The 112271-nt window shown below is 67.3% G+C and carries 110 protein-coding genes, 2 tRNA genes and 1 pseudogene (2 of these 113 cut by a window edge); 46 read left to right on the top strand and 67 right to left on the bottom strand.

Annotation, left to right across the window (positions count from 1 at the left end; translation table 11 throughout):
- On the bottom strand, window positions 1-743 hold the 5' end (the start) of the coding sequence (typA, locus tag M3M28_RS04965; RefSeq protein WP_249387711.1) for a translational GTPase TypA. Its footprint begins 1174 nt before the window's first position; the window shows 743 of its 1917 coding nt (coding positions 1-743); the start codon lies at window positions 741-743; its stop codon lies beyond the left edge, outside the window.
- Between the two features lie 74 nt (window positions 744-817).
- Complete coding sequence (locus M3M28_RS04960; protein WP_249387710.1) at window positions 818-1609, bottom strand: CPBP family intramembrane glutamic endopeptidase; 792 nt, start codon at window positions 1607-1609, stop codon at window positions 818-820.
- Window positions 1610-1981: 372 nt separating this feature from the next.
- On the opposite strand from M3M28_RS04960, the gene M3M28_RS04955 reads away from it, so the two are divergent.
- A complete protein-coding gene (locus M3M28_RS04955; protein ID WP_249387709.1) occupies window positions 1982-2323 on the top strand; it encodes a hypothetical protein in 342 nt (113 codons plus the stop codon).
- A 72-nt stretch (window positions 2324-2395) separates the two neighbouring features.
- Here M3M28_RS04955 and M3M28_RS04950 read toward each other — a convergent pair whose 3' ends face one another.
- From M3M28_RS04950 to M3M28_RS04920, 7 genes are all read right to left on the bottom strand, one after another.
- A complete protein-coding gene (locus M3M28_RS04950) occupies window positions 2396-4123 on the bottom strand; it encodes an ABC transporter family substrate-binding protein (protein WP_249387708.1) in 1728 nt (575 codons plus the stop codon).
- A 9-nt stretch (window positions 4124-4132) separates the two neighbouring features.
- Entirely contained in the window at window positions 4133-6232 is a 2100-nt protein-coding gene (locus M3M28_RS04945) for an ABC transporter ATP-binding protein (protein WP_249387707.1), read from the bottom strand.
- A 2-nt stretch (window positions 6233-6234) separates the two neighbouring features.
- Window positions 6235-7230 (bottom strand): ABC transporter permease, encoded by a 996-nt coding sequence (locus M3M28_RS04940; protein WP_249387706.1) that lies wholly within the window; start codon window positions 7228-7230, stop codon window positions 6235-6237.
- A gap of 5 nt (window positions 7231-7235) precedes the next feature.
- Window positions 7236-8138: an ABC transporter permease gene (locus tag M3M28_RS04935; protein ID WP_249387705.1), complete on the bottom strand. Its 903-nt coding sequence runs from the start codon at window positions 8136-8138 to the stop codon at window positions 7236-7238.
- A gap of 247 nt (window positions 8139-8385) precedes the next feature.
- Window positions 8386-10578 carry a 4-alpha-glucanotransferase gene (gene malQ, locus M3M28_RS04930; RefSeq protein ID WP_249387704.1) on the bottom strand — a complete coding sequence of 731 codons (2193 nt, stop codon included), beginning with the start codon at window positions 10576-10578 and terminating at the stop codon, window positions 8386-8388.
- A gap of 34 nt (window positions 10579-10612) precedes the next feature.
- Window positions 10613-11041 (bottom strand): Rieske (2Fe-2S) protein, encoded by a 429-nt coding sequence (locus M3M28_RS04925; protein WP_249387703.1) that lies wholly within the window; start codon window positions 11039-11041, stop codon window positions 10613-10615.
- Window positions 11042-11054: 13 nt separating this feature from the next.
- Entirely contained in the window at window positions 11055-12443 is a 1389-nt protein-coding gene (locus tag M3M28_RS04920; protein ID WP_249387702.1) for an MFS transporter, read from the bottom strand.
- A gap of 144 nt (window positions 12444-12587) precedes the next feature.
- On the opposite strand from M3M28_RS04920, the gene M3M28_RS04915 reads away from it, so the two are divergent.
- Window positions 12588-14078: an MFS transporter gene (locus M3M28_RS04915; protein WP_249387701.1), complete on the top strand. Its 1491-nt coding sequence runs from the start codon at window positions 12588-12590 to the stop codon at window positions 14076-14078.
- A 36-nt stretch (window positions 14079-14114) separates the two neighbouring features.
- On the opposite strand, the gene M3M28_RS04910 is transcribed toward M3M28_RS04915, so the two are convergent.
- On the bottom strand, window positions 14115-14615 hold the full coding sequence (locus M3M28_RS04910) for a hypothetical protein (RefSeq protein ID WP_125106194.1): 501 nt from the start codon (window positions 14613-14615) through the stop codon (window positions 14115-14117).
- A 79-nt stretch (window positions 14616-14694) separates the two neighbouring features.
- Entirely contained in the window at window positions 14695-15204 is a 510-nt protein-coding gene (locus M3M28_RS04905) for a hypothetical protein (RefSeq protein ID WP_249387700.1), read from the bottom strand.
- Window positions 15205-15247: 43 nt separating this feature from the next.
- On the opposite strand from M3M28_RS04905, the gene M3M28_RS04900 reads away from it, so the two are divergent.
- Complete coding sequence (locus M3M28_RS04900; protein WP_249387699.1) at window positions 15248-16156, top strand: patatin-like phospholipase family protein; 909 nt, start codon at window positions 15248-15250, stop codon at window positions 16154-16156.
- 28 nt (window positions 16157-16184) lie between these two features.
- Here the strand turns inward: M3M28_RS04900 and tpx are convergent, their stop codons facing one another.
- The gene (gene tpx, locus M3M28_RS04895) at window positions 16185-16682 is read right to left on the bottom strand and encodes a thiol peroxidase (RefSeq protein ID WP_249387698.1); all 498 of its coding nucleotides are present in this window, start codon (window positions 16680-16682) and stop codon (window positions 16185-16187) included.
- Between the two features lie 66 nt (window positions 16683-16748).
- Between tpx and M3M28_RS04890 the strand changes: the two genes are divergently transcribed.
- Both M3M28_RS04890 and M3M28_RS04885 read left to right on the top strand, forming a co-directional pair.
- Window positions 16749-17912, top strand: a complete 1164-nt coding sequence (locus tag M3M28_RS04890; RefSeq protein ID WP_249387697.1) for a pyridoxal phosphate-dependent aminotransferase — start codon at window positions 16749-16751, stop codon at window positions 17910-17912.
- Between the two features lie 39 nt (window positions 17913-17951).
- A complete protein-coding gene (locus M3M28_RS04885; protein ID WP_249387696.1) occupies window positions 17952-18902 on the top strand; it encodes a DUF808 domain-containing protein in 951 nt (316 codons plus the stop codon).
- On the opposite strand, the gene M3M28_RS04880 is transcribed toward M3M28_RS04885, so the two are convergent.
- Complete coding sequence (locus M3M28_RS04880; protein ID WP_249387695.1) at window positions 18899-19726, bottom strand: alpha/beta fold hydrolase; 828 nt, start codon at window positions 19724-19726, stop codon at window positions 18899-18901. The genes M3M28_RS04885 and M3M28_RS04880 overlap by 4 nt on opposite strands.
- 120 nt (window positions 19727-19846) lie before the next feature.
- On the opposite strand from M3M28_RS04880, the gene M3M28_RS04875 reads away from it, so the two are divergent.
- Window positions 19847-21715: a potassium transporter Kup gene (locus tag M3M28_RS04875; RefSeq protein WP_249387694.1), complete on the top strand. Its 1869-nt coding sequence runs from the start codon at window positions 19847-19849 to the stop codon at window positions 21713-21715.
- A 92-nt stretch (window positions 21716-21807) separates the two neighbouring features.
- Window positions 21808-22293, top strand: coding sequence for a GyrI-like domain-containing protein (locus tag M3M28_RS04870; protein WP_249387693.1), 486 nt, complete (start codon window positions 21808-21810; stop codon window positions 22291-22293).
- On the opposite strand, the gene M3M28_RS04865 is transcribed toward M3M28_RS04870, so the two are convergent.
- Both M3M28_RS04865 and M3M28_RS04860 read right to left on the bottom strand, forming a co-directional pair.
- A complete protein-coding gene (locus M3M28_RS04865) occupies window positions 22290-22937 on the bottom strand; it encodes a TetR/AcrR family transcriptional regulator (RefSeq protein WP_249387692.1) in 648 nt (215 codons plus the stop codon). The genes M3M28_RS04870 and M3M28_RS04865 overlap by 4 nt on opposite strands.
- A gap of 43 nt (window positions 22938-22980) precedes the next feature.
- Window positions 22981-23310 carry a M20/M25/M40 family metallo-hydrolase gene (locus M3M28_RS04860; RefSeq protein ID WP_349305345.1) on the bottom strand — a complete coding sequence of 110 codons (330 nt, stop codon included), beginning with the start codon at window positions 23308-23310 and terminating at the stop codon, window positions 22981-22983.
- A 115-nt stretch (window positions 23311-23425) separates the two neighbouring features.
- Between M3M28_RS04860 and M3M28_RS04855 the strand changes: the two genes are divergently transcribed.
- Complete coding sequence (locus tag M3M28_RS04855; protein ID WP_249387691.1) at window positions 23426-24970, top strand: MFS transporter; 1545 nt, start codon at window positions 23426-23428, stop codon at window positions 24968-24970.
- Window positions 24967-25524, top strand: a complete 558-nt coding sequence (locus M3M28_RS04850; protein ID WP_249387690.1) for a TetR/AcrR family transcriptional regulator — start codon at window positions 24967-24969, stop codon at window positions 25522-25524. Before M3M28_RS04855 ends, M3M28_RS04850 begins: the two co-directional genes overlap by 4 nt.
- A gap of 14 nt (window positions 25525-25538) precedes the next feature.
- On the opposite strand, the gene M3M28_RS04845 is transcribed toward M3M28_RS04850, so the two are convergent.
- On the bottom strand, window positions 25539-25973 hold the full coding sequence (locus tag M3M28_RS04845) for a VOC family protein (protein WP_249387689.1): 435 nt from the start codon (window positions 25971-25973) through the stop codon (window positions 25539-25541).
- 70 nt (window positions 25974-26043) lie between these two features.
- Between M3M28_RS04845 and M3M28_RS04840 the strand changes: the two genes are divergently transcribed.
- Together M3M28_RS04840 and M3M28_RS04835 are read left to right on the top strand one after the other, a co-directional pair.
- The gene (locus M3M28_RS04840) at window positions 26044-26796 is read left to right on the top strand and encodes a helix-turn-helix transcriptional regulator (protein WP_249387688.1); all 753 of its coding nucleotides are present in this window, start codon (window positions 26044-26046) and stop codon (window positions 26794-26796) included.
- 111 nt (window positions 26797-26907) lie between these two features.
- Window positions 26908-27705 (top strand): VOC family protein, encoded by a 798-nt coding sequence (locus M3M28_RS04835; RefSeq protein ID WP_249387687.1) that lies wholly within the window; start codon window positions 26908-26910, stop codon window positions 27703-27705.
- A 331-nt stretch (window positions 27706-28036) separates the two neighbouring features.
- Here the strand turns inward: M3M28_RS04835 and M3M28_RS04830 are convergent, their stop codons facing one another.
- A complete protein-coding gene (locus M3M28_RS04830) occupies window positions 28037-29338 on the bottom strand; it encodes a condensation domain-containing protein (RefSeq protein ID WP_249387686.1) in 1302 nt (433 codons plus the stop codon).
- A 45-nt stretch (window positions 29339-29383) separates the two neighbouring features.
- On the opposite strand from M3M28_RS04830, the gene M3M28_RS04825 reads away from it, so the two are divergent.
- Complete coding sequence (locus M3M28_RS04825) at window positions 29384-30193, top strand: alpha/beta fold hydrolase (protein WP_249387685.1); 810 nt, start codon at window positions 29384-29386, stop codon at window positions 30191-30193.
- Here the strand turns inward: M3M28_RS04825 and M3M28_RS12755 are convergent.
- Window positions 30190-30342: a hypothetical protein gene (locus tag M3M28_RS12755; protein WP_349305344.1), complete on the bottom strand. Its 153-nt coding sequence runs from the start codon at window positions 30340-30342 to the stop codon at window positions 30190-30192. The genes M3M28_RS04825 and M3M28_RS12755 overlap by 4 nt on opposite strands.
- 278 nt (window positions 30343-30620) lie before the next feature.
- Between M3M28_RS12755 and M3M28_RS04820 the strand changes: the two genes are divergently transcribed.
- Window positions 30621-30962, top strand: a complete 342-nt coding sequence (locus M3M28_RS04820; protein WP_249387684.1) for a YciI family protein — start codon at window positions 30621-30623, stop codon at window positions 30960-30962.
- 443 nt (window positions 30963-31405) lie between these two features.
- Window positions 31406-32398, top strand: coding sequence for an arsenic resistance protein (locus M3M28_RS04815; protein ID WP_249387683.1), 993 nt, complete (start codon window positions 31406-31408; stop codon window positions 32396-32398).
- On the opposite strand, the gene M3M28_RS04810 is transcribed toward M3M28_RS04815, so the two are convergent.
- The gene (locus M3M28_RS04810; protein ID WP_249387682.1) at window positions 32389-32829 is read right to left on the bottom strand and encodes an ArsR/SmtB family transcription factor; all 441 of its coding nucleotides are present in this window, start codon (window positions 32827-32829) and stop codon (window positions 32389-32391) included. The genes M3M28_RS04815 and M3M28_RS04810 overlap by 10 nt on opposite strands.
- 419 nt (window positions 32830-33248) lie before the next feature.
- Here M3M28_RS04810 and M3M28_RS04805 point away from each other — a divergent pair, with 419 nt between their 5' ends.
- From M3M28_RS04805 to M3M28_RS04790, 4 genes are all read left to right on the top strand, one after another.
- Window positions 33249-33530 carry a type II toxin-antitoxin system Phd/YefM family antitoxin gene (locus tag M3M28_RS04805; RefSeq protein WP_249387681.1) on the top strand — a complete coding sequence of 94 codons (282 nt, stop codon included), beginning with the start codon at window positions 33249-33251 and terminating at the stop codon, window positions 33528-33530.
- Window positions 33527-33931 carry a type II toxin-antitoxin system VapC family toxin gene (locus M3M28_RS04800; RefSeq protein WP_249387680.1) on the top strand — a complete coding sequence of 135 codons (405 nt, stop codon included), beginning with the start codon at window positions 33527-33529 and terminating at the stop codon, window positions 33929-33931. The genes M3M28_RS04805 and M3M28_RS04800 overlap by 4 nt, the downstream gene beginning before the upstream one ends.
- A 121-nt stretch (window positions 33932-34052) precedes the next feature.
- Window positions 34053-34559 (top strand): GNAT family N-acetyltransferase, encoded by a 507-nt coding sequence (locus M3M28_RS04795; protein WP_249387679.1) that lies wholly within the window; start codon window positions 34053-34055, stop codon window positions 34557-34559.
- 243 nt (window positions 34560-34802) lie between these two features.
- Window positions 34803-35237, top strand: coding sequence for a hypothetical protein (locus tag M3M28_RS04790; RefSeq protein ID WP_249387678.1), 435 nt, complete (start codon window positions 34803-34805; stop codon window positions 35235-35237).
- A 57-nt stretch (window positions 35238-35294) separates the two neighbouring features.
- Here the strand turns inward: M3M28_RS04790 and ychF are convergent, their stop codons facing one another.
- Window positions 35295-36368: a redox-regulated ATPase YchF gene (ychF, locus tag M3M28_RS04785; RefSeq protein ID WP_249387677.1), complete on the bottom strand. Its 1074-nt coding sequence runs from the start codon at window positions 36366-36368 to the stop codon at window positions 35295-35297.
- 79 nt (window positions 36369-36447) lie between these two features.
- Between ychF and M3M28_RS04780 the strand changes: the two genes are divergently transcribed.
- From M3M28_RS04780 to M3M28_RS04770, 3 genes are read left to right on the top strand one after another with little or no spacing between them, the layout of a single operon-like run.
- Window positions 36448-37062, top strand: a complete 615-nt coding sequence (locus tag M3M28_RS04780; protein WP_249387676.1) for a 3'-5' exonuclease — start codon at window positions 36448-36450, stop codon at window positions 37060-37062.
- Between the two features lie 19 nt (window positions 37063-37081).
- Window positions 37082-38455, top strand: coding sequence for a hypothetical protein (locus M3M28_RS04775; protein WP_249387675.1), 1374 nt, complete (start codon window positions 37082-37084; stop codon window positions 38453-38455).
- Between the two features lie 42 nt (window positions 38456-38497).
- Window positions 38498-39643: a DNA recombination protein RmuC gene (locus M3M28_RS04770; RefSeq protein ID WP_249387674.1), complete on the top strand. Its 1146-nt coding sequence runs from the start codon at window positions 38498-38500 to the stop codon at window positions 39641-39643.
- 35 nt (window positions 39644-39678) lie between these two features.
- Here M3M28_RS04770 and glpX read toward each other — a convergent pair whose 3' ends face one another.
- Window positions 39679-40623 carry a class II fructose-bisphosphatase gene (glpX, locus tag M3M28_RS04765; protein WP_249387989.1) on the bottom strand — a complete coding sequence of 315 codons (945 nt, stop codon included), beginning with the start codon at window positions 40621-40623 and terminating at the stop codon, window positions 39679-39681.
- Between the two features lie 204 nt (window positions 40624-40827).
- On the opposite strand from glpX, the gene fbaA reads away from it, so the two are divergent.
- Both fbaA and M3M28_RS04755 read left to right on the top strand, forming a co-directional pair.
- Entirely contained in the window at window positions 40828-41856 is a 1029-nt protein-coding gene (gene fbaA, locus M3M28_RS04760) for a class II fructose-bisphosphate aldolase (protein ID WP_249387673.1), read from the top strand.
- Window positions 41766-42347 carry a DUF6264 family protein gene (locus M3M28_RS04755; protein WP_249387672.1) on the top strand — a complete coding sequence of 194 codons (582 nt, stop codon included), beginning with the start codon at window positions 41766-41768 and terminating at the stop codon, window positions 42345-42347. The genes fbaA and M3M28_RS04755 overlap by 91 nt, the downstream gene beginning before the upstream one ends.
- A 97-nt stretch (window positions 42348-42444) precedes the next feature.
- Here the strand turns inward: M3M28_RS04755 and M3M28_RS04750 are convergent, their stop codons facing one another.
- On the bottom strand, window positions 42445-43488 hold the full coding sequence (locus M3M28_RS04750; protein WP_249387671.1) for a 4-hydroxy-3-methylbut-2-enyl diphosphate reductase: 1044 nt from the start codon (window positions 43486-43488) through the stop codon (window positions 42445-42447).
- A gap of 82 nt (window positions 43489-43570) precedes the next feature.
- Here M3M28_RS04750 and xseA point away from each other — a divergent pair, with 82 nt between their 5' ends.
- Genes xseA through M3M28_RS04735 form a run of 3 tightly spaced genes read left to right on the top strand, consistent with a single transcriptional unit; the run spans window position 43571 to window position 45684 of the window.
- A complete protein-coding gene (gene xseA / locus M3M28_RS04745; protein WP_249387988.1) occupies window positions 43571-44776 on the top strand; it encodes an exodeoxyribonuclease VII large subunit in 1206 nt (401 codons plus the stop codon).
- Between the two features lie 5 nt (window positions 44777-44781).
- Entirely contained in the window at window positions 44782-45024 is a 243-nt protein-coding gene (locus M3M28_RS04740) for an exodeoxyribonuclease VII small subunit (protein ID WP_249387670.1), read from the top strand.
- Window positions 45025-45027: 3 nt separating this feature from the next.
- A complete protein-coding gene (locus M3M28_RS04735; protein ID WP_249387669.1) occupies window positions 45028-45684 on the top strand; it encodes a DUF4245 family protein in 657 nt (218 codons plus the stop codon).
- A 74-nt stretch (window positions 45685-45758) separates the two neighbouring features.
- Here M3M28_RS04735 and M3M28_RS04730 read toward each other — a convergent pair whose 3' ends face one another.
- From M3M28_RS04730 to M3M28_RS04715, 4 genes and pseudogenes are all read right to left on the bottom strand, one after another.
- Window positions 45759-47120, bottom strand: coding sequence for a class II fumarate hydratase (locus tag M3M28_RS04730; protein WP_249387987.1), 1362 nt, complete (start codon window positions 47118-47120; stop codon window positions 45759-45761).
- Window positions 47121-47201: 81 nt separating this feature from the next.
- Window positions 47202-47726 carry a prepilin peptidase gene (locus M3M28_RS04725; protein ID WP_249387668.1) on the bottom strand — a complete coding sequence of 175 codons (525 nt, stop codon included), beginning with the start codon at window positions 47724-47726 and terminating at the stop codon, window positions 47202-47204.
- A 30-nt stretch (window positions 47727-47756) separates the two neighbouring features.
- Window positions 47757-49077, bottom strand: a pseudogene (locus tag M3M28_RS04720) (PhoH family protein).
- Window positions 49078-49492: 415 nt separating this feature from the next.
- Complete coding sequence (locus M3M28_RS04715) at window positions 49493-50281, bottom strand: isoprenyl transferase (protein WP_249387667.1); 789 nt, start codon at window positions 50279-50281, stop codon at window positions 49493-49495.
- Window positions 50282-50320: 39 nt separating this feature from the next.
- Here M3M28_RS04715 and trhA point away from each other — a divergent pair, with 39 nt between their 5' ends.
- Window positions 50321-51034: a PAQR family membrane homeostasis protein TrhA gene (gene trhA, locus M3M28_RS04710; protein ID WP_249387986.1), complete on the top strand. Its 714-nt coding sequence runs from the start codon at window positions 50321-50323 to the stop codon at window positions 51032-51034.
- Window positions 51035-51053: 19 nt separating this feature from the next.
- Here trhA and M3M28_RS04705 read toward each other — a convergent pair whose 3' ends face one another.
- The 3 genes from M3M28_RS04705 to mca are packed head-to-tail and all read right to left on the bottom strand — an operon-like array spanning window position 51054 to window position 54084.
- Window positions 51054-52883, bottom strand: a complete 1830-nt coding sequence (locus M3M28_RS04705) for an AMP-dependent synthetase/ligase (protein WP_249387666.1) — start codon at window positions 52881-52883, stop codon at window positions 51054-51056.
- On the bottom strand, window positions 52880-53218 hold the full coding sequence (locus tag M3M28_RS04700) for a hypothetical protein (RefSeq protein ID WP_249387665.1): 339 nt from the start codon (window positions 53216-53218) through the stop codon (window positions 52880-52882). Before M3M28_RS04700 ends, M3M28_RS04705 begins: the two co-directional genes overlap by 4 nt.
- Complete coding sequence (mca, locus tag M3M28_RS04695; RefSeq protein ID WP_249387664.1) at window positions 53215-54084, bottom strand: mycothiol conjugate amidase Mca; 870 nt, start codon at window positions 54082-54084, stop codon at window positions 53215-53217. Before mca ends, M3M28_RS04700 begins: the two co-directional genes overlap by 4 nt.
- Before the next feature lie 82 nt (window positions 54085-54166).
- Here mca and M3M28_RS04690 point away from each other — a divergent pair, with 82 nt between their 5' ends.
- Window positions 54167-54583, top strand: a complete 417-nt coding sequence (locus tag M3M28_RS04690; protein WP_249387663.1) for a DUF4307 domain-containing protein — start codon at window positions 54167-54169, stop codon at window positions 54581-54583.
- Window positions 54584-54698: 115 nt separating this feature from the next.
- Complete coding sequence (greA, locus tag M3M28_RS04685) at window positions 54699-55184, top strand: transcription elongation factor GreA (RefSeq protein ID WP_249387662.1); 486 nt, start codon at window positions 54699-54701, stop codon at window positions 55182-55184.
- Window positions 55185-55212: 28 nt separating this feature from the next.
- Here greA and ilvA read toward each other — a convergent pair whose 3' ends face one another.
- The 13 genes from ilvA to eno form a co-directional block, all read right to left on the bottom strand.
- On the bottom strand, window positions 55213-56469 hold the full coding sequence (gene ilvA / locus M3M28_RS04680) for a threonine ammonia-lyase (protein ID WP_249387661.1): 1257 nt from the start codon (window positions 56467-56469) through the stop codon (window positions 55213-55215).
- Window positions 56462-57673, bottom strand: coding sequence for an AI-2E family transporter (locus M3M28_RS04675; RefSeq protein ID WP_249387660.1), 1212 nt, complete (start codon window positions 57671-57673; stop codon window positions 56462-56464). The genes ilvA and M3M28_RS04675 overlap by 8 nt, the downstream gene beginning before the upstream one ends.
- A 6-nt stretch (window positions 57674-57679) precedes the next feature.
- Entirely contained in the window at window positions 57680-58252 is a 573-nt protein-coding gene (locus M3M28_RS04670) for a LemA family protein (protein WP_249387659.1), read from the bottom strand.
- 34 nt (window positions 58253-58286) lie between these two features.
- A complete protein-coding gene (locus tag M3M28_RS04665) occupies window positions 58287-59345 on the bottom strand; it encodes a hypothetical protein (protein WP_249387658.1) in 1059 nt (352 codons plus the stop codon).
- Window positions 59346-59491: 146 nt separating this feature from the next.
- A complete protein-coding gene (locus M3M28_RS04660; protein WP_249387657.1) occupies window positions 59492-60475 on the bottom strand; it encodes an ABC transporter substrate-binding protein in 984 nt (327 codons plus the stop codon).
- A gap of 48 nt (window positions 60476-60523) precedes the next feature.
- Entirely contained in the window at window positions 60524-61315 is a 792-nt protein-coding gene (locus M3M28_RS04655; RefSeq protein ID WP_249387656.1) for an amino acid ABC transporter ATP-binding protein, read from the bottom strand.
- 9 nt (window positions 61316-61324) lie between these two features.
- A complete protein-coding gene (locus M3M28_RS04650) occupies window positions 61325-62416 on the bottom strand; it encodes an amino acid ABC transporter permease (RefSeq protein WP_249387655.1) in 1092 nt (363 codons plus the stop codon).
- 193 nt (window positions 62417-62609) lie between these two features.
- Window positions 62610-63176, bottom strand: coding sequence for a GNAT family N-acetyltransferase (locus tag M3M28_RS04645; protein WP_249387654.1), 567 nt, complete (start codon window positions 63174-63176; stop codon window positions 62610-62612).
- Between the two features lie 110 nt (window positions 63177-63286).
- Window positions 63287-63363: transfer RNA gene (locus M3M28_RS04640), tRNA-Leu, on the bottom strand.
- 67 nt (window positions 63364-63430) lie between these two features.
- On the bottom strand, window positions 63431-64795 hold the full coding sequence (locus M3M28_RS04635) for an NAD(P)/FAD-dependent oxidoreductase (RefSeq protein ID WP_249387653.1): 1365 nt from the start codon (window positions 64793-64795) through the stop codon (window positions 63431-63433).
- A 97-nt stretch (window positions 64796-64892) separates the two neighbouring features.
- The gene (locus M3M28_RS04630) at window positions 64893-65450 is read right to left on the bottom strand and encodes a DUF501 domain-containing protein (protein WP_249387652.1); all 558 of its coding nucleotides are present in this window, start codon (window positions 65448-65450) and stop codon (window positions 64893-64895) included.
- Window positions 65447-65875, bottom strand: coding sequence for an FtsB family cell division protein (locus M3M28_RS04625; protein ID WP_249387651.1), 429 nt, complete (start codon window positions 65873-65875; stop codon window positions 65447-65449). Before M3M28_RS04625 ends, M3M28_RS04630 begins: the two co-directional genes overlap by 4 nt.
- A 77-nt stretch (window positions 65876-65952) precedes the next feature.
- Window positions 65953-67245 (bottom strand): phosphopyruvate hydratase, encoded by a 1293-nt coding sequence (eno, locus tag M3M28_RS04620; RefSeq protein WP_249387650.1) that lies wholly within the window; start codon window positions 67243-67245, stop codon window positions 65953-65955.
- Between the two features lie 300 nt (window positions 67246-67545).
- On the opposite strand from eno, the gene M3M28_RS04615 reads away from it, so the two are divergent.
- From M3M28_RS04615 to M3M28_RS04570, 10 genes are all read left to right on the top strand, one after another.
- The gene (locus M3M28_RS04615; protein ID WP_249387649.1) at window positions 67546-68613 is read left to right on the top strand and encodes an LLM class flavin-dependent oxidoreductase; all 1068 of its coding nucleotides are present in this window, start codon (window positions 67546-67548) and stop codon (window positions 68611-68613) included.
- Window positions 68614-68642: 29 nt separating this feature from the next.
- A complete protein-coding gene (locus tag M3M28_RS04610; RefSeq protein WP_249387648.1) occupies window positions 68643-69758 on the top strand; it encodes an LLM class flavin-dependent oxidoreductase in 1116 nt (371 codons plus the stop codon).
- 30 nt (window positions 69759-69788) lie between these two features.
- On the top strand, window positions 69789-71162 hold the full coding sequence (locus M3M28_RS04605; protein WP_249387647.1) for an NtaA/DmoA family FMN-dependent monooxygenase: 1374 nt from the start codon (window positions 69789-69791) through the stop codon (window positions 71160-71162).
- Between the two features lie 95 nt (window positions 71163-71257).
- The gene (locus tag M3M28_RS04600; RefSeq protein ID WP_249387646.1) at window positions 71258-71575 is read left to right on the top strand and encodes a hypothetical protein; all 318 of its coding nucleotides are present in this window, start codon (window positions 71258-71260) and stop codon (window positions 71573-71575) included.
- Window positions 71572-72906 carry an ABC transporter substrate-binding protein gene (locus M3M28_RS04595; RefSeq protein WP_249387645.1) on the top strand — a complete coding sequence of 445 codons (1335 nt, stop codon included), beginning with the start codon at window positions 71572-71574 and terminating at the stop codon, window positions 72904-72906. The genes M3M28_RS04600 and M3M28_RS04595 overlap by 4 nt, the downstream gene beginning before the upstream one ends.
- Before the next feature lie 52 nt (window positions 72907-72958).
- On the top strand, window positions 72959-73984 hold the full coding sequence (locus tag M3M28_RS04590; protein WP_249387644.1) for an ABC transporter permease: 1026 nt from the start codon (window positions 72959-72961) through the stop codon (window positions 73982-73984).
- Window positions 73981-74919 carry an ABC transporter permease gene (locus tag M3M28_RS04585; protein WP_249387643.1) on the top strand — a complete coding sequence of 313 codons (939 nt, stop codon included), beginning with the start codon at window positions 73981-73983 and terminating at the stop codon, window positions 74917-74919. Before M3M28_RS04590 ends, M3M28_RS04585 begins: the two co-directional genes overlap by 4 nt.
- Window positions 74916-76598, top strand: a complete 1683-nt coding sequence (locus M3M28_RS04580) for a dipeptide ABC transporter ATP-binding protein (RefSeq protein WP_249387642.1) — start codon at window positions 74916-74918, stop codon at window positions 76596-76598. Before M3M28_RS04585 ends, M3M28_RS04580 begins: the two co-directional genes overlap by 4 nt.
- Window positions 76595-77611, top strand: coding sequence for an MsnO8 family LLM class oxidoreductase (locus tag M3M28_RS04575; protein WP_249387641.1), 1017 nt, complete (start codon window positions 76595-76597; stop codon window positions 77609-77611). Before M3M28_RS04580 ends, M3M28_RS04575 begins: the two co-directional genes overlap by 4 nt.
- 153 nt (window positions 77612-77764) lie before the next feature.
- Window positions 77765-79027 (top strand): IS30 family transposase, encoded by a 1263-nt coding sequence (locus M3M28_RS04570; RefSeq protein ID WP_431193840.1) that lies wholly within the window; start codon window positions 77765-77767, stop codon window positions 79025-79027.
- Window positions 79028-79109: 82 nt separating this feature from the next.
- Here the strand turns inward: M3M28_RS04570 and hisS are convergent, their stop codons facing one another.
- Window positions 79110-80399: a histidine--tRNA ligase gene (hisS, locus tag M3M28_RS04565; RefSeq protein WP_249387640.1), complete on the bottom strand. Its 1290-nt coding sequence runs from the start codon at window positions 80397-80399 to the stop codon at window positions 79110-79112.
- 140 nt (window positions 80400-80539) lie between these two features.
- Between hisS and M3M28_RS04560 the strand changes: the two genes are divergently transcribed.
- Window positions 80540-80911 carry a PH domain-containing protein gene (locus M3M28_RS04560; RefSeq protein WP_249387639.1) on the top strand — a complete coding sequence of 124 codons (372 nt, stop codon included), beginning with the start codon at window positions 80540-80542 and terminating at the stop codon, window positions 80909-80911.
- Between the two features lie 58 nt (window positions 80912-80969).
- Here M3M28_RS04560 and M3M28_RS04555 read toward each other — a convergent pair whose 3' ends face one another.
- Window positions 80970-81608: a nucleoside triphosphate pyrophosphohydrolase gene (locus tag M3M28_RS04555; RefSeq protein WP_249387638.1), complete on the bottom strand. Its 639-nt coding sequence runs from the start codon at window positions 81606-81608 to the stop codon at window positions 80970-80972.
- 28 nt (window positions 81609-81636) lie between these two features.
- Here M3M28_RS04555 and M3M28_RS04550 point away from each other — a divergent pair, with 28 nt between their 5' ends.
- Complete coding sequence (locus M3M28_RS04550) at window positions 81637-82143, top strand: hypothetical protein (protein WP_249387637.1); 507 nt, start codon at window positions 81637-81639, stop codon at window positions 82141-82143.
- A gap of 247 nt (window positions 82144-82390) precedes the next feature.
- On the opposite strand, the gene mfd is transcribed toward M3M28_RS04550, so the two are convergent.
- The 11 genes from mfd to M3M28_RS04495 form a co-directional block, all read right to left on the bottom strand.
- On the bottom strand, window positions 82391-85984 hold the full coding sequence (gene mfd, locus M3M28_RS04545; RefSeq protein ID WP_249387636.1) for a transcription-repair coupling factor: 3594 nt from the start codon (window positions 85982-85984) through the stop codon (window positions 82391-82393).
- A gap of 49 nt (window positions 85985-86033) precedes the next feature.
- On the bottom strand, window positions 86034-86240 hold the full coding sequence (locus M3M28_RS04540; RefSeq protein ID WP_249387635.1) for a hypothetical protein: 207 nt from the start codon (window positions 86238-86240) through the stop codon (window positions 86034-86036).
- The gene (locus M3M28_RS04535) at window positions 86240-87109 is read right to left on the bottom strand and encodes a carbohydrate ABC transporter permease (RefSeq protein WP_431193858.1); all 870 of its coding nucleotides are present in this window, start codon (window positions 87107-87109) and stop codon (window positions 86240-86242) included. Before M3M28_RS04535 ends, M3M28_RS04540 begins: the two co-directional genes overlap by 1 nt.
- Before the next feature lies 1 nt (window position 87110).
- Window positions 87111-88184, bottom strand: coding sequence for a carbohydrate ABC transporter permease (locus M3M28_RS04530; protein WP_249387634.1), 1074 nt, complete (start codon window positions 88182-88184; stop codon window positions 87111-87113).
- 84 nt (window positions 88185-88268) lie between these two features.
- Window positions 88269-89399 carry an ABC transporter substrate-binding protein gene (locus M3M28_RS04525; RefSeq protein ID WP_249387633.1) on the bottom strand — a complete coding sequence of 377 codons (1131 nt, stop codon included), beginning with the start codon at window positions 89397-89399 and terminating at the stop codon, window positions 88269-88271.
- A 258-nt stretch (window positions 89400-89657) separates the two neighbouring features.
- On the bottom strand, window positions 89658-90737 hold the full coding sequence (locus M3M28_RS04520; protein ID WP_249387632.1) for an ABC transporter ATP-binding protein: 1080 nt from the start codon (window positions 90735-90737) through the stop codon (window positions 89658-89660).
- A gap of 97 nt (window positions 90738-90834) precedes the next feature.
- The gene (locus tag M3M28_RS04515; RefSeq protein ID WP_249387631.1) at window positions 90835-91572 is read right to left on the bottom strand and encodes a lytic transglycosylase domain-containing protein; all 738 of its coding nucleotides are present in this window, start codon (window positions 91570-91572) and stop codon (window positions 90835-90837) included.
- Between the two features lie 50 nt (window positions 91573-91622).
- On the bottom strand, window positions 91623-92060 hold the full coding sequence (gene dtd / locus M3M28_RS04510; RefSeq protein WP_249387630.1) for a D-aminoacyl-tRNA deacylase: 438 nt from the start codon (window positions 92058-92060) through the stop codon (window positions 91623-91625).
- Window positions 92061-92063: 3 nt separating this feature from the next.
- A complete protein-coding gene (gene pth / locus M3M28_RS04505; RefSeq protein ID WP_249387629.1) occupies window positions 92064-92651 on the bottom strand; it encodes an aminoacyl-tRNA hydrolase in 588 nt (195 codons plus the stop codon).
- Complete coding sequence (locus tag M3M28_RS04500; RefSeq protein ID WP_249387628.1) at window positions 92651-93265, bottom strand: 50S ribosomal protein L25/general stress protein Ctc; 615 nt, start codon at window positions 93263-93265, stop codon at window positions 92651-92653. Before M3M28_RS04500 ends, pth begins: the two co-directional genes overlap by 1 nt.
- 161 nt (window positions 93266-93426) lie before the next feature.
- Window positions 93427-94308 carry a hypothetical protein gene (locus tag M3M28_RS04495; RefSeq protein WP_249387627.1) on the bottom strand — a complete coding sequence of 294 codons (882 nt, stop codon included), beginning with the start codon at window positions 94306-94308 and terminating at the stop codon, window positions 93427-93429.
- A 129-nt stretch (window positions 94309-94437) separates the two neighbouring features.
- Here M3M28_RS04495 and gndA point away from each other — a divergent pair, with 129 nt between their 5' ends.
- Window positions 94438-95889, top strand: a complete 1452-nt coding sequence (gndA, locus tag M3M28_RS04490) for an NADP-dependent phosphogluconate dehydrogenase (protein WP_249387626.1) — start codon at window positions 94438-94440, stop codon at window positions 95887-95889.
- On the top strand, window positions 95886-96302 hold the full coding sequence (locus M3M28_RS04485; RefSeq protein ID WP_249387625.1) for an ankyrin repeat domain-containing protein: 417 nt from the start codon (window positions 95886-95888) through the stop codon (window positions 96300-96302). The genes gndA and M3M28_RS04485 overlap by 4 nt, the downstream gene beginning before the upstream one ends.
- A gap of 66 nt (window positions 96303-96368) precedes the next feature.
- On the opposite strand, the gene metE is transcribed toward M3M28_RS04485, so the two are convergent.
- The 5 genes from metE to M3M28_RS04460 form a co-directional block, all read right to left on the bottom strand.
- A complete protein-coding gene (gene metE / locus M3M28_RS04480) occupies window positions 96369-98681 on the bottom strand; it encodes a 5-methyltetrahydropteroyltriglutamate--homocysteine S-methyltransferase (RefSeq protein ID WP_249387624.1) in 2313 nt (770 codons plus the stop codon).
- A gap of 19 nt (window positions 98682-98700) precedes the next feature.
- Entirely contained in the window at window positions 98701-99648 is a 948-nt protein-coding gene (locus tag M3M28_RS04475; RefSeq protein ID WP_249387623.1) for a methylenetetrahydrofolate reductase, read from the bottom strand.
- Window positions 99649-99774: 126 nt separating this feature from the next.
- Window positions 99775-100755, bottom strand: a complete 981-nt coding sequence (locus M3M28_RS04470) for a ribose-phosphate diphosphokinase (RefSeq protein WP_249387622.1) — start codon at window positions 100753-100755, stop codon at window positions 99775-99777.
- Between the two features lie 45 nt (window positions 100756-100800).
- A complete protein-coding gene (gene glmU / locus M3M28_RS04465) occupies window positions 100801-102264 on the bottom strand; it encodes a bifunctional UDP-N-acetylglucosamine diphosphorylase/glucosamine-1-phosphate N-acetyltransferase GlmU (RefSeq protein WP_249387621.1) in 1464 nt (487 codons plus the stop codon).
- Window positions 102265-102308: 44 nt separating this feature from the next.
- Window positions 102309-102380, bottom strand: a tRNA-Gln gene (locus M3M28_RS04460).
- 100 nt (window positions 102381-102480) lie between these two features.
- Between M3M28_RS04460 and M3M28_RS04455 the strand changes: the two genes are divergently transcribed.
- Window positions 102481-102993: a MarR family winged helix-turn-helix transcriptional regulator gene (locus tag M3M28_RS04455; protein ID WP_249387620.1), complete on the top strand. Its 513-nt coding sequence runs from the start codon at window positions 102481-102483 to the stop codon at window positions 102991-102993.
- Window positions 102994-104796, top strand: coding sequence for an ABC-F family ATP-binding cassette domain-containing protein (locus tag M3M28_RS04450; protein WP_249387619.1), 1803 nt, complete (start codon window positions 102994-102996; stop codon window positions 104794-104796).
- A 90-nt stretch (window positions 104797-104886) separates the two neighbouring features.
- On the opposite strand, the gene M3M28_RS04445 is transcribed toward M3M28_RS04450, so the two are convergent.
- The 7 genes from M3M28_RS04445 to M3M28_RS04415 all read right to left on the bottom strand — a co-directional run bounded on the left by M3M28_RS04445 (window position 104887) and on the right by M3M28_RS04415 (window position 111790).
- Window positions 104887-105198 carry a metal-sensitive transcriptional regulator gene (locus M3M28_RS04445; protein ID WP_249387618.1) on the bottom strand — a complete coding sequence of 104 codons (312 nt, stop codon included), beginning with the start codon at window positions 105196-105198 and terminating at the stop codon, window positions 104887-104889.
- A gap of 60 nt (window positions 105199-105258) precedes the next feature.
- The gene (locus M3M28_RS04440; RefSeq protein WP_249387617.1) at window positions 105259-107529 is read right to left on the bottom strand and encodes a heavy metal translocating P-type ATPase; all 2271 of its coding nucleotides are present in this window, start codon (window positions 107527-107529) and stop codon (window positions 105259-105261) included.
- A gap of 45 nt (window positions 107530-107574) precedes the next feature.
- Window positions 107575-108510: a hypothetical protein gene (locus M3M28_RS04435; protein WP_249387616.1), complete on the bottom strand. Its 936-nt coding sequence runs from the start codon at window positions 108508-108510 to the stop codon at window positions 107575-107577.
- Window positions 108510-108719, bottom strand: a complete 210-nt coding sequence (locus tag M3M28_RS04430) for a heavy-metal-associated domain-containing protein (protein WP_249387615.1) — start codon at window positions 108717-108719, stop codon at window positions 108510-108512. Before M3M28_RS04430 ends, M3M28_RS04435 begins: the two co-directional genes overlap by 1 nt.
- Window positions 108720-108831: 112 nt before the next feature.
- Window positions 108832-109764, bottom strand: a complete 933-nt coding sequence (locus M3M28_RS04425) for a TAXI family TRAP transporter solute-binding subunit (protein WP_249387614.1) — start codon at window positions 109762-109764, stop codon at window positions 108832-108834.
- Window positions 109761-111134 carry a sensor histidine kinase gene (locus tag M3M28_RS04420; RefSeq protein ID WP_249387613.1) on the bottom strand — a complete coding sequence of 458 codons (1374 nt, stop codon included), beginning with the start codon at window positions 111132-111134 and terminating at the stop codon, window positions 109761-109763. Before M3M28_RS04420 ends, M3M28_RS04425 begins: the two co-directional genes overlap by 4 nt.
- Entirely contained in the window at window positions 111131-111790 is a 660-nt protein-coding gene (locus tag M3M28_RS04415; protein ID WP_249387612.1) for a response regulator transcription factor, read from the bottom strand. The genes M3M28_RS04420 and M3M28_RS04415 overlap by 4 nt, the downstream gene beginning before the upstream one ends.
- 167 nt (window positions 111791-111957) lie before the next feature.
- Between M3M28_RS04415 and M3M28_RS04410 the strand changes: the two genes are divergently transcribed.
- On the top strand, window positions 111958-112271 hold the 5' end (the start) of the coding sequence (locus tag M3M28_RS04410) for an MFS transporter (RefSeq protein WP_249387611.1). 1048 nt of this gene lie beyond the right edge of the window; the window shows 314 of its 1362 coding nt (coding positions 1-314); it begins with the start codon at window positions 111958-111960; its stop codon lies beyond the right edge, outside the window.

Genomic DNA, 112271 nt, shown 5'->3' with positions numbered 1-112271 from the left:
AGGAACGGCGACGAGTCGAGGTTCGTCACGTGCGCCTGCAGCGGCGCCTCGGGGTCGTACGTCGGGGCCGGGATGTTCTTGAGGATTGCCTCGAACAGCGGCTCGAGGTCGTCGTTGTCCGGCAGCTCACCGTTGGCGGGCTGGTTGTACGACGCGGCGCCGGCGCGGCCCGAGGCGTAGAGCACCGGCAGTTCGAGGAGCGAATCGATGTCGAGGTCGGGCACGTCGTCGGCGAGGTCGCTCGCGAGGCCGAGCAGGAGGTCCTGCGACTCCCCCACCACCGCGTCGATGCGCGCATCCGGGCGGTCGGTCTTGTTCACGAGGAGGATGACGGGCAGCAGCGCCTCGAGCGCCTTGCGGAGCACGAAGCGGGTCTGCGGCAGCGGGCCTTCGGATGCGTCGACGAGGAGCACGACGCCATCCACCATCGATAGCGCACGCTCGACCTCGCCACCGAAGTCGGCGTGGCCGGGGGTGTCAACAACGTTGATGGTCACGGGACCGTCGACGGCGTTCTTGCCGTCGTAGCGGATCGCCGTGTTCTTCGCGAGGATCGTGATGCCCTTCTCGCGCTCGAGGTCGTTCGAGTCCATCACCCGTTCTTCGCCCTCGTGGGCGGAGTGAGCACCGAAGGTTCCGGTCTGCTTCAGCATGGCGTCAACCAGCGTTGTCTTGCCGTGGTCAACGTGTGCCACGATGGCGACGTTTCGGAGATCCTGTCGGCGGGCGGGAGATGCGGTCATACGCGGAGAACTTTCGTTGTGCCTGAATCGGACACTTCAGTCTACGCGGTCGTAGTGAATTCGCCGGGTCGGGCTCAGAAAATCTGTGGAAATAGCGCGAGCGCGAACGGATAGCCAAGAAATGAAACGGCGTCGAGGATGAAGTGCGCCACGACGAGGGGCAGCACTCGGCTGCGCTTCGGCTCGCCCGCGTCGCGCTTGCGATTGAGCAGCCAGAGGAAGACGGTGGCGAACAGCAGCCCCATCGCAACGTTGCCGAGTGCCATTGGGATGCCCTGGTAGAGGTGATAGCTGCCGCGCAGCAGTGCGCTTGCCAGGACGATCGCGGTGGGGCGCCAGCCGAGGGCGCGCAGCCGCAGCGTGAGATATGCGACCACGACGACCTCCTCGATGAGCGCCGCGCGCACCGCGGAGAGCACGAGGGCGATGGTGGAGTCCCATTGGAAAGTCGGGTCACCCGCGATGACCTGAAGCGTGTAGCCCGCAAGCCGGGACCCCGCGTAGAGCGCGAGACCCGGGATGCCGACGCTCGCGGCGAGGAGCGCGCCGCGACCGATGTCGCCCCAACCCCGCCAGTTCAGTCCGAGTCGGTGGAACCCCGTTTCGTGGCGCTGCCAGAGAAGCCAGACGACGAGCGCAACGGGCGCGACGCCGGCGAAGAAGCGCACCACCCGGTTGAGTGTATCGAGGATCGCTGTGTCGGACACCTGCGGGTTCAACGTGGTTTGCGCATCCGCCACCGGTGTGGTCGATAACGCGAGTTCGACGAGGTCGAGCACGGCATAGAGCGCCGACGGCAACAACGACAGCGACAGCACGATCGCGATTTCCCACCACACCCGCTGCCTGGCCGCACGCAATCTCACCCGCCCACCCTATCCCTCCAGTTGAGTGGCCATTTCATGGGATGCGCGCGCTGGCCGCACCAGACGGTTTGCTCGCGAAGTGCCACAGCTATGCGCCGCGCATCGGCAACGATGAGGCGTTCAGCGGCGTGACCGCGCTTGCAATCTGGGGGCTACCGAGGCCCGCCCGCTGGCTTGCATCGAAGCACACGCCCGAGCTGCTGGTGCCGAAATCCCACGTGCGCGACCGCACCGGCGGGCTCAAGCCCCGGCGCATCCTCGACGCGCGCTTCGAGCGCGAAGAACACCTCGGCCTGCCGGTGGTGCCACCGATGCTCGCATTCCTCCCCGCCTGCCGCGAGCTCACCGTCATCGAGGCGACGCAGGTGGCGGATGCGCGAGCGCGTAGAGTCGCCGATGGAGACGGTGCTGCGCTGCAAACTCCTCGACGCGGGCTTGCCGGAGTTCCAGGTGCAACCCGAGGTGAAGCTCGAAGGCGGCAAGGTGTTCCGCCCGGACCTCGGCCGTCGCGCATCCAACACCTACCTCGACTACGAGGGCGGCCACCACTGGAGCAACGAAGAGATCATCCGCAGCGACCTCACCCGCTCCCGCAACCTCTCCTCACGCGGCGCCCGCCACATCCGCGTCTCGAAAGACGACCTTGAGGGTCGCGCCTTCAACAGCCTCGTCGCCGAGCTTCGCCGCCGCACCGCATCCCCCGAAAGCATTTGAGTGGCCACTTTTTGGCTGGGTTTCCGGCAGGAAACTCAGCCAAAAAGTGGCCACTCAGCTGAGATAGAAGGGTTAGCCGAGGTTGTCAGCGCCGTCGACGAAGCCGACCATGGTCCAGTCAGTGATCGATTCGAAGCCTGGCGCACCGTAGTTCGCGAGGTCGGGGTCGGTCACGATGAAGTCGTAGGCCTGGAACAGCGGCAGGTTGCCGGCAACTTCCCATGCCATTTCGTCAGCCTGGTTCAGCAGTTCGACCTGCTTGTCGGCGTCGGTGGTGGCGTTGATCTCGTTGAGCACCTCATCGAGCTCGGGTGTGCCGACCTGCGAGAAGTTCTGCTCGCCGTCCGAACGCCAGATCGAAACACCGGAGGTGACGAACGGGTTACCCGCCCAGCCGAACAGCGTCACGTCGTAGTCACCCGGGATGACGTACTTCGAGAAGAGGTCGGTCGGCGGCACCTGCTCGATCTTGAGCTCAATACCCGCAGCCTTGAGGTTCTCGGTCGCGATCGGCGCAACAGTGCCGTTCGTCTGCGAGCCCGCGTTGTAGACGTAGCGAACGGTGAGGCGCTCGCCGTCCTTCTCATAGTAGCCGTCATCAGCCATCGTCCAGCCCGACTCTTCGATGAGTTCCTTGGCCTTCTCGACGTCGGCGGTGCCGTAGTCGCCAGCGTGGTCCTCGTAGCCGTTCTGGTTCTGCACGAGCATGTGGTTGCCGAGCAGTTCGTCAGCCATACCGTCCGGGTAAGGCATGGTGCCGTTGAGCGCCTGGAAGATGCTCTTGCGGTCGATGGCGTACATGAACGCCTGGCGTAGGTTCTGGTCGGCAAGAATCTGGCCCTCACCACCGTTCAGGGTGAAGTGGGTCCAGTCCGGGCCGGCAGCCGAACGCAGCTCGGCGTCGCCCGATTCGACCTGCGGCGCGACAACGGTGTAGACCGCCTGCACGCCCGCGTCGATCACGTCGAGCTGGCCGTCCTGGAACGCGGTCGCGCTCGCCTGCGGGTCCTCGTACGTGGTCCACGAGATGCGGTCGAGGCGTGCGGTGCGGTCGCCCGCCCAGTTCTCGTCGGGCACCATCGTCACGACCTTGTTCGCGAGGTCGGCCTTCTCGATCTTGTAGGGGCCGGCGGTCACGAGGGGCTCTTCAACCCAGCCTTCGTTGAACATCTCGGCGGACTCAACCAGTGCATCCGGCATGACCTGCGCGAGGCCCTGCCAGTCGGCGTAGACCTCACCGTCTTTCAGCGTAATGATCGCGGTCTGCTCGTTGTCTCCCTGCTCAACCGACTCGACGAGTTCGAAGCCTTCGCGCGAGGCAACGTTGAAGTCGGGCTCGTTCATGGCTTCGACGCCATTCTTCACCGAGGTCCAGTCGATCGGAGTGCCGTCCGACCAGGTCAGGCCCTCCTTGAGCTCGACCTCGAACGTCATCGGGTCTTCGCTCGTGAGCTCGAGACGCTCGGTGTAGAGGTCGTTCTCGATGATCTGGCCGTCAGCCGTGTAGGTGTAAAGCGAGGGGTAGATCGCCTCCATGATGTTGTTAGTGTTCACCTCATTGCCGTCAGCGGTGAACGAGTTGAAGTTCGCCGGATAGGCATTGATGCCAAGGCGCAGGGTGCCGCCTTCGCCAACCGCGTCATATTCCTGTGCGTTGATGTCGTTCGCACCGATTTCAATGGCTTCGCCGCCACCGGAACCGGATGTGTTGCCTGGGTCTTCGTCAGCTCGCGAGCAGCCGGTCAGCACAAGGCTGAACGCCGCTATTGCCGCAATGCCTCCGATAATCCGCTTCTTCATGTTGCCTCCTTATGAGAGCGCGGTCGGAATTTCTGTAGAGGTAGGTTCGTACTCTGCGGTCAACTCGGGGTAGTAGCACGCAACCGCATGGTCGCGCTCCCCTCGAGCCTCGAGCGGAGGCATACTGCTATCGCACTTCTCACGCTGCGCATCGCTAAGCAGGTGTTGGTACACATAGCAACGGCTGACGAACCGACAGCCGGTTGGAGTGTCAGCGGGCGACGGCAGGTCGCCGCTGAGCACGATTCGTTCCCGTTCCCGCTCGACCTTGGGGTCGGGGATGGGGATGGCTGAGAGCAGGGCGCGCGTGTACGGATGCGACAGGCGGCCGGAGAAGACATCGTCGGTGTTGCCGAGCTCGACGATCGTGCCGAGGTACATCACCGCGATGCGGTCGGAGATGTGTTGCACGACAGAGAGGTCGTGCGAAACGAAGAAGTAGCTCAGCCCGAGGCGGTTCTTGAGGTCGTCGAGCAGGTTGATGACACCGGCTTGGATGGACACATCGAGCGCCGAGACGGGTTCGTCGAGCACGATGAGTCGCGGGTCGCAGGCGAGCGCGCGGGCGATGCCGACACGCTGGCGCTGGCCTCCCGAGAACTCAGTCGGGTATCGCGCGGCTTGCTCGGGCAGCAACCCTACGGTCTTCAGCAGCCAGTCGACGCGCTCATCCATCTGCTCGCGCGTGAACTTGTGCACCTCCATGGGTTCGCGAAGGATGTCGCCGATCGGCATGCGGGGGTCGAGCGAGGCCATCGGGTCTTGGAACACCATCGCCATCTGCGCGCGCAGGTCGAGCTTCTCGCGTCGATTCAGTTCGCTGACATCGCGCCCGTCGATGCGGATGGTGCCCGACTGCGGCGATTGCAGCTTCATGATTTCCATGATGGTCGTGGTCTTGCCCGAGCCGGACTCCCCCACCAGTGCAAGGGTCTCGCCCTCACGGAGGTCGAGGGTGACACCGTCGACCGCGCGCACCTCACCGACCTTGCGTTTCACGAGCGCACCCTTGGTGAGTGGGTAGATTTTCTCGACCTGGTCGAGTTCAAGCACAATGTCGCGCTGCTCGCGCGGGGTGCGGATGTTCGACTCGGCCACCTCGGGGCGCGGGAAGATTTCGACGCCAGCTTCCAGGTCATTGCTGTGGTGGCAGGCGGCGAGGTTGCCCTCGACGTTCGTCGGTTCGAGCTCGGGTTCGACGGTGCGGCAGAGCTCGGTCGCTAGGGGGCAGCGCGCGGCAAACGGGCAACCTTGCGGCAGCCGAACGAGCGATGGCGGCGTGCCCTCGATCGGTGTGAGCGGCCCCTGATCGATCGCATCAATGCGTGGAACCGAGGCGAGCAAACCCTTCGTGTACGGCATGCGCGGGTCAGCATAGATCGAGTCAATGTCCCCGAATTCTACGGCCTTGCCCGCATACATCACCATGATGCGGTCGGCGAATCCGCTTACGACGCCAAGGTCGTGCGTGATGAGCACCGTCGCGGCGCCAGTGACTTCCTGCGCGGTTTCGAGCAGATCCATGACCTGTGCCTGAATCGTCACGTCGAGGGCGGTGGTCGGCTCGTCGGCGATGATCAGCTCGGGGTCGTTCGCGATCGCCATCGCGATCATCGCGCGCTGCCGCATCCCTCCCGAGAACTCGTGCGGGTACGACTTTGCCCGCAGTGCGGCGTTGGGGATGCCCACGGCGTCGAGGAGCTCGACGGCGCGCTTGTTCGCCTCGGTCTGAGAACTGCCGCGGTGAATCATGATCGTTTCGGCGATCTGATCGCCGATTCGGTACACGGGGGTCAGCGCCGAGAGCGGATCCTGGAAGACCATCGAAACTGTCTTGCCGCGCAGCTTCGACAGCTGCGCATCCGACTTCGTCAGGAGTTCCTCGCCCTTGAGCTTGATCGAGCCCGAGACTTTCGCCGACGACGGCAGCAAGCCCATCACCGCGAGCGACGACACGGACTTCCCGGATCCAGACTCACCGACAATCGCGAGTGATTCTCCCGGTTGCACGGCGTAGCTGAGGTTGCGCACGGCCTGCACCGTGCCCGCCTCGCTCGGGAACGAGACCGAAAGGTCAGCGACTTCAAGAATGGGGTCAGTTGTAGCCATAGTTAGTGTCCCCGTCCGCTCGTCGGGTCGAGTGCGTCGCGCAGGGCCTCGCCGACCATGTTGATCGAGACCACGAGCATGGCCAAGATGATCGCCGCGGGCACCCAGGTGTGCGGGAACGCAATGTTGTAGCCCTGCAGCACGGAGCCGAGGGAGAAGTTCGGGTAGAGGATGCCGAAACCGAGGAACGAGAGGCCGGTTTCAGCGAGGATGGCGCCACCGACACCAAGTGTGGTGTCGATAATCATCCACGACGAGATGTTGGGGATGATGTGCCGCATGATGATCTTTCGGTGCGGCACGCCCATGAACTTGGCCGCCTGCACGTACTCCATGTTCACGAGCCCCTGCGTGAGGGCGCGCAACACACGCGCCGTGAGCATCCACGAGAAGATCGCGAGCAGCGGCACCATGAAGATCCAGTGGGCGCCCTGCAAGATCGGGCTCAGCAGCAGCATCATCAGCAGCGACGGCACGACGAGCAGGAAATTGATGAGGTTGACGACGCCCCAGTCGAGCGCTCCGCCAAAGTAGCCCGCGAGGGTGCCGAAGAACGCCGCGAGCACGGTCACGACGATGGCGGTGCCGAAACCGACGACGAGCGAGATGCGCAGGCCCACCATGATCTGCGCAAACAGGTCTTGCCCCTGCGCATTCGTGCCGAACCAGTGGTATTGGCTCGGGCCCTTGAGCTGGTTCGCGTAGTCGTACTCGATCGGCGTGTACTGGTAGACCATCGGCATGATGATCGCCGCGAGCACCAGCAGTAGCAGCACCGAGCTGCCGATCCAGAAGGTGGGCATGCGGCGCATCCGGCGCCAGACGAGCGTTGCCCGGCCGACGGCGGTGCGACGGGTGAGGGGTTCGGAGATCGCACCGACAACGGTGTCGGACTCACCGAGATTGATGACGTCGGTCTCGGAGTCGGTTGCAGTGACGTTCGGCACTGATATGCCGGTCTGCGAGGGGCCGGCCGAGTTGCGCTTGTTATGGGCCATGGGTATCACCGAATCCTCGGGTCGAGCACGGCTTGGATGAAGTCGGCGAGCGTCGCGGCGATCAGCGTCAGAATGGCGCTGTAGAGCACGACTGCGGCGGTGCCGTTGATGTCGGCGATCTGCATCTGCACGAGGGCCCAGTTGCCAATGCCCTGCCAGTTGAACAGACGCTCGACGAAGAACGAGCCGGTGAACGCCCCGGCGAAGGCGTAGGCGAAGTACTGGCCCATCGGAATGAGCGCCATGCGGAAACCGTGCTTGCGCATGGCGTGCCCCTTCGTCAGTCCCTTTGCCCGCGCGGTACGCAGGTAGTCGGCACCGAGCACATCGAGGGTCGTGACCTTCATGTAGCGCGAGTAGCTCGCGATGCCCATAACGGCGAGGGCGATCGTAGGCAGCACGAGCGCCATGAGCTGGAAGGAAATATCGTCCCAGCTGCCCGGCACGGCGTTGGGGTCAACGGCGTTTACTGAGGGGAAGCCGAAGCCGGTCGCGCCGCGCATTGCCATGTTGGCGCCCTGCAGGATCAGGATGACGACGGGCGTGGGCAGCGCTAACACGATAAAGCTAATGAGCGACACGGTGCGGTCAGTGAGGGTTCCGCGCTTGACGGCCGACCACGCACCCAGCGCAACACCGGCGATGACACCGACGAGAGTGCCGAGCACGATGAGGCGCAGCGAAATACCGACGCGGCTGATGACCTCGGGCATGACAAGCAGCGCCTTCTTGTCGGTGCCCGTCGTGTACCCGAACTTCTCGTCCCATGGCTTCGTGATGATGTCGCCGAGCCACGTGAGGTAGCGCTGCCAGACCGACACATCAGGATTGATGTTTCGAATGTCGAAGTAGGCCTGCTGCACCTCAGGTGGGACCGGGCGACCGCCCGGCGTGTTCGGCGGGTACATCACTTCTTGTGGATGCAGGAGGGACGATGCCAGGAGGTATGCGATGGAGGTGGCGAGGAACGCCAAAATCGCATAGTTCAGGAATCTCCTGAGCATAAATTTCGTGAGCGCCATTGCGAAACAAACCGGTTGGGACTGATTTGGGGAGTCGCCGTCGTGCGGTGACCCCCGAACAGCTATCGAGAAAATTCACACCGAGTAGGCAGTGAATTCTCAACAAACGTTCGGCGCAGGATACGTTAGCCCATCACCGGGCGCGTTTCGCGGATTCAACAACACTCGTTGCGATATTGCTACGAAGAATCTGGTCCAGGAGCAACACATTTCCGTCGGCATCCGCCAAAGGCAGGGTCCAGTTCGGGTATTCGCGGAACGTGCCGGGCTGGTTAATCGGTCGGCGATCCCCCGCCATATCGGCGAGCGACACCCCAAACAGCCGGGCCTCGGATGCGGCCATCCGCTCGTGCAGGGCGAGCACGACCTCCTCAGTGGTCGCGTCGTTGCTGATGCGGCCCTCCTCCACGAGCTGCTGGCGGTAGGCGTCGACGAGTTCCTGTTCGGCGGCGCGCTCCTCCTCAATCGGCCGCGTGAGCAGGCCGAGCTGGTCGCGAATGTCGACGTGGCGCAGCTCGAGGAAGCCCGCTGTCGGCGGCAGGTCGTGGGTGGTCACGGTCGCGAGGCATTCGGTGCGGTAGTGCTCGGGGCGTTTCGGCGAGCCGTCCTCCTCGAACTCGAACCACATGATCTGCGTGCCGTAGACGTGACGCTCCGCCATCACCTGGCGCGTGAGCTCGCTCACGACGCCGAGGTCCTCGCCGATGACGAGTGCGCCCGCGCGCTCCGCCTCGAGCAGCAGCGCGCCGATCATCGCCTCGTGGTTGTAGGTGACGTAGGTGCCCTCGCTCGCGTCGCGCCCCTCGGGCACCCACCAGAGGCGGAACAGGCCAAGGATGTGGTCGATGCGCAGCGCGCCGGCGCCGGCAAACGCCGCGCGGAGCACGTCACGCAACGGCTCGTAGCCGAGCCGTTCGAGGGCATCCGGACGAAGCGGCGGCTGCGACCAGTTCTGGCCGAGCTGATTGTACTGGTCGGGCGGCGCGCCGACCGACACACCACGCGCGAGCGAGTCGACGAGCGACCAGGCATCCGCGCCAGACGGATGCACGCCAACCGCCAGGTCGTGCATGACGCCGATGCGCATGCCGGCATCACGCAGTCGCTGCTGCGCCGCCGCGCCCTGGTCGCGCAGCACGAACTGCACCCAGCAATAGAACTCGACGCGCTCGGCGTGCTCCTGCCGGAAGACATCGACCGCCTCGTTGTTCGGCGAGCGGTACTCCTCGGGCCAGTCGCGCCAGTTGCCGCCGAGCTGTTCGCAGAGCGCCGCCCAGGTCGCGAAGTCGATGAGCCCCTGGCCCTCGAGCTCGCAGAACGCGCCAAACGCGTGCCAGCGGCCGTCGTCACCGTGACGCGCGGCGTCGAAGCAGAGGGCGAGTGCCTCTCGCTTCGCCAGCCAGGTGCCATCGCGGTCGATGACGTCGCGCGTGTGGTTCTGGCGGCAGAATGTCGCGAGCTCGGCGAGGCGCTGGCCGACCTCCTGACTCACCGGCTCGGACGCAACGAGGTCATCGATGCTGATGAGGCTCGGGTCGAGAAACCGCCGCGTCGTCGGCAGGTACGGCGACGGCTCGAGCGGTGTGACCGGTGAGGGCGCGTGGAACGGATTGACGAGCACGAAGTCGGCCTCGTGCTCGGCGCCCCATTCGCCAAGGGTGCGCAGGTCGCCGAGGTCGCCGAGGCCCCACGAGCGCGAGCTGCGCGCCTGGTAGAGCTGGGCCATGAGGCCCCATACCGGCTCGGGCACATCGAAGCTGCTCGCGTCGGGTGCGCTGATGAGCGTGCCGCGCGCCTCGACGATCGGCTCGCTCGCGCCGCGCTGGCGGCGTTCGGTGACGTCGAGCGCGACGCGCGCCTCGGGCGAAATCTCGGCCCCGTCGAGCGTCGCGACGATCGCGTGCCAACCGGCGGGGATGCTCGCGGGCACGGCAAACTTGGCCTCGCCAACCGCGAGGCCATTGACGTCGTGCGCATCGACGAAGTGCTCGAGCTGCTCGAGCTCGACGCGCCCGCCCTCTTCAAGTTCGACGGAGAGCTGCACGCTCGCCCCAGCGGGCACGTGCACGAGCACCTCGGTCGACGAGCCGACGCGCGTGACGACGGTCGGCGGCACGACCTGCCGCCAGCGGCGGTTACCCAAGTCGTCGAGCGCGGCGCGCGCGAGCTCGTCGGTCGAGGCGTCAACGTCGAGCGCCCCGAGCACCGAGATCAGCGTGTCGTCCGACACCTCTCGATGTTCACCGAGCCAGTCGGTGAACTCGGTCGCAATGCCGAAGTGGCCGGCAAGTTCTTGGAGTACGTCGTGGGAAACCGCAGCAGTCACAAGCCTGAGTGTATGTCGCTGCGGTGACGTTCGCTTAGCTGATGCTGAGTTGCTCGCCGTCCTGCGTCACCGTGAGTTCGGGCAGCGGCTCGAGCGCGGGCCCCGCCACCGGCTCGCCCGTGGCGAGGTCGAAGTAGCTGTTGTGGCAGCCGCAGTGTGCGCGATCGCCCTGCACGTCCGACAGCACACAGCCCTTGTGGGTGCACACCGCCGAGAACGCGTGGAACTCGCCCTCGACCGGCTGCGTCACGAGCGCCTGGTGCTGCGCGAGCACGATGCCGCCGCCGACCGGCACCTCGGCCGCCGGCACCGTGAACGGGGCGGCGGTCTCGCCGGCCTCGCGGCTCGACTCGCCGCACGCGCTGAGCAACGCGGCGAGCGCCATGCCCCCGCCCGCAACCGCGGTCGTGCGCACGAGCGCGCGACGGCTCATCAACCCGGCTGGAGCAGCGTCTGTCGTCATGCCCTCAGCGTAGTCACGCGAGCGAGCGACCGCGCTGCTCGGGCAGCACGAGGGCCGCGCCCGCAGCAATCGCGAACGCAATCGCGAACACCGTGAACACGGGCACGATGCTGCCGCCGCCGACCGCGACGAGGCCCGGCACGAGCAGCGGCGCGATGATCGAGGCGATGCGGCCGAAGCCGGCCGCGGCGCCCGCCCCGGTGCCACGGATGTTCGTCGGATAGAGCTCCGGGCCAATGGCGTAGAGCGCGCCCCAGGCGCCGAGGTTGAAGAACGAAAGCAGGCAGCCCGCAGCGATGATCCAGCCCTCGCCGAGTCCGCCGGAGAGCCCGTAGAACGCCGCGGCCACGGCCGAGCCGGCGAGGAACACGGCGAGCGTGCTGCGTCGGCCCCAGACCTCGATGAGCCAGGCGGCCACCGCGTACCCCGGCAGCTGCGCGAGCGTGATGATCAGCGTGAACTGGAACGACTTCACGAGGGTGAAGCCGTCGGCGACAAGCAGGCTCGGAATCCAGGTGAAGGCACCGTAGTAGCTGAGGTTGATGCAGAACCAGATCACCCAGAGTGCGATCGTGCGATTGCGCAGGCCGGGCGACCAAATGTGCGGCCGCTCCCCTGCCTCGGGCCCGTCCACCGCATCCGCCGGTGCCTGCGCCTGCGCGTCGCTCTCGCGGATGCGCTGCAGCGTCTGCTGCGTCTCGGCCGAGGCCTCGAACTCGCGCACGATGCGCTCGGCCTCGCCGACCCGTCCCTTGCCCTCGAGGAAGCGCACCGACTCCGGCAGGCCCATCCGCACGACGATCGCGTAAGCGGCCGGCACCATGCCGAGGGCGAGGGCCCAGCGCCAGCCGTTCTCGCCGCTCGCGACCACGAAGGTGCCGATGAGCGCCGCGAGGATCCACCCGACGGCCCAGAAGGCCTCGAGCCAGACGACGAGCCGGCCGCGAATGCGCTTGGGAGCGAACTCCGACACGAGCGTCGAGGCCACGGGCAGCTCGGCGCCGAGTCCGAGGCCAACGAAGAAGCGCAGCACCATGAGCAGGGCGGCGCCGCTCGCCAGGGCGGAGGCGCCGGTGGCCAGACCATAGATAATCAGCGTGATGGCGAACACCTGGCGGCGGCCGATACGGTCAGCGATGAGCCCGCCGAGCGTCGCCCCGACGGCCATGCCGATGAAGCCGATCGAGGCGATCCAACTCGCCTCACCCGTCGTCACGATCTGCTGCTCGATCAGCGCCGCGATCACGAACGAGATGAGCCCAACGTCCATCGCGTCGAGCGCCCAGCCGACGCCGCTGCCGAAGAGCAGTCGGCCGTGCTTGGCGGTGAACGGGAGGCGATCGAGTCGCTCCGAGCGGGAAGGGGCCATGCGTGCCGCGTCGTTGACGGCAGATCCTGTCATTCGATCAGCATATTCCCAACCGTGACGTGCGGTGACTTCTATTACTTCGGGCGACTGCGGCCCCGCAGATCCGAACGCACCCAGCGACCGCGTGATGGAATAGCTCGGTGCGCGTCCGGACGCGCACCGAAAGGACCGGCGCAGATGGCAGCAACGAATTCGGGATTCAGCGCCGAGCAGCGACGGATGCTGCCGACGATCCTCGTACCCGCATTCATGTCGCTGCTCAGCGTTTCGATCGTCAATGTGACGCTGCCTGCCATCGGCGATTCGCTCGACGCGAGCACCTCAGGGCTGCAGTGGGTGATCTCGGGCTACGCGCTCGTGTTTGGTGTGCTGTTGGTCGCCTCGGGGCGCGCCGGGGATGTGTGGGGTCGCGGGCGCCTGTTCGTGCTCGGCCTCGCGGTATTCGGCCTCGGCGCCCTGTGCTCGGGACTCGCGCCAAACATCCTCGTGCTCAACCTCGCGCGCGTCATCATGGGCATCGGCTCGGGCCTGCTCAACCCACAGGTCACGGGCATCATTCAACAGTTCTTCCAGGGCGAGCTCCGCGGCCGGGCGTTCGGTGCCTTCGGCGGCATCGTCGGTGTCTCGGTCGCAATCGGCCCGATTCTCGGCGGCGGGCTCATCGCACTGTTCGGCGAGGAGATCGGCTGGCGGGCCTCATTCCTCGTCAACGTGCCCATCGCGATCGGCGGCATCTTCGCCGCCCGGGCCTATCTGCCCGCCTCGACGTGGCACCCGCTCGCCATCGACGACCCGAGCGCGACAACGCACGAGATCCCTGTCATTACCCAAGCGAATGCCGCGCAGGCGCAGCGGGCGCGCTCGGACTTCGACCCCGTCGGCATGCTGCTACTGGCCGCGGGCACGCTCTTCGTCATGCTGCCCTTCATGGAAGCGGCGCTCGGTTGGTGGGTTTGGAGTTCGCTGCTCATCGGCGTCGCGCTGGTTGTGCTCTGGGTGCGCTGGGAGCTGCGCTACCGCGCCCGCGGCCGCACGCCGATGGTCGACATGGACTTGTTTCGCACGCGATCGTTCTCGAACGGCGCGCTGCTCATCGGCCTCTACTTTGTCGGCAACACGAGCATTTGGCTGCTCGTCGCCCAGTACATGCAGCGCGGCCTCGGGCACGACGCCCTGACGGCGGGCATGATGGGCCTGCCCGCCGCACTCACCGGCGCGATCACCGCGCCGATCGCCGGTCGCTATGTCGTGCGCATCGGCCGAGTCATGGTGCTGTGGGGTCTGCTGCTCGTCGTGCTCGGCCTCGGCCTGAGCATCGCCGTGGTACTGCTGCACGGCACCGCCGGGGTCAGCGAATGGTGGCTGCTCGGCACCCTGGCCCTCACGGGCATTGGCCAGGGCCTCATCGTCTCGCCGAACCAGACCCTGTCACTCGCCGATGTGCCGCTGCGCTATGCGGGCAGCGCAGGTGGCGTGCTCCAGACGGGGCAGCGCATCGGCACGGCCATCGGCATCGCCGTAATCACGAGCGTTGCGTTCAGTGTTGCCACGACGAGCGGCTGGGATAACGCGCTCGCGATCGGCTTTGCCGCCATTATTGCGGTCGCCGGGCTTGCGATCACGGTCGCGGTCATGGATTTGCGAGGCACCCGCCGCGCCGCGAGGTGACCGCCACCTCGCTAGCCGAGCTGGCGAGTTGCTTGGTTATTCGGCGCCGAGCGCCGCGACACACTTCGAGGCGGCCTTGCCGCCGAGCATGCCGACATGCACCGCAAGCACCGAACCGTCACCGAACACGATGACAATGCGGCCAGGCTCGAGGAAGCGCGAGCGCTTGAACACCTTGCTGAGGCTGTCGCGCTCGCTCTGCCACTCGAGTTCGGGCTCGTCGAGGTTGTTCACGTCAACGGCCATGAGGCGCTGGTCGGTGATGAGCAGCTGGCTCGTCGGCGGCTCAAGGGCCTTGCGCAGCTGCGAGGCCTGGCTGCCGCGCCAGCCGTAGTACGACCCGCCATCGAGCAGCTCGAGGACTCGGCGTTCCCAAGTCTCTTCGTCGTCGTTGTTCTGCAGGGCGGCAGAGCGGTCGGTCGCGACGTCCTCGCCCGCACGCTCATCGGCGTCATCAAACCGGAAGTCAGTGAGTTCAGATTCACTGTCGACGCACCGGGCCATCTGCATGACCAGCGGGTGCTCTCCGTTACGCATGAGCTCAGCGACATGCGGCGCAAAAGTAGGGCTTGAAGTGGACACGATGGTCAATCGTGGCATTTTTTCGCGCCGGGCGCTACATCCGCGCCGTTGCAATCAGATCAAGACGTTCGCGCACGTAACTTTCCAACAGCGTTGCCTGCTGCAGCGAGCATCCCGGCGCCCAGCGAACCACGACGGCGCCGTCCCGCACGCTCGCCGGTCGGCTCGACGCATCCAGGGTGTCGAGCGGCGTAGGGTCGTAGTGCACGACGGTGCCCTCGGCAAAGCCGCCGCGAATGGCCGCGTGCCGCAGCTCGTCGCGCTCGCGCGCCGACTCCGAGGTGTAGCCGAGGATGGGCGGGGGCTCGTGCGCGCGCAGGCTCGGCCCGGCGCCAAGGAACTCGGCCGGCTCACTCGCGCGCAGCAGCAGCACGCCGAGGCGCCAGACTTCGCCGACCGGCTCGATGCGTGCGGGCCGGGTACCGAGCAGTCGACGCCGCGGCGCGACGAACTCCCCCAGCGACTCGGGGGCGATGCCGCGCTCACGCAGCTGGGTCGCGGTGGCGATGGCCACGGCGCGCAGCTGGTCTTGCGCTTCGCCCATGCGGTTCCCCTCTCGTGTGCCCCGAACGTGCCAAGATTTACACATGTCCGACGCCAGCCGCCAATCTTCTCCGCTCAAGTCGAATGTGCACGACACCGCGCTCGTGATCGAGGGAGGAGGGATGCGCGCGAGCTACACCTCGGCGGTGATCTCGATGTTCATCCGCGAGGGCATCTGGTTCGACTGGGTCGGTGGCATCTCGGCGGGCTCGAGCTGCGTCGCGAACTACCTCTCACGCGACGAGTGGCGCACCCGGCAGTCGTTCGTCGACTTCGCCGCCGACCCGAACTTCGGCAACATGCGCACATGGCTCCAGGGCAAGGGACTCTTCTCGTCGGAGTACATCTACGAGCAGACCGCGGCACCGGGCAAGGCCCTCCCTTACGACTACGCGACGTATCTTGCGAACCCCGCTGATTTCGCCGTCGGCGCGTTCGAGATGCGCTCGGGCCGCACCCAGTACTGGTCACGCAGCGACATCACCGAGCTGCACGACTTGCTCGTGCGCGTGCGGGCGTCGTCGTCGCTGCCCCTGCTCATGCCGCCCGTAGAAATCGACGGCGAGGTCTTCGTCGACGGCGCGCTCGGGCCCACCGGTGGCTTCGCCATCGACGCGGCAAAGGCCGCCGGCTATGAAAAGTTCCTGGTGGTCATGACCCGCCCGCGCGACTACGTGAAGCCCCCGGCAAAGGTGACGAGCTTCTACCGCAGCACGTTCCGCAAATACCCGGCCATGGTGAACGGCATTCTGCAACGCCCGCGTCGCTACAACCACACACGAGCCGAACTCTTCGATCTCGAAGCCGAGGGCCGCGCTTATCTCTTCACACCCGACAACCTCGGCGTCTCGAATAGCGAGACGAACGTGCGCAAGCTGCGCCAGCAGTACGCACTCGGCGAGGCTCAGGCCAGCCGCGAGCTCGATGCGATGCGCGCGTTCGTGGGCCTGTAGCCTCGCCGGGTCGTAGGAGAGAGACGCGCTACTGGAGCGCGGCGATCGCCTCGTCGTAGTTCGGCTCCTGCTTGATCTCGGGCACGAGCCGCGTGTAGGCGATCTTGCCCTCTTCATCGACGATGACGACCGAGCGGGCGAGCAGGCCGGCGAGCGGGCCATCCTGCTGCACGACGCCGTAGTCCTCGCCGAAACTCGAGCGGAACGCGCTCGTCGCGACCACGTTCTCAATGCCCTCAGCGCCGCAGAAGCGGCCGAGTGCGAACGGCAGGTCACGCGAGGCAGTCACGACGACGGTGTTGTCGAGGCCTGCGGCGAGTTCGTTGAACTTGCGCACCGAGGCGGCGCAGATGCCGGTGTCAACCGACGGGAAAATGTTGAGCACGACGCGCTTGCCGGCGAAGTCCGACAGCTTGACGTCGCTGAGATCGGTGCCGGTGAGCGTAAAGTCGGGCGCGGCCGCGCCGACCTCGGGCAGCTCGCCGGACGTGGTGACGGGGGAACCCTCGAATGCAGTAGTAGCCATGTCGTCAGTCTCGCACCCGCGTTTGGCCTGCGGCTGAGTGCGGGTTGGGGTCGATACACTTTCTCGATGCCCGCTCTCATCTCCCGCATGCGCCGATTCGGCACGACGATCTTTGCCGAAATGTCGGCGCTCGCCCGCGAGCACGACGCGATCAACCTGGGCCAGGGCTTCCCCGACACCGACGGGCCGAGCGAGGTGCTCGCTGCCGCGGTCGCGGGCATCGAGTCGGGCGACAATCAGTACCCGCCGGGGCGCGGGGTGCCCGAGCTGCTCGACGCGATCGCGGCACACCAAGAGCACTACTACGGCCTGCGCTACGACCCCGCCACCGAGATTCTCGTGACGGTCGGCGCGACCGAGGCACTGAGCGCCAGCCTGCTCGCGCTCTGCGAACCTGGCGATGAGGTCATCGCGTTCGAGCCGTTCTATGACGTCTACGACGCCGCGATCACGCTGGCCGGTGCGACGCTCGTGCCGGTGCGCCTCGAGGCGCCCGCATTCACCTTCGATCCGGCCGCCCTCGAGGCGGCCGTGACCGAGCGCACAAAGGTCATCCTGCTCAACACCCCGCACAACCCGACGGGGCACGTCTTCGCCCCGGAAGAACTCCGGCAGATCGCCGACGTCGCCGTGCGCCATGACCTCGTCGTCATCACCGACGAGGTGTACGAGCACCTCACGTTCGATGGTCGCGAGCACGCGCCGATCGCGACGCTGCCCGGCATGCGCGAGCGCAGCATCCTCATCTCGTCGGGCGGCAAGACCTTCGCCACCACGGGGTGGAAGGTTGGTTGGGTGTGTGCCTCGCCCGAGCTGGTTACGGCAGTCACGACCGTGAAGCAGTTCCTCACGTTCGTCGGCCCGGCACCGATGCAGCGCGGCATCGGGGCGGGCCTGCGGCTGCCGGATGCGCGTATCGCCGAGATTCGCGATGGCCTGCAGCGTCAGCGCGACGTGCTCGTCGAGGCGCTCGAGGGCACCGGGATGCACGTGCACGTACCCGAGGGCGGCTACTTCATCGTCGCCGACGTCGCGCCCCTCGGCGTGACCTCGGCCATCGACTTCTGCCGCGAACTGCCCGAGCGCGTCGGCGTGACCGCGGTGCCACTGTCGGTGTTCTACCGCGACACGACCGGCGTCGAGACGCTCGTGCGGTTCGCCTTCAGCAAGCGCATCGAGGTGCTCGAGAAGGCGGCTGGGAGGCTGGCGGCACTCGGCACGTCGAGCTAGCGCGCTAGTGTAAGCGCACCCCTCTACCGAAGGATCCAGATGGCTACCGGTCTCGTTGCCCTCCTTGATGACATCGCGGCACTCGCCCGCGCAGCCGCCGCAAGCGTCGACGACGTCGCGGGCATGGCCGCCAAGGCGTCCGGAAAGGCGGCCGGCGTCGTGATCGACGACGCGGCGGTGACACCGCAGTACGTTGCTGGGTTGAGCCCGGCCCGCGAGCTGCCGATCATCTGGAAGATCGCACGCAACTCGCTGCTCAACAAGCTCTTGATCATCCTGCCCGTCGCGCTGCTGCTCGCCGAGTTTCTGCCGATGCTGTTGCCGCCGCTGCTCATGCTTGGCGGTGCCTACCTCTGTTTCGAGGGCGCCGAGAAGCTCATCGAGAAGTTCTGGGGCGGCCACGGAGCCGATGGCGAGAGCGCGGCGGCCAACCGCGACGAGAAGGCAATCGTGTCGGCCGCGACGCGCACCGACATCATCCTCAGCGCCGAGATCATGGTGATCTCGATGAACGAGGTGCTCGACCAAGCGTTCTTCGCGCGCCTCGCGATCATGGTGGTCGTTGCGATCATGATGACCGCCGTCGTGTACGGCGCCGTGGGGATTCTCGTGAAGCTCGACGACGTGGGGCTCGCGATGAGCAAGTCGAGCCGCGCACCGCGCGCAAAGTTCGGGCACGGGCTGATGAACGTGATGCCGCACGTCTTCGACGTCATCGCCTGGGTCGGCACCATCGCGATGCTCTGGGTCGGCGGCCACCTGTGGCTCGTCAATCTCGCCGAGCTCGGCCTGACCGCCCCCTACGACTTCGTGCACCACCTCGAGGGCTTCGGCGCGGCCGTGCCCGGCGTCGGCGCGGTGCTCGGTTGGCTCATTAACACGGCCTGCTCGTTCGTGCTCGGCGTCGTGCTCGGCAGCGCGATCGTCGGCATCCTGCACCTGCTGCCGTTCGGCAAGTCAGCAAAGCATGAGGCGGCCGAGGGCCACTAACCCGCGCTCGGCTGCTCCGGGCCCGGCTGGTCGAGGAAGTACCGCAGGGTCGCGAGGAATCGCTCCGGCTGCTCCGAGTGCACCCAGTGCCCCGAGTCGCGAATCGTCGCCTTGCGCACGCGCGGGAAGAGCGCCCGCATCGGCGCGTCGTCTTCGGCGCGAATGTAATTCGAGTTCTCCCCCGCAATCCACACGACCGGGCCGGTGTAGGGCGGCGCCGCGAATTGCGGCCAGCCGAGGATCTCGTCGAGAGCATCTGTGAGCATCGCGAGGTTCGGCTGCCAGGCATAGCTGCCACCGCCCGCCGGGCGCAGGTTCTGGAGCAGGAACTGACGGATCGTCGTGTCGGGAATCCGCTCGAGCAGCTGCGCTTCGGCATCACTGCGCCGCGTCACCCTCGACAAATCGACGGCCGCCATGCTCGTAAGCAGGTGCTCGAAGCCGCCGGGTGAGCTGCCGGATGCGCCGGGGGCGATATCGACGACCGCGAGCCGCTCGATCAGCTCGGGATGCCGCAGCGCGAGCACCATCGCGGCCTTGCCTCCCATCGAGTGGCCGACGAGCGCGACCGGCTCGAGTCGCCCATCCGCGTTCGCAAATTCGCCCCGCACGACCTCCGCGAGCGCGTCGGCCATGTCGACGTAGCTGAAGGTCTCGGTCCAGGCGGATTCGCCGTGGTTCGGCATGTCGACGAGCATGCTCGTGAACTCGTCGCCGAGGCTGCGCGCGATCGCGCCGAAGTTGCGGCCGCGCCCCATGAGGCCGTGGAAGAACACGATCTTTCGCGTGCCCGAACCGACCAGTTGATACGCGATGTCACCCATGATCCCCGAGCCTAGTGCCGACGCGCTGGCCAATCTTCACCGGGTACTTGCGCGGGCACCAATAAAGGAGGAATATCGTCGCTCGTGAAAACCGCTGGCGGCGCCCTTCGCCCCACCAAATTGTCTGCGCTCGCACTCGCCGCTCTCGGCGTCGTGTTCGGCGACATCGGCACGAGTCCCCTCTACTCGTTGCAGACGATCTTCGCGCTGCACAACGGCGCGGTGCAGCCGACCGAGCGCGACATCCTCGGCATCATCTCGCTCATCACGTGGTGCCTCATCATCATCGTGTCGGTCGCCTACGCGGGGTTCATTCTGCGAGCCGACAACGACGGTGAGGGTGGCATCCTCTCGCTCGCGGCACTCATTCACCGCAAGCTCGGCACCGGCACGTCGCGCGCGAAGGCCGCACTGATTCTCTCGGTCGTGGGTGCCTCGCTCTTCTTTGGCGACTCGTTCATCACGCCGGCCATCTCGGTGCTCAGCGCCGTGGAAGGGCTCGAGACGGTGAACCCGCAGCTCGGCACCTGGGTCGTGCCGCTCGGGCTCGTGATTCTCACCGTGCTGTTCGCTGTGCAGCGCTGGGGCACCGCGGTGATCGGGCGGGCGTTTGGGCCGGTCATGATCGTCTGGTTCGTCGTGCTCGCACTGCTCGGCGCGGCGCACATTCGCGAGGACCTCAGCATCCTGCGCGCGGTCTCCCCCACCTACGCGATCGAATTTGTGTTCGCGAACCCGCTCATCGGCTTCTTCGCGCTCGGCGCCGTGGTGCTCGCCGTCACCGGCGTCGAGGCGCTCTATGCCGACCTCGGCCACTTCGGGCGAACGCCGATCGTGCTCGCCTGGTTCGCGCTCGTCATGCCGTCGCTGCTGCTCAACTACTTCGGCCAAGGTGCGATGCTCCTCGCCGATCCCTCGACCGCGTCGAACCCGTTCTTCCACCTCGCACCGGCGTGGGGGCGCATCCCGCTCGTCGTGCTCGCGACCCTCGCGACGGTGATCGCTTCGCAGGCCGTCATTTCGGGGGCGTTCTCGGTTGCGCGCCAGGCGGTGCGGCGATCGCTGCTGCCGCGCCTGCGCGTCAAGCACACCTCGCGGAACAACATGGGGCAGATCTACCTGCCGCTCGTGAATTGGGTGCTGTTCGTCGGCGTCGTGCTCTTGGTGGTTTCGTTCCAGAGTTCGACCGAGCTCGCGGCCGCGTACGGCCTTTCGGTAACCGGCACGATGCTGCTCGAGCTCTCGCTGTTCCTGCTGCTGGCGCACGCGGTGTGGCAGTGGCCGACGTGGCGCGTGGTGGCCCTCGGCGCGATCATCGGCGGTCTTGAGCTGCTCTTGTTCGCCGCGAACGGGATCAAGATCGCCTCGGGCGGCTGGGTGCCCCTCGCGATCGCCGCAGTGTTCATCACGGTCATGCTCACTTGGCGCCGGGGCGCCGAGGTGCTGTTCGGCAATCGGGCGAAGCTCGAGGGCCCGCTGCCGGAGTTTGTGAGCGGGCTGCGGCGGGATGCGGTCGAGCGGGTTCCCGGGGTCGCGGTCTATCCGCACGGGAATCCCGAGACCGTCCCGCTCGCCCTGCGCGGGAACGTCAAGTTCAATCGTGTGGTGCACGAGCACGTCGTGATCATCACGATAGTGCACGTCGGGGTGCCCTACGTCGCCCGGCCCGACCGCATCGTCACCACGCCGCTCGGTGACCCCGACGACGGCATCGTGCAGGTGCTCTATCGCATCGGATTCAACGACTACCAGGACGTGCCCCGGGCCCTCCGCCAGGCCATCGACCACTCGCCCGAACTCCACTTCGAACCCGATGAGGCGATGTACGTGCTGTCGGTGTTTCGCATTGAACCCGGGCGGTCTCGGGTCATGGCCAAGTGGCGCAAGCAGCTCTTCCGGCTGCTCGAGCGGGGCTCGGCCAACCGCACGCACGTGCTGCACCTTCCGCCCGAACGCACGATCATCGTCGGTGCCGAGGTCGAGTTCTAGCGAGCCGGTCGAGTTTTTCCCAAGGTCGCTGCGTACTCTCGCGGGCACCAAGCGTTCGGGCGCCCGGCCCGACGCCGAGGCGAAGGAAGCTCATGTCACATCTCGACTCGCAAGACGTCATCGACTTTCCTGGCACGCCCACCGCGGTGGTGCGAGTGACCGACTACCCCGTGGCCGAAATGCCACAGTTCATGGACCCGGCGTTCACCGCCCTCGGGCAAGCGATCTCGGCCGGCGTGTTCGTGCCGGTGGGCCCCGCCTTTTCTCGGCACGAGTACGTGCCCACCGAGACCGCGTCGTTCGAGGTGGGCTTTCCAGTCACTGCTGCGCTGCATGACGCGGTGACGTTCGGCGACTACGAGGTGGTTCCGTCCGAGCTCCCTGCCGGCCGCATCGCCATCGCGAAGCACCATGGCGGCTACGACAAGCTCGGCGACTCATGGGGCGCGTTCATGCAGTGGGTCGAGCAGCAGGGGCTGACGGCCGGCCTGCCGTTCTGGGAGGCGTACGACACCGAGCCCACCCCCGAGATGGATCCGGACGAGCTCATCACGGGGCTCGCGGTGCCCGTCTCCTAGTTCGCCGCCGGCCGCATCCCGGCCGGGTCGTTTCCGCAGCTGCAATAGAGTTCGAGCCCGTTGAGCAGAATCCTCAGTTCGGTCTCGAAGTCCTCGTCGGCGGGAATTGCGTTCGCCTCGGCCTCGAGCGGATACCCTCCGCCGAGTTCGAGGCGCATTTGCTCGCGCCGCTCGTTCTCGAGATGGCGCTGTCGACCGAGCGAGGCCCGGCCGGAGAGCCAGATGAGGATGATGTTGCGCGTGTACCGCGGCGGCACGCCCGCGGTCTGTGCGTACGACAGAAGCATTTCGGCGAACTCGAACGACTCCTGGCCGAGCCGCGACTGATGTTGGAATAGGTCGAGCAACTCCCCCGAGTGCGTCTTTGCGATGCCTTCAAGCAGGTCGCGCAGACCACAGCGCCCGCAGTCGGTGCGCGGCGTCACATCGGGCAGCACGAGGCCGAGTTGGCGCTCTTTCGCCTCATGCCACACCGCCCCCATCGACTGGAAATAGGTGTAGATCGCGTTCGGCGCCACCCCGAGTTCACGCGCGACCATGCGCAACGACACCGCGCTGATGCTGCCTTCGCGCTTGAGCACGCGCATCGCTGCGTCGAGGATCACCTGCTGATCGATATCGCCACGGGGGCCGCGTCTTGCCATAGTGCATCAACTGTACTCATGAGGGTGCATGCATACGTCGTACCTAGCCGAGGTACGCGAATGCTGCCGTCACTGCTGCTTCGGTACCGGTGCGCAGCGTCGGTTGCGGCACCGCATCCGTCAAGCCCGCCTCGACCATCGACCTCGCGCCGGCACCGATCTCCTCGGCGGGTTGGAAGAGGGCGATGTAGGTGCCGCTCCACTGCCCCGTCGACGCGGCGAGCAGGCGCGCGGCTCCGAGGCCGCAGGCCACGTGCACGTCGTGCCCGCACGCATGCATCACGCCCTCGTTCACCGATGCGTAGTCGAGCCCCGTGGCTTCGGTGGGCGCAATCCCCGCTAGCTGAACAATGACCTCGCCGAGCGAGCTCATGCGCATTCTTGCATCGTGTGCGGCAACGGCCTCACGCTACGCCTCGAACACGCACGCCATGCCAACCGACCACACACCCTTCCTTACCGACCATTTGCACTGTAGAATTGACTGCATGTTCGAATTGTCAGCTCCAAAACCCCGCGCCGGCGCCCGCGAATGGGCGTCACTCGCGGTGCTCGTGCTCGCCGTGACGCTGCTCGCGATCGACGGCACCGTGCTCTCGCTGGCCGTTCCGTCGCTCAGCGAATCACTGCATCCCACCGCGACCCAGCTGCTCTGGATCGGCGACATCTACTCGTTCGCCCTCGCGGGCTTGCTCATCACCATGGGCAACGTCGCCGACCGCATCGGACGCAAGAAACTCCTGCTGCTCGGCGCGCTTGGCTTCGGCGTCGCGTCGGCGGTTGCGGCGTTCGCGCCGACCGCCGAGGTGCTCATTGCCGCCCGCGCGGTGCTCGGCCTCAGCGGCGCGACCCTCATGCCGTCGACCCTGTCGATCATTCGGCACATGTTCCGCGTGCCGAAGCAGCGCACCCGCGCGATCGCCATCTGGTCGGCCGGTGCGGCCGGCGGCGCTGCCCTTGGCCCCCTCGTCGGCGGCTTCCTGCTCGAGCACTTCTGGTGGGGCTCGGTGTTCCTCATCAACATCCCCGTCATGATCGTGCTCGTCATCGCCGGCGCCTGGCTGCTGCCCGAGTCGAAGAACCTGACCGCGAACTCGATCGACGTGCTCTCATCAGTGCTCTCGATCACGATGCTCGTGCCCATCATCTACGCGATCAAGGGGCTCTTCAGCGGCGACTTTGGCGTGATCGCCATTGCGATGCTCGTCGTTGGGCTCGCGAGCGGCTGGTGGTTCATCCACCGGCAGCGGCACCTCGCAACGCCGCTATTCGACCTCGAGCTCTTCAAGGTGCCCGCGTTCCGCGGCGCGGTCGTCGCGAATGGCCTGTCGATCTTCGCGCTCAGCGGGCTGCTGTTCTTCTTCTCGCAATACCTCCAGCTCGTGCGCGGCCTGGAGCCGCTGCAGGCGGGGCTCGTCGAGCTCCCGGCGATGGTTGCCTCGATGATCGTCGTCGTGTTCGTCGGCATGTTCGTGGCTCGCATCGGCATGGGTGGCAGCATCGGCATCGGCCTGCTCGGCGCCGGCCTCGGCCTCGCGGGTATCGCCGTCGCCGAGGGACTCGAGGGCTACGTCGTGCTCATCGCAGCGCTCGTCATCGCCGGATTCGGCATCGGGCTCGCCGCGACCGTCTCAACGGATGCGGTGGTCGGCTCGGTCCCCCGCGCTCGCGCCGGCGCCGCCTCGGCGATCTCCGAGACCGCCTACGAGCTCGGCGTTGCCCTCGGTATCGCGATCCTCGGCTCGATCATGACCATCGGCTACCGCCAGCGGCTGCCCGACCTCAGCGAATTGCCGGGCGACACGCAGCACGCGGTCACCGAGTCGCTCGCGGGCGGACTCGAGGCGCTCAGCGACACGAACGCCGGCCTCGTTGAGCAGCTGCAACATGCGTTCACTGGCGGCATGCAGTTCACGGCACTGGTCGCGGCGGGTATTCTCGTGGTCGCCGGCATCAGTGCCTGGCGCACGATCCCTCGCAAGTTCGAGGTCGACGAGCAGACCGGCACGATTGAAGTGGTGACGCAGCGGTGACGAGTGACACAACGCGCAATTCCGAGCGCACGCGACGCGAGATCCTGACCGCGGCGCGCGACGAGCTCAAGGTGCGGGGCATGGCCATGTCGCTGCAACACGTCGCGACCACCGCTGGCATTTCGAAGAGCGGTCTGCTGCACCACTTCGCGAGCAAAAACGAGCTGCTACTCGCGGTGCTCGAGGACTACCTCGTTAATATCCGCCAGGGAGTGCGCGACTACGTCGACCTCTCCGAGAACCGCCCGGGCAAGACGCTCCGCGCCTACGTGCGCGCACTGTGCGAGCCTGAGTCAGCCCTGCGGGTCGAGTTCGCGAACTTTGCTGACATCAGCATGCACCTCGGCGACGTCGACGGTGTCGAGGCGCTCGAAGAAGAAGACAACCTCTACTGGCGCGAGTTCCTCGCCAACGACGGGCTTGACCCCGACCGCATCCTGCTCGTGCGCTACGCCGCGGAGGGACTCGCGAGCGCGAGCTGCTACGACGCATCCGTGGTGACCGACGACCTGCCCCGGGCGCTGCCGCTGTTGCTGCGCATGACCGAGGCGTAGCCTCCCAAACCGCGCTACGACGCGAGCTGCTGCGCGAGCATCACGATGATGCCGCTCGGTCCGCGCACGTAGGTGAGCAGGAAGATGTCACGGTAGTTGGCGACGCCGCGCAGTGGCATGCAGCCGTGCCGGGCCGCGATCTCGAGCGCCGCCTCGAGGTCGTCGACCTGCAGCGCGACGCGGTGCATGCCGATCTCGTTCGGCAGTATCGGTTCGCGGGCGATCGCATCGGGGTGGAGGTACTCGAAGAGCTCAATCTTGTTGTGTCTGTCGAGGGTGCGCAGCATCGCGATCTTCGCGTGGTTGCCGTCGAGCCCCACGGCGGTGTCGGTCCACTCGCCTTCGACCTCGTCGCGGCCGATTTCCTGGAGCCCAAGGTCAGTGAAAAACGCGACCGCCGCGTCGAGATCGGCCACGGCGATGCCAACATTGTCGAGTCTGATGCTCATGCCCTCACGGTAGCCACCGTGCGGCGCCCGGTCACCAGGTGTTCCCACAAGCATGCCCTACACTCGCGGCGTGACCACCGACGCAGCTGCCGCACACCTGGCCGCGGTGGATGCAGCCGTCGAGTTCGCGATTGAGCGGCGTGGCTTGCTCACTGCCCGCGACCTTGCCGACCATGCCGGTTACAGCCCGTTTCACTTTTCACGGCTCTTTCTCGCCCGCACCGGAATTGGCCCCGGGCAATACCTCTCTGCCCTGCGCATCGACGCGGCGAAGCGGCTCCTGCTCGCCGATCGCGACCCCGTGATTGACATCGCGGCGGCGGTCGGATTTGACTCGCTGTCGAGCTTCAGCCGCCGGTTCAAGGAGTCGGTTGGCGTCGCGCCCGCGCGGCTGCGCCGGCTCGCCGACGAGGTCGCCGACCGCCCACCGCAGCCGTTCGCGCTCGTGCCGGATGCTCCGGCCTCGGCCCGCGTTCGGCTCGACTTGCCGCCCGAGTTCAGCCCGCGCGGCGACGCCGGCGTCTGGATCGGCTGGTATCCGCAGCCCGCGCCGATCGGCCTGCCTAAGGCAGGGATGCTCGCTGCCGGAGTCCCGGAGGTCACGCTGCCCCTGGCGCCGAGCGCTCCGTACCTGCTCGGGTTCGCGGTCGAGGCCCACAGCGAGGCGCCCGAGCAACTCGTGCCCGCGCGGCCGATGGTCGCGGTGCATCCGAGCCCGATCACCGGGCCGTGCGAGGTGACGCTGCGATTCGCGGCCGCAATGCCGGGGCAAGTGCCGCTGCTGTCGGCGCTTCCGGCGCTGTGCCGGCACGTTCGGGCGTAACTGCCCGATTCCGCAAGACCGCACATTCGGACAAACCTCGCCCGCGGCCCATTCATACAGTAGGAAACAGAGCGCGGCACTGACGCCGCGTCGCACCCAACAGGAGGAATCATGTCTCGTCCACTCGGCACCTCGACCTGGCTCGACCTCAACTCGACCGATTTGGCCGCCGCCAAGGAGTTCTACACCGGCCTGTTCGGCTGGCGGTTCGACGACGCCGGTGAGGGCTTCGGCCACTACAACATGGTCTACAACGGCGACGCACTCGTCGGCGGCGCCATGGACGTCTCGGGCATGACCTGTCCGGCCGGCGACCCGCTGCCCTCGTCGTGGAGCGTCTACCTCGCGGTTGACGATGTGGATGCCCGGGTCGCGACGGCGCTCGAGCACGGCGCCACCGTCGTGGTCGAGCCCTGTGATGCCGGTGACTCCGGCCGCTTCGCCGTGGTCCTCGATCCGACTGGGGCCGCGATCGGGCTTTGGAGCGCCGGGACGATCGACGGCTACGAGTTCACCGGCAAACCGGGATCCCCCGTGTGGTTCGAAGACATGAGCCTCGAGTTCGATCGCTCGAGTGAGTTCTTCACGAAGGTGTTCGGCGCCAACCTCGTGCCGATGAGCGAGCCAATGGAGGGTGACAGCTTCCCCTACGCGACGAACGGCACGCCCGACAGCGCAACCTGGGGTCTCTGCGACGCTGCCGGCTTCATGCCCGCCGAGGCCGCGGGCTGGCGCATCTACTTTGGCGTCGAGGCGAGCGACGCGGCGATCGCCCGCGTGCAGGAACTCGGCGGCACGGTGCTTGACGGGCCGACCGATTCTCCCTTCGGGCGCATCGCCACGATCGCCGACCCTACCGGCGCGACCTTCCAGATCTCGGCCATGAGCGAGGCGGTCCCCGAGGCCTAGCCCGACTTGCGGTCTGGGCCGCTCCGGGGCATTGGTTGTCGGGGCGACCCAGCGATGCCAAGCCGGTCGGGTGCATCCGACCGGTCATGTCGTTACCGCGCGAACGGGCCGAAGTAGACAAGTGCTGTGTTCACTGCGGCGACGACGCCGAAGGCGATGTCCCACCGGAACCGAGCTGCCATCCCCAAATCCCGAGGCTGACGAACGCGACCACCTCGACGAGAAACGCCACGACGTCGTTTGCGTTGACGTCGCCGATGTCGCTCCCTCGCTCAAATGTGGTGCTGCGTCGGGTGATCCTACGTTGGCGCGGTAACGCGCTCCCAGCTTGCTAGGCCGAGACGGCCACCGTGGCCGCGCTACGCATCCGCGCGACGAGGTCGTCAAGCCAGGCACCGACGTTCTTTCGGGCCTCGGGTGTGTCCGGGAATCGGCATCGCAGGTGAATGCCGGCGTGGTCGGTGATGAACCAGATCATCACGCCGTCGGTGCGAATGCCGGCGCCGATGTATTGCGCGTCGAGTGCTTGCGGATCGAGTGACACCGGCAGGCGTCGCATGTCGAGCCACGACACCGCGAACATGCCGGGCACCTCGGGCATCCCACCCCAGGGCGCCATGATCTCTTCAAGCGGATGCGAGCCGAGGCGCAGCGACTCCTTGATCGCGGCCGAGCAGGCAGCTGGGTCGGCATCGTCTGACTCGAGGATCGAGTTCGTGATGAACCAGCCGACCGAGTCATGCCAGCGATCCTCGTATCTGCTGTGCACCGGGAACAGCGTGCGCAGCGGAACACCGGCGAGCGCCCGCGTCGTGCTCGTCATCGCCGAGATGGTCAGTGCGAGCGCCGAGCCACCGCGTTGCCGGGCCGCGTCCGAAAACGCGGCGAGTCCGCCGTGGTCGAGAACGTCGCGTACCACCACGCGTTCGGGCTGCGGCGTCGGCTCGCCGAGCGGCAACGGGAAGGCAGGCATGCCGCCGTTGCCGGCGGCGATGAGTTCGCGCCAGCGCTCATGAATTTCGGCGGGTGCGGCCGGGCGGTCGCGAAGTGCTTGCGTGTGGTCGGCGAAGGCCGGAGCGTCCTTGCGCGTCGGTCGCTGGCCGGCACGCACGTCGGCGAGCGCGTCGAATAGGTCGCGGACGATGACGAGCATCGACCACATGTCAACGTGCGTGTGGTCAGACGCGATGACGAACGTTGGTCCGTCGGCCGTCTCAATCACGCAGAGGCGGTGCGACGGCCCCGACAGCGGGCGGCAGTGCGCATCCAGCACATCTTGGAGGGCCCCGTTCATCGTCTGTCCTGGCGCGACCTCGTGTTCGACCCAGTTGCCGGGACCAAAGGACACCTCGTGCAGCGTCGGAGTGCCGGCACCGTCATTGACGAACGCGGTTTGCAGCGTGCCGTGTGTCGCGACCACCGCTTGCCACGCTTCGGCGAGGTCATCGCGATCGACCTGCGCGGTCAGCCGAAACGTAATGCCCATCCAAGAGCCGGAGCGGTCGCCGAGCCCGGCATGCCGCGCCTGGTCAAAGGATGCGGGGAGGGCGCGCCCCAGCGCCGCCACCGGGAGTTCGTAGCTGTGCAACGGTCCGAATGGCAGGTTGAGGTAGGACACGTGCGTGAGACGCATGGCGCTACTATATGCGCAACACAGCGCGGGTAGGACGGCGGCGAAATGCACAAGTTTGAGGTTGAAGGAGCACGACTAGCCTGGGCATTTAGCGATGAAGACGGCCAGCCGGTGGTGCAGTTGCACGGCCTCACGTCGAGCCGTTCGCGCGACCGGGTGCTCGACCTCGACCTGGGCCGTGGGCTTTCTGGCACGCAGCTGCTCCGCTACGACGCGCGTGGCCACGGGCATTCGACCGGCCGCCCGGTGCCCGACGACTACCGCTGGACCACGCTCGCGGACGACCTGCTGCGCCTGCTCGACTACTGGTTCCCCGGCGAACAAGTGCACGGGGTCGGCCCGTCGATGGGCACCGGCACGCTGCTGCACGCCGCGGTACGCGAGCCCGATCGCTTCAGCGGCTTCACGCTGCTGCTGCCACCGACCGCCTGGGAGACCCGGGCCGAGCGTGCCGACGAGTACGAACGCGCGGCAAAGTTCATCGAACAGCACGGCGTCGCGCGGCTCATCGCCGCGCACCGCTCGATGGAGCAGCCGCCCGCCTCGGTCGGGCACCCCGACAGCGTGCCGCACGTGAACGAGCAGTTGCTGCCGTCGGTGTATCGCGGGGCCGCGCTGAGCGATCTTCCTTCGCCCGAACAGCTCGCGTCGCTGACCCAGCCGACGACGGTGCTCGCGTGGATCGACGACCCGGCGCATCCGGTCTCAACCGCCGAGGCGCTCGTATCGCTCATGCCCAACGCGACACTGCAGGTCGCCTCGACCCCCGCGGATGTGCAGGAGTGGCCGGCCGTACTCGCCGCGGACGTCGCCCGGGAACACGGCTCGGACATCAACGACGAAGGCGTCGACTAAGCCTTCGTCACCACCGACGACTTCAGTTGCATCCGGCCGAAACCGACCCACGGCGTCGGGGTCCACTCGTGCCCGCACACCGGGCACACCAACGGCGCTCCCTGCTCGTAGGTGTAGGCCTCCGGGCACTCGGGGCGAGGGGGAAGCATTACCTAGTCAGACGCCGAATTCAACCTTCACGGTGGTGCTTGACGCCCGTTAGATTACGCTTTCGCTGGCCTCGGCTCGCGCGCTGCCGGCGTCGAGATCACTCCGCACGCTCAGCAGCGGCCCCCGCGGACCGCTTCCAAACCCGTTGATCGCGCAGCAGATCTGCGGGTGCGCAAGGCACCTCCGGGTCTGCGGCGTAGTGTCGCCGAATAACCACGCCGCGTCCTGGCGCCGTGGACCGGCGTCCCTGAACGCCGACGTTGGAAGGGCACACACGATGCCGCAGTACATCATTTACTTCAACCAGCAGTGGGTCAGCGAGCATAGCCTCGAGTGGTTTGCCGAACGCGGCCCGCTCGCCGCCGCTGTCGTCGAGGAGATGCGGAAGGCCGGGGTGCTCATATTTGCCGCAGGCGTCGATGACCGCGTGGATGCGGCGGTCACCGCCGAACCGACCGGTGCCGGGGCCAAGATTACAAACGGGCTCTTTGCCGAGTCGGAGCAGCACCTCGGTGGCTTGACGCTCATCGAAGTCGCGGACGACGCTGCGGCCGCCGATTGGGGCGGCAGGCTGGCCGAAGCCTGCGGCTGGCCACAGCAGATTCGCCGCGTCGACTGACCGAGCTACAGGATGAGCGTCGTCGGCTCGAGGAGCTCGCCCTCGTGCGACCAGATGTAGATCTCGTCGTCGCCCGGCAGCAGGACGAGACCGTCGCCACTGCCGTCGCCGTTGTCGTCCTCGGCCTCGCCACCGTTGTCCGCGAGCCGGTCACTTCGTCACCTGTGATCTCGACGCTTCGCCCCCGTACCGATCAGGTTCTCCATGAAATACACCGGGCGAATAACTCTGGCGTGCAGGCCGAGCGAAGCAAGGTGCTTCTCAATTTCACGCTCCGACTCAAAGTGTCCGATTCCCGAGTTTCGCTCCGCTCCGCCGACGCGGCCTGGGCGCCGCCGGTACGACGAAGCTGCGGGCACCCTTTCACGACGAGACCACCAAGATCATGACCGTCACGACGAGCGCAGTGCATGGGTGAACCAGATGTGCCAGATTGGACTCATATGAGCGCGGGCGTGAGGTGGATGGAGCGGCATCAGATCGTGCTCTACGTCGCAGGGATCGGCGCAGGGGTAGCCTGTGGCTTACTCTGGCCGACTGTGGCGGGCCCCGCCGAGGTAGTGGTTCAGCCCATCCTCGCGCTGTTACTGTTCGTCACCTTCCTTGGCATCCCGATGCGCAAGGTGGGGAGGGGGCTTCGCGACTGGCGGTTCCTCTCGACTGTGCTGGTGCTGAATTTTGTGCTGGTGCCGCTCGTGGTCTGGCCGCTTTCGCGGTTCGTCGCGCACGAACCGGCGTTGCTCGTCGGCGTGCTCATGGTGTTGCTGACGCCCTGCGTCGATTACGTGATCGTGTTTGCACGGCTCGCGGGCGGTGACGCGCAACGGCTTCTGTCGGCCGCACCAATCCTCATGCTCGGGCAGTTGCTCCTGCTTCCGGCCTTTCTCTGGATCTTCGTCGGGCCCGGTGTCGTGCGACCCATCGAATTGACGCCTTTCATCGAGGCATTCGTGTTCATCATCGCGCTACCACTGTTGGCTGCAACTCTGACGCAGGCCGCCGCCGCTCGATGGCGGGCGGGGCGGATGCTCGAAGCCGCAGGCGAGTCGGCCATGGTGCCGCTCATGGTCGCCACTCTGGCCGTGGTCGTGGCGTCTCAAATCGGTGGTGTCGGTGCGCGCCTTGGTTCGCTCGTCGTTGTGGTGCCCGTGTGCGTGGCCTTCGTCGTCGTCATGGTGCCGATCGGGATGCTCGTAGGTCGCATCGCCAGACTCGAGACCTCGGGACGGCGCGCCGTGGCTTTCAGCGCCGCGACACGAAATTCACTCGTGGTGTTGCCGATCGCGCTCGCGCTTCCGGCGACGTTGAGTCTGGCGCCGCTCGTTGTCGTCACACAGACGCTCGTCGAGCTCGTGGCGATGGTCGTGCTCGTTCGGCTCGTGCCGCGACTCCTGCCCGCGGCCGAGCGGGGTTCTCGCATGCGCTGTCATGGGTAGCCCGGGCACGCGGCCGCGGCAATGCTCGACGAGAGGAACACTGCGAGAACCGGTGGCTGCTGTTGAGTGGTGCGATCGTCGCCGAGATCACCGCAACGCTCTCGCTCCGGGCGACGACCGAGCATAAGGATTCCGCAAAAACGGTGGCTCGCACCGATCGCACTCTGCCGCACCCAACCAGCCGCAACGAGCTGCCGTAAATGATGGTGCAGTTTCCCCGTGGTTCCAAGCGACGCGATCTCAGAAAGTTCCGCGGTTGCATGCACGCCCGAGAGGATGTGTCGAATGAGTTTCAGGCGTCCGGGGTGCCCCAGCGCGCTGAACGCTCCAGCGAGGTCCGACCAGTCGGTTTCAAGCAGACCGTCACTGCCAGTACTCTGCTGCCATACAACGGGTGCGCCGTCAGACAAGTTAAGGCTGCCGACAATCATGACCGCTCCACCGACCCTACTGGGGTCACCCTCACGTCGCGCTTGCAGTTCGCGAAGCGCCCAAAACTGCTCCTCGTCAGACGCTGGAGTCGAAATCGAGGTCCGCGGCTTGTCTTCCCGCTCGGCGTCAAGCTGCCCCACACGCTCGCTTCGGTCAGAGAGCTGTGAGCGGAGGTCTTCAAGATCACGTCCCATACTCCAATATGTACGGCACTCCAGATAAGCAAACTAACCTTGAGCAATGGCATCATCCAAAGGCGAGCTTCTTCCAGTCGTAGCCCCATTGAGAGCCCGAACGCCGGACCTCGCTGCGGGGTCCGGCGTTCGCGCCAGAGGTTGAACCGGAACGCGACTCCACGTTGAAGCGGAACTCCGTGGAGTTCCGCTTCAACGTGTAGCACGGGTGCTACGATTGGTACATGAGTACGGCTGAAGCACACAGTGAGAGCCTCTCGCAGCGCGAGTTGCGCAACGAATCTGGACGCGTGCTGCGTGAGGTGAGCGAGGGGCATTCGTTCGTGCTGACCAATCGCGGTATCCCCGTCGGGCGCATCGTTCCGCTCGATGCTCCGCCGTCCGCGCTACCCATCTCGCGACCGGCCAAGCGAGTCGGTGGTTGGTCCGACCTGAAGCCTCAGCCGACTGACCGCGACCGGCCGATGAACCGAATCCTCGACGAACTGCGGGGAGATCGGGTGTGAGTACGGCTCCGCTGGTGTATGTCGATACGTCCGCGCTCGGCGCACTGCTTGTTGCTCAGCCCGAGACGCAAGAGCTAGTGAACTGGCTTGATCGCGAGGATTCGTGCCTTGTCTCGAGTGATCTTCTTGAGACCGAACTGCGTCGCATGGCGGTCCGGGAAGGTCGGGACCAGTCGAAAGTGAGCGCACTCTTGGAGGGTGTGTCGCTGGCGGCCCTCGACCGCGCAACGTATCGATCCGCTGGTTTCCTGCCGATGCAGTATCTGCGTACGCTTGATGCCTTGCATCTGGAGGCCGCCATTCGCCTTGACGCTGATGCTGTCTTGACCTACGACCGTCGGCTTGGGGAAGCGGCAGAGACGGCTGGGCTCGATGTCATCTCCCCTGGCGCGGTCGGGTGATCCGAGTGAACGAATTCGTGGACCGTGCGCGTTCATTTGTCGCGGCGAACTATCCGCAGGCAGATGCCGCATTCCGATCCGAGGAGGGCCGATAGATGATGCATCGCACGGACTGTCATTCATGAAACTGACCCTGCGGCCGATGGACGTGTCTGATGCCGGCACGTTCGCCGAATGGGCATCCGATCCGGTGTTTCTTGCTCATGCCAGGTGGAGCGACCGTGCGACGGTCGAGGAGTTGACTGTCTGGTGGGTAGCATCCATCGCGGCACCAGATCCCCAGGTCGTCCGGCTGTCCGCTGTAACGCGAGATGACGTCGTGGGATATGTGGACCTCCATGGGGACGAGCGGAGTACGCGCGAACTCGGATTCGTCATCGGTCCTTCCTCTCGGTGGGGTCGAGGCTTGGGGACAATGGCGGCCTCGGCGGGGCTTGAGTATGGGTTCGACGCGCTCAAGCTCTCGTCCGTATGGGCGGAGGCGGTCGACGCCAAGGTCGGTTCGCTCCGCGTGCTGGAGCGGATCGGCTTGACGCGCACCGGCGCAGGTGATGACGACATGTTTCTCGGGGTGACTTCCACGTACTCACGCTTCGCATTGTCCCGATCAGATTGGGAACAACGCTAGGGTGCACTGACCGGCGTTTCCCACAGGTCCGGGTTCGTTCCTATCTGTGGCGATGCGGTCGCATTCCGGTACGTACAGCCGTCTGTCTGCCACCAGTGCCATTCGCTATGCATCATCCGTTCCCGCAGGACCTGCACGGCTCTCCGCCCTTCATCAGGTCTCAGTATCCCGACTCGCTGTCCAGCTCCGCGGCGCGCTTATCGTGGGGCCACGCCGCCCGCCGAGCTGATAGCGTGAACGCCCATGTGCGCGATCAATCTCTGGGCGGTGAACGCCGCGGCCTTCACCACCGAGTTCCACCGATTCACCACGGAACGGCTCAGCGTCGCGCCCGTCGCCGAAGAGATGAGCATCGGCTCGAGCCGTGTGCGCAGCTCTTCACGCGTCTTCACCCTGACAACACGCATGTGCGACTGCGACTCGCTGATCGGCCGGCGGGCTGATCCTGCCCTCGAGGAAGAGATCAGCGCGGAACGCTGGCTCGGCTGGCTTCGCGAACTACCCAATTATGTCCCGCACGTCTCCCGCATCGCCGTCCTCCGCGCGTGGAACCCCGGAAACGATGTGATCACCCCGCAGCGATCGCGCGGCATCCGGATCGGCGAACTCGATGAAACGATCCTGCGCGACATCCGCGATGACACGCTGCTGACGCTCGACTACCCACGAACCTGGTAGAAGACGATCGCCCCGGTCGCCATCGACGACCGGGGCGATGCACGCAGAAGCGGCAGGTCACACGTTGAAGCGGAACTCCACCACGTCGCCGTCCTGCATGACGTAGTCCTTGCCCTCCATACGCACCTTGCCGGCAGCCTTCGCATCCTGCATCGAACCGGCCGCGAGGAGATCCTCAAACGACACGATTTCAGCCTTGATAAAGCCACGCTCAAAGTCAGTGTGGATGACACCGGCGGCCTGCGGCGCCTTGTCGCCCTTGCGAATCGTCCAGGCGCGCGCCTCCTTCGGGCCCGCCGTCAGGTAAGTCTGCAGCCCGAGGGTGTCGAACCCGACACGGGCGAGCTGGTCGAGACCCGACTCATCCTGGCCCAGCGCCTCGAGCAATTCAGCTGCCTCGTCGGCCGGAAGATCGATGAGCTCCGACTCGGTCTTCGCATCGAGAAAAACCGCCTGCGCCGGCGCGACCAACGCGGCGAGCTCGTCGAGCTTTCCCTGGTCGGCGAGGATCTCTTCGTCGACATTGAACACGTAGATGAACGGCTTCGCGCTGAGCAGCCCGAGCTCGCGAATCGGCGTCAGGTCGAGGTCGCTGCCAGACAGGAGCTTGCCGTCGTTGAGCACGGCGAGCGCATCCTTGGCCGCACCAAGCACCGCCGCGTCAAGTTTCTTGCCCTTGACTTCCTTCTCGAAGCGCGGAATTGCCTTTTCGAGCGTCTGCAGGTCGGCAAGAATCAGTTCGGTGTTGATCGTTTCCATGTCGCTCGCCGGCGAGACCGCACCGTCGACGTGCACGACGTCAGGGTCGGAGAAGCCGCGCACAACCTGAGCAATCGCATCCGCCTCACGAATGTTCGCGAGGAACTGGTTGCCGAGCCCCTCACCCTCACTCGCGCCCTTCACGATGCCGGCGATGTCAACGAACGAGACGGTCGCGGGCAGAAGCCGCTGCGAGCCGAAGATTTCGGCGAGCTGACCCAGCCGAGCATCCGGCAGCTCAACGACGCCGACGTTCGGTTCGATCGTCGCAAACGGGTAGTTCGCGGCAAGCACCGTGTTCTTGGTCAGCGCGTTGAAGAGGGTGGACTTGCCGACGTTGGGCAGTCCGACGATTCCGATAGTAAGAGCCACGGCGCCCTAGTCTACCGGCCGGGCGGATCGCCTGCGGCGGCCCCGACAATGTCAGGAGGTCGTGCCACCATTGAGCCACATGTCAGTCAGTTTCACCGCCGTCGACTTCGAAACGGCCAACCGCTCCCCCGCCTCCGCCTGCGCAGTCGGTGTGGTGCGGGTGCGCGATGGCGAGGTGGTTGAACGTGCAACCTGGCTCATCCATCCTCCCGAAGGACACGACCGGTTCGAGCCGTTCAATATTCAGTTGCATGGGGTGAGTCCCGAACGGGTCGCCCGGGCTCCCCATTGGCGCGAGAGTCTCGACCGACTCGTCGAGTTCATTGGTGATGACGTCGTCGTCGCGCACAACGCAGGTTTCGATATTGGCGTCATCGTCGCGGCCTCGCGCGCGAGCCAGCTCCCGGTGCCCGGGATGCGCTACTTCTGCTCGCTCCGGCTCGCCCGCACGAGCTACCAGCTCCCCTCGTACAAACTGCCTCGCGCCGCGGCCGCCGCCGGTTATACCCTGGAGAACCACCACGACCCCCTCGCGGATGCCGAAGCATGTGCGGCGATTGTCGTCGATGTCGCGCGCACCGGCGGGTTCACCGACATGAACGAGCTCGCGAGCTCATCGCGCGTGCAGATCCGCGACTTGGAACCCGAGGACGCACCGAACCACGATCAGCTCGTGGCCGACGCAACATTTTGACCATCGCAAGGAGCATCCCTTGACCGCACCCCGCTGGCAGCAGCTGCTCGAGCGACCAGAAAACATCGACGCCACGGGCATCGCAATCGCGATCATTGCCGATGGCGGCGACACGGCCTACCGCAGGGCGCTGGCTCGGTGGAACTCGCTGCGAGAGCGCAACGACAAGGATGCACAGGCGGGCATCGCGCTGATTCTCGCGGACGCCTTCGACGACCATCGAGCCATCGACGAAATTGCCGAGACGTGGCCCGAGGTCTTCCCCGAACAGTTCGCCTGGCGCACCGTCATCGCCGAGCCTGGTGCTCGCACGCGCCGCGCATTCGGCGCAAAGTCCCTGGCCGCGCTGCGGGCATGGGGCGAGGACGGCACCGCTGCCGACCTGCCCGCCGATGCGGCGCAAGCGGCCCGGATGCTCCACCCCGATGACGCCGAAGAGGTCTACCTGCCGCTGCGTCGCCTCCTGCTCGAGCGTGCGCACGAGGAGGTCGTGCGCCGCAACAGCGCGGCGAGCGCAGCTGTGGCGGCTGACGACGGCGACGACAAAGACAACGCCGACGACGAGTCAACCAAGGCTGCTGAGGATGCCGAACAGCCGGCCGAGCCCACCGCCACGGACGACCTGACACAGCTTGAGGCGGCGATGGCCGCATCCGATCTCGTCGACACCGCCGAGCGCGCCGCCGACAACCTGCTCGTTGCCGCGGCCCGCGCCACACCCGACTCCTACGACGTACAGCGCGTCGTGCTCTCATATTGGGGCGAAGCCGAGCCGCTCGACGCCGTGCCAACGGCAAACCCACGCCCGGGCGACCCGCCCGCTTCGTGGACCGCGACCTGCGAGGTTCTCGCGGGCACGCGTTCGCCTCGAGTGGCTGAGAAGTTCAACGAGCTCGCCGAAAGCTACGACGAGTTGCACGGCCGCGAGCTCGAAGAGTATGTCGATGCGCTCGAGCGTGCGCACGCATCGTTCGCCGACGCAAAGCTGCTCGAACTCGCGAAGTCCGACAGCGCAGCGGCCAGCCTTGCAGTACGTGCCCTCGCCGACCGTCGGCGTCGCCTCGTGAAGGCCCAGCCACCGATGACGGAACGCTTTGACGCGATCGTCGAGGCGCTCCACGAGCACGGCATCCTCACGGAGCTTCCGGGTGTGCAGGCTCGCGCGGCCCTCGCCAAGCAGCGCACGGCCGACGAAGAGCCGCTCCAGGCTGCGCTCGCGATCGCTGACGCCTACGGGCGTCCCACTGGCAACGGGCTCGTCCTCGAGTGGGCCTCGTTCGCGAGCTGGCTCGAGACCGCGACGCTGCCGGGCCCGGCCCCGGTGCCCGCAGTGACGGCGTCTCCGCGCCAGCGTCCGGGCGGCATTCGCGGGCTGTTCCGGCGCAACTCCTAGTCGCTCGCGGACCATGTCGCAGGCTCGTGGCAAGGTGCAGGCATGGACATCGCGGGACTCATCATCGGCATTCTCATCGGCGTCGCCCTCGGCGCGGTAATCGGCGTGCTCGTCACGCGCGGGCGGGCCATGACCGCCGAGGCGCGCGTTGACGAACTGCGGCAGGCCCAGACGCAGGCCGAGCTTCGCGGCTCGGGCGATGCGCGCATCCTGCAGGAGCTCGCGCCGATGCGCAGCGAACTCTCTCGGTTGCGCGTAACTGTGCGCGAACTCGAACAAGAACGCCTCGAGCTGCACGGCCGCCTCAGCGAGCAGCTGCGCGTGCAGGCGAGCTCCGACGCCGAGCTGCGGGCGGCCACCGAGCAGCTCACCGCCGCAATGCGCTCCGGCACCGCTCGCGGCAACTGGGGTGAGGCACAATTGCGAAATCTCTTCGAGAGCGCGGGGATGCTCCCCCACGTTGACTTCGACACCCAAGTCTCGGTGAACGGCGACGACGGTGTGCTGCGCCCCGATGCCGTCGTGCATTTGCCTGGCGAGCACGCGCTCGTCATCGATGCGAAGGCGCCGATGACACGCTTCCTCGAGGGGATGCGCGTGCCCCAGCCCGGCACGGAGGCCGACGCGAAACTCCGCTCGCGCCTGCTGCGCGAGCATGCGCAGGCCGTGCGCGGTCACGTCGACACCTTGCGTGCTCGCAACTACCAGGCCGTTGTCGTGGGGTCGCCCAACTTCGTCGTCGCATATCTGCCGAGCGAGGCTGCGCTCTCGGCCGCGGTCACGGCCGACCCGGCACTGCTCGACGACGCCTTCGCGAAGGGCGTCGCCCTCGCCTCGCCGACCACCCTCTGGGCCATCTTGCGATCAATCGCCGCCGCCTGGCAACAGGAGCGCGTGAGCGAGTCGGTCGAGCAGGTGTTGGCGCTCTCAAGCGACCTCTACCGCCGCATCGGCACCGCATCCGGCCACCTCGCGAAACTCGGTCGTCAACTCCGGGGCTCGGTCGAGGCCTACGACCAGTTCGTCGGCTCGTACGAGAGCCGCGTGTTGCCGACCGCGCGGCGCCTCGCCGAGTTCGATGCTGCGGCTAAGCCCATCGAGACCCCAAAGTCGGTCGAGAAGACGCCGCGCGCCGTCACTGCGCCCGAACTCGTGCCCGATGCAGAAGTCGAGCCCGAACACCGCTGACCGGTGCCCGGGCTCGACCTGGGTTCGTGAGTGACTTACGCCTCGTCGGCGAGCCACTTCGATGCGCGGTGCACCGCGGTGACGCGGCGGAACGTGCCCGAGCGGGCGCGCAGCACGACCGAGTCGGTCGTGATGCGGTCACGCTCGCGGTTGACGCCCTTCACGAGGCCACCGTCGGTCACGCCGGTGCAGACGAAGAAGGTGTTGTCGGTGCGCACGAGGTCGTCGGCCGAAAGCACGCGGCCGAGCTCGTGGCCGGCATTGACGGCCTTGCTGCGCTCCTCGTCGTTGCGCGGGTAGAGGCGACCCTGCATGACGCCGTCTAGCGCCTTGATTGCGCAGGCGGTGATGATGCCCTCGGGGGTGCCACCGATGCCGACGCACATGTCGACCGTGCCGTCTTCGAGCGCGGCGTTGATGCCGCCAGCGACGTCACCGTCGAGCAGCAGCGAGGTGCCCGCGCCGGTCGCGCGAATGTCGGCGATGAGCTCTTCGTGGCGGGGACGGTCGAGCACGGCGATGGTCATGTCTTCAACGTGCTTGCCAAGCGCCTTCGCGAGGCCGGTGATGTTCTCGCCGATCGGCCGCTCGAGGTCGATGATGCCCTTGCCGGCCGGGCCGGTGACGATCTTCTCCATGTAGAAGACCTCTTTGGGGTTGTACATCGAGCCGCGGTCGGCCACCGCGATCACGCTGATCGCGTTGCGGCGGCCCGCCGCGGTGAGGCTCGTGCCGTCGATCGGGTCGACCGCGATGTCACAGAGCGGCCCGCTGCCGTTCCCGACGATCTCGCCGTTGAAGAGCATGGGCGCCTCGTCCTTCTCGCCCTCGCCAATCACGACCTCGCCCTGAAACTCCACCGTCGCGAGGAACTTGCGCATCGCATCGACCGCTGCGCCGTCGGCGCCGTTCTTGTTGCCGCGACCGATCCAGGGCACAGCGCGAATCGCGGCGGCCTCGGTGGCGCGAACCAGCTCCATCGCGAGGTTGCGGTCGGGGTGCTCAATGAGCTCCGCTTCAATGACTTCGGACACGCTGAACCCTTTCGGTCGTGGAAAATCTGACTTCAGACTACCGGCGCGACACAACGCGCAGATGACCATTCACCTGCAAGCTGCGTCCAACACACATCGATACACTGCGAGAGTCGATGCTCGGTGTCGATCGACAGTGAAGGAGTCGCTATGCCCATCGCCACACCCGACCAGTACGCAGAAATGCTCAACCGCGCCAAGGACGGCGGATTCGCCTACCCGGCGATCAACGTCTCTAGCTCGCAGACCATCAACGCTGTGTTGCAGGGCCTGACTGAGGCCGGCTCTGACGGCATCCTGCAGGTCACGACCGGCGGCGCCGACTACTTTGCCGGCCAGACCCGCACTGCCCGGGCCTCCGGCGCGCTCGCCATGGCGGCGTTCGCCAAGGAGGTCGCGAAGAACTACCCGATCACGGTGGCGCTGCACACCGACCACTGCCCGAAGAATGCGCTCGACACGTTCGTTCTGCCGCTGCTCGCCGCGTCGGAAGACGCGGTGAAGCGCGGCGAAGAGCCGATCTTCCAGTCGCACATGTGGGATGGCTCGGCCGTGCCGCTCGCCGAAAACCTCGAAATCGCAAAGGAGCTACTGCCCCGCATCAAGAACAACGGGCAGATCCTCGAGGTCGAGATCGGCGTCGTCGGTGGTGAAGAGGATGGCGTTGCCGCCGAGATCAACGACAAGCTCTACACCACGATCGACGACGTCGTCGCCACCGTTGAGGCGCTTGGCCTCGGCGACCAGGGTCGCTACATGGCCGCGCTCACCTTCGGCAACGTGCACGGTGTGTACAAGCCCGGCAACGTGAAGCTTCGCCCGGAGCTCCTCGCCGAGCTGCAGGCGGGCATTGCCGAGAAGTACGGCACCACCGAGAAGCCGCTCGACCTCGTGTTCCACGGTGGCTCGGGTTCGTCGGCCGAAGAGATCGCGACGGCGGTGCGCAACGGTGTCATCAAGATGAACATCGACACCGACACGCAGTACGCGTTCTCGCGCTCGGTCGCCGACACGGTGCTGAAGAACTACGACGGCTTCCTCAAGATCGACGGCGAAGTTGGCAACAAGAAGGTCTACGACCCCCGCTCGTGGGGCAAGAAGGCCGAAACCGCCATGTCGGAGCGCATCGTCGAAGCCACGCAGCAGCTCGGTTCGCACGGCAAGTCGCAGTCCATCTAGCGCCACCCGTGACCCAACCCCCATCCACCGGGCCCCGCGGCAACCAGCCAGGGCCCGGTGGCCAGTTTTCACCCGAAGAACTGCGCCGCCTCCGGCTGCGCAGTGACCGCATCATGGGCATCGGCCTGTTCGTGCTCGGCATCTTCGGCACCATCATTCACATGTCGAGCGTCACCGAGCAATCGCTCGTGACGCAGGTCGCGCTGCTGTATCACCAGCTCGACCTCGGCGACTACACGCGACCAGCCGACCTCGGTGTCGTCGCCACGACCGGCGTGATCGCGCAGCTCGTGAACTACGCCGTCTGGCTCTACGTGGCCGTGCGTCGGTGGAACGCCGGCAAACGGGCGATGTGGTGCGCCGCCGTCGGCGCCGTCATCGCCGTCGCGATCACGCTCGCCGTCGTCACGGCGGCGATGTTCTCGCATCCCGAGATCATCGACTGGTTCGCGAATGGCGCGCCTGCGTCGAGCCCCACGCCGACACAATAAATAGGGCCGAGCGGGCGACCTACGCCGCGCTCGACCCTGGCTGCGGGGCTGGCGGATGCGCGCATCCGCCAGCCCCGCTCTGCCTACAACGCTCTGGTTATGACTTCGAGGACACGCCACCACCGTGGCCACCGAGACCGCGATCGTCGTGCTCGAGGTCCTTGCGGAGCTCCTTCGGCAGCGAGAACATGAGGTCCTCAACCGCCGTCTGCACCTCGGCGACGTCGCCATAGCCGGCGGTCGCGAGCGCGTCGATGGTCTCCTGCACGAGCACCTCGGGCACGGATGCGCCGGAGGTCACGCCGACCGTCTCGACGCCGTCGAGCCACTCCTGCTGAATCTCGTCGGCGTAGTCGATGCGGTATGACGCCTTCGCGCCGTGCTGCAGCGCAACTTCAACGAGGCGCACCGAGTTCGACGAGTTCGACGACCCGACCACGATGACGAGGTCAGACTCGGCCGCGACCTTCTTGATCGCGACCTGCCGGTTCTGTGTGGCGTAGCAGATGTCGTCCGAAGGCGGGTTTTGCAGGTTCGGGAAGCGGGCGCGAAGCCGGTTCACGGTCTCCATCGTCTCGTCAACCGAGAGCGTCGTCTGCGAGAGCCAGACCACATTGTCGGGGTCGGGCACCACGACGGTGTCGGCCTCGTCAGGCGAGTTCACGATCGTGACGTTCTCGCCGCCGTGGCCCGCGGTGCCCTCAACCTCTTCGTGGCCGACGTGGCCGATGAGCAGAATCTGGCGGTCTTGCTTCGCGAAGCGCGTGGCTTCACGGTGCACCTTCGTTACGAGCGGGCAGGTGGCGTCGATGGTCTGCAGCTCGCGCTCGGCGGCCGCCTCCTTCACCATTGGCGAAACGCCGTGTGCCGAGAACACGAGGTGCGAGCCCTCGGGCACCTCGTCGACCTCGTCGACAAAGATCGCGCCGCGCTGCTCGAGCTCCGATACCACGTGCTTGTTGTGGACGATCTGCTTTCGCACATAGACCGGGGAGCCGTAGCGCTCGAGCGCTTTATCCACAGCCACCACGGCCCGGTCAACGCCGGCGCAGTATCCTCGAGGGGCGGCAAGCAGCACCCGCTTGTGACCGTCCACCGGACGATCCTCAAGGGTGACAGCCGGCCGCGGAACGCGGGGCATGGAAAGATTTACAGCTCGGCCACTCATATCGTCACCATTCTAGGTTGACTCGCGCAGGTAAGGCAGGTGATTTCGCTTGGCGGTGAACCAGTCCTCCCCCGAGCAGCCGTTTCAGGTGTCGTACATCTCTCAGGCGATCCACGATTGGGTCTCCCGGCTTGGCTCTGCCTGGGTCGAGGGCGAGCTGACGAGCTACGACATCCGCGGCGGCCACGCCTACGCCAAGATCCGCGATCTCGAGCAGGATGCCTCGCTCTCGATCGTCATGTGGCGGTCGGTGCGCGAACGCCTCACCGAAGAGTTCCGCAAGGGCGACCGCGTGATCATCAACGCAAAGCCCGACGTGTGGGTCAAGGGCGGCTCACTCTCGCTGCAGGTCTATGACATGCGCCACGTCGGCCTTGGCACGTTGCTCGAGCAGCTTGAGCGACTGCGCCGCAAGCTCGCCGACGAGGGACTCTTCGACGCGAGCCGCAAGCGCGCGCTGCCGTTCCTCCCGAACAAGATCGGTCTCGTCACCGGCCGCGACTCCGATGCCGAGAAGGATGTTCGGCGCAACTCCGAACTGCGCTGGCCCGCCGTACAGTTCCGCACCGAGTACGCGCGCGTGCAGGGCGACAACGCCGCCGCCGAGGTGCTCGCGGCGATGCAGCGGCTCGACGACGACCCCAAGGTCGACGTCATCATCATCGCCCGTGGCGGCGGCGACTTCCTCCACCTCCTGCCCTTCAGCGACGAGACGCTCGTGCGCGCCGCGGCGGCCATCACGACGCCGCTCGTGAGCGCGATTGGCCACGAGGCCGACCGGCCGATCCTCGACGAGGTCGCCGACCTGCGCGCATCCACCCCGACCGATGCGGCGAAGCGAGTCGTCCCCGACGTCGCCGAGCAGCTCGACCTCGTCACGCAGCTGCGGGCGCGCATCCGCCGCCACGTGACCGAGCTCGTGCGCGTCGAGGGGCGGCGCTTCGACGACCTGCGCTCGCGCCCGGCCCTCGCGAACCCGAGCTGGATCATCGACCAGCGCGGCGACGAGGTCGGTCGGCTGGCGACGCGCGGCAGCGAGCTCATCGACTGGCACCTGCGCCGGGCCGCCGACGAGGTGAGCGGCCTCGGCCACCGCCTCGCGGCGCTCTCACCGCTCGGTACCCTGCAGCGCGGCTACGCCATCGTTGAACGCGTCGACGGCGCCGAGCCCGGGCTCGTCACCACCACGTCCGGCGTCGAGCCGGGCGCGAAACTCAATATCCGTGTCACCGACGGCAGAATCGAGGCAACCGTAGAATGAGCACCATGGCCGAAACCCAGGCGTCCGAGCCCACCCCCGTCGACGAACTCAGCTTCGAGCAGGCCCGCGACGAGCTTGCCCTCGTCGTGCAGTCGCTCGAGCAGGGCTCGCAACCACTCGAAGAGTCGCTGCGACTGTGGGAGCGCGGGGAGGCGCTCGCTGCACGCTGCGAACAGTGGCTCAAGGGCGCTCGTGAGCGCCTCGAGCGGGCCCGCGACCAGCACACCCCCGAATCCTCCCAGGAGTAACACTTGGCCGAGCGCCCCCAAGATCCCCCGGTTGTCGCCGAACTCGGCCGACCGGAAACCCCCGAAGAGACAGCCGCCCGCAAGGCGGAGTCGTCGCGCAAGTATCGCCAGCGCAAGACGATTCAGAATCTCATCGCGGCCCTCGGCGTCAGTGTGGTGCTCATGTTCGTCATGGTGCTGATCGTGCCGCGCAACGACGCCGAGGAAATCCCCGACATCGACTTCGCGGCCGCCGCCGAAGAGGCGCAGCCTCAGTTCGAGGTTCCCCTGGTGGTGCCCGAGTTGAGCGAGAACTGGCAATCGAATGGCACCGAGATTCGCACCGGCAACGACGACGTGACCGAGTGGTACATCGGCCTGCTCGACGTCGTTGACGACAACGCGCAGCAGTTCGTCGGCATTCGTCAGGGCGTCAATGCCAACGACACCTGGACCTATGACAAGGTTGGCAACCGCACCCCCACCGGCACCACCGAGGTCGGCGGCGTGATGTGGGACGAGTACGACTACACCGAACTCTCGCGCGAGGATGCGGGCAACAACCGCTACGTGCTCGTCGCAACCCGTGACGACGCGACGTACATCGTGTTCGGTTCGGGCTCGGTCGAGTCGGTGCAGGAAGTCGCGGCGTCGATCGCCGATCAGATTCCGGCCAACTAGCCGAACCGAGTTCGCGCACCAACGAGTGAGGGCCCCGGACGAATTGTCCGGGGCCCTCACTCGTTGGTGACTCGCTAGAGGTTCGGCGAGGTCATCTTCAGCACGTCAAGCTTGGCGTCGAGGTCGGCCTCGGTGATCTCACCGCGCTCGACGAAGCCGAGATCGATGACCGCCTGGCGCACGGTGACCTTGTTCGCCACGGCGTGCTTCGCGACCTTGGCGGCGGCTTCGTAGCCGATGACACGGTTGAGCGGCGTCACGATCGAGGGCGACGACTCGGCGAGGTCGCGGGCGTGCTCGACGTTCGCGGTGAGGCCGATAACGGTCTTGTCGGCGAGCACCCGCACCGAGTTCGAGAGCAGGCGAATCGACTCGAGCAGCGCGGTACCCATGACCGGGATCTGCACGTTGAGCTCGAACGAACCCGACGCGCCCGCGAACGCGATGGTCGCGTCGTTGCCGATAATGCGCGAGGCGACCATGAGCACGGCCTCGGGCACAACCGGGTTGACCTTACCGGGCATGATCGACGAACCGGGCTGCAGGTCGGGGATCGCGAGCTCACCGAGGCCGGTGTTCGGGCCGGAGCCCATCCAGCGCAGGTCATTGTTGATCTTCACGAGCGAGACGGCGATGGTGCGCAGCGCACCCGACGCCTCGACGAGGCCGTCGCGCGCGCCCTGCGCCTCAAAGTGGTCGGCCGCTTCGTGCAGCGGAAGGCCCGTGTTCGACGCGAGCTCGGCGATGACCTGCTCCGAGAAGCCGGCCGGCGTGTTGATGCCGGTACCGGTCGCGGTGCCACCCAGCGGCACCTCGGCGACGCGCGAGATGGTCGCGTTGACGCGGTCGATGCCGAGGCGGATCTGGCGAGCGTAGCCACCGAACTCCTGGCCGAGGGTGACCGGCGTCGCGTCCATGAGGTGGGTGCGGCCCGCCTTCACGACGTCCTTCCACTCGGTAGCCTTCGCCTCGAGGGCCTCGGCGAGGTGCGTCAGCGCGGGCACGAGCTCCTCGAGCAGCGAGCCGGTGACGGCGACGTGGGCCGAGGTCGGGAACACGTCGTTCGACGACTGCGACGCGTTGACGTGGTCGTTCGGGTGCACTTGCTCGCCGAGCGAGGTGGTGGCGAGGTTCGCGAGCACCTCGTTCATGTTCATGTTCGACGACGTGCCCGAACCGGTCTGGTAGATGTCGATCGGGAACTGGTCGAGGTGTGCGCCGCCGATCACCGTCTCGGCGGCCTGCACGATCGCCTGGGCGCGGGCCGAGTCAACGATGCCGAGGCGCTCGTTGACGATCGCCGCGGCGCGCTTGATCTGCGCGAGCGCGATCACCTGGCGGTCCTCGAGTCGGCTGCCCGAAATCGGGAAGTTCTCCACGGCACGCTGGGTCTGCGCGGCGTACAGGGCGTCCTTCGGCACGCGCACCTCCCCCATCGTGTCGTGCTCGATCCGGTACTCGGTCTCGGGGGTGTTCACCACGTATGTGCCTTTCTCCACGGCGAAAATTCGACCTTTCTAGCCTAGTTGACCGGCATGCACGCCGCCGGAGAGTTCGCCCACGGCGGCGGACCAGAAGCCGACGAGCAGCCACGGGCCGAACGCGAGCTGGGCATCCCGCCGCCGCGTGCGCAACAGCGTGACGCTCGCGGCGAGCCCTCCCGCGACGAACGCGACCACCAGGCCAATCAGCGGAGTGTGCCCGCCGAGCAGCCCGAGCCCAACGGCGAGTGGCACCGCGAGCTTGACGTCGCCCATGCCCATGCCGGCGACGAGGGCGAAGGCGCCGAACAACACGAGCGCGAGCACGCCCGCGAGCACCGCGGCGACCGGGAACTGCGCTGTGATGCCCCACTGCAGCAGCACGCCGACGCTTGCCGCGACCCAGCCCGGCAGCGTCCAGACGTTCGGCAGGCGGTGCTCGCGCAGGTCGATGCGCACGAGCGGCACCGTCGCGACCGCCGCGTAGCCAATGACCAGGATGCTCCCCCACACGCGCCCGAGGCTACCGAGCAACGACGACGCGCCCGCCGAGTTATCCACAGGACTCCTCGGCGGCCGCGTCACGATTGGCTAGAAGTTGTAGTCCTCAAGCAGATCGGTGACGAGCGCGGCGATGTCGCTGCGCTCCGAACGGGTCAGCGTGATGTGGCCGAACAGCTTGTGGCCCTTGAGCGTTTCGATGACCGACGCGATGCCGTCGTGGCGGCCGACGCGGAGGTTGTCGCGCTGCGCGACATCGTGCGTGAGCACCACCTTCGAGTTCTGGCCGATGCGCGAGAGCATCGTGAGCAGCACGTTGCGCTCGAGCGACTGGGCCTCGTCGACGATCACGTACGCGTCGTGCAGCGAACGGCCGCGGATGTGCGTCAGCGGCAAAATCTCGAGCATGTTGCGGCTGATGACTTCGTCGATGACGTTGTCCGACACAATCGACGAGAGCGCGTCATAGACGGCCTGGCCCCACGGGCTCATCTTCTCGTCGGCGTCGCCGGGCAGGTAGCCAAGGTCCTGGCCACCGACCGCGTAGAGCGGGCGGAAGATCATGATCTTGCGCTGCAGACCCCGCTCAAGCACGTTCTCGAGCCCCGCGGCCAGCGCGAGCGCCGACTTACCGGTGCCCGCGCGGCCGCCGATCGAGACGATACCGACCGTCGGGTCCATGAGCAGGTCGAGCGCGAGGCGCTGCTCGGCCGAGCGCCCGTGCACGCCGAAGACGTCGCGGTCACCGCGCACGAGGCGCACCCGGCCGCGGTCGACGACCCGGCCGAGGGCCGAGCCCCGTTCGGAGCTGATGACGAGCGAGGTGTTGATGGGATGCTCGGCGACCTCGTCGGTCGAGATCTCCTCGTGCTCGTAGAGGTCGCTCATGTCGTCGGCGCCGAGGGCGAGCTGGCCGGTGCCGGTGTAACCGGTGTCGCGCGCGAGCTCATGACGGTACTCGTCGGCCGACATGCCGATCGCCGATGCCTTGACACGCATCGGGGTGTCCTTCGACACCACCGTGACATGCGCGCCCTCGTCGGCGAGGTTCGCGGCCACCGCAAGGATGCGGGTGTCGTTGTCGCCCTGCTGCATGCCGCTCGGCAGGATCTGCTGGTTCGAGTGGTTGAGCTCGACGCGGATCGTGCCGCCCTGCTCGCCCACCGGGATCGGCAGGTCGAGCCGGCCGTATTCGACCCGGAGCTGGTCGAGCAGGCGCAGCGATTGGCGCGCGAAATAGCCGATCTCGGGATCGTGACGCTTCTTCTCGAGCTCGGTGATCACAACGATGGGGATCACGACTTCGTGCTCCTCAAAGCGGAACATGGCGCGGGGGGTCGCTCAGCAGCACGGAGGTGTCGAGCACGTAGGTGCGCACCGCGACGTTCGCGCCCGACTCACCCCCGTTCAGCTGCTCGACCTCAGGCCCGGGCTTGCCCCGGCTGGCGTCATCGAGGTGGTCAGGAGTGGTGGTGCTGGTCACGGAAGCTGCTCCTCGCCGAGCGGGATGCTCGTTGCTGGTGCAAAACGGCCACTGGGTGTCGAAACGAACTTGTGTGGCCGCTTCGATCAGGACGCATACCTGATACCTGCAAGCTACGCCGCCCTGGCTCACAAACCGTGCAGCGAGCCCCGGAATCCGAAGATGCCTCCGAAGTCGTAACCGGAAGTTCACTCAAGGCGTTACGGATGTGACTGGTGTGAAAGAAGTCAACATTTGAGTCGGCTCGCTGGCCGGAAAAGTCGAAGGCAGCACTTGAACCTTCGGCGTGTCGCGCGCGTCGCCCGGCGTGTCGCGACGCCGCCCGCCGGAGGCTCGGCTCGCGCTACGAGCCGTAGCGTCGTTCGCGCTTGCCGAAGTCGCGGAGAGCGCGGAGGAAATCGACCTCGCGCAGATCGGGCCCGAGCGCCTCGACGAAGTAGAACTCGGCGTGCGCCGTCTGCCAGAGCATAAAGTCGCTGAGCCGCTGCTCGCCCGAGGTGCGGATCATGAGGTCGGGGTCAGGCTGGCCGCCGGTGTAGAGGTGTTCGCCGATCGTCTCGGGCGTCACGATGTCGGCGAGCTCCTGGATGCTCCCGCCGGAGTCCGCGTGGCGGCGCACGATCGAACGCATCGCGTCGACGATTTCGTTGCGGCCGCCGTAACCGATCGCGAGGTTCACGTGCGGGCCCGTGGCGCTGCTCGTTGCGGCGACGACGCGCTCGAGCGTCTCGGCCAGCTCCGGCGCGAGGCCCTCGGACGAGCCAACGTGCTGCACCTGGAACCGGCCGGATTCGGCGATCTGCTCCGCGAGGTGCCCGATGATCGTCATGAGCTGCGTGAGCTCCTTTGACGAGCGACTGGTGAGGTTGTCGCGCGAGAGCAGGTACAGCGTGACCGTGCCGATGTGGGCGCGATCGCACCACTGCAGAAACTCGATCATCTTCGCCGCGCCCGCGCGGTGCCCGGCCGCCGCATCCGCCAGACCGACCTGCTTCGCCCAGCGACGATTGCCGTCGATGATCATCGCCACGTGCTGCGGGCGCACCTGCGTGCGCACGAGCGACTTCCACAACCGTCGCGCATAGACCCGATAGAGAAACCTCGGGATGCGCACAACGGTTCGTCGATTCACATCCGCAAATCTAGTCGACGGCGTAGCATCGCAAGCGTGATGATGACCCGTGCGCCGCGAACCACCGACCCGATTGCGGGCGAGGCCGCCCCGACGCAGGAGAACTATCTCGCTGTTGCGCGGCCCCTGCTGCGGGGCTGGCTGCACACCGGTGCGGCGCCGCTCGCGCTCGTGCTCGGCACCCTGCTCTTCCCGTTCGTGTCGACCGCTCGCGGCGTCTTCGCCGTCAGCATCTTCACGCTCTGCTCGATCATCCTCTTCGGCATGTCGGCGCTCTACCACCGCTTCGACTGGAAGCCGCGGGCCAAGGCACTGCTGCGACGCTTCGACCACGCGAACATCTTCCTGCTCATCGCGGGCACCTACACCCCGCTGGCCATGCTCGCGCTGCCGCCCGACAAGGGTTGGCTGCTGTTCGGCCTCGTCTGGGGCATCTCGATCGTCGGCATCGTCTTCAATGTCGCCTGGATCACTGCGCCTCGCTGGCTCTACGTCGCCCTCTATCTCGTCACCGGCTGGATCGCCGTGATGTACATCGTCGACCTCGTGCACGCCTCGGTCGGCATGATGGTGCTCGTCGTCGTCGGCGGCCTCATCTACACGGGCGGCGCCGTTGTGTACGCGCTCAAGCGGCCAAACCCGTGGCCGAACACTTTTGGTTTCCACGAGATCTTCCACGCCGCGACCGTCGCCGCATGGGTGTGCCACTGGGTCGCGATCCTGCTGATCGTGCTGCACCCGGTCACCACGTAGCAACCGGCGCAGATCGGCGCTACTTGCGGTCGTAGATCTTCGCCATTGACTCGGCGAAGTTCACCTCAACTACCCGGCGAATCAGCTTCGTCGACGCCGACACCTCGCCGCGGTCCTCGCTGAACATGCGCGGCACGATCTCGAACTTGCGGATGGATTCGGCGCGCGACACGTGCTCGTTGGCCCGGTCGATGGCCTCCTGCAGCGTCGCGCGCACGGCGTCGTTCGTGCGCGCTTGCTCGAGCGTCAACGGCGCAATGTCGTGGTTCTCGAGCCAACCGGGCAGCATCGCCTCGTCGAGGGCGACGAGCGCGCCGATAAACGGCTTTCCCTCGCCGACCACCATGATCTCGCCGATGAGCGGATGCGAGCGGAGCGCGTTCTCGAGCACGGCCGGCTGCACGTTCTTGCCGCCCGCCGTGACGAGGATCTCCTTCTTACGGCCCGAGATTCGCAGGTAGCCGTCGGCGTCAAGTTCGCCAAGGTCGCCGGTGCGCAGCCAGCCCTCGCCGTCGATCGCCTCAGCGGTGGCCTCGGCGTTGTTGTGGTAGCCGCGGAACAGGCTCGGACCTTTGATGAGCACTTCGCCGTCGTCGGCCACGGCGAGTGACATGCCCGGATAGGGCGCACCGACGGTGCCGACCTTGATGCGGCCGGGGCGGTTCACGCTCGCGGGCGCCGTCGTCTCGGTGGCGCCGTAGCCCTCCATGATCGTGACGCCGAGACCTCGAAAGAAGTGCGCGTGGCGCAGCGACAGCGCCGCACCGCCCGAGATCGCGTAGTCGACCTTGCCGCCCATGACCTCGCGCAGCTTGCCGAGCACGAGCCGATCGGCGAGCGAATGGCGCGCGCGAAGGGCCACGTTCGGGCGGCCGCGGTCGAGCGCTTCCGAGTACGCCACCGCGACGTCGACGGCCCAACGGAAGAGCCGAAGCTTGACGCCCTTGCCGGCTTTCGCATCCGCAGCGTTGTAGACCGTCTCGAACACGCGCGGCACGGCGATGAGCCACGTCGGTTCGAAGGCCTGCAGGTCGGTGACGAGGTTCTTCGTGTTCGGCGCGTAGCCGAGCACCGACTTCGAGTGCACGCACAGGAACTGCGCGAAGCGGCCGTACACGTGCGCGAGCGGCAGGAACAGTAGCGTACGTTTCGCGACACCCGCGTCGTTTGGCAGCACGACCTCGCCGAGTCCCGGCTCGCTGACGCCGTTGATCACGTGCGCGAGCCAGTTGTGGTGCGTGAGTTCGACGCCCTTGGGCCGGCCCGTTGTGCCCGAGGTGTAGACAATCGACGCGAGGTCTTCGAGGCCGACGCTCGCGGCCCTGGCGTCGAGCTCGTCGTCGCCGATCTCGGCCTCGACGCCCTCCGCAACGAGGCCGTCGAGGTCGCCACGGTCGATCACGATGATGCGCTCGAGCGCGGTGTCGGCGCGCACGCCCTCTGCAAGAGCGGCGTGGTCCTCGGTTTCAACGATGACAGTGCGAATGTCGGCGTCGGTGCACATCCACACGAGCTGCTCGGCCGACGAGGTGTGGTAAATCGGCACGACGAGCGCACCGACGGCCAGCACCGCGAAGTCCGCGACGGTCCACTCGTAGCGAGTGCCCGCCATGATGCCGACGGCGTCGCCGGTCTGCACGCCTGCCGCCATGAGCCCGCGAGCGAGGGCACGGACGTCGTCGTCAAGCTGGCCGATGGTGATCGGTGTGAAGGTGCCGTCGACGCGGTGCTCGGCGAAAACCGAGTCGCGCCCCGCCGCTACCCGGCGACGCAGCATGGTCGTAAGTGTGTCGCTCGGCTCGAACGTACCGAGCCCCTCGACGTGGGCGGTGTTGCGCGTCTCGGTCATGACCGTCGGTCCTCGTCACCCCGCGCTTCCTGCGTCGGGTCGGTGCCCTCCGCCTCCGAAGCCGAGCCCGCAGCAGCAGCCTCGCCACCCTCACGCTCGCGAGCCTTGCGCTCGAGCTCTTCGCGCTCGAGCTGCTCGCGGATGTCGTAGCGGGCGTTCGCGCGTGCCGATCGGCGCATCAGGCTCATCGCAATGAGGCCCACCGCGATGAACAACGCCGCGGTCGCAAAGAATCCGACCGGGCCAGGCGTCACGTCGACGGGGTCAAACGGCTGGTCGGTGGGCGTCGGCGTCGCGGTTGCCGCGAGGAACAACGTGGTGACTACCTGATTCACTTGGCGTCGGCCTCCGCATCAATGCCGTTGAAGAGGTCGGTTTCGGGCAGCTCACACGCCACCCGGCTCGCGACGAGCTCGTAGTCGTCGTAGGGGTAGGCCTCGCGCTCGAGGTCGCGCGGGTAGCCGAAGAAGAACTCATCTTCGGGCCCCACCTGGCTCGCGTGGGCACGCAGCGCGGCGTCGCGCACCTCGAAGTGGCGCTCGATCGAGATCTGCGTCGTGAGGTTCGCCTCGACGCTCATGAGCCGCTCGAGCATCGCCTCCATGCGCTCGGTGAGGTGCACCTCGGGGTGGTCCTTGATGAGGTCGGCCATCGACTTCGCGCGGCGTTGATTCATCGTGCGGTCGTAGTAGAGCTTGCTCGGGGCCCACGGCTCACCGAGCTCGGGGTACCGCTGTTCACCCGCAAGCTGCCACGCCAGCATCGACACCTCGTGAGTGCGGATGTGGTCGGGATGCGGGTAACCGCCGTTCTCGTCATAGGTCACGAGCACGTGCGGACGAAACTCGCGGATAAGCCGCAGCAGCGGGCGCACACTCACTTCGAGCGGGATGCGCGCGAACGTGCCCGGTTCGAGGATGCCGTCGCCGGGCATGCCGGAGTCGCGGTAGCCGAGCCACCGGTGCTCGACGCCGAGTACGCGCTGCGCCTCGGACATTTCGAGTCGGCGCAGGCCCGGTAGGTCGCGTTCAGCGTGCGAACGCGCGTGCACCGCGGTGTTGAGGATGCTGCCGGCTTCGCCGCCGGTGCAGCTCACGATCATCACCTCCGCACCGTCGTGAACGTACGACGCGTACGTGGCGGCTCCCTTCGACGATTCGTCGTCGGGGTGGGCATGGACGGCAAGCAGCCGAAGCGACACAGGAGACTCCTGATTCCGTTGCTACAGAGTGCGGGCGGTACGCTGGCACTAAAGGGAAATCTTATCGCGAGGATTGCACGACGTGACCGATCTTGACGCCAGGTATGGCAAGTCGCCGCGCGCATCGCGGCGACGCACGGGAGTCTCGATCGGCGTCGCGGTCGCCCTCGTCATCGCTGTCGTCGTGTTCTGGGCCCTCACTGCCCTGAATCCAGGGGCGACAATCGAGGCACAAACCGGCGGGTTCACAGTCGGTTCGCCGAGCGCGACCACAGTGACGGCACGAGTCTCGGTGCAGCCGGGGACGCCCGTGGCGTGCGCGATTCAGGCGAGCAACGAGTCCTCGTCAATCGTTGGCTACCAAGTGGTCGAACTCGAGCCGCAGACCCAACAGCACCAGACCGTGCACGTCACGCTGCGCACCACGAGCGCCGCCGACACCGCCGAAGTCCGCGAGTGCTGGGTCAACGAATCGAGCACCTCCGCCACCAGCGAATAAAACCCCGATCGCCCGGCGTGTCTGCCTGCCGTGCAAACCAAGGGGCTAGACTGTCGGCATTGCTGCAGCCTCGACGCCGTCGGGGCTGCGCTGCTATATCCAAGGAGAATGACCGATGACTACCTCTGAACCCACCTGGCTCACGCAGACCGCGTACGACCGCTACACGCAGGAACTCGAGTTCCTCTCGACGACGCGACGTACGGAGATTGCCAAGGAGATTCAGGAAGCGCGCGAAGACGGCGACCTCAAGGAGAACGCCGGCTACCACGCAGCGAAGGACGAGCAGGGCCAGATCGAGTCCCGCATCACCGAGCTCGAAGCGCTGCTCAAGACCGCCGAGGTGCGCGAGGCACCGAAGGCAAACGGCACCGTCGTGCTCGGCACCGTCGTGACCGCGAAGGTCGCCGGTCGCGAGCAGCACTTCCTCTACGCGAGCACTGAGCTTGCCTCCGAGACCGAGCTGCGCATCTTCTCGCCCGACAGCCCGATCGGCCAGGTCATCGACGGCCTGAAGATCGGCGAGAAGACGAGCTACGAGGCCCCGAACGGGAAGCAGGTCGAGGTCGAGATCGTCAACGTCGAGACGTTCGAGAGCTAGGCGCAAAGCGCCACCCTGCGGAGGCGGGCTACACCGTCGCGTTTCGATCGATGCGCGGCTCGTAGCCCGCCTCTCGCAATGCCTGGATGACCTGGCGGGCGTGGTTTGTGCCGCGTGTCTCGACCGAGACCTCGAGCTCAACCCGGTCGATCTGCAGCGCCTTGTTGTGCCGCGTGTGCAGCACCTCGATGACGTTCGCGCCGATCTCCGCGAGGATCGTGGCAATGCGCGCAAGGTGACCCGGCACATCCTGCAGCCCGATGACGAGCTTGAGGTAGCGATCGGATGCGGTGAGGCCCTGCGAGATCACCTTCTCGAGCATCATCGGGTCGATGTTGCCGCCCGAGAGCAGCGCAACCGTCGTACCCGTGTCGCGCACTTGGCCGCTGAGGATCGCGGCCACGGCCGCAGCCCCCGCCGGCTCAGCAACGAGCTTCGCCCGCTCGAGCAGCAGCAGGATGGCTCGCGACAGGTCGCCCTCAGACACCGTGATGATGCGGTCGACGAACTTGCGCACGACCTCGAAGGTGAGCTGCCCCGGCTCGGCCACGGCGATGCCGTCGGCGATCGTCGGCCGCGCCGCGATCTTCACGGGATGTCCCGCACGCATCGAAACGGGGAACGGAGCCGTGTTTTCGGCCTGCACGCCGATGATCTGAATCTCGCGACCCTGCTCGGCAGCGTACTGCTTCAGCGTCGCGCCGAGGCCACTCGCGAGACCGCCGCCACCGATCGGCACGATCACGGTGTCGACCTCGGGCAACTGTTCGACGATGTCGAGGGCGAGCGTGCCCTGGCCGGTGATGATGTCGGGGTGGTCGTACGGGTGGATGAACACCGCGCCGGTCTCTTCGGCGAAGCGTTGCGCGCCGGCGAGCGACTCCGCGACATTGTCGCCCTCGAGGCGGATCTCGGCACCGTAGCCGGCCGTCGCTTCAAACTTCGGGATCGGCACACCCTTCGGCATGAAGATCGTCGCGGGAATATCGAGCTCGCGGGCAGCGAAGGCGACGCCCTGCGCGTGGTTGCCGGCGGAGGCGGCCACCACGCCGCGGGCGCGCTCTTCGGCGCTGAGCTTCGAAAGCCGGTTGGTCGCGCCCCGCAGCTTGTACGAGCCCGTGCGCTGGAGGTTCTCGGCCTTGAGGAACACCGGCGAACCGACGTACTGCTGCAGGAACCTGGCGGAGTCGAGCGGCGTCATGCGCGCCGTCTGGCGCACGGTCGCTTGGGCGGCCCGCACGTCGTCAAGGGAGGGGACGAACGAGGTGTCGAGCGAATCACTCACCAGGAGTGGCCTTCTTTCTCACGCGAATTTTGATTGGTCGCCGCTTGGGAACCTTTGCGGCGTTGGTATCGAGTTGCATGACCATGCCCTCGGTCGGGTCTGGTTCGTCTCGCCATTTGCCGGATGCGATGTACCGCACCATCACGTTCGTCGCGGCGACGATCGGCACGGCGACGACGGCGCCAGCGACTCCGGCGAAGATCGAGCCGGCGCTCACCGACACCAGGATCGCCAGCGGGTGGATCTGCACGGCCTGCCCCATGATCAGGGGTTGCAGCACGTTCGACTCGATCGCCATGACGGCAACCACGATGACCAGCATAATCACCGCGGTCCAGAGTCCGTGCGACAGCAACGCCAATACGACCGCGACCGCGCCGGAAAGAAACGCACCGATGAGCGGCACGAAGGCGAAGAGGAACACAATGATGCCGATGGCGAGCGCGAACGGCACCTGGAGCACAACTGCGCCGATGAAGATGCCGACGGCGTCGATGAGTGCCACGACCACCTGCACGCGCACGTAGTGCCCGACGGTAATCCACGCGCGCTCCCCCGCGCCGTCGACCGCAGCGCGGGCCGCGCGCGGGAACAGGCTCACGACGAACAGCCAGATGCGACGGCCGTCGAGCAGGTAGAAAATGAGCGCGAACAGCGCGAAGGCGAACCCGGTCGCGATGGCGCCCAGCGTGCTGCCGGCGGTCAGGGTCGTTTCGATGAGCGTGCCGACGTTCGTCTCGAGCCAGGTACTCATGCCTTGGAACCACGAGATGAGCTGGTCTTCGCTGAGGTGCAGCGGTGACGACTCCGCCCACACCATGAGCTCCTGATAGCGCTCCTCGATCAGCGTGAAGTCGATGCGCTCGCCCGAGCGGAACGCTTGCACGACGAGCCCGACAAGGATCGCGATCGCGCCAAACAACGCGACAAGCGCCGCGAGCAGCGCGAGGCCCTTCGGCCAACGCAGCTGATTGCGCAGGTAGTTCGTCAGCGGCACGAGGAGCGCCGTGAGGAGCACACCGACCACGAGCGGGACGACGATGAACGTCGTCTTCGCGAGCAGCCAGAAGATTGGCACGCAGGCGAGCACGATGATGATCCATCGCCATGCCCACGCCGCGGCGATGCGCACCGGGCGCGTGACGAGGTCGCCTTCCCGCTCCTCAGCCTGCCGAGGGTGCTCGGCCCGGGTGGATCCTGCCATGTGTGTTTAGAACTGCACGCGAGGCGGTTCGGAGATCGCCGCGCGGTCGGCGACGTCAAAGAACTCGCGCTCGCTGAACCCGAACGGGCCGGCAACGACGTTGTTCGGGAACACCTTGATCGAGGTGTTGAGCTCGCGCACGCTGCCGTTGTAGTACCGACGCGACGACTGGATCTTGTCTTCCGTCTGCACGAGGTCGCGCTGCAGCTGGGTGAAGTTGTTGCTCGCCTGCAGCTGCGGGTAGGCCTCCGCGACGGCGAACAGGCTGCGCAGCGCGCCCTGCAGGTGGTTCTCGGCAACCGAGGCCTCCCCCGGCGTCGAGGCCGAGAGCGTCTCGCTGCGGGCCTGCGTCACTTCGGAGAACACTCGCTGCTCGTGCTGCGCGTAGCCAGCGACCGTGTTGATGAGGTTCGGAATCAGGTCGGCCCTGCGCTTCAACTGCACCGTGATGTCGCTCCACGCCTCATCGACGCGAATGCGATTCTTCGTGAGCCGGTTGTACGTCACCCAGATCCAGACGATCAGGAGGACGAGCACAACGGCGATAACGATGAGCGTGATAAGGAGTGCCGGTTCCATGGTGGCAGTTTAGCCAGCCTCGGTGCGCGCTTGCTCACAGCCCGATGCGCGACTCCCGCAGCTCGGCGAGCACGCGCCAGTGATCTGCCTCGAGCAGGCTCGCCGGGGTGACTTCGACGTGCCCGACCATGCCCCAGGTGTTCTCGACCGCGATGCGCAGGTCGAACGGCGAGATCGTCGCGCCGTCGCTCTCCCCGAGTCGACCCCAGAGTCCGATCGAAATCGTCACGCGCTCGCGCTCGCCGACGCCGAAGCGCGCCGCGAGCCCGTCGGCGAGCTGGGCCGAGTACGTGGGCGGTTCGTCATTGAGACCAAAGGAGTCCCACAGCGTGATGGCATTGCCAGTACCGAGTACCGCGGCATACGCGTGCCCCGAGTCGGCGCGGTCGGCGCCCGGCTCGTCCCAGTTCACCCGCATCTCGACGTCGATGAGCGTGCCCGGCAGCGTGACCGACGAGCTTTGCGCGACCAGCTCCGTGAGCAAGCGCGTGCGCCAGGCCACCACGACCGGGTCGAGCTCATCCGCGTGGCCGGCTTCGTCGCGGGGAAAATCTCGCAGGCCGGTCATGTCGGCGAACAGTTCGCGGTCGCTTTCCCCGAATGTCGCTTCGAGGATCAGCGACGTCAGCGTGATGCGTGCGGGTTGGTATCGATCGCTCACCTCGCGGCACAGCGCAACGAGGTCGGCACCGACCTGGCCCCGTGCGAGGCTCGCAATCGATGGGAATTGCTCGCTGACCACGCCGTCGGCAAAGACACCAGCGTCTGCCGGGTGGTGCTGGAGGTGCCTCGGCGCCGTGACGTCGATGACCAGCGTGATCTCGGGGTCGGCCTCGCTCGCCGCGAGCACCGCCAGCGCCCGAGCAATCGGGTCGACCTCGCCGGTGACGCGCGGCGCCCAGCGTTCCTCGTGGTCGTTCCAGGGGAAGCCGAGCAGCTCAGGTCGCCCGACGAGCAGCGCCACGCCCGTGGCACCCGCCCGCTCGAGGAGGTTCGCGAACCCATCCCAGTCGAATGCCGGGTCGGTGACGGTGTCGAGGCCGACGCCGATGGTGAGGCCGGTACCGCCGGGTACCTCGGCCGGGGTGATCATGCTCGAGTGACCTCTCTGCGCCAGCAGCGTCGCCGTGACGCAACTGGACTCACCGTAGACGCCGCGTGGAAGCGAATTCGGTGCAGGGGCAGAGTTCACCACCCGAGCATCACCCCGGCCAGCGGCCGGGGGTCACCCCCTCGCCGTTACGGGCGAGGGAGGCCCTCTGGGTTGATCTCCGACTCGTCAACAGCTTCGGCGTCAAGCGCCCAGCGGTCGATGACCTCCTGGTAGCTGCCCGACTCGATGGCGGCGTTGAGCACCAATTGCACGGGCTCGATCAGGCCGTTGTCCTTCGCGGTCGTGGCACCGATCTGCGCGGTGTCCGGCCAACCGCCGTTCAGCGTGCCAACCACTTCGGTTTCGCCGGTCTGGGCCGCGGCGTACGCGAGGGTGGCGTTCGGCGCGAGGATCGCATCCACTCGGCCCGACTGCAGCGCGAGCACTGCGGCGGCGTTGTCGTCGTAGTACACGAACTCGACCGGTTTGAGGCCGTTCGCGACGTTCTCTTCGTCCCAGGCCTGCAGGATCTTCTCCTGGTTCGTGCCCGAGCCCACGACGATCTTGAGGCCGGCCACGTCGGGTGCCGACTCGATCGAGGTGATCTCGCTGCCCGACTTCACCGAGAAGCCGAGCACGTCGTTGCGGTAGGTCGCAAAGTCGAAGAGGTCCTTGCGCTCCTCCGTCACCGTCACGTTCGAGGTGATGAGGTCGTACTTGCCCGACTGAATGCCGAGGGGCCAGTCGGCCCACGACACGGCTTCGAGCTTGAGCTCGCGGTCGAGACCGTCAGCGATGAGCTGGGCGAAGTCGGCCTCGCTGCCGATGATGGTGTTCGGGTCATCCTCGGCGGCAAGCGCGAGCGGCGCCGTGTAGGGCGAGATCGCAACGGTGAGGTAGCCCTCGTTGATGGGGGTGAAATCGCTCGCTTCGAGTGCGTCGATCGCCGCCTGGACGGGCTCCTGGTGCGGCCGGTCCTCAGCGTTTTTCGACGTGAGGTCGAGGCTCGGGCCCGAGTTCGTGGCGTCGGTCGACGCCTCGCTGACCGGATTCGCGCAGGCGGTCAGCGCGAGCGCTGCGGCCGCGAGCACGGGCACAATTCGGGTCAGGCGGTGGCGGAAAGTGGTCAACGTGGTCTCCTTGAAGTTGGCCAGAGGGGTGGGATGGGTGGCTGTGGTTTAGTCGTTCGGCTGCAGGAACCGGCGCAGGAAGTCGCGCGTGCGCGCCTCGGCCGGGTTACTGAGCACCTGCTCGGGGCTGCCCTGTTCGACGAGTCGGCCGTCGGCCATGAACACGACGCGGTCGGCGACCTCGCGGGCGAAGCTGATCTCGTGGGTCACGACGATGAGGGTGCGGCCCTGCTCGGCGAGGTCGCGAATCACCGCGAGCACCTCGCCGACGAGCTCCGGGTCGAGCGCCGACGTCGGCTCGTCGAAGAGCATCACGTCGGGGTCGAGCATCAGGGCTCGAGCGATCGCGACCCGCTGCTGCTGGCCGCCCGAGAGCTGGCGTGGGAAGCGGTCGGCGAGGGCGCCGAGTCCGACGCGCTCGAGCAGCTCGCGGCCGCGAGCCGCCGCATCCGCCTTGCTGCGCAGCTTGCGCGAGGTCACCGGAATCGTGACGTTGTCGAGCACCGTGAGGTGCGGGAACAGATTGAACTGCTGGAACACCATGCCGACCCGCAGCCGGCGGGTGAGGATCTCGCGCTCGGGCAGCTCGAGCAACTCGTCGCCGCGCTCGGCGTAGCCGATGAACTCGCCGTCGATGGTGATCTCGCCGCGGTCAACCGTTTCGAGGTGATTGATGGCGCGCAGGAGGGTCGATTTGCCGGAGCCGGACGGGCCGAGCAGCACGACGACTTCGCCGGGCCGCACGGTCAGGTCGATGCCATGGAGCACCTCGGTCTCGCCGAACGACTTGTGGACGTCGCGGAGCTCGACGAGGCCGCGGGCAGTGGTAGTCGAAGTCATGTCGGTGTCCTATCGAGTGATGATGGGGGCGTTCGCGTCGCCGGCGCTGATCGCGACCGAGCCGGTCCGCGCCGTGACGTCGGCGCGGTCGAGCGAGGTGGCGACGACGTTCGGTCGGCGTGCGGCGAACCAGCGGCGTGCCCGCTGGGCCGGCGTCGGCGGCAGCTGCGACGTGGTGCCGCGGGCGTAGTGGCGCTCGATGTAGTACTGCACGATGTTGAGCAGCGTGGTGATGACGGCGTACCAGACGACCGAGACGAGCAGCAGCGGGATCACAAGCTGATTGCGGTTGTAGATGACCTGCACCGTATAGAACAGCTCGGGCAGGGCCACGATGAAGACGACCGAGGTGCCCTTGACGAGGCCGATCACCGAGTTGAACGCGTTCGGCACGATCGAGCGCAATGCCTGCGGCAGCACGATGCGGAAGAAGCGGGTGGCTCGGGGCAGGCCGAGGGCGCGTGAGGCCTCGAGCTGGCCAGCGTCGACCGAGAGCAGGCCGCCGCGGATGATCTCGGCCGAGTACGCGGCCTCGTGCAGCGAGAGGCCGAGGATCGCAGCGGTGAAGGCTGAGATGAGCTGCACTGTGTTCACCTCGAACAGCCAGAAGTCGGTGGTGAACGGCGTGCCGAGGCCGAGGGTCGGCCAAAGGTAGCCGAGGTTGTACCAAACGACCAGCTGCACGACGAGTGGCACCGCACGGAAGAACCAGATGTAGACGCTCGCGAGGCTCGAGAGAATCGGCGAGCCGCTCATCCGCATCACCGCGAGCACGCCGCCAAGGACGAAGCCAATCGTGGCCGAGACGACCGTGAGCACGAGTGTGAGCCCGAGGCCCTCTACGACGGCCTGCGAGAAGAAGTACTGCGCGAAGACGTCCCAGCGCCACTGCGGGTTGCGGAACAGCGAGACGACGAACTGCGCAACGAGGAAGAGCGCGATGGCCGCGAAGATCCAGCGGCCCCAGTGGCGCTGCCGGCGGATGCGGCGAGCCACCGGGCGCGCGGGTGTCGCGGCCGACGGGGTCACGTCAGCGTTTCGCGCAGCGCCCTCGGTGCTGGGCGCCGCATCGGCGGTGACGGTATCGGTGATGTGCGTCACGGGGTCTCCTCGGATCGACGGTGTGGTCGGGTGAGGATGACTTCAGCACGGTGCGGGCCAGCTTGCGACTTTGTGACGACACGTAATGACGCGGTCGCGTCATATTTGTCACGGAGCGAAATATGACGCGCCGCCGGCTCGACAATCTCGCTGCCAGCAGCGATAAGCAGTCGGGCCGGCGGCGCGGCGTTCCTTAGTGCTTACGAGCGATGAGTTCGCCGAAGTCGACGAGGTCGCGCACGGCGCGCGCGGGCAGCTGGGAGGCGTCCTCTCCCTCGACGAGGGCCTTCGTGTAGGGGTGGACCGTGAATGCGTCAGGGTCAAAGTGCGCCGTGTACCCGTTGCGCTGGTATAGGCGGTCGGCCTCGGGCTGGCGTGGCCCGGTGGTGAGGAACACCTGGCGGTAACCGAGCCGCCGGGCCTCCTCCTCGAGCTGCGCAAGCAGGCGGGTGGCGAGGCGCTCGCCGCGGTGCTCGGGATTCGACCAGATTTTCTTGAACTCGGAGATATCGCCGTCGTAGGCGCGAACGGCGCCCGCTGCGAGCGGGGTGTTCGCGTCGAAGAGCACGAGGAAGGCGCCCCGCGCCGCCTCGGTGAACTGATCCTTCGGCCCGCCGTAGACCTCTTCGCGCGAGTCGTGGCCGCCGAGGTCGCCGTAACGGTCGTGGTATTCCCGCACCAGGTCTTCGAGCACCGGAGTCACGCGCTCGTCGAAGGGGTTGACGATCTCAAATCGCGTCGTAGTTTGGGTGTCGGTCATGTGGGCTCCTCGGGAAGGGCTGGGATCTGCGGGGATCACTTCAGCACCGCGCATCGCGGATGTAAACCGCCGGGGTAATACGTCGACGCAGTGTTACGTCACACCGCCTGTGGTCCCCCCGGTCGGGTTCGAACCGACACTTTCGCGATTTTAAGTCGCGTGCCTCTGCCAATTGGGCTACGGGGGGGGCGAACGGCGATCGCCGCCGCACCCAGTCAAGGATACGGCGGCGATCGCGTCGAACTGTGCGGCGCCTACTTGGCGGCCGGAGCCTTGTCGTCGCTCGACTTCGGCGCGGCCGGCTTCGGGCGGGCGGCGAAGCGCTCGAAGAACGCCTTCGGCTCGCTCACCTTGCTCAGCGAAACGAAGTCGCGGCCGAGCACGAGCTGACCGAGCCAGCTGCCGAACACGCGAATCTTGCGCTCGTAGGTCGGGATCGCCATGCCGTGGTAGCCACGGTGCATCGCCCAGGCGGGAAGACCCGTGATGCCGGTCTTGCCCGACTGGAAGGCACCAACGCCGAGGCCGAGGCCAGCAACCGCGCCCATGTTCTCGTGGTAGTAGTCGGTCGGCGCGTCACCGCGGAGGGTCGCGACGATGTTCTCGGCGAGCACGCGGGCCTGACGCACGGCGTGCTGCGCGTTCGGCACGCAGAAGCCGTTGACGCCGCCACCCGAGAGGTCGGGCACCGCGGCGATGTCGCCAGCGGCCCAGGCGTCCTCGACGACGCCTTCGTCACCTTCGATGCGAAGGTCGGCGCGAGCGCGCACGTTGCCGCGCTCGTTGACAGGCAGGTCGGTGAAGCCCTTGACGAGCGGGTTCGCCATCTGACCTGCGGTCCACACGATGACGTCGGTCGGGAACTTGTCGCCGTTTGAGGTCTCGACGATGCCGTCGACAGCCGAGCTGCACTGGGTGTTGAGGTGCACGGTCGCGCCGCGCTCGGCGAGGTTCTTGATGACCCACAGCGCGGTCTCTTCCGAAACCTCGGGCATGATGCGCGGCGCGGCCTCGATGAGGTGGAACTGCACGTCGTCGAACTGCAGCGACGGGTAGTCCGCGAGCAGCGAGGTGGCGAGCGAACGCATCTCAGCGAATGCCTCGATGCCCGCAAAACCGCCCCCGACGACCACGAACGTGAGCAGGCGCGAGCGCTCGGGGCCCGGAGCCATGGTCGACGCGCGGTTGAAGTTGTCGATGATCTTGTCGCGAACCCAGACGGCCTCTTCGATGTGCTTCATGCCCACCGCGTTGTCGGCGATACCCGGAATCGGGAAGGTGCGCGACACGTTGCCCGCGGTGACCACGACGATGTCGTAGCCGAGCGTGTAGGCGTCGCCGTCTTCCGGGGTGATGGTCGCGGTCTTCGACGCGTGGTCGATCTGCGAAACTTCGGCGGTGATCACACGAGTGCGCTTGAGGTGACGGCGCAGCGACACCACGGCGTGACGGGGCTCAATCGAACCGCTCGCCACCTCGGGCAGGAACGGCTGGTAGGTCATGTAGGGAAGCGGGTCGACAAGCGTCACCTGCGCCTCACCAGGGTTGAGCTGCTTTTCAAGCTGTCGGGCTGCTGTGAACCCGGCGTATCCACCGCCGACGATCAGAATCTTCGTCACGCGTTCACTCCTCACTGTGTTGTACAAGCTTCGAGACTTTCCAAGAATACCCCTGCCGGGTGGCCACCACCTGACGGCGGGCGCCCCTTCGCGGGCGCTACGCGTCGGCCGACGCGTCAGCTTGTGCGCCGCGCGGATTCGCGCACTGGCACACGCTCGGCGACCAGGCCGATACCCGCAGCGCCCAGTCCCCGATGGGGTTCACGCCGGGGCCGGCAGCGAGTGCGTGCGCGCTCAGCGCGTGCAGGCATTTCACCCGCGTCGGCATGCCGCCCGCGGTGACGTGGGCGATCTCTTCGACGTGCTCGACCGACTCTCGCGCCGCGAGGTATTGCTCGTGTGCACGCTGGTAGGCGGCCCGGACCTCGTCGTCGCTCGCCAGCGCATCCTGCATTTCGACCATCAGGTGCGCACCCTCGAGGCGCGACATTTCGGCCGTGGCCTCGGGATGCGAAAGGTAGAAGAGCGTCGGGAACGGTGTGCCGTCGGGCAGCCGGGGCGCCGTGATCACGACGACAGGATTGCCACACACGCAGCGCGAGGCGACGCCGAGCACGCCGCGCACCTGGCGCCCGAGCTGCTCGGTGAGCGTCGCGAGGTCTTCGTCGCTCGCGGGGCTCCAGTTCGGATGCTGGTCGATGAGGGCGTTGGTCACTGATTCTCCTGGGGCGCTTGCGCGTCGTTGGCACGGATGAGCGAGTCGAGGAAGAGCTCGGTCGAGTCGGTTTTGGTTTCGTGCAGTTCGGAACTCACGTCGGGTTCGTCTTCGACCGCGGGCAGCGATTCGTCGTCGACGACGACGTAGGTGGTGTCACCCGGCTCGACGAAGAGCAGCCGGCCGCGCGCCTCGGCCTTAATGTAGGCCGGGTCTTCCCAGCGGCTCGTCTGCTCGTTGACCTGGGCGATTTGGTCTTGCGACTGCGCGATCTCGGACTCGAGCTCGGCGATGTGTTGCCGCTGGCTAATCAGCTGCTGCACGGTCGGCACAATCATCGCCACCGACACGACGAGCACGATGAGCAGCAGGATGGACCCGTCGGTCGGTCGGCGCGCGGCACGGGTGGTGGTGGTTTTGGCCATGGCTACATTCTTCCAACAACGGCCGACGGGCCGAGCTTGACGCTCGGCCCGTCGGCGAAATCACGGGGACTTTGCGGTTACGCCTCGGTCGGCGTGAAGCGCGGGAATGCGGAGGCACCCGCGTAGCTGGCCTGGTCGCCAAGGATTTCCTCGATGCGCAGCAGCTCGTTGTACTTCGCGACACGGTCGCTACGCGCCGGGGCACCCGTCTTGATCTGACCGCAGTTGGTCGCGACCGCGAGGTGGGCGATCGTCGTGTCTTCCGTCTCGCCCGAACGGTGCGAGAGGATCGCGGTGTAGCCGTGGCGCTGCGCGAGCTCGACGGCGTCGAGGGTCTCGGTGAGCGTGCCGATCTGGTTCACCTTAACGAGAATCGAGTTTGCGACCTTGAGGTCGAGCCCCTTCTGCAGACGCTCGGGGTTCGTCACGAAGAGGTCGTCGCCGACGAGCTGCACGCGGTCACCGATGCGGGCGGTGAGCTCGACGTAGGCGTCCCAGTCTTCCTCGGCCAGCGGGTCTTCGATCGTGACGATCGGGTAGTCATTGATGAGCTGCTCGTAGAAGTCGACCATGTCGGCGGCCGAGTGCTCGTTGCCCTCGAACTTGTAGACACCGTTGTCGAAGAACTCGGTCGACGCGACGTCGAGGCCGAGCACGATGTCGCGGCCGAGCACGAAGCGGGTCTCGCCGATCGACTCGACGATGAGGTCGAGCGCCTCGCGGGTCGAGCCGACGCTCGGCGCAAAGCCACCCTCGTCGCCGAGACCGGTCGACAGGCCCTTCGAACCGATGGTCTTCTTGAGCTGGTGGTAGACCTCGGCACCCCACTGCAGTGCCTCGCGGAAGGTCTCGGCGCCGATCGGCAGGATCATGAACTCCTGCACGTCGACACCCGAGTCGGCGTGGGCGCCACCGTTGATGATGTTCATCATCGGCACAGGCAGAACGTGGGCGTTCGCGCCGCCAACATAGCGGAACAGCGGGAGCTCGCTGACCTCTGCGGCGGCCTTCGCGTTGGCGAGGCTCACTCCGAGGATGGCGTTGGCGCCGAGTCGCTGCTTGTTCGGGGTGCCGTCGAGCTCGATGAGCTCAGCGTCGAGGGTGCGCTGGTCGGTCGAGTCGAAGAATTCGATCGCGGGGTTGATCTCATCTGCGACGGCCTGCACGGCCTTCTCGACACCCTTACCGAGGTAGCGGTCGGCGTCGCCGTCACGAAGTTCGTACGCCTCGAAGGCACCGGTCGATGCGCCCGAGGGCACGGCGGCACGACCGATGGTGCCGTCTTCGAGTGTGACCTCGACCTCGACCGTCGGGTTGCCGCGCGAATCAAGAATTTCGCGTGCGTAGACATCAGTGATGAACGTCACCATTGGCTCCTCTGAGTTGGCATGTGGGGATGCGCCGTCAGTCTATCCAGCCCACCTCCCCACCGCCTCCCACAACTGACCACTCAACCCCCAGAGCCGACAGGGGTGGGGGCGGTAGGGCATGGGGCGACCGGTGTCGAGAGCTGGACCCGAGGCCGCGCGTCACATTACTTCGAATGACTCGCCGTTGAAGTGAATTACCGCGCATGAATGCGCGTGACTCGTCATATTCGCGCGCTGCCCCGGTGCCTCAATAGTTTCGACCCACCAGCGCACCCCCGCCTACGAATTGGAGCGTCGAACATGGTCAACGTGATTGGTCTCGACATCATCAGCAACACCCCATCGGCCGAAGGAATTCAACTCACCGACGTCGAGCGGTTGAATTCCGTCGTCGAGAATGCGGTGCGGTTCGAAGAGCTCGGTTTTGACGGCTATGCCGTCGGCGAGCGTCACCACGCGCCATTCCTTTCGAGCGCCCCGCCGGTAATTCTCGCGAATATCGCCGCCCGCACGTCAACGCTGCGCCTCTTTACCGGAGTGACGCTGCTCTCGGTGCTCGACCCGGTTCGCGTCGCCGAGGATTACGCGACCCTCGACCTGCTCTCGGGCGGTCGCCTCGAGCTCATCGTGGGCAAGGGCAACGGTTCGGAACAGGCCGAGCTGTTCGGCGTGGCCCGCGACGACGCGCACGTCACCGAACACGAGAACTACCGGGTACTGCGCCAGCTCTGGTCGGGCGAACCCGTGCACTGGGCACCGACGCCGGGGCGGCCGACGACCCGCACCGTGCCGCTTGAGGGCTGGGTGAGCCGACCCCAGCCGCTGCAGCCGCGCATCCGTACCTGGCACGGCTCGTCGACCTCGACCGAGACCGTCGAGCTGGCGGCCGAGTACGGCGACCCGATCTGGGTCGCCAACGTGCAAAAGTCGATCGAGGGCTACGCTCCCCTCGTCGAGCGCTACCGCGAGGCGTGGCGCGAGCACGGTCGCGACCCGAAGGACGCGAAGGTCGGCGCCGGTTTCAGCCTATTCCTCACCCGCAATTCACAAGACTCGGTCGAGGCATTCCGCCCGTTCTATGAGCGCACCGCGGCCGGCCGAGTCGACACCTATAACAACTTCGCCCCGGAAACACTCTTCCAGGATTACGACGACTATGTCGCCCGCAGTTCGTTTCTCGTCGGTAGCCCGCAGCAGGCCATCGACAAATTGACTCGATATGCGCAGGTGTATGGCCTCGACGCCATTTCAATTCCCGGTAATCGAGGCGATCTCACCGAACGCCAATGGCTCGAAAGCCTTGAACTGCTGAAAACCGAAGTTCTCCCGGCGGTTGAGGCCAATCTCGGCGCCGCCCTCGTCTCCTAACTCGTCTCCTAACTCGACTGGACTAACTCATGACCACTGCACCCTTCACCCTCGCGCTCGAGCTCGACGCAGCTGGCGCGCATCCCGCCGCCTGGCGCTTCGCCGCGCACTCCCCCGCCGAGGCACTCACCCCGCGCCGCCTCGCCGACAAGGTCCGCTCCGCCGAACGCGCGGGCTTCCACTACGTGACCCTGGGCGACGACACCGCCGCGCCCGAGGCAGCAGGGCCGAGCGCGGCTCGACTCGACTCGGTATTGCTCGCCGCCTTTGCCGGGCCGCTCACCTCGACGATCGGCCTCGTGCCCGTCGCTTCGCCGGTCTGGGCCGAGCCGTTCCACCTCTCGGGCCAGATCTCGAGCCTCGACCACGCCTCGGCCGGCCGCGCCGGCTGGCTCCTCGACGGCACCACCTCGCCCGCCGCGAGCGCGACGCTCGGTCGAGAGGAACTCACCGGCGACGAGCTGCTCGCCGAGACGAACGATGTCGTCACGGCAGCGACCCAGCTCTGGGATTCCTGGGAAGACGACGCGGTAATCATCGACATTGACTCGGGCCGCTTCCTCGACAACCAGCGCCTCCACGCCATCAATTTCGCTTCCGAGCGCTTCACGGTGCGCGGCCCATCGATCACCCCACGGCCGCTCCAGGGCCGCCCGGCCGTGTTCGGCCGCATCGGGGAGGTCGACCCGAGCCTCATCGACGTCGCCCTCGTGCGCGGTGACTCGGTCGCGGCCATCGCCGAGTCGGCAGCCCGGGCCCGCGAGCTCGGCGTCGTCCGCGTCATCGCCGAGGTCGAGGTGGTGCTCGATGCCCGCGGCGAGACGGCCGCCTCGCGGCTCGCCGCGCTCGACGCCGCTGCCCTGGCCGACGGCGTGCCGGCGCACCGCCCCGACTCACTGCGCGTCGTCGGCGACTCGGCGGAACTCGTCGAGCTCATCGCGCAGCTGCAGCGGGCCGTCGACGGTGTGCGCATCCTCCCGGCGGTGCTCGATGTCGACGGTGACGAGCTCGAGCGGCTCGTGCTGCCGGAGCTGCGCCGGCTGGAGATCGCCGCAGCCCCGACGTTCGGCACCACCCTTCGCGAAACGCTCGGCCTCGATCGCCCCACCAATGTCTTCGCCACCGCGGCGACCGCCCACGCGTAGCCCGCACCACGACGAGAACGGACCAGACTCATGACCACCACGACCGACTACCCACGCCCGAACGCCCACGTCCACTTCGGCGTGTTCTACGCCGGCGTCAACGAGGGCGTCGACTGGCAATCGCCCACGGCCCTCAATCAGATCGATTTCGAGGCGTTCCGCCAAACCATCCAGACCGCCGAGCGCGGCCTCTTTGACGCGTTCTTCTTTGGCGAGGGCCTGCGCCTGCGCGAGCACCTCGGCGAGGTCATCGAACTCAACGTCGCGGGCCGCCCCGACTCGCAGACCCACCTCGCAGCGCTCGCCGCCATCACCGACCGCATCGGTCTCGTCGCAACCCAGAACGCGACCTACCACGAGCCCTACGCGCTCGCCCGTCGCCTCGCGACGCTCGACGTGCTCTCGGGCGGCCGCGCGGCCTGGAACATCGTCACCACCGTGAACGGCTGGACCGGCGAGAACTTCCGCCGCGGCGGCTATGTGGACGTGCCGCGCCGCTACGAGCACGCCGAACAGAACGTGCGGCTCGTGCGCGCGCTCTGGGACTCGTGGGCGAACATCGCGCCGAGCGACTCGACGCACGCCGCCGAGTGGTCACAGGCTCCAGAGCTCGTCGAGGGCGACGGCGACTTTTCGTCAGTCAAGGCCCGACTCAGCGTTCCCTCGAGCGCCCAGGGGCATCCCGTGCTCTTCCAAGCGGGCGACTCGGCCGGCGGCCGCGATCTCGCGGTCAAGCACGCCGATGTCATCTTCTCGCGCCACCTGCAGCTCGACGACGCGCTCGAGTTCGCGGCCGACATCCGCTCGCGCCTGCGCGCCACCGGCCGGCCGGAAGACGACGTCCTGTTGCTGCCCGGCGGTTCGATCGTCATCGGCGACACCCTCGCCGACGCCGAGGACCGCTGGCGTGCCGAGCAGGAAGCCGCGCTGACCGACGCCCACGTTGTGCAGTTCGTTGAGCACACCTACGGCGAGGCGCTGCCCGACTTCGACCCGAACGGGCCGCTGCCAAGCTTCGCACCGTCGACGAGCGAGATTAGCGTCGAGCGCGGCACCGTCGGCCACTACCGCACGCCGCAGGACGTCGTCGCCGAGTGGCGCGACATCAGCGAGGCGAAGGGCTTCGCGACGGCCCGTGAACTGGTCGCCCACCTCACGAGCTCGCGCTCGTTCGTGGGCACGCCCGACTCCCTCGCCGACGAACTCGCTCACGCCGTGCGCAGCGGCGCCTACGACGGGCTCAACCTCGGGCTCCGCCACGTGCCGCACGGGCTCGACGACGTCGTGAACCGGCTCGTACCGGCACTCCAGGAGCGCGGCGCCTACCCGACCGAATACGTCGGCACGACCCTGCGCGACCACCTCGGCCTGCGCCCGCCGCTCGGCCGCCGCGCATCCGCCTAGGCCCCAACAGAGCGGATGCGGCAGGCCGCGGCCGCGCATCCTCACCAACTCCCCTCCCGCGCTCGCGGGCGGACTACACCTCGAAAGGGACTCCCATGTCTTCGACCCCACCAGATCGACCCCGCTCTCGCCGCAGAGCGTTCGCCCCACTCGCCGCGATCGCCGCCATCAGCGCGCTGCTGCTCAGCGGTTGCGCCAGCGCCTCCACCTCGGCCGATAGCGGCGCCACGAGCGACCCCGTCGCGGGCGGCGAGCTCGTCGTCGGCGTGCAGAGCATCGGTCAGCTTGATCCCCAGCAGGGCGGCAACAATGACGGCGTCGCCGTGCAGCGTCAGCTCGTCGCGTCACTCACCATCTCCGACCCCGACAACCCGGCACGACCCTGCCGTGGGTCGCCGAGTCGTGGGACGTGAGCGAGGACTCGTCGGAATTCGTCTTCCACCTGCGTGACGACGCCGTCTTCCACGACGGCACCCCGATCGACGCGACCGCGGTCAAGGCGAATTTCGACGCGATTCTCGAGCTCGGCGCGGACGCGGCCGGCGCATCCCAGCTGCTCGATGGCGCGGAGACCTCCGTGGTCGACGACACGACCGTCGAGGTGAAGTTCCCCGGCCCGAACCTGCAGTTCCTCGAGGCCACGAGCACGTCGACGCTCGGCCTCATCTCGACCGAGTCGACGAAGCTCAGCATTGAGGACCGCCAGAACGGTGAGTTCGTCGGCTCAGGCCCGTTCCAGGTCGAGAGCTACACCGCCGAGCAGGAGGTCGTGCTCACGAAGGTGCCCGACTACAACCTCTCGACCGAGGTGAACTCGAACCAGGGCGCGGCCTACCTCGACAGCATCCGCTTCACCCAGATCGACGAGATCAGCGTGCGCTCGGGCAGCCTCACCGCCGGTGACATCCACGCGGCAAGCTTCCTCACCTCGGCCGAACTCGACAACTTCGCGGCGACGCCCGGCTACCACGTGGTCGAGCGCACGAACCCGGGCACGGTGTTCTCGCTCACGCCGAAGCTCGACCGTGACACACCCCTGCAGGAGCTCGCGGTGCGCCAGGCGATTCAGCTCGCGATCGACCGCGAGGAGGTCTCGCGCATCACCTACGGCGACGACGCGATCCCCGCGACGAGCCTGCTCGCCGAGACCACCCCGCTCTACACCGACCTCAGTGACGAGCTTGGGCTCGACGTGGATGCGGCGGGCGCGCTCCTCGACGAGGCCGGTTGGGAGCCGGGCGCCGACGGCATCCGCGAGCGCGACGGCGAGCGCCTCGAGTTCACCGTGATCTTCTGGCAGGCCTCTGACCCGCTCGTCGCGGTGCAGGAGCAGCTCAAGAAGATCGGCGTCGACCTGCAGATTACGCAGGTGAGCGTTTCGGAATCGACGGCCCGTGCCGACCAGTCCGACCTGCAGTACTCGAACGTCTCGCGCAACGAGCCCGACCGACTGCGCCAGGACTTCATCCAGTACCTCCCGGCGTGGATCGAAGCGGACCTCGACGAGGCCGAGGCCCCCGACCTGGCCGAGATCCAGGCCGAACTCGACGAGCAGGTCGGCGAGCAGGACCCGGAGGCGCGACAGGAGCTGCTCGCCAACGTGCAGACACAGATCATCGACGACGGCTATCGATTCCCGCTCTACACGCTCATCTCGAGCATCGCGGTGAGTGACAAAGTGCACGACCTCAAACTCGACGGCACCTCCCGACTCACCTTCATCGATACCTGGATCGAGCAGTAACCCCACCCTCACCGGCTCGGAATTCGAGTTCATCTGGAAAGGAGGCAGCGAAGTGACTCGCGCACTCACCCATCTTGGGCAGGCCATCTTCGTCATCTGGGCGGCCTACACCCTGACATTCCTCGTCCTCTACCTGCTGCCTGGCGACCCGGCCACGATCCTCGTGCTGTCGGCAACGCAGGAGAACGACACGCTCGATCAGGGACAGATCGACGCACTCCGAACCGAGTGGGGCCTCGACCGGCCCCTCTACGAGCAGTACTTCACGTCACTCTGGGGTGCACTGCACCTCGACTTCGGGCTCTCGTATGAGACCCGCGGTTCGGCGTGGGAGCGCGTCGTGACCCTGCTGCCGCAAACCGGGGCGCTCGCGGCAGCGGCCCTCGTGCTCGCCGTCGTGTTTGGCGGGGCGCTCGCGATCGCCGCGAACTCTGCTCGCCAGCGCTGGGTCCGCCGTCTCTTGGCGGCGGTCCCACCCCTCGGGGTGTCGCTGCCCGGGTTCTGGATCGGTCTACTGCTGATTCAACTGTTTTCGTTTCGGCTCGGGCTCCTGCCCGCGTCGGGCAGCTCGGGCGTCGAATCCCTCATCCTCCCGGCGATCACCCTCGCCATTCCGACCGGCGCGACGCTCGCGCAGTTGTTCGCCCGGAGCCTCGAGGTGACGCTCACCGAGCCGTTCATCACGGTGCTTCGCTCGCGCGGTGCCGACCATCGCCGGGTGATCGGCCACGCGGTGCGCAACGCCGTGCTGCCGGTGCTCACGATGGTCGGCATGCTCATCGGCCAGCTGTTCGCCGGCACCGCCATCACCGAGACCGTGTTTAGCCGCGACGGCATCGGCAAGCTCACGGTGGATGCGGTGAGCCGGTTCGACGGGCCGGTGCTGCTCGCGATCGTGGTCGTCGTGTCCGCCACGTTCGTGATCTCGAGCCTGCTCGTCGATCTCATCTATCCCTATGTCGACCCGCGCCTGCGCACCGCCGGTCCGCGCGGCCGCACGAGCCAGGCAGACAACACCGACAAGCCCGCCAGCGAGCAGGCGACCTCCCTCGAGGCCTCGATTGGAGCCGCATCATGACCAGCACCACCTCGGCACGACCCACCGCGCAGGCGGCGGCGCCCGTCGAACCCTTCGAACCCATCGAGGTGCCGACCCAGCCGGTCGAAGACGGCCAGCCACCGCTGCGCCGGCGGCTGCGCGCCCTCCGGCGACGCGTCGTGCACGACCCGCTCCTCATCGGCGCAATCGCGGTGTTCGCGGTCGTCATCGCCTGGTCGTTCTGGCCGAGCGTGTTCGCCTCGGGCAACCCGACCGCCATCGACGCCGACGCGATGCTCCTGCCGCCCTCGGCCGAGCATCCATTCGGCACCGACCAGGTCGGTCGCGACCAGTTCACGCGCGTCGTCTACGGCACGTCGCTCTCGATGCTTGCGACCCTCGTCGCGGTGCTCGTGGGGCTCACGATCGGCTCGGTCATCGGCCTGCTCGCCGGCTACTTCCGCGGCGTGTTCGACGCCATCGTGATGCGCATCATCGACGTCGTCATTTCGGTGCCCTCGCTGCTGCTCTCGCTCATCATCGTCACCGCGATCGGCTTCGGCACGGTGAACGTCGCGATCGCCGTCGGCCTCGCGAGCAGTGCCAGCTTCGCGCGCATCATGCGCGCCGAAGTGATCAAGGTCGCGAGCTCCACCTATGTTGAAGCGAGCTGGGTGTACGGCGGCGGCGTCGTTCGGCGGTTGTTCCGCCACGTGTTCCCGAACTCGATCGCGCCGGTGCTCTCCCTCGCGGCCCTCGAGTTCGGCACGGCGATCCTCGCGGTGTCGGCCCTGAGCTTCCTCGGCTTTGGCGCGACGCCGCCGACTCCCGAGTGGGGCGCCCTCATCTCGGACGGCCGGAGCTACCTCGCGACCGCCTGGTGGCTCACCGTGATTCCGGGCTTCGTGCTCGCCATCGTTGTCGTGGCCGCCAACCACATCTCCCGTGCTTTCCAGAAGGGAACCAGCGCATGACCAACACCGAGTCCACCCCGCCGCCGCTCCTTTCGGTGCGCGACCTCACGATCGACTACGTCGTCGGTGGCCGCGAAACCCGGGCCCTGCGCGGCGTGAGCTTCGACGTCGCCGATGGCGAGCGCGTGGCGCTCGTCGGCGAGTCCGGTTCTGGCAAGACGACCACCGCGAATGCGATTCTCAACCTGCTCGGCGGCAATGCCGAGGTTGCGGGCGAGGTCGACTTCAACGGGGGCTCGCTGCGCGGCCTCTCATCGCGGCAGTGGCGTTCGATCCGCGGCGCGAAAATCGGGCTCGTGCCGCAAGACCCGGCCGTCTCACTCGACCCCGTGCGCCGCATCGGCGACCAGGTCGTCGACACTCTGCGACTCCACGACCTCGTGCCCGGTGCGAACCGCCGCGAGCGCGCGAGCAACGCCCGCGCCCGCGCGCTTGAGCTCGTCGCGAGCACCGGTATTTCACGGCCGGAGCAGCGGCTCGACCAGTATCCGCACGAGCTCTCGGGCGGGATGCTCCAGCGCGTGCTCATCGCCGCGGCGTTGGCGGCCGAACCTCGATTGCTTATTGCCGACGAGCCGACGAGCGCCCTCGACGTCACCGTGCAGAAGCGCATCCTCGACCTGCTCGACGACCAGGTGCAGCGGCTCGGCGCCTCGCTGCTGTTCGTCACGCACGACCTGGCGGTGGCCGCCGACCGTGCCGACCGCATCCTCGTCTTTTCGAATGGCGAGATCGTCGAGCAGGGCACGCCGCAGCAGATTCTCGAGGCCCCCGCGCATCCCTACACGAAGCGGCTGATTGCCGCGGCGCCCCGATTCCGCGCGGGTGCCGGCGCCGCCATTCGCGAGCTACCCACGTCGCCCGAGCGCTCGACGGTGCTCGAGGTACGCGACGTGAGCAAGCGCTACCGCGTCGGCCGCGGGCGGCAGGCCGAGCAGGTCGCCGCGCTGAGCGGCGTCTCGCTCGACGTGCGCGAAGGCGAAACTGTCGCGCTTGTTGGCGAGTCGGGTTCGGGCAAGACGACGCTCGCGAAGGCCCTCGTCGGCATTACCGACGTCGATGCCGGGTCGATGAAGTTTCAGGGCACCGAGCTGATTGGCCTCGACGCCAAGGCCCACAGGCAGGTGCGCAAGTCGCTCACTCTCGTGTACCAGAGCCCGCTCGCGTCGCTGCCGCCGCACCTCACGGTCGCCCAGACGATTACCGAGCCGCTCGTGAATTTTGGGCTGGCCGGGCGCAAGGAGCTCGCTGGCCGCGCCGCGGAGTTGCTCGACCAGGTACGCCTGCCGCGGGCCTTCGCGCATCGGCTCCCGAGCGAGCTTTCGGGCGGGCAGCGGCAGCGCGTCGCGATCGCGCGGGCAATCGCCCTCGACCCGAAGCTCATCGTGCTCGACGAGCCGGTTTCAGCCCTCGACGTGACCGTGCAGGCGCAGATTCTCGAGTTGCTCGTCGAAACCCAGGAGTGCACGGGCGTGAGCTACCTCTTCATCACCCACGACCTCGCGGTGGTTCGGGAGGTGGCACACCGTGTGGTCGTGCTCCAGCAGGGCGAGGTGCAGGAGGTCGGCGCGACGCGTGACGTGCTGTTCTCGCCGGAGTCCGCCTACACGCGCGAGCTCACGGCCGCGGTGCCCGGCGGTGGGTTGCACGACGACCGAGTCGTCGAGGCAATCGCGTGAGCGCGGCCCCTGGCCAGCACCCGCGCGCTGGCGAGGCGGCGGGCCCGCGGCCGACGTTGAATGTGCTCGACGTCATCACAATTCCGGCGGGCGGGAATGCGGCGGGCGGCATCACCGCGTCGAAGGATGCGGCCGGCCAAGCCGAGCGCGCCGGTTACCGTCGCTATCTCCTCACCGAGCACCACCTCAACGCGGGCATTGCGGGCGGGCCTATTCCGACCCTCCTGCCCTTGTTCGCCGAACGCACCGAGCGCATCCGGGTGGGCACCGCCGCAACCCTGCTCGGCAACTATCGGCTGATTCAGGTCGCTGAGACGTTTGGGGCCCTCGCCGCGCTCTACCCCGACCGGATCGATCTCGGGCTCGGCCGCTCGGGCGTGGTGCCCGCGGCGACGCCCGAGTTTCCAAAGCACCTCGCCGCGAAGTTCCAGTTGCAGCGGCGCCTGTTCGGGCGCACCGATGGCGATACGACCGACCTCGAGTCGCTCATTGACGAGCTGCGGGCGTTCTTCGCCGGCACCTCGGTCGACGACCAGGCGGGCCCGTTTGTCGCGCCGCCGGCAACGGCCGCGACGCCACAACTGTGGGTGCACGGCACGAGCGCCGGCATCAGCGCCCGCGTCGCCGGCGCCCTCGGTCTGCCATTCGGCTCGAACTACCACACGTCACCGCGCACGACGCTCGACGCGATCGCCGAGTATCGGGCCGCATTCCGCCCGTCGGCGACGCTGGCCGCGCCGTACGTGATGGTGTCGGCCGATGTCATCGTTGGCGATACGGATGCCGAGGCGCAGCGGGCGGCGAAGGGCTTTGGCCACTGGGTCGCATCGATTCGAAATGGTCGTGGGCAGGGCGCGATCCCCTACCCCTCGGCAGAGTGGGCGGATGCGCATCCCCTCGGAGACGACGACCGCGAGCTCGTCGCTGATCGGCTTGCGACCCGGATTGTCGGCGCACCGGAGCCGGCGGCGGCGCGCCTCGCCGAGCTGGCCGAGCGCACCGGCGCCGACTAACTCCTCATCGCCGTCGAGACGCACGACCCGGCCGATCGCCTCACCACCCTCGCCCTCCTCGCCGAGACTTGGAGTTGAGTGGTCGTTTTTTGTAGTTCTGGCAGTGGCGGGTTCGTGGGGTGAGTGCAATTCCCTGAAGTTCAGGGAGTTGGTATGTATCCACTGGCGTACCGCGTACGCGTGATCGAGTTGGTGCTGGACGGGATCCCGGCACGGTCCCGGGCACTGCGACAGCAGTGTCCGGGCCTGGGCATGGCAACGTTGTCGCGTTGGCTTCGATGGGCAGGAGTACGCATGCAACAAGGACGACCAAGCGCGACCCGCTCCCCGGTCGTGTTCCCCACCCCGCTCGACCCGGACACGCTCCCGCCGACCGGGCACGGGCGCCGCCTCCAACTCGGCGACCGGATGCTGATCCAGCTCGGCCTGGAACAAGGCCTGTCCCAGGCCCGGATCGCGAAGCTGATCGGGTTCTCCCCGGCAACCGTGTCCAGAGAAATCCGTCGCTCCCAGCTCACGCTCGACACGAGCGGGACGACACAACACCAGTACAGCGCCAAGTTGGCGCAGTACCGTGCAGAACATGCCCGCGCCCGCCCGAAACCCCGCAAACTCGACACGAACACGCCGTTACGGGACGTGGTCATCGGCTACCTCAACAAGAAATGGTCCCCGCCCCAGATCGCCGCGCGCCTGCCGGTCGTGTTCCCGGAGAATGCGGCCATGAGGATCAGTCACGAAGCGATCTATCAAGCCTTGTACGTCCAAGGCACGAGCGGGCTGCGCCACGAACTCACCGTCGCGCAAGCACTACGGTCGGGCCGCACCGGCCGCAAACCTCAATCGAAACTCCCTCCACGCAACTCCCGGCCGTGGCTGGACGGATACCGGCTCGCGGACCGCGACGAGCAACTCGCGGCCGAACACGCCGGCCGCGCGGTACCCGGGCATTGGGAGGGCGACCTCGTGGTCGGGCCGAACAATTCCGGGATCGTGACATTGATGGAACGCGCGAGTCGGGTGTGCCTGATCGGCCGACTCCCCGGAGCGCGGGACTCGCAGACCGTGATCGATGTGCTCACGAGCATGGTCGAACGACTCCCGGCCGCGGTGCGCGCGTCAGTGACGTGGGACCAGGGCACGGAAATGGCGCAGCATCGACAGTTCACGGTCGCGACCGGATGCCCCGTGTTCTTCTGCGATCCGCACTCGCCATGGCAGCGGCCAAGTAACGAGAACTTGAATGGCCAATTGCGGTGGGACTTCCCGAAGGGCACTGACTTCAACACGATCACGGACCAGGAACTCCAAGCCGTTCAAGACAGTCTGAACTCCCGGCCCCGTGTCGTGTTGCAGGGCTACACGCCAGCTGAAAGACTCCAACAACTCATCGATGGAGTTGCACTCACCGACTGAACACCCCAGTGCCAGTACCACAAAAAACGACCACTCAACCCCCCAAAACGGCAACGGCTGGCACGCTTGGGTCGACGCGCGGTTAGGCCAGGGGCTCGAGCGTGGGGGTCGCGCCGTCGGCGTGCGCGTGCGCAACGTGAGTGAATCCCTCGTTGACGGCGCGCTCGAGCAGGTTGCGCACGTTCTTCGGGCGGCGCTCGAGCCGCACGCGGCGACCCCGCTGCGCGAGCTCGCGCTTTATGCGCAGCTGCGCGTCAATCGGCAGACGCTTATCGACAAGCACGAGCACGGCCTCACCGGCCGCGCCCTCCTGCTCGGCGACGAGATCGACGATGCGCTCGAAGCCAATCGAGAAGCCGCACGCGGGCACATCCGTGCCGAGGAAGCGACCGATCATGCCGTCGTAGCGGCCGCCGCCGCCGACTGACGAGCCCGACGCCGGGTGCGCCACCTCGAAAATCGTGCCGGTGTAGTAGCCCATGCCGCGCACGAGGGTCGGGTCGAAGACGAGCGGCAGCTTGCCGCCGCCGGCCGCGACTGCCTCGGCGAGCTCGGCGAGCGAGCTGGCGGCGAGCTGGGCACCCTCGCGAGCGGCGAGCTCGGCCGGCAGCGAGTCAAGCACGTGCGCGAGGTCGAGTCCGCCTTCGAGCTGGGGCGCCCATCCCTCGAGCGCCTCGCGGATTCGTTCAGCCGCGGCCGAGTTTGTCTCGGCGAGCTCGGCGACGACGCCTTCAACGCCGATCTTGTCGAGCTTGTCGACGGTGATGAGTGCCGCGGGCGCCTCGTCGGCGCCGAAGCCGCACCAGTCGAGCAGCTCGTTGAGCAGGCGACGATCGTTGACGCGGATCGTGCAGTCGCTCAGCCCGAGCCGATGCAGCGCATCACCGCCGGCGACGAGCAGCTCGGCTTCGGCGAGCAGCCCCGGCTCGCCAAGAATGTCGATGTCGCACTGCACGAACTGGCGGTAGCGCCCCTTCTGCGGACGCTCGGCGCGCCAGACCGGACCGATCTGCAGCGCGCGGAACACGCCGGGCAGCTCGCCGCGGTGCGACGCGGTGTAGCGCGCAAGCGGCACCGTGAGGTCGAACCGCAGCCCGAGGTCGCTCAGCTCGAGCGGGTCGCCCGATGCGGCGGCCGCGGCCAGATCGTCAGCGCCGAGCCCGCGCCGCATGATGGCGAACGACAGCTTCTCGTTGTCACCGCCCATGCCCGAGTGCAGGCGCTCGGAGTCTTCGACCACTGGCGTCTCAATCTCGTCAAACCCATGCTCGCCGTACACCTCGCGAATGGTCGCGAGCACGCGCTCACGACGGCGTTTGTCGGCGGGCAGGAAGTCGCGCATACCGCGCGGCGGATTGATCTGAGTGGCCATTGCTCCAGTTTACGTAGCCGCGAGAGAAGGATGTCCTCGTGGCGCCCCACAGACGGCGGATCACGTCGGCGACGAATCTGTGTCGTTGGTGCAGGGAATAGTGGTTGTGTCCCAATCAACTTCACACCTAGGAGAATCCGTTGGAAGCTGTAGCCGCCATTGCCGCCTGGACATTCACCAGTGCCATCCCCATTCCCCCAGACGTCGGCGAGTTGCTCGTCCAAGGCGAAGAGCCTATCGCCGCGTTCAAGACATTCCGTGACAGCGCCGTGTTCACCAACCGCCGACTCATCGTGCGTGATGCGCAGGGCATGACTGGTAAGAAAGTCGAGATGTATTCGCTGCCCTACTCAGCTATCAACATGTGGTCGAGTGAGAACGCCGGCAAACTTGACTTCAACGCCGAACTTGAGCTGTGGACGCGGGCAGGACACATCAAGGTAAAGCTCGGAAAAGGCGTCGACATTCGTGCGCTCGACCGACTCATCGCTCAATGTGTCTTTAGCCACTAAGGGCGATACACGGCTTCGTTGCGTTTGAACCGCCAAAGCAACTCGCGGCTCCATGAGTTCAGCGAGACTCCGCCTCGCGGATGCGCCCCTCGAGGCGGCGGACTGCGCCGCGCAGCGCGCGTTCGGCGTCGATCCCTTCTCCGCGCGCCCGCTCGATGCTCGCCAGGAGTTCGTCGCCGAACGCGGCCTCGGCCGCATCGCCCCCCGCCTCCAGCGGTGCCGCGAGCCGCGCATCCACCCTGGCACCGCGACCGAGCACCTTCTCGGCGAGCGCGAGCGCAGGCATCGAGCGGGCGATACCGTCGAGCACCGACGTGCGGTCGCGCTTCTCGATCGCCTTCGCTTCTTCCCACATGCGGATGATCTCGTCGATGTCGCGCGTCGGTGTCGGCCCGAAGACGTGCGGGTTGCGTCGCACCAGCTTGTCGCGCTGTTCGTTCGCCACGTCGTCGAGCGTGAAGGTGCCGCGCTCGGCGGCGATGTTCGCGTGGAAAAGCACCTGAAAGAGCACGTCACCGAGTTCCTCTCGCATCTCGGCTTCGTCGCCCGCCTCAATTGCGTCGACGAGCTCGGCGGTCTCTTCGACGAGGTACTTCACAAGCGAGCGGTGCGTCTGTGCCTCGAACCAGGCGCAGCCGCCGTCGCCGCGAAACCGCTCCACCGTCGCGATCAACTCCTGCATGGCCTCACTCGTCATGCGCTCAAGGCTAGTTACCCTTGACCACATGCAGAAACTCCGCCCGGTGCCCTGGCAAGTTTGGCTGATCACCGTGGTGGCGTCGCTCATCACGGCCGCCGCCGTCTCAGGGCAGCACTGGGTGGAAGTGACCGGTGCCGATGACTCGGGTCTGCTCTACCCCGTGCTCGTGGCGATCGTGCCGGTGTTCACGTGGATCGCCACCGGGATCGCCGACTCGATGTTGCTCGTGCGCCGCAGCCGCGCGCGCCAGCACGCGGAGCAGTTGCGCACGGGCTGGGCCAAGCGCGTCACGACCTCATTCACCTGGGTGCTCGGGATGTTCATCCTCGCGGTCGTGCTCGTGGGGCTGATCTGGCTCGCCGTCGACGTCTGGATCGGCAGCGCGTCGGCCACCTATAGCGGCGCCGGTGACGAGTTCGCGTTCCCGCGCACGATCGCGATCGCCGTCGGCCTCGTGTTCGCTCCTGGGCTCGCGTCGGCGGTGCCAGCGGTACTCATGTCGTCGAGCTCGGGCCCGGTCGAGGACCTCTAGCACGAGCGTCGCGACCCCGTTCCGGCCGTCAACCGCACCGCGACTCGACCGCCGCATCCCAACTAGAAAACCGCCTCCAGCGCCAGCACCGTTGGGGCGAGCGATGCGGTTTTCTAGGAAAGCGACGGTTGCCACCGCATCTTTAGTAGAAAACTGCATCGCGTGCCCGTACGGATGCGCGCAGGCACGGATATGCGCGGGCACGGATGCGCACGGGCACGGATGCGCGGCCGCTGCCAGCCCGCGGCTAGCCCTTGGTCGCCGACTCGGGCTCGTCGCTCGGGGCAGCGTCGTCTTCGGGCTTCGCGTCGAAAAGCGCGAGGAAGACGCCGCGGATCCAGTCGAGGAACTCGCCGTCGCTGAGGGGCTCGCCGATGCGCTTGCCGCCGGGGAGCGGCAGCATCAGCAGGTGGTTCGCCTCTTGGTACTTCGCCTCGGGGTACATTCGCCGCAGGCGAATCTGCTTCGAGTCGGCCAGCGTGACGGGCGTGATACGCAGCACGCGCCCAACCGCCGCGAGTTCGCTGAGCTGCAGCCGCACGGCCATGCGGCGGATGCGCGACACGGCCACGAGCGTCTCGACTTCGGCCGGGAGCTCACCGTAGCGGTCCTTGAGTTCGTCGATCACGAGATCGATCTGCCCGGGTCGCGCCGCCGCCGACGCCGCCGATGACAGCTTCTGGTACGCCTCGAGCCGCAGTCGTTCGGACGCGATGTAGTCCTCGGGAATCCGCGCATCGACCGGCAGCTCCATCCGCAGCTCGGTGTGCTGCTCAGGCGCCTCGCCCTTAAACGCGTCGACGGCCTCGCCGATCATCCGCAGGTAGAGGTCGAAGCCGACGCCCGCGATATGCCCCGACTGCTCGCCGCCGAGCAGGTTGCCGGCACCGCGAATCTCGAGGTCCTTCAGCGCCACCTGCATGCCCGAGCCGAGCTCGTTGTTCGCGGCGATCGTCTCGAGTCGGTCGTGCGCCGTCTCGGTGAGGGGCTTGTTCGCGTCGTAGAGGAAGTATGCGTAGGCGCGCTCTCGGCCACGACCGACGCGGCCGCGCAGCTGGTGCAACTGGCTCAGGCCGTAGCGCTCGGCGTCATCAATGATGAGCGTGTTCGCGTTCGGAATGTCGAGGCCGGTTTCGACGATGGTCGTCGTCACGAGCACGTCAAACTTGCGCTCCCAGAAGTCGACGATGACCTGCTCGAGGCTCGCCTCGCTCATGCGGCCGTGCGCGACAGCGATGCGTGCCTCGGGCACGAGCTCGGCCAGGTGCGCCGCAACCCGGTTGATGGATGCGGTGCGGTTGTGCACGTAGAACACCTGGCCCTCGCGCAGCAGCTCGCGCCGAATCGCGGCGGTCACCTGCTTGTCGCTGCGGCCACCCACATAGGTGAGGATCGGATGCCGGTCCTCCGGCGGCGTTGCCAGCGTCGACATTTCGCGAATGCCGGTCACCGCCATCTCGAGTGTGCGAGGAATCGGCGTCGCGCTCATCGACAGCACGTCGACGTTTGTCTTGAGCTGCTTGAGCTTCTCTTTGTGCTCGACGCCGAAGCGCTGCTCCTCGTCGACAATCACGAGCCCGAGGTCGTGATAGCTGAACGATTCCGAGAGCAGTCGGTGCGTGCCAATGACGATGTCGACCGAGCCGTCGCGCAACCCTTGCTGCGTCTCGTCAATCTCGCGCGGCTTCTGGAAACGGCTCACCCCGCGCACCTGCACGGGGAAGCCCGCCATGCGCTCGGTAAAGGTCTCAAGGTGCTGGCGCACGAGCAGCGTCGTCGGCACGAGCATGACGACCTGCTTGCCGTCCTGCACCGCTTTGAACGCGGCGCGCACCGCGACCTCGGTCTTACCGAAGCCGACGTCGCCCGAGAGCAGGCGGTCCATGGGCATCTCGCGCTCCATATCGTGCTTCACTTCGTCGATCACGGTGAGCTGGTCGGCCGTCTCGGCGTACGGGAACGCCTCCTCGAATTCATGCTGCCAGGGCGTGTCCTGCCCAAACGCGTGGCCCTTCGACGCGACGCGCGCCGAGTAGAGGTTCACGAGGCCGACCGCGATGTCGCGGGTCGCCTTGCGCGCCTTCGACTTCGTCTGCGCCCAGTCGCTGCCGCCCATCTTCGACAGCGCCGGGTCCTCGCCGCCGACGTAGCGACTCAGCTGCGAGAGCTGGTCGGTCGGCACGAGTAGCTTGTCGCCCGGGTGTCCGCGCTTCGACGGCGCGTATTCGATCACGAGGTACTCGCGGGTCGACCGCTGATTCGGGCGGCCGGGCACAGGAATCTCTCGCTGCTCGAGCCGCAAGAAGCGGCCGATGCCGTGCTGGTCGTGCACGACGATGTCGCCGGCCTTGAGCTGCAGGGGGTCGACCACCGCGTTCGCCCGGCGACGGGCGAGCTTCTTCGGCCGCGTCGTGTTGTAGCCAACCGCGCGCCCGTAGAAGTCGGACTCGGTGAGCAGCGCGAGGCGCTCGTCGGGCAGCTGCACACCGGCGGTGAGGGGCGCCTGCACGAGGTAGGCCACGCCCGGCTCGAACTCGTCGGGCAGCTCGGTCACCACTCGTCCGGCCGCCTCATGCTCGGCGAGCACCTGCTGCGCGCGCTCGACGAGGCCCGGTCCGTTCGCGGCCATGATGACACGCCAGCCGTCACGCAGCAGCGCGATCGTGTGCTCGATCGCCCCCTCCGCGTTGCCAGCGAAGTTCGGCACCGACTCCGATGGCACGACGACGTTCCCGTCATCTTCGTTGCCGAACGGCGAGAGCGTCCACCACGTGCGCTCCCCCTTCGTCGCCTGCAGCTCGCGCATCGACAGGAAGTCGCCGCTCGTCAGGTCGATCGGGGCTTCGGCACCGGCCGTCGCGGCCGACCACGCGGCTTCGAGGAACTCGTGGTTCGTCTCGCGCAGGTCTTTCGCGCGGTTCGCAACACGCTCCGGCGCGAGCACCGCGACCGCCGCATCCTCGGGCAAATAGGCCGTGATCGGCACGAGGTCGGGCACGAGCGCGGGCGCGAGCGACTCCATGCCCTCAACCGGGATGCCCTCGGCGATCTTCTCGAGCATGGTCTCGATCGCGGGGAATTCGCCCTGCATCTCACGGGCACGCGCCCGCACATCGTCGGTGAGCAGCAGCTCGCGGCTCGGCGAGAGCACAACGGAGTCGAAGGCCTCGTCGTAAGAGCGCTGGTCGGAGACCGCAAACGGTCGAATCTCGTCGACCTCGTCGCCGAAGAAGTCGATGCGCACCGCCTGGGTGGCGTCGGGCGGGAACACGTCGAGAATGCCACCGCGCACCGCGAACTCGCCGCGGCGGGTAACCATGTCGACACGCTGGTACGCGAGCGACACGAGCGTCGCCGCCAGGTCATCCAGATCGTGGCCCCGGCTGCCGACCGCGAGGTGCACGGTCGCCGCGTGGTCGAGCCCGGGCAGCAGCGGCTGCAGCGCGGCGCGCACGGAGGCGAAGAGGATGAACGGCGCGGTCGGGTTCTCGCGCCAGTTGGCGAGCTGCGTCATCGCCGCGAGACGGCGGCCGGTCGTGTCGGCCGAAGGGCTCAGCCGCTCGTGTGGCAGCGTCTCCCACGCCGGAAACTCAACGATCGTCGCGTCAGGCAGGAAGGCCCGCAGGTCGGCCGCGTATTGCTCGGCCTCGCGGCTCGTCGCGGTGATCGCGAGCAGGGATGCGGCCGAGTGCACCGTCGCGCGGCGCTCGAGCAGGCTCGCCAACAGGGGCGCCCGCAACCCGTCGCCCACCGTGAAATCGGTGTCGACGCGACTCTGCGAGACCGCCTTGTTCAAGCTGGGGTTGTCGCCCGCGGCGACGAGGAATCCGTGGAGGCTCACTCAGCCCATTCTAGGCCCGCGAGCTGCGCGGGGCACGGCCTGGTCGGCGCTAGTCGTTGCCCAGCCGGCGGTAGCGACGATAGAGCACGGCCAGCAGCACGAGCAGCGCGACCGCCACCAGCGTGCCCAATGGATCGAGCGGAATGCGCATGACGATGCACGCGACGACCGAGAACACCGCCATGAGCGCGAAGAAGCTCACGAAGCCAAGCCAGAGCTGCAGCTGATTGCGCTGCACCTGCTTGTTGCGGGGCATCAGCTCTTCACCCCGCCCGCGGTGAGTCCGGCGACAATGCGCCGCTGCAGGATGAGTACGAGAATCACGAGCGGCACGGTCACGATGGTGCCGGCGGCCATGATCGCCGCGTAGGGCTGGATGTAGGGGTTCGCACCCGCGAAGCGTGCGATCGCGACGGTCACCGGCTCGACGTTCGGCCGCGAGAGCTGGCTCGCGAGCAGGTACTCGTTCCAGGTCGCGATGAAAGCGAGGATCGCCGTCGTGAACACCGCGGGCGCCGCAAGCGGCAGAATCACGCGGGTAAACGCCTGGCCACGGGTGGCCCCGTCGACGCGAGCCGCTTCCTCGAGCTCCCACGGTAGGTCGTGGAGGAACGAGGTGAGCGTGTAGATCGTCAGCGGCAGCGCGAACGAGATGTTCGGGATGATCAGGGCCTGGTAGGTGCCGAGCCACGAGATGTTCGTGAACAGCTGGAATAGCGGCGTCACGAGCGCGATACCGGGAAACATCGAGGCGGCGAGGATGATGCCCGTGACGAAACTCTTGCCCGAGAAGTTGAGCCTGGCGAGCGCGTACGACACGGTGACGCCGAGCACGACCGCGACCGCCGTCGTGACCCCCGAAATGAGCAGCGAATTGCCGATCGAGCGCAGCAGGTTGTTGCCGCCCGAGGGGTCGAGCGCCGCCGCGAAGTTGTCGAGGGTGAGGTACGTCGGCCACGGGGTCGTGTCGAAGGTGTGGCTCACGTCGCGGAAAGCGACGACCATCATCCAGTAGAACGGCAGCAGGCACCAGATCACGATGATCGCGCCGCTGAGGTAGCTGCCCCAGCCCTCGCCGCGACGGGTCTTGCGCTGAATCACCTGCGCGGAGGCGGTCGTAGTCACGTCACTTCTCCTTCGTCGTGACCGCGCGGGTCGTCAGCGGTTCGGTCTGGAGCGGCCCCCGGCGCTTGCGGTTCGGCGCGCCGGTCGAGAGTTGGCGCGCCGGCTGCGTCTGCGCGACCGCATTCGCCCCAAGCACCTTCACCATGATGAACGCGCAGGCGAAGATGATGAGGAAGACAATCGTCGACAGCGCCGACGCGTTGTTGTACTCGTTCTCGCGCATCGTTGCGGTGACAAGCAGCGACATCGTCGTCGCGGCGCCCGAGGTGTTGCCCTGCATGATCGCCGGCAGGTCGTACATGCGCAGCGCGTCGAGCAGACGGAACAGCACCGCGACCATGAGCGCGGGTCGCACGAGCGGCAGGGTGATCTGCGTGAACTGCTGCCACTTCGTCGCGCCGTCGATGCGGGCCGCCTCGTAGACGTCCTTCGGGATGAGCTGCAGGCCAGCGAGGATGAGCAGGGCTACGAACGGCGTTGTCTTCCAGACGTCGGCGACGATCACGGCCGACAGGAGCTCCCAAGTACCGGTCGTCCACTGCAGGTCGAGGCCGGTGAGCGAATTGATGATGCCCTGCGGCGCAAAGATGAATGCCCAGAGCTTCGCCGTCACGGCCGTGGGGATCGCCCACGGCACGAGCACGGCCGCGCGAAGCAAGCCGCGGCCGACCATGTTGCGCCCCATGATGATCGCCATGCCGAAGCCGATGATCACCTCGAGCGACACCGTGACGACCGTGAGCAAGAACGTCACGCCGATCGACTGCCAGAACTGCGAACCGGTCGTGCCCGGCGGGCAAGAGTTCACTCCCCCGCCACGGTCCTGCAAAATCCAGTGCGCGTAGTTCGTGAAGCCCGCGAAGCCACCCTCCTGGAAGAAGCCGGTCTCGGCGTCGTAGACCCGGTCCTGATTGAACGACTGCACGATCGCGCTCACGATGGGGTACCCGATGACGATCGCGAGCACGATCATCGCCGGCGCGATCAACCAAATCGCCGACCTGTTGTCGCTCCGCCAGCGCCGCTGCTTCGGCGCCGCATCCTTGCCCGAGTACTTCGTGGTCGCGCTGCTCATGTCCCGTCCCTCACCATCGAGTCCTGAGAATTGCCGCTGTGGCGAGCGGCGCCGGGCCCGTCGCAGGCCCGGCGCCGCGCATCCCTAACCCGAGGTACTCGAGGTAATGGCCGACGCCATATCGCTCACGGCCTGGTCGAGGTCTTGCCCCTCGACAATCGCGGCGTAGGCGTTGTCGGCGATCGCCTTCGACACGGCCGCGTAGAACGGCGTGACCGGGCGCGGCTGCGCGTTGTCGAGCGCATCCTTCAGCGCCGGCAGATACGGGAACTGTTCGATGAGCGACTCGTCCTCGTAAATCGACGCAAGCACTGGTGGGAACGACTGCTCAGCAAAGCCGCGCTGGTTCTCTTCCGACAGGATGAATTGCACGAAGTCGAACGCCGTCGCCTTGTTTTCGGAGTAGACGTTGATGCCGTTGTTGTAGCCACCGAGCGTGGATGCGCCCGGACCGTCGGGGCCAACGATCGCGGCCACGTCGAACTTGTCCTTCACCTGCGACGAGTCTTCGCTGGTCGCGGTGTCGTACATGTACGGCCAGTTGTACGCGAACACCGCGTTGCCCTCGAGGAACTCGAGGTTCGTCTGCTCCTCGGTGTAGCCGTTGGCGCCCTTCGGAATGTCGCCGTTTGCGTAGGCATCAGCGAGCGCCTGGATACCGGCCTTGGCCTCGTCGCTATCGACCGTCGGCGTCTTGCCGTCGGCGTCGACCACCGAGCCGCCCCACGAGTTGATCGCCTGCGTGGTCTGCACCGTGAGGCCCTCGTAGTTCTTCAGCTGCATGATGAGCAAGTCGAGGTCTTCGGCGTCGGCCGCGTCACGGTACGAGAGCAGCTCGTCCCACGTCGTCGGCGCCTCGTCGACGATGTCGGTGCGGTAGAACATGAGCTGCGCGTTCGTGTTCTGCGGCGCCGCGTAGAGCGTGTCCATGTAGGTGGCCGAGTCGACGGTGGCGGGCAGCAGGTTCGAGGTGTCGAGCTGCAGCTCGCCGTCGAGCGGCTGCAGCCAGCCCTGCGCCGCGAACTCGGCGGTCCAGGTGACGTCGAGCGCCATGACGTCGTAGTCGCCGCTCTGCGCCTGAAGTGACTGCACGAGCGTGTCGCGCTGACCGTTCGCTTCCTGCGGCAGTTCGACGAGCGTGACTTCTTCGTCGGGGTGGTCGGCGTTCCACGCCTCGATGATGGGCTCGAGCTTCGCGGCATCGTTCGACCCCATCGCGAAGGAGATCGGGCCGCGCGAGTCGAGCCCCGAGCTTTCGGCGCCGCTGCCGCCACCCCCACCAGCGCATCCTGCGAGAACTAACCCAGCTACTGCGGTAACCGCGACCGCACTGAACTTTCGCTTCATGAACTGCTCCCTTACATTTCTTCAGCGTGTGTTCGGTTGTGTGTGGTGGTGCCCGGCGTCGGCGACGAGCCCATAGTCAGTCTTGCACGTTGTGCCGACACCTGTGGGGGTATCTTTTCGAGCGCGTCACACGCCCCGCTCGATCCGCGCACCCGTATCGGTGTCGAACAGGTGAAATTGCTCGCTGCGGGCGGTGAGGCGGAACGTGTCGCCCTTGCTTGGCGGCGTGTCGTCTTCGTGCCGCGCGACGACGAGGGGCTCGCCCGGGAGCGCGGCCCGACCGTAGATGTAGGCGTCCGAACCAAGCTCCTCGACAAGATCAACCTCGAAGCCGAACCCCTCGGACTCGGAGAAGCGCAGGTGCTCGGGGCGGATGCCGACGGTCACGCGCTGCCCGCCGGTCACGACCCCGTCGCGGGTCGGCACAGGAATGTCGCCGAGGCGCACCGAGCCATCGGCCCCGGCAGTCGTCTCGATGAGGTTCATCGCGGGCGAGCCGACGAAGCCGGCCACGAACACGTTGTTCGGGTGGTTGTACAGCTCGCGGGGGCTGTCGACCTGCTGCAGCACGCCGTCGTTGAGCACGGCGACGCGATCGCCCATCGTCATGGCCTCGACCTGGTCGTGCGTGACGTACACCGTCGTCACGCCGAGTCGGCGCTGCAGGCTCGCAATGTGCGAGCGGGTCTGCACGCGCAGCTTCGCGTCGAGGTTCGACAACGGCTCGTCCATGCAGAACACCTGCGGCGAGCGCACGATCGCGCGGCCCATCGCGACGCGCTGGCGCTGGCCACCTGAGAGCGCCTTCGGCTTGCGATCGAGAAACTCGGTGAGGTCGAGCAGCTCGGCGGCCTCTTCGACCCGCCGGCGGATCTCGGTCTTTGGCGTGCCCGCAAGCTTGAGTGCAAAGCCCATGTTGTCGGCGACGGTCATGTGCGGGTAGAGCGCGTAGTTCTGGAAGACCATCGCGATGTCGCGGTCCTTCGGGTCCTTCTCGGTGACGTCGTCGCCACCGATCAGCACGGAGCCTGAGGTGACCTGCTCGAGCCCCGCGAGCATCCGGAGGGTCGTGGACTTGCCACAGCCGGAGGGGCCGACGAGGACGAGAAATTCGCCGTCCTCAATCTCGAGGTTGAGGTCGCTCACCGCGGGGCGTTCGCCGCCCGGGTACTGCAGCGACACGTGATCGAATGTTACGGATGCCATCGTTGGTGTCCTTCCTGGCGGGTACGCGCCAGACGATCCGAGTGAAGGGGTACTTGGATCCTAACCACACCGGCTGTGCACCGCAGCTGTCGCCGAGCTACTCCGCGTACATTCGCGCGTACGCGGCGACGTCGCGCGCGTACTCGACAGGCAGGTTGTAGGCCGAGACCGCGGTGTTCCAGCCGTCGTCGCTGACGAGTTCGCCGCCCCGCTCGCAGAGGTAGACGGCCGCCGTGAGAACGGCATCGTCGAGCTGGTTTGGGTCGGCCGTGCCGTCGAGGTTTGCGTCTTGACCGAACTCGGCCCAGGTCGAGGGGATGAACTGCATCGGCCCAACCGCGCGATCCCACTTGATGTCGGCATCGAGCGCACCGCCGTCAGTGTCGGGAATCTCGAGGGTGCCGTTCGTGCCGTCGAGCGGAATGCCGATGATCGGTGGCGTGATGCTGCCATCGTCGGCGACTTCGCTGCCATAGATCGTGCCGTGGTACGACTCGACCCGGCCGATGCCCGCGAGGGTGTTCCACCCGATGCCGCAGTCTGGCGTCGTCTGGGCGACGCGGATCGAGGCGCCCGCGTAGGCCGCGACGACGCGCGGATCGATGCTGGTGCGCTCGGCCGTCGCCGAGAGCCAGTCGGGGTCGACGAGTTCGGTGAGCGGTACATCCGCATCGGTGCCGGCCGCCTCGGGCAGCTCTTGCGGGGGCGCGGTCGGGTACCCGCGCTCGGTGAACGAGGGCTCGGCGTCGCCGGCGCAACCGCTGAGCAGGAGCGCGGTGGCGAACGTGGCGGCCGCGGCCGCGAGTCGGCTGGGGCGGTGCTTGGCTGATCGCATCGGCGGGAGTCCTGACTCGGAGGCGGGCGGGCGGTTGGCGCAGCGAGCGGCTAGGCGATCTCGGCGGTGTCGAGCAGAATCGTGAACGGGCCGTCGTTGTCGCTGTGCACGCGCATCATCGCACCGAAGCGGCCGGTCTCGACGTGCAGACCGCGTGCGCGAAGACCGGTGACGACCGCGTCAATGAGCGGCTCCGAAACCGGCCCGGGTGCGGCGTTCGACCACGACGGCCGACGACCCTTGCGGGCGTCGCCGTAGAGCGTGAATTGACTCACCACGAGCACGGGTGCGTCGAGATCGACGGCGCTCCGCTCGCCCTCGAGGATGCGCAGCTCGGCGATCTTGCGCACGAGCTTCGCCGCTTCGGCATCGTTGTCGTCGTGAGTGACCCCGACCAGCGCGAGCAGCCCGGGGCGCGGGAGTTCGCCGACGAGTTCGCCCGCAACCTCGACGCGAGCCGAGCGACAGCGGGTGACGACAGCGCGCATCCGCTACTTACCCCGCGCGTGCACGACCTGCTGCGCGTCGACGAGGCCACGCTGCACGAGCAGTTCGACGGCGTCGGCGGCGTCGGCCACGAGCACCGGCAGATTGTCGCGTTCGTCGCTAGAGAAGGGGCGCAGCACGTAGTCGGCAGGGTCCTGACGACCGGGAGGTCGGCCGATGCCGACGCGCACCCGGAGGTACTCGGCGCCAATGGCCGACGAGATGTCGCGCAGGCCGTTGTGTCCGCCGTGGCCACCGCCGCGCTTGAGGCGCACGCTATCGAACGCGATGTCGAGCTCGTCGTGGACGACGATGACGTGCTCGGGGTCGATGCCGAAGTACTGGACGAGCTGTGAGACGGGCCCGCCCGAAGTGTTCATGAACCCGGTCGACTTGGCGAGCACGAGCTTCGGCCCGCCGGGTTCGGTGCGGCCCTCGGCGACGAGGGCGGTCGCCCGCGGGTGGCGCTTAAATGAAGCACCCACCCGCGAGGCGAGTTCGTCAACCACCATGTGGCCGACGTTGTGACGCGTGGCTCGATAGCGGTCGCCGGGATTCCCGAGACCGATGACGAGCCACGCGTCGGACGCCACTACTCGGCGTCCTCGGCAGCAGCCGCTTCGCCCTCGGCGTCCTCGGCGTCCTCGTCAGGCTCAACCTCGACCTGCGGCTCCTGGATCGAGAAGAGGACGAGCTCGCTCTCCTCATCAACGAGCTTGACGCCCTCGGGCAGCGCAACGTCCTTCTCAATGACGGTGGTGCCGATCTCGAGGCCCTCGACGGTGACCTCGATGCGTTCGGGGATGCGGGTCGCCTCGGCCGACACCAGGATCGTGTTGGCGTCCTGGATGACGATGGCGCCCGGTGCGGGCTCGCCGACGGCGTGCACGGGCACCTCGACCTCGACGCGCTCGCCGCGGCGAACGATGATGAGGTCAACGTGCTCGATGATCTGGCGAACCGGGTCGCGCTGAACGTCCTTCACCAGCGCGAGCTGCGAGGTGCCCTCGATGTCGAGGTCGATGAGCGCGTTCGCCTTGCGCAGGAGCAGCATGGTCTCGTGACCGGGCAGCGTGATGTGGTTCGGCTCGGTGCCGTGGCCGTAGATGACGGCGGGGATTTCGTTGTTGGCGCGGATCTTGCGCGCGGCACCCTTACCGAACTGGGTGCGGTGCTTCGCCGGGAGGCGGTCGGTGGCGTCAGCCATGAGGTTTCCTTTCGTGTGACAGCGGTGAGAACACGAACTCGTGGCCGCCCACGCGAGGTGAGCCACTCGACCGCGTCGATAACGGGCACGGATGTGCCCCTCGCCGAAGTACAGCTGCCAACTTTAGCAGTCGGCCGGCGGCGCGTCGACAGCTTGCCGGCTCAGGAGCGCTGGCCACGCGCGTACCGGACCGCGCGCTTGAACCCGCCCCTCCGAGCGAAGTGTGCCGCAACGCCCGCGAACAGCATCGCCGTGCCGGTGCCAATCGACATCGAGGCGTAGAGCATGAGCCCCTGTGCCCACTCGCCGGGGTCGCCCGAGATTGCGAGCGTGACGGCGTAGATGGCATTGGCGATGACGCTGCCGACCACGATCAGGCCGCCGACGAGCCCCGCGCCGAGCCCAGACATCGCGAGCGAACCCGCGATGACGGCCCAGGCGAGGATGAGCACACCGTTGGCCACGAGTTGCGACCACAGGCCGAACGCGTTGAACCACTCTGAAGCGAGGTTGGTCTGCCCGGTCGAGATCGCGAGCGCCGAGAAGATGCCCGGCGCGATCGCGATCAGCGCGCCGAGGAGCGCAACGAAGATCGAGGCGACGCGCGCGCCGCCGCTCGGGCCGTACGGCGCATCCTCCCAGTCGCGCGGCGAGGGAATCGGAGCGGCGGCCGGCGCCTGCCCCCACTGCTGTTGCGGGGCGTAGGGCTGCTTGACGTAGTCGGATGTGCTGGCCGCGGCCGGCGCCCGATGCGACGGCTGCTGCCGCGCCTGCTGCTGCGGGAGCACCGTCGTTGCGTCCGAGCGGTCGTCTCCGAAGTCGTAGGCGCGCGTGGGCGTCGACTGCTCTTGGGAGGCCGGAGCTACCGGCATTCGCTGCGTCGGCGGCACGGGGTCGATCTCGTCAGTCGTGGCCTCTTGCCGATGAATTGGCCGCGTCGGATCCGGCTCGTTTCGAGCGCTCGCCTGGTTCGACTCGGCGTCGTCTTCGCTGCCAAGATTCCAGCTGTATCGCTGCGTCCGATCGTCGTTGTTTCCGGCCACGCACGCCCCCTTTGCTCGGTGTCCGAATCCTATCCGGAGCATCCGACGCACCCGAGGTGCCACGCGCAGACAGCATCCGTGCTCGGCGACCATAATGGGCAGTGCGTGCAATCCCTCGAGAGGTAGAACATGAACGACTCCACTGCATCCGCAAACATCGGCGTGGTCGGTTTGGCGGTGATGGGCGCGAATCTCGCCCGCAACCTCGCGTCGCGCGAGGGCAACACCGTCGCGGTGTACAACCGCAGCCACGAGCGCACCGAAAAGCTCGTCGCCGAGCATCCCGAGGCGGGCTTCGTGCCGGCCCCGACGGTCGACGAGTTTGCGGCCTCGCTGCAGCGCCCGCGCACCGCGATCATCATGGTGCAGGCCGGCAAGGCGACCGATGCGGTGATCGACCAGCTCGTCGAGGCCTTCGAGCCGGGCGACATCATCGTCGACGGCGGCAACGCGCTCTTCACCGACACGATTCGCCGCGAGGCCGCGGTGCGCGCGAAGGGCCTGCACTTCGTCGGCGCCGGAATTTCCGGCGGCGAAGAGGGCGCGCTCAACGGCCCCTCGATCATGCCCGGCGGCACCGCCGAGTCGTACGAGACGCTCGGCCCGATTCTCGAGTCGATTGCCGCTCGCGCCCCCGAAGACGACTCCCCCTGCGTCACGCACATCGGCACCGACGGCGCCGGCCACTTCGTGAAGATGGTGCACAACGGCATCGAGTACGCCGACATGCAGCTCATCGGCGAGGCCTACGACCTGCTGCGCGGTGTCGCCGGGCTCACCCCCGCCGAGATCGCCGACGTATTCACCGAGTGGAACCAGGGTGACCTCGAGTCGTACCTCATCGAGATCACCGCCGAGGTGCTGCGTCACGTCGACGCCGACACCGGCAAGCCGTTCATCGACATCGTCGTCGACCGCGCCGGCATGAAGGGCACTGGCACCTGGACGGTGCAGAACGCGCTCGGCCTCGGCGTGCCCGTCTCGGGCATCGGCGAGGCGGTCTTCGCCCGCGGCGTCTCGGGCCGCGTCGCCCAGCGCGAGGCAGTGCGCCCGACCATCACGAAGCGTCCCGAAGCCGCGCCGATTCCGGGCGACTTCGTCGAGCAGGTGCGTCAGGCGCTCTACTCGTCGAAGGTCATCGCCTACGCGCAGGGCTTCGACCTCATTCTCGCCGGCGCCCAGGAATACGGCTGGCAGGTGAACCCGGGCGCGATCGCGAAGATCTGGCGCGCCGGCTGCATCATTCGTGCCCGCTTCCTCAACCGCATCGCCGATGCGTACGACCGCAACCCGCAGCTCGACTCGCTCATCGCCGACCCGTACTTCGCGGGCGAGGTGGCGAACGGCGTGGATGCGTGGCGTCGCGTCGTCGCGACCGCTGCGCTCTCGGGCGTGCCCGCGCCGGTATTCGGCGCATCGCTGAGCTACTACGACTCGCTCGCGGCCGACCGCCTACCGGCCGCGCTCATCCAGGGTCAGCGCGACTACTTCGGCGCCCACACCTACGGCCGGGTCGACCGCCCCGGCACGTTCCACACCGAATGGTCGGGCGACCGCGCCGAGCGCGAAGTGAACTCATGACCGACGCAACTGACGGCACCGCCCGCGTGCCGGCCGAGGCGATCGAGCTCGCAAACCAGCTGCTCGACGCGGCCCGCGAGAACCAGGCGGCGGCGCTGGCCGCCTACCTCGACGCCGGCGCTCCGGTGAACATGCGCGATGCGCAGGGCAACACGATGCTCATCCTCGCCGCTTACCATCACGCGGCCGCGACGGTGTCGATGCTGCTCGAGCGCGGCGCCGACGTCGAGCTGACGAACGACCGCGGGCAGAATGCGCTCACCTGCGCCGTGTTCAAGCAGGACGTCGAGTCGGCGCGGGCCCTACTCGAGGCAGGCGCGAGCCCCGACGCGGGCTCACCGTCGGCGCGCGAAACCGCGAAGATGTTCAGCTGGCCCGAGTTCGACGAGCTGCTCGCCGAGCTCTGGGGTTAAGCCACCACGAGAACGGGCCGGCCGCGGATTTCTCCGCGGCCGGCCCGTTCTCGTTCGAGCGCAGGGTTACGCGACCGGAGCGGTGATGCCCTCGCGGGCCTGCTCGGTGGCGGCGACGAGGTTGCGCAGCGACGCGACCGTCTCGTCGTAGCCGCGCGTCTTCAGGCCACAGTCGGGGTTCACCCAAAGGCGGTTCGCGGGGATACCGGCAAGCGCGAGCTCAAGCAGCACCGCGATCTCCTGCTCCGACGGCACGCGCGGCGAGTGGATGTCCCACACGCCGGGGCCGATGCCGCGGGCGTAGTCGTGCTCGTGCAGGTCGGCGACGACCTCCATGCGCGAGCGCGCGGCCTCGATCGAGGTGACGTCGGCGTCGAGGCCGTCGATCGCCTCGATGATCTCGCCGAACTCCGAGTAGCAGAGGTGCGTGTGCACCTGAGTCTCAGGGCGGGCGACCGAGGTCGAGAGGCGGAACGCGTCGACGCTCCAGCGCAGGTAGTCCTCGTGGTCGGCGCGGCGCAGCGGCAGCAGCTCGCGCAGGGCGGGCTCGTCGACCTGGATGATGCCGGTGCCGGCGGCCTCGAGGTCGGCCACCTCGTCGCGCAGCGCGAGGGCGACCTGGCGGGCGGTGTCGCCGAGCGGCTGGTCGTCACGCACGAACGACCACGCGAGAATCGTGACGGGGCCCGTGAGCATGCCCTTCACCGGCTTCGCGGTGAGCGACTGCGCGTAGCGCGTCCACTCGACCGTGATCGGCGCGGCGCGGTGCACGTCACCCCAAAGAATCGAGGGGCGCGTGCAGCGCGAGCCGTACGACTGCACCCAGCCGTTCGCGGTGGTGACAAAACCCTCGAGGTTCTCGGCGAAATACTGCACCATGTCGTTGCGCTCGGGCTCACCGTGCACGAGCACGTCGAGGCCGAGTTCTTCCTGCAGCTCGATGACGCGGCGAATCTCCTCGCGGAGGAACTCGTCGTACTGCGCCTCGGTGATCTCACCGCGGCCGAATGCTCGGCGGGCGCGGCGAATCTCGCCGGTCTGCGGGAACGAGCCGATCGTCGTGGTCGGCAGCACCGGCAGACCGAGGGCCGCCTGCTGGGCCTCGGCACGCGCATCCGCGTCGCCGCGCGAAAGCTCGATGTCGCTCGCGGCGCGCTCGCGCACCTCGGGGATGCGCACACCAGCGGCCTGCGCGCGCTCGGCAAGGGCTTCGGTCGCGGCCGTGAGCTCGGCATCGATGGCCTCGCGGCCGTCGGCGAGCCCGCGGGCGAGCGTCGCGATCTGCTGGGCTTTCTCGTCGGCGAAGGCGAGCCAGTTGCGCAGCTGCGCGTCGAGCTCAGTCTCGTCGGCGAGGGTGTGCGGCACGTGAATGAGCGAGGTCGAGGTGCTCGCGCTCACGAGCACGCCGCGCTCGGCGAGGGCGCTGAGCTTGCCGAAGGCGGCGGCGAGGTCGCCGCGCCAGATGTTGTGGCCGTCGATGACGCCCGCGACGACACGCACGCCGGGGAACTCGGTGACGTTGGCTGGGGCCACGCCGCGCACGAGGTCGATGCCGATCGCCTCGACGCCGGCCTTCGCCAGCGCGCCGAAGGCCGCCGCCGGCAGGGCCGCGTAGCTCGTCTGCACGAACAGCGCCGGGCGCTCCTCGGCCTGCGCGAGCCGCTCGTAGGCGCGAGCCGCCGCATCCACCAGCTCGGTCTGCGAGACGCCCAGCACTTCGCTCACGAGCGCCGACTCGTCGAGCTGCACCCACTGTGCGCCGGCGGCACGCAGGTCGGCGAGCACCTCGACGTAGGCGTCGAGCACGTCGTCGAGGCGGTCGAGCGGGGCGAAGCCCGCGGGGGCGTCGTCGCTCGGCTTCGCGAGCGCGAGGAAGGTCACGGGGCCGACGAGCGTCGGGCGGGTCGCGTAGCCGGCCGCGACCGCCTCGCGCACCTGCTCGGCGCGCTCGTGGCTGCGGTACGAGAAGGTCGTCTCGGGGCCGATCTCGGGCACGAGGTAGTGGTAGTTCGTGTCAAACCACTTCGTCATCTCGAGCGCCGGGTGCTCGGCGTCACCCCGGGCGAGCACAAAGGTGAGGTCCTGGTCGGCAAGATCGGCGACGTCGGCGAAGCGTGCGGGCACCGCACCGACGGTGACGAGCGTGTCGAGCACGTGGTCGTAGCTCGCGTCGGCCTCGGGGATCGAGGCGTCGTCGCGGCCGAGGCCTGCGGCCTCGAGGGCCGAGCGCGCGGCGGCGCGCACCTCGGCGCGGGTGGCGGCGAGCGCAGCGGCGTCACTGGCACCGCGCCAGTACGACTCGACGGCGCGCTTGAGCTCGCGGTTGCGGCCGATGCGGGGATAGCCGAGCACGGTGCCGGCGGGGAATTCGATGGTCATGGTGTCCTTTCGCGGGCGGCTAGGCCGCCGACGTCACTCGCCGCGTATGGGGTGCGGCATCGGGGCGATCAACGAGGCCAACTCGACGCAGGAGCTCGAGCGGTTCGTCGATGCGGTTGTGGGTGTAGATGTGCAGGCCCGCCTCGCCGTAGTCGATGAGGTCGTGGCACATACCGGTTGCGTGGGCGATGCCGAGCTCGCGGCGGGCTTCGTCACTGCGACAGGCCGCAAGTGAACGGCGCCAGCGATCTGGCACCTCCTCCCCCGCGAGCTGCGACATTCGCTCGAGTCGCGGCAGCGAGGTGATTGCCATGATTCCGGGGCGGATGGGCATGGTCACGCCGTGCGCGCGAGCCCCCTCGACGAAGGCGACGTAGTCGTCGACCTCGAAGAACAGTTGCGTGATCGCGAGCGTCGCGCCCGCGGCCTCCTTGGCGAGCAGCGTGTCATAGTCCTGCCCGATCGAACGCGACTGCGGGTGCCCGTTCGGATAGGCCGCCACGGCCGTGACCCCGAGCTGCGGGGTGCGCACGTGCCAGCGCCCGGCAATCGGGCCGAGCTCGCGCGGCAGGTGCTGCTGCCGCACGCCTTCGATGAGCTGCGCGAGCTCGGCGCCAGTGCGGAGGTCGCCGAGAAAGTCGTCGGTCTCGCTCAGGCCAGCCGGCGGGTCGCCGCGCAGCGCGAGGAAGTCGAGGATGCCGTGGTCGAGAAACTCGCCGATGAGTTCGCTCGCCTCATCCATCGACGAGCCGACGCAGGTGAGGTGCGCGAGCGGGCGCGCCGTCGTCTCGTCACGGATGAGCTGGAGCACGTCGAGCGAGGCGTCGCGCGACGAGCCCCCGGCACCGAAGGTCACCGAGATGAAGTCCGGATGCGTTTCGCCGAGCGTCCGCGCGATCTCCGGCATCCGCGCCGCGACGGAAGCGGAGCGCGGCGGGAAGAGCTCGTAGGAGAACGGAATCGGCATGGCAACCAAACTAGGGGTTCTTCCCTGCTTCTAGTTTGGTTATGACCTCGTGTGACGATGTGACGAAGAACGACGAAGCGCCGGGCCCAATTGGACCCGGCGCTTCGTCGGAATACTTGGTGCGGCCTACGCGGCGCCGTCGAACATCGACGTCACCGAGCCGTCCTCGAACACCTCGTGAATCGCGCGGCCAAGTAGCGGCGCGATAGGCAGCACGGTCAGCGTCGGGAACAGCTTATGCTCGGGCATCGGCAGGGTGTCGGTGACGACGACCTCGTCAATCGCCGGGTCTTGCAGGCGCTCGACGGCGGGACCGGAGAAGACCGCGTGCGTCGCCGCGACGACGACGCGCTCGGCACCGTGCGACTTCAGCGCATCCGCCGCCTTCTGAATCGTGCCGCCGGTGTCGATAAGGTCGTCGACCATGAGGCAGGTGCGACCCTTCACGTCACCAACGATGTCGTGCACCGTCACCTGGTTGGCGACCTTGGGGTCGCGACGCTTGTGGATGATCGCGAGCGGGGCACCGAGTTCGTCGGCCCAGCGGTCAGCGACGCGCACGCGGCCCATGTCGGGCGACACGACGGTGAGGTTGTCGACATCGCCGAGCTTCTCCTTGAAGTACTTCATGAGCACCGGCATGGCGAAGAGGTGGTCCACGGGGCCGTCAAAGAAGCCCTGGATCTGCGAGGCGTGCAGATCGACCGACATGATGCGATCCGCCCCGGCAGTCTTGAAGAGGTCGGCGATGAGTCGGGCCGAGATCGGCTCGCGGCCGCGGCCCTTCTTGTCCTGACGCGAGTAGGGGTAGTAGGGCACGACGACGGTGATGCGCTTCGCCGACGCGCGCTTGAGCGCGTCGACCATGATCAGCTGCTCCATGACCCACTCGTTGATGGGCTCGCCGTGCGACTGGATCACGAAGGCGTCGGCGCCACGCACCGACTCACCGTAGCGCGCGTAGATCTCGCCGTTGGCGAAGGTGCGTGCTTCCGTCTCGAGGACCTCGGTGCCAAGCTCCTTGGCGACTTCGTCCGCAAGCTGCGGGTGCGCTCGTCCCGAAATCAGAACAAGTCGCTTCTCACCAGGGTTTACAATGCCGGACACCAAATACCGCCTTTTCTCGTTGTCGGGCACGAACGAGAACCAAGACTACTCTGCTTCGGCGGTCGAATCCGACTCGACGGGCGAGCCCGCAGCCGCGGCGGCGGCCGACTCGGCTGCCGCGGAGCCCGGGCGGTGCTGTGCAACCCAGCCCTCGAGGTTGCGCTGGGGCGCGACGTTGAGGGCGAGCGCACCTGCCGGCACATCCTTGCGGATGGTCGTGCCCGCGCCCGAGTACGCACCATCGCCGACCTCGACCGGCGCGATGAGCACGTTGTCCGAGCCGATCTTCACGTCGCGGCCGACCACGGTGCGGTGCTTGTTCACGCCGTCGTAGTTCGCGGTGATCGTGCCGGCGCCGAGGTTCGATCCCGAGCCGATCTCCGCATCCCCCACGTACGAGAGGTGCGGCACCTTCGCGCCGTCGTGGAGCGTCGCGTTCTTCGTTTCGACGAACGTGCCGACCTTCGCGCCGGCGCCGACGACCGAGTTGGGTCGCAGGTAGCTCCAGGGGCCGACTGTGGCGCCCGCGCCGATGACCGCGAGCGTCGCATCCGTGCGCTTCACGGTCACGCCCGCGCCCACCTCGGTGTCGATGAGGGTCGTGTCGGGGCCGATCACCGCGTCTTCGCCAATGCTCGTCGCGCCGCGCAGCTGCGTGCCGGGCTGAATCTCGACGTCCGAGGCGATCGTCACGTCGGCCTCGATGATGGTCGTGTCGGGGTCGACGATTGTGACGCCCTCGCGCATCCAATATTCGAGGATGCGGCGGTTGTATTCGCGAGCGGTGCCGCCGAGCTGCGCGCGGTCGTTGATTCCCTGCACGAGCCACGGGTCGGTGACCGCGACGGCGGCGATGCGGCCACCATCGTGCTTGATGAGCGAGGCCGCGTCGGTGAGGTACTTCTCGCCCTGCGCGTTGTCCTGGCCGATGCGCGAGAGCGCGTCGCGCGCGGCCGAGGCCGTGAACACGTAGACACCCGCGTTGATCTCGGTGATGTCGAGCTGGCGCTCGCTCGCGTCCTTGTGCTCGACGATGGCCTCGAACTCGCCGTCGGCATCGCGCACGATGCGCCCGAAGCCAGTCGGGTTCTCGTAGATCGCGCTGAGCAGCGTGAGCTGGTCGGCGTCGAGGCGGTGGGCCTCGAGCAGTCGGCGCACGGTCGGTGCGTCGAGCAGCGGCACATCGCCCGAGAGCACGACAACGTCGCCGTCGAAGTCGGCGGGAATCTGCTCAAGGCCGGCTTCGAGGGCACGCCCGGTGCCGGGCACCTCGTCCTGATCGGCGATGAGCGTGTCGGGAGCGAGCTCGCCGATCACCTCGACGACCCGGTCGCGCTGGTGGCGCACGACGGCGACGGTGTAGACCGGCTCAAGCTGCGCCGCGGTGCGCAGCACGTGGCCGAGCAGCGGGATGCCGCCGAGCTTGTGCAGCACCTTCGGCGTCTTCGACTTCATGCGGGTACCAGCACCCGCCGCGAGAATAATGACGGCCAGGTTCTGTGCGGGCATGCGCTTCCCCTCCAATGAGCTGATGTTCCATTGCGGTGACGGAGTTCCTCCCCCAGGATTCGAACCTGGACCTAACGGCTCCAAAGGCCGTCGTGCTGCCGTTACACCAAGGAGGAAGGTGCGGCCCTAGTCTGCCACGTCATCGAAAACAGTGTGAACTGCCCCTGTGAGTGGCCACGCAGCGAGAACGCGCGGTCCTGCGCGATACTAGAGGGTATGCATTCCCACGAAACCGACGCCGTCGACAGCATCGTCGACGACTGGACGCGCGTTCGTGGCGACCTCGATTTCTCGCCCCTCGCGGTGTTCTCGCGCGTGAAGCGCATCGCAAGGCAGCTCGATGTCGTGCGCAAGCGCGCGTTCGCCGAGGCCGGAGTCGAGATGTCCGAGTTCGACGTTCTCTCGGCACTGCGCCGATCAGGCGCGCCCTACGCCCTCACACCGAAGCAGCTACTCGCGAGCAGCCTCGTCTCGAGCGGCACCATGACGTATCGCATCGACCGGCTCGTGCAGCGCGGCTTCGTCGTGCGCGAGGACGACCCGGCCGACGGCCGCAGTGTGCTCGTGCGCATGACCGATGCCGGCGGCAAGCGCGTCGACGCGGCAATTCAGGGCCTCCTCGAGGTCGAGCGCGAACTGCTCGCCGACATTTCCGACGACGAGTTCGCGGTGATCGAGCGGGGGCTGCGCCAGCTCTCGCTCGCGATGAGCGTCGAGGAGCCCAACTAGATGGCGCATCTGCTTGGCGCCGAGGGCATCCACCTCGAATTTCCCACCAAAGTCGTCTTTGACGACATCACCATTGGCATTAACGAGGGCCAGCGCATCGGTGTCGTCGGCCGCAACGGCGACGGCAAATCGACGTTCCTGAAGATCCTCGCGGGTCGACTCGAGCCCGACGCCGGCAAGGTCACGGTGCGCGGCGGCACGACCATCGGGATGCTCGACCAGGCCGATCGCGTCGACGAATCGCTCACGGTGGGTCGCGCCGTAGTCGGAGACCTCGACGACCACGAGTGGGCCTCGGACGCGAAGATTCGCGACATCGTGCGCGGGCTAGTCGGCGATCTCGATTGGGAGGCGCGGGTCGGCGACCTCTCGGGCGGCCAGCGACGACGCGTCGCGCTCGCCGGCCTGCTCATTGGCGACTGGGACATCCTGCTGCTCGACGAGCCGACGAACCACCTCGACGTCGAGGGTGTCGCGTGGCTCGCGAAGCACCTCAACTCGCGCTGGACAAAAAACGCCGGTGCGCTCGTTGTCGTCACCCACGACCGGTGGTTCCTCGACGAGGTGAGCACCGACACGTGGGAGGTGCACGACCGCGTGATCGAGCCCTTCGAGGGCGGCTACGCGGCGTACATCCTGCAGCGCGTCGAGCGCGACCGGCAGGCGGCCGTTGTCGAGCAGAAGCGGCAGAACCTCATGCGCAAGGAGCTCGCGTGGCTGCGCCGCGGCGCGCCCGCCCGCACCTCGAAGCCGAAGTTCCGCATCGCTGCGGCGAACGAACTCATTTCCGATGTGCCGCCGGTGCGTAACGCGATCGAGCTGACGAAACTCGCGACGGCGCGGCTGGGCAAGGACGTCGTCGACCTCGTCGATGCTGGCGTGCGGTTTGGCGAGCGCGAGGTGCTCCACGACATCACCTGGCGCATCGCGCCCGGCGAGCGCACCGGCATCCTCGGCGTGAACGGCGCCGGCAAGTCGACGCTGCTCGGGCTCATCACCGGTGCGATCGCGCCGACCTCGGGCCGGGTGAAGCACGGTAAGACGGTGAAGATTGCCGAGTTGAGCCAGCAGCTTTCCGAGCTCGACGAACTCGGCGACGACCGCGTGCGCGAGGTGATCGCGCGGCAGAAGACGAGCTACGTCGCCGACGGCACCGAGCTCACGCCCTCGCAGTTGCTCGAGCGACTCGGCTTCAATTCGGCGCAGCTGCAGACGCCGGTGAAGGACCTCTCGGGTGGCCAAAAGCGGCGCCTGCAGCTGCTGCTCATCCTGCTCGACGAGCCGAACGTGCTCATTCTTGATGAGCCAACGAACGACCTCGACACCGATATGCTCGCCGCGATGGAGGACCTCCTCGACACGTGGCCGGGCACGATCATCGTCGTCTCGCATGACCGCTACCTGCTCGAGCGCGTGACCGATCAGCAGTATGCCGTGGTCGACGGCGGGCTGCGACATCTGCCCGGCGGCGTCGACGAGTACCTCGCGCTGCGCGATGCCGGCGCCAGCAAGCCCGCGACCGCATCCGCGACGAATCCCGCGCAGGCGGGCGCGAGCACCGCATCCGCCTCATCGGGCCTGTCGGGCGCCGAGCTGCGCGCGGCCGAGAAGGAACTCGCGTCGCTCGAGCGCCGCATCGAGCGCCTGCAGCAGCAGTCGGCGGATGCGCGGGCCAAGCTCGCCGACCTCGACCAGTCGAACTACGAGCTGCTCGCGACCGAGATGGCCGTCATCACGTCGCTCGACGACGAGGCCGCCACCCTGGAGGAACGCTGGCTCGAGCTCTCCGCTACCCTCGACTAACCCGTTGCGGGGCTTGAGTGGTCACGTTTTGGAGTGCTGGCGGTGCCAGAACTCCAAAACGTGACCACTCAACCCCCTTCTCGGTGGGCGTTAGGAGCGGACTAGGCGACGGATCGCTTCGGTAGCTTCCTCGATCTTTTCGGTGGCCGCCTCGTCGCTGAGCTTCGCAGCGTCGAGCACGCAGTGTTTGAGGTGGTCGTCGAGCAGACCGGTGGCGACCCCCTGGAGCGCGCGCGTCAGCGCGGAGACCTGCGTCAGGATGTCGATGCAGTACTGCTCCTCGTCGATCATCTTCGCGATGCCGCGGGCCTGCCCCTCGATGCGCTTCATGCGGCCGAGGTAGCGGTCCTTGTCGCTGATGTAGCCGTGGTGGTGCTCGTGGGAGTCGATTTCGACTGACATGGCTGGTCCTTCACTCTGTCGCTCCGTGCGGGAACGATTGTTGGTTGTTGAGAGTACGGGTTACTTCGAGGTGACGCTCTTGAAGGCCCGCAGGCGGAGGCTGTTGCCGACGACGAAGACGCTCGAGAACGCCATGGCCGCACCCGCGAGCATGGGGTTAAGCATGCCGAGGGCGGCCACCGGAATCGCGGCGACGTTGTAGGCGAAGGCCCAGAACAGGTTCGTCTTGATCGTCCCGAGCGTCTTGCGCGAAAGGCGGATAGCGTCGACCGCGGCCCGGAGATCACCGCGCACGAGCGTGATGTCGGAGGCCTCGATCGCGACGTCGGTGCCGGTGCCCATCGCGAGGCCGAGGTCGGCATGCGCGAGCGCCGGAGCGTCGTTTACCCCATCCCCCACCATCGCGACGACCCTGCCCTCACCCTGAAGTCTGGTGACGACGTCGACCTTGTCCTTCGGCAGCACCTCGGCGATGACCTCGGCGATGCCGACCTCGGCGGCAATCTGGCGGGCGACCGCCTCGTTGTCACCGGTGAGCAGCACTGGGATCAGCCCAAGTTCCTTGAGCCCGCGGATCGCCTCGGCGCTCGTCGGCTTCACGGTGTCGGCGACGACGAGAATGCCGCGTGCCTGCCCATCCCAGCCGATGGCGACGACGGTCTTGCCTTCCTGCTCGGCGTGCGCCTTCGCTTGCGCGAGCTGCGGCGAGAGTGGCTGCGCCCAATCGGCGAGCAACGACTCACGGCCGACCACGACGGCCGTGCCGTCGACGACGCCTTGCACACCCTTGCCTTCGACGTTCGCGAAGTCGTCGGGAGTCGGGAGCTGGCCGACCTCCTGCGTCGCGCCCTTGGCGATCGCCTGGGCGATCGGGTGCTCGGATGAGTCCTCGAGCGCGCCGGCGAACCGCAGCAGTTCGGCCCGGTCGACGCCCGCTTCGGTGACCACGTCGGTGAGCGTCATCTTGCCGCTCGTGACGGTGCCGGTCTTGTCGAGCACGACCGTGTCGACCTTGCGGGTCGATTCGAGCACCTCGGGGCCCTTGATGAGAATGCCCAGCTGGGCGCCCCGGCCCGTGCCGACGAGCAGCGCGGTTGGGGTCGCGAGCCCGAGCGCGCAGGGGCAGGCGATGACGAGCACGGCGACCGCCGCGGTGAAGGCCGCGGCGACGGGGAATCCGCCGCCAAGCCAGGCGCCGAGCGTGGCGACGGCAATGACGATGACGATCGGCACGAAGACGCCCGAGATCCTGTCGGCGAGCCGCTGCACCTCGGCCTTGCCCGTCTGCGCATCCTCGACGAGCTTCGCCATCTGGGCGAGTTGCGTGTCGGAGCCGACGCGCGTGGCACGCACCACGAGGCGGCCGCCGGAGTTGACGGTCGCGCCGGCCACCGGGTCGCCGGGGCGCACCTCGACCGGCACCGACTCGCCCGTGAGCATCGAGGCATCCACCGCGGATGCGCCCGAGGCCACGACGCCGTCGGTCGCGATCTTCTCGCCCGGTCGAACGACGAACTCGTCGCCAACCGCGAGCTCGCTCGTCGGAATCTTCACCTCGACGCCGTCGCGGAGGACCGCGACTTCCTTCGCCCCGAGTTCAAGCAGCGCGCGCAGCGCGGCCCCGGCCTGGCGCTTCGAGCGCTTCTCGAAGTAACGGCCGGCAAGGATGAACATGGTCACACCCGCGCCGACCTCAAGGTAGATGTTCGCTGCGCCATCGGACGGGGCGATCGTGAACTCGAACGCGTGCGTCATGCCGGGCGTACCGGCGGTGCCGAAGAAGAGCGCGTAGACCGACCAGAGCAGCGCGACAGAGGTGCCCATCGAAATGAGCGTGTCCATCGTCGCGGCGCCGTGCTTGAGGTTCGTCCACGCCGCCTTGTGGAATGGCCAGGCTGCCCAGATGATCACCGGTGCCGCGAGCGCGAGCGAGAGCCACTGCCAGTAGGTGAACTGCAGCGCGGGGATCATCGACATCGCGATGACGGGCACCGTCAGCACGACCGAACCGATCAGGCGCTGCCGAAGTGAGGTGAGCTCGCGGTCTTCCTCGGGCTCGCCGTCGACGTCTTCCGAGGAACCCCTGGGCGCCTTCGGCTTCGGCAGGGCTGCCGTGTAGCCGGTCTTCTCAACCTCGGCGACGAGCAGTGCCGGGTCGTAGCCAGCGGGCACCGTAACCTTGGCTTTCTCAGTGGCGTAGTTGACCGTGGCCTCAACGCCGTCGAGCTTGTTCAGCTTCCGTTCGATCCGGTTCGCGCAGGAAGCGCAGGTCATCCCGCCGATTTCGAGCTCAATCGCCGACCCGCCCGTGATGGGAGCTGATGCACTCATCCTCTTCCTTCTTTCTCAGCTTGTCTGCGGCGACTGACGCGAGCGTCAGTGGCCGGAGTGCGAATCGTCGGTCTGCGCGCCGTCGCTCGGCACCGTATCCAGCACGAACTCGGCCGTGTGCACCTGCCCGCCGACCTGGAAGTCGAAGTAGAGCAGGTAGCGATCGGCGGTGGGCGCGTGCGCCGCGAACTCGATCTCGGGGCCTGCGGTCACACCATCTTCGGGCGCATCGCCCTCGGCGTGCACATGCAGGTAGGCGAGGTCGCCCTCGCGGAGTGCCACGAGGTGGCCGTAGGCGGCCAGGTAGGGCTCGAGGGTCGTGACCGGTTCGCCGTCGCGCTCAACCGTGACAGTGAGGTCGCTCTGCGTACCGGCGGCGAGGTCGCCCGTGATGCTCACGGTGAAGCCGTCGACCTCGTCGACCGTCTGCACCTCGGCCTCGACCGGGGCAAAGTCGCCCGCGACCTCGACCCCGCGTGTCAACGTCAGTCCCTCGGCACCGTCAGCGGCGGGTGTGAAGTCGGCGTAGACGCGGTAGGTTCCCGCGGCATCCCAGCTCCAGGGCGTCGACCAGGTGCCCGTGCTCGTGTCGAGTTCGGGATGCACGTGCCGGAACTCGACGCCGTCGGTGCGAACGACGATGAGGTGGAGATCTTTGTCATGCGCCGTCGCGTACTCGGTGACCGGGTCGCCGGCAGCGTCGAGGATCTGGAAGCTCAGCTCGCCGGCTTCGCCGACCGTGGCGGGCGCTTGCACTGGCGAAAGCTCGTAGCCGTTCTGGCTCACCGAGACGCCGTTCAGGATGGTCTCGGTCGCCTGCTCATGGCCGCTGTGACTCGTGCCGTGCGAGTTCATGTTGCTGTCTTGCGCCCATGACGCCGCAGCGTCGTCCGGAATGACGGCGCCGGCGACGGCGAAGGCCGCACCGAACGCCACCACGAGCCCCGCGCCGTAGAGCGCGAGTCGCCCTGCGGCGTTCATTAGACGCGCACCGCCGAGTAGCCGGCCTCCTCGACCGCAGCGAGCACCTTGGCGTCGTCGATGTCGCCATCGGCGGTCACGCTGAGCTTGCCGGTCTGGACGCTGACCTGGATGTCCGTGATGCCGGGAATCTCGCCGACCTCTTCGCGGACCGACAGTTCGCAGTGGCCGCAGGTCATGCCGGTTACCTGGTAGTCGTTCGAAGCCATTGGAGTTCCTCCTCGCGTTTCGATACCCCCAGTGGGTACCTGGTCAACTTCAACGCTATACCCCCAGTGGGTATTCCACACCGCGCCAAAAAACTGACCACTCAACCCCCTTTCAGCCGTAGTGGTGGCGGTAGCGGGATGCGGCGGCCGGGTGGAGCGGCACGGGGGCCGTGTCGATGAGGTTGGCCGAGGTGAGATACTGCACACCCACCGAGCCCTCGGGCACGAGACGTTCCGCGTCGGAGATGAGCACGTCGACGAGGCCGGCCGCGATCTCGTCCGCGAGGTCGGGTCGCGCGAGCAGGTAGTTCGGTGTGCCGACGGTCGGGGTCTCGGCCGAGCCCCCGTACGCGCCCGACGGCAGCGCGGTCGCCAAATAGCTGCCCGGATGCTGTTCCTCGAGCCCGGGCAGCGCATCCGTCAGGTCGACGAAGCGCACGCCGGGCGACGCCGTAAGCTCGGCAATGATGGGCGCGGGAATGCCGCTCGACCAGAACAACGCATCGATCTCGCCCGCGACGAGCGCGTCGCTCGCCGTCTGAATGCCGAGTTCAACCTCGTCGACCGGATCGTCGCCCTCGCGCAGGCCCGTCACCTCGAGTATCAGCCCCGCCGTATAGGCCGCACCCGAGCCGTGGGCACCGATGCCCACGCGGTGGCCGTGCAGGTCGGTGAGCGCCACGATGTCGCTGTCGTCGCGCACGACACACTGCAGGTAGTTCTGATAAACGCGGCCGATCGCGACGAGATCGTCGTCGCGCGACGCGACCGAGTCGGCGAGCGCGATGCCGAGATCGGCCTGGCCCGACACGAGCTGGTCAAGGTTGTCGAAGCTGCCCTTTGTCGCGCGCACCTCGAGCTCCGCCACCCCGGCCCGCGAGGCGGCGTCGCGCAGCAGCGCGCCGAACTGCAGGTAGGTGCCACCCGCCTCGCCGCTCGCCATAGCGAGCGGCGTCGCCTCGCGCCGCAACCCGCAGCCGCTCACACCGAGCAGCGCGACGGTGCCGAGCGCCCCGAGAAATCCACGCCTCGTCAACCCGCTCACTGCGGCACCACCTCGACGCGCACGAGCAGTCCCCCGGCGACCGAGCGGCTCACTCGCATGTCGCCGTCGTGCGCGAGCGCGAGCTGCCGCACGATCGTGAGCCCGAGGCCGGTGCCGGGCAGGCCGCGGTGCCGGTCGGAGCGCCAGAACCGATTGCCGACCTGGGCGAGGTCATCGGCGTCGAGGCCGGGGCCATCGTCGCCCACCTCGAGCACGGTGCTGCCCGCTTCGTCGCGAAGTGACACGGTCACCGTCGCCGCCTCGCCCGCGTACTTCGCCGCGTTCTCGAGCAGAATCTCGGTAATCTCGACGAGATCGCCGAAGGCGCCGAGCACGGGCACGCGCTCCCCCGCGATGGCCCGGATGCGCAACCCGTCCGGCGCGTGCGCGGCCGCGACCACCTCGGCCGCGTTCGCCCGGTCGGTGAGGTCGAGCTGCTGTGTCATGCTCGTCGGCGCCCCGCCGCTCGCCGCCGCGGTCGCGCGGTGCTCAGCGTTCGCGAGCACGAGCATCCGGTCGACAATGTGCTCGAGGCGGTCGAGATCGCCATCGACCGCGCGCGTCTCTTCGCTCGGCGGCAGGCCATCGATGCGAAGGCGGATGGCCGCGAGCGGGTTGCGGAGCTGGTGCGAGGCCTCGGCGACGAAGCCGCGCTGCTGCTCGAGCGCATCCTCGACACTGCCGGCCATGCGCGCAAACGACCGCGCGAGCCGACGCAGCTCGGGCGGGCCCGACCGCTCGGGCAGCGTCACGGCGCGGTGCTCCTCGATCGCGTGCGTCGCCCGGTCGAGCGCGTGCACGGGGCGCAGGATCCAGTTCGTCCAGCGATACAGCGCAAGCAACAGCACCCCGAGCAGCACGAAGCCGATGAGGGTGATGAGCGCCCACGAGGTCGTGACGTCGGTGCGCGCCTCGACGAGATTCGTCTCGACCACGACCGCACCGGCGGTCACGCCCGGCAGCCCCTCGAACGGAGCTGCAAGCAGCGCGGTCGCGTCGCTCCAGGGGCGGATGGTCGGAATCGTCAGCCGGGGAACGGAGCGGCCGGCCGACAGCGCGAGCGCCGTGACGTCGCCGCGGTGCGTGTCGAGGCCGCCCGAGTCGGCGAGCACGGCGCCCCGGCCGTCGATGACGGCGACCGCATCACCGTAGGTCTCGGCAAAGCGGTCGAGGTACCCCTGAAGCTGCCCGGTCTCGCCCGAGGTCACCGCGACCTCGGCGCGACTCACGATCTCGTTCATCGCCGCCATGCGCTGCAGCGTCGCCTCGTGGGTTCGGGTCACGGCGATCCCATGGCCGGCCGTCACGAGAATCACGATGACCGTGATCAGGCCGAGGAGCACCGAGGGGATGAGCACCCGACGCCTCACGGCGCCGCCTCAAAGCGATAGCCGAAGCCGCGCAGGGTCGTGATGGTGCCGGGCGGCAGCTTCTGCCGCAGCTGCGCGAGGTGCACGTCGACCGCGCGGGAGCTCGTCGGATACTCGGGGCCCCACACGGCACGCACAAGCTCTGGCCGGCTCACCGCGGCGCCGACGTTGCCCGCGAGTTCGGCGAGCAACGAGAACTCCGTCGGCGTCAGCGAAATCTCCGTGCCGTCGACCGTGGCGCTGCGCGCGCCGAGATCGACCACGACCGAGCCCGCGCGAATTTCCTGCACCTCCGGCTGCCGCTGCACGTACCGGCGGCGCACCGCTTCGATGCGCGCGAGCAGCTCGTGCACACGCACTGGCTTGAGGAGATAGTCGTCGGCCCCGCGACGCAGCGCGACCACGGTCGAGCGCTCGTCGCCCCGGGCGGTGACGACGATGACCGGCACCTCGCTGCGCGTGCGCAGCAACCGCAGCGCCTCGAGCCCGTCCATGTCGTCGAGGCCAAGGTCGAGCAGCACGACATCGGCGCCCTGATAGCCCTGCAAAAGCCCGGCGCCCGACGTGACGTGCGCGCACTGATGCTCGGCCCGCTGGAGCACCGCGGTGAGCGCGGCCGCGACCGAGGCATCATCCTCAACCACCAGCACTCGCATGGGTGTCATCCTATGCGCAGCCGACACTCGGCGAGTGCCTGTTAAGGCCCCGTAAGGATTCCCGGCGGGCAGTTCGGCGCGTCGATACGGTAGCCAGGCGCCACCGTGGACGCAGATGTCGACGGTTGCGCAAGACCCGCACAACCCCCGCATCCGATAGGACACGCATGTCGACGACAACCGCGCCCGCAGCCTCGCTGCGGCGATCTATCTCCAACACCCTGAAGGGTTCGACCGGCAATCTTGTCGAGTGGTACGACGTCTACGTCTACTCGGTATTCGCGACCTACTTCGAGTCGCAGTTCTTTGACGCCGACGACAAGAACTCGACGATCTACGTGTGGGCCATCTTCGCGGTGACCTTCCTCATGCGTCCGATTGGCTCGTGGTTCTTCGGCCGCTTCGCCGACCGCCACGGCCGCAAGCTCGCACTCACCGTCTCGGTGACCATCATGGCGATCTGCTCGTTCGCGGTGGCGAT

The sequence above is a fragment of the Gulosibacter sediminis genome (assembly GCF_023370115.1).
GTDB classification, from domain to species: domain Bacteria; phylum Actinomycetota; class Actinomycetes; order Actinomycetales; family Microbacteriaceae; genus Gulosibacter; species Gulosibacter sediminis_A.
The sequence above is the reverse complement of the archived record's forward strand: the minus strand, read 5'-3'. Positions and strand labels throughout refer to the sequence as shown.

What these genes read in the sequence shown, in the direction of transcription:
- M3M28_RS04955 (WP_249387709.1), top strand. Translation starts at nt 1,982, where the DNA reads ATGCGCGAGCGCGTAGAGTCGCCGATGGAGACGGTGCTGCGCTGCAAA.
- M3M28_RS04950 (WP_249387708.1), bottom strand. Translation starts at nt 4,123, where the DNA reads ATGAAGAAGCGGATTATCGGAGGCATTGCGGCAATAGCGGCGTTCAGC.
- M3M28_RS04945 (WP_249387707.1), bottom strand. Translation starts at nt 6,232, where the DNA reads ATGGCTACAACTGACCCCATTCTTGAAGTCGCTGACCTTTCGGTCTCG.
- M3M28_RS04940 (WP_249387706.1), bottom strand. Translation starts at nt 7,230, where the DNA reads ATGGCCCATAACAAGCGCAACTCGGCCGGCCCCTCGCAGACCGGCATA.
- M3M28_RS04935 (WP_249387705.1), bottom strand. Translation starts at nt 8,138, where the DNA reads ATGTACCCGCCGAACACGCCGGGCGGTCGCCCGGTCCCACCTGAGGTG.
- M3M28_RS04925 (WP_249387703.1), bottom strand. Translation starts at nt 11,041, where the DNA reads ATGACGACAGACGCTGCTCCAGCCGGGTTGATGAGCCGTCGCGCGCTC.
- M3M28_RS04920 (WP_249387702.1), bottom strand. Translation starts at nt 12,443, where the DNA reads ATGACAGGATCTGCCGTCAACGACGCGGCACGCATGGCCCCTTCCCGC.
- M3M28_RS04915 (WP_249387701.1), top strand. Translation starts at nt 12,588, where the DNA reads ATGGCAGCAACGAATTCGGGATTCAGCGCCGAGCAGCGACGGATGCTG.
- M3M28_RS04910 (WP_125106194.1), bottom strand. Translation starts at nt 14,615, where the DNA reads ATGCGTAACGGAGAGCACCCGCTGGTCATGCAGATGGCCCGGTGCGTC.
- M3M28_RS04905 (WP_249387700.1), bottom strand. Translation starts at nt 15,204, where the DNA reads ATGGGCGAAGCGCAAGACCAGCTGCGCGCCGTGGCCATCGCCACCGCG.
- M3M28_RS04900 (WP_249387699.1), top strand. Translation starts at nt 15,248, where the DNA reads ATGTCCGACGCCAGCCGCCAATCTTCTCCGCTCAAGTCGAATGTGCAC.
- tpx (WP_249387698.1), bottom strand. Translation starts at nt 16,682, where the DNA reads ATGGCTACTACTGCATTCGAGGGTTCCCCCGTCACCACGTCCGGCGAG.
- M3M28_RS04890 (WP_249387697.1), top strand. Translation starts at nt 16,749, where the DNA reads ATGCCCGCTCTCATCTCCCGCATGCGCCGATTCGGCACGACGATCTTT.
- M3M28_RS04885 (WP_249387696.1), top strand. Translation starts at nt 17,952, where the DNA reads ATGGCTACCGGTCTCGTTGCCCTCCTTGATGACATCGCGGCACTCGCC.
- M3M28_RS04880 (WP_249387695.1), bottom strand. Translation starts at nt 19,726, where the DNA reads ATGGGTGACATCGCGTATCAACTGGTCGGTTCGGGCACGCGAAAGATC.
- M3M28_RS04870 (WP_249387693.1), top strand. Translation starts at nt 21,808, where the DNA reads ATGTCACATCTCGACTCGCAAGACGTCATCGACTTTCCTGGCACGCCC.
- M3M28_RS04865 (WP_249387692.1), bottom strand. Translation starts at nt 22,937, where the DNA reads ATGGCAAGACGCGGCCCCCGTGGCGATATCGATCAGCAGGTGATCCTC.
- M3M28_RS04860 (WP_349305345.1), bottom strand. Translation starts at nt 23,310, where the DNA reads ATGAGCTCGCTCGGCGAGGTCATTGTTCAGCTAGCGGGGATTGCGCCC.
- M3M28_RS04855 (WP_249387691.1), top strand. Translation starts at nt 23,426, where the DNA reads ATGTTCGAATTGTCAGCTCCAAAACCCCGCGCCGGCGCCCGCGAATGG.
- M3M28_RS04845 (WP_249387689.1), bottom strand. Translation starts at nt 25,973, where the DNA reads ATGAGCATCAGACTCGACAATGTTGGCATCGCCGTGGCCGATCTCGAC.
- M3M28_RS04835 (WP_249387687.1), top strand. Translation starts at nt 26,908, where the DNA reads ATGTCTCGTCCACTCGGCACCTCGACCTGGCTCGACCTCAACTCGACC.
- M3M28_RS04830 (WP_249387686.1), bottom strand. Translation starts at nt 29,338, where the DNA reads ATGCGTCTCACGCACGTGTCCTACCTCAACCTGCCATTCGGACCGTTG.
- M3M28_RS04825 (WP_249387685.1), top strand. Translation starts at nt 29,384, where the DNA reads ATGCACAAGTTTGAGGTTGAAGGAGCACGACTAGCCTGGGCATTTAGC.
- M3M28_RS12755 (WP_349305344.1), bottom strand. Translation starts at nt 30,342, where the DNA reads ATGCTTCCCCCTCGCCCCGAGTGCCCGGAGGCCTACACCTACGAGCAG.
- M3M28_RS04820 (WP_249387684.1), top strand. Translation starts at nt 30,621, where the DNA reads ATGCCGCAGTACATCATTTACTTCAACCAGCAGTGGGTCAGCGAGCAT.
- M3M28_RS04815 (WP_249387683.1), top strand. Translation starts at nt 31,406, where the DNA reads ATGAGCGCGGGCGTGAGGTGGATGGAGCGGCATCAGATCGTGCTCTAC.
- M3M28_RS04810 (WP_249387682.1), bottom strand. Translation starts at nt 32,829, where the DNA reads ATGATTGTCGGCAGCCTTAACTTGTCTGACGGCGCACCCGTTGTATGG.
- M3M28_RS04805 (WP_249387681.1), top strand. Translation starts at nt 33,249, where the DNA reads ATGAGTACGGCTGAAGCACACAGTGAGAGCCTCTCGCAGCGCGAGTTG.
- M3M28_RS04795 (WP_249387679.1), top strand. Translation starts at nt 34,053, where the DNA reads ATGAAACTGACCCTGCGGCCGATGGACGTGTCTGATGCCGGCACGTTC.
- M3M28_RS04790 (WP_249387678.1), top strand. Translation starts at nt 34,803, where the DNA reads ATGTGCGCGATCAATCTCTGGGCGGTGAACGCCGCGGCCTTCACCACC.
- M3M28_RS04780 (WP_249387676.1), top strand. Translation starts at nt 36,448, where the DNA reads ATGTCAGTCAGTTTCACCGCCGTCGACTTCGAAACGGCCAACCGCTCC.
- M3M28_RS04770 (WP_249387674.1), top strand. Translation starts at nt 38,498, where the DNA reads ATGGACATCGCGGGACTCATCATCGGCATTCTCATCGGCGTCGCCCTC.
- glpX (WP_249387989.1), bottom strand. Translation starts at nt 40,623, where the DNA reads ATGGAGCTGGTTCGCGCCACCGAGGCCGCCGCGATTCGCGCTGTGCCC.
- fbaA (WP_249387673.1), top strand. Translation starts at nt 40,828, where the DNA reads ATGCCCATCGCCACACCCGACCAGTACGCAGAAATGCTCAACCGCGCC.
- M3M28_RS04750 (WP_249387671.1), bottom strand. Translation starts at nt 43,488, where the DNA reads ATGCCCCGCGTTCCGCGGCCGGCTGTCACCCTTGAGGATCGTCCGGTG.
- M3M28_RS04740 (WP_249387670.1), top strand. Translation starts at nt 44,782, where the DNA reads ATGGCCGAAACCCAGGCGTCCGAGCCCACCCCCGTCGACGAACTCAGC.
- M3M28_RS04730 (WP_249387987.1), bottom strand. Translation starts at nt 47,120, where the DNA reads ATGGGGGAGGTGCGCGTGCCGAAGGACGCCCTGTACGCCGCGCAGACC.
- trhA (WP_249387986.1), top strand. Translation starts at nt 50,321, where the DNA reads ATGATGACCCGTGCGCCGCGAACCACCGACCCGATTGCGGGCGAGGCC.
- M3M28_RS04705 (WP_249387666.1), bottom strand. Translation starts at nt 52,883, where the DNA reads ATGACCGAGACGCGCAACACCGCCCACGTCGAGGGGCTCGGTACGTTC.
- greA (WP_249387662.1), top strand. Translation starts at nt 54,699, where the DNA reads ATGACTACCTCTGAACCCACCTGGCTCACGCAGACCGCGTACGACCGC.
- M3M28_RS04675 (WP_249387660.1), bottom strand. Translation starts at nt 57,673, where the DNA reads ATGGCAGGATCCACCCGGGCCGAGCACCCTCGGCAGGCTGAGGAGCGG.
- M3M28_RS04670 (WP_249387659.1), bottom strand. Translation starts at nt 58,252, where the DNA reads ATGGAACCGGCACTCCTTATCACGCTCATCGTTATCGCCGTTGTGCTC.
- M3M28_RS04665 (WP_249387658.1), bottom strand. Translation starts at nt 59,345, where the DNA reads ATGATCACCCCGGCCGAGGTACCCGGCGGTACCGGCCTCACCATCGGC.
- M3M28_RS04655 (WP_249387656.1), bottom strand. Translation starts at nt 61,315, where the DNA reads ATGACTTCGACTACCACTGCCCGCGGCCTCGTCGAGCTCCGCGACGTC.
- M3M28_RS04645 (WP_249387654.1), bottom strand. Translation starts at nt 63,176, where the DNA reads ATGACCGACACCCAAACTACGACGCGATTTGAGATCGTCAACCCCTTC.
- M3M28_RS04625 (WP_249387651.1), bottom strand. Translation starts at nt 65,875, where the DNA reads ATGGCCAAAACCACCACCACCCGTGCCGCGCGCCGACCGACCGACGGG.
- eno (WP_249387650.1), bottom strand. Translation starts at nt 67,245, where the DNA reads ATGGTGACGTTCATCACTGATGTCTACGCACGCGAAATTCTTGATTCG.
- M3M28_RS04615 (WP_249387649.1), top strand. Translation starts at nt 67,546, where the DNA reads ATGGTCAACGTGATTGGTCTCGACATCATCAGCAACACCCCATCGGCC.
- M3M28_RS04610 (WP_249387648.1), top strand. Translation starts at nt 68,643, where the DNA reads ATGACCACTGCACCCTTCACCCTCGCGCTCGAGCTCGACGCAGCTGGC.
- M3M28_RS04605 (WP_249387647.1), top strand. Translation starts at nt 69,789, where the DNA reads ATGACCACCACGACCGACTACCCACGCCCGAACGCCCACGTCCACTTC.
- M3M28_RS04600 (WP_249387646.1), top strand. Translation starts at nt 71,258, where the DNA reads ATGTCTTCGACCCCACCAGATCGACCCCGCTCTCGCCGCAGAGCGTTC.
- M3M28_RS04585 (WP_249387643.1), top strand. Translation starts at nt 73,981, where the DNA reads ATGACCAGCACCACCTCGGCACGACCCACCGCGCAGGCGGCGGCGCCC.
- M3M28_RS04580 (WP_249387642.1), top strand. Translation starts at nt 74,916, where the DNA reads ATGACCAACACCGAGTCCACCCCGCCGCCGCTCCTTTCGGTGCGCGAC.
- M3M28_RS04570 (WP_431193840.1), top strand. Translation starts at nt 77,765, where the DNA reads ATGTATCCACTGGCGTACCGCGTACGCGTGATCGAGTTGGTGCTGGAC.
- hisS (WP_249387640.1), bottom strand. Translation starts at nt 80,399, where the DNA reads ATGGCCACTCAGATCAATCCGCCGCGCGGTATGCGCGACTTCCTGCCC.
- M3M28_RS04555 (WP_249387638.1), bottom strand. Translation starts at nt 81,608, where the DNA reads ATGACGAGTGAGGCCATGCAGGAGTTGATCGCGACGGTGGAGCGGTTT.
- M3M28_RS04550 (WP_249387637.1), top strand. Translation starts at nt 81,637, where the DNA reads ATGCAGAAACTCCGCCCGGTGCCCTGGCAAGTTTGGCTGATCACCGTG.
- M3M28_RS04540 (WP_249387635.1), bottom strand. Translation starts at nt 86,240, where the DNA reads ATGCCCCGCAACAAGCAGGTGCAGCGCAATCAGCTGCAGCTCTGGCTT.
- M3M28_RS04530 (WP_249387634.1), bottom strand. Translation starts at nt 88,184, where the DNA reads ATGAGCAGCGCGACCACGAAGTACTCGGGCAAGGATGCGGCGCCGAAG.
- M3M28_RS04525 (WP_249387633.1), bottom strand. Translation starts at nt 89,399, where the DNA reads ATGGGGTCGAACGATGCCGCGAAGCTCGAGCCCATCATCGAGGCGTGG.
- M3M28_RS04520 (WP_249387632.1), bottom strand. Translation starts at nt 90,737, where the DNA reads ATGGCATCCGTAACATTCGATCACGTGTCGCTGCAGTACCCGGGCGGC.
- M3M28_RS04515 (WP_249387631.1), bottom strand. Translation starts at nt 91,572, where the DNA reads ATGCGATCAGCCAAGCACCGCCCCAGCCGACTCGCGGCCGCGGCCGCC.
- dtd (WP_249387630.1), bottom strand. Translation starts at nt 92,060, where the DNA reads ATGCGCGCTGTCGTCACCCGCTGTCGCTCGGCTCGCGTCGAGGTTGCG.
- M3M28_RS04500 (WP_249387628.1), bottom strand. Translation starts at nt 93,265, where the DNA reads ATGGCTGACGCCACCGACCGCCTCCCGGCGAAGCACCGCACCCAGTTC.
- gndA (WP_249387626.1), top strand. Translation starts at nt 94,438, where the DNA reads ATGAACGACTCCACTGCATCCGCAAACATCGGCGTGGTCGGTTTGGCG.
- M3M28_RS04485 (WP_249387625.1), top strand. Translation starts at nt 95,886, where the DNA reads ATGACCGACGCAACTGACGGCACCGCCCGCGTGCCGGCCGAGGCGATC.
- metE (WP_249387624.1), bottom strand. Translation starts at nt 98,681, where the DNA reads ATGACCATCGAATTCCCCGCCGGCACCGTGCTCGGCTATCCCCGCATC.
- M3M28_RS04475 (WP_249387623.1), bottom strand. Translation starts at nt 99,648, where the DNA reads ATGCCGATTCCGTTCTCCTACGAGCTCTTCCCGCCGCGCTCCGCTTCC.
- glmU (WP_249387621.1), bottom strand. Translation starts at nt 102,264, where the DNA reads ATGCCCGCACAGAACCTGGCCGTCATTATTCTCGCGGCGGGTGCTGGT.
- M3M28_RS04455 (WP_249387620.1), top strand. Translation starts at nt 102,481, where the DNA reads ATGCATTCCCACGAAACCGACGCCGTCGACAGCATCGTCGACGACTGG.
- M3M28_RS04450 (WP_249387619.1), top strand. Translation starts at nt 102,994, where the DNA reads ATGGCGCATCTGCTTGGCGCCGAGGGCATCCACCTCGAATTTCCCACC.
- M3M28_RS04445 (WP_249387618.1), bottom strand. Translation starts at nt 105,198, where the DNA reads ATGTCAGTCGAAATCGACTCCCACGAGCACCACCACGGCTACATCAGC.
- M3M28_RS04440 (WP_249387617.1), bottom strand. Translation starts at nt 107,529, where the DNA reads ATGAGTGCATCAGCTCCCATCACGGGCGGGTCGGCGATTGAGCTCGAA.
- M3M28_RS04435 (WP_249387616.1), bottom strand. Translation starts at nt 108,510, where the DNA reads ATGAACGCCGCAGGGCGACTCGCGCTCTACGGCGCGGGGCTCGTGGTG.
- M3M28_RS04430 (WP_249387615.1), bottom strand. Translation starts at nt 108,719, where the DNA reads ATGGCTTCGAACGACTACCAGGTAACCGGCATGACCTGCGGCCACTGC.
- M3M28_RS04415 (WP_249387612.1), bottom strand. Translation starts at nt 111,790, where the DNA reads ATGCGAGTGCTGGTGGTTGAGGATGATGCCTCGGTCGCGGCCGCGCTC.